The sequence below is a fragment of the Sphingobium nicotianae genome (genome assembly GCF_018603885.1).
GTDB classification, from domain to species: domain Bacteria; phylum Pseudomonadota; class Alphaproteobacteria; order Sphingomonadales; family Sphingomonadaceae; genus Sphingobium; species Sphingobium nicotianae.
On sequence record NZ_JAHGAW010000007.1, the window covers coordinates 182,799 to 292,362 of the forward strand.

Sequence of the window (109,564 nt, forward strand, 5' to 3'; positions counted from 1 at the left end):
CGGCATTATAGGCCGCGACCACCTTGGGCAGCAGGCCGCCGGTCGCGCTCATCTGGCTGAGTTTCTTGAGATAGAGCTGGCCGAGCGCGAGATTGACCGAGGGGTCGTAAAGCTGGTCGCCCGAGAAGCCCATGCCCGCCGCGCTGGCGAGCTCGCCGCCGGTGCCGGGCCGCACCTGCATGATGCCGCGCGCGTCGGCGCCGCTGCGCGCCTTCGTCTGAAAGCGCGATTCCTGGAGGGCGTGGGCGAAGACGAGCGCCTTGTCGACTTGCCAGCCATTGGCCGGCGTCCATTGCGGGCTGGGATAGCGCGCATAAGCGGCGGACTTGCGGCCGCTCGGCGAATGCTGGGCGAGCCAGAGCTGGGTGGTGGGCAGCGACAGGTCGCTCGCGACATGGACGAGCGCGGGGTAGAGCGCATCGCTGCTCAATTCGGCCTCGTGGCGTAGCACTTCGTCGGCATCGGCCGTGCGGCCGAGCCCGGCGAGGATGACGGCATTGCGCACGTTGAAGCGCGAGGAGAGGGCGGTCCAGTCCTGCTGCGACACATGCTCGCGGGTCAGCGACGGGCTGGGGCCGAGGCCAAGCGTCTCGCGGGCGAGCAGGCCGTAGAGGGTCTCCTCGTCGCGTGCCGCGCTCCTGAGCAGCGCGCTGACGCGCTCGGGATGCTTGTCCGCCATGACGGCGCGCGCGGCCCAGAAATAGCCGCCGCTGCGCATGTCGGCATCGGAGGCGTTCGTCGCGGCCTGATAGAAGGCATTGGTGGCGCCGTTCCAATCCTTCTGGCGCCAGGCGGAGAGGCCGACCACCCAGTGTGCGGGCGCCAGGAAGGTGCCGCTGCCGTCCTGTGCGGCTTGAGAGGCGAGCCGGCGGGCATTGGCGGTGTCGCCGCAGATGAAATAGGACCAGGCGATGCGCTGGCGCAGTTCGGTGCGGCCCTCGATCGTCAGATTGGTTTCGGCGCCGGCAACGAGCGCCTCCGCCTCGGCGGGCTTGTCGTCCTTGATCTGTTGGAGCAGCCGGCCGCGCAGGGCATCGGCAGCGCCATCGCCGGAGATTGAGCGCAGGATCTTGCGCTGCGGCGAACTGCCGGTCCACATCAGTTCGCGTGTTGCGGGCAATTCGGGGAGGCTCTGCGCACCGCGCTTGCGGGCGAGCGCCGCGAGACGGTCGGCCTGAGGCAGATAGGGTGCCTTGGCGATTAGATCGAGCAGGTCGAACATCTCGACCCTGGGCGAGCCCTTGGCGAGGTAGAATTCAGCCAGAAGGTAGGGGCGCATGCTGTCCTTGGTCGCATCCAGCGCGAGGATGGCCGTCTTTGCGTCGTCCCATTTCCCACCGGACATTTGGCCGATGATCGCGCCATAGCGCGCCCGTTCCTCGGCGCTGACCATGGCAATGGCGGAGGACGGCCTAGCGCCCATGTCGGCAAGCGCCGGCGCAGCGCAGCCGAGCGCGAGCGCGGCCAGCATCCATCTGGTGGTCCGTTGGATCGTCAATTCCATACTCCCGGCAGCAGGCGCAGCGCCCGCCAGCTCTTCGCCTTGGCTGCTGGCCGGCTCATCAGAAGCTCGGCCGACGCTAGGGCAAGCGCATCGATCGTGCCCTCGCCATGGTTAATTTTCTGCAAGCCTTCAGCGCTCGGCCGCCATTGCGGCCCGATCAGCGCACGGCTCGTCCGATCGCCCAGCACGATCGTCGCCTGCGGGCGCGCGAGGCCGAGATAATGGATCATCCGTGCGCCGAGCCGACCGAGCGTGGTTTCATCGAGCAATCCGCCGGGCGGACGACGCATGGTAAGCGACGCGAAGCCGGCATCGTCCGCCCTGATGCCGATGCTGCCGAGCATCGCCTCAATGAAGCGCCGCTGGCTCGGATCGAGCAGGCTGGCACTGTCACTGGCTGTCATGGCGGGCATTTCAACGAGGACCAGCAGCTTGGCCCCCGCCTGTGCGGGCGGCAGGATCGTCGCGCCGTCCCAGTTCGTTTCGGGCTGAGTATCGTCTTTGGTGAGCCAATCCAGGAAGGCTGGCAGGGCGGCTGGCATCTCCGTCGGCGCGATGCGCGTCGCAACGGCTTCCGCCACACGCGGCTGAACGGGCAGGGCAGGGCGCTCCGCAACCGGCGCCGGCGCAGCATCGCGCTGCCAGAACGGCGCAGCAGGCGCCTGACGCCAGCCATGCGGCTCATGCTCGATTGCGGTATGCAGGCCCGCCTCGCGCCACCAGTGCGCATAGGATTGGACCGCCTCCTCCAGCGACCTTATATATTGCTCACCCATTGAGTTCCCTCTCAACAGAGGTTGACGGAGCGGTCAATCCTGCCGCATCGCGGGCAACCGCAAAGCGTTGCCTGTTTGCGGTGACTGGACCCAGAGTGACGGGAGAGCCAAGTGTCCGAACGGGAGTCCATGCCCTATGATGTCGTGATCGTCGGCGGCGGCCCGGCCGGCCTGAGCGCGGCGATCCGGCTGAAGCAGCGCGCCGCTACGGAAGGGCGCGAGATCAGCGTCTGCCTGCTGGAAAAGGGCTCGGAGATCGGCGCGCATATCCTCTCCGGCGCGGTGATCGATCCGATCGCGCTGGACGAGCTGCTGCCCGACTGGCGCGAAACCGGCTGCCCGCTGGCGCAGGTGCCGGTCACCGAGAATCACCACTGGTTCCTGGGCAAAGAGGCCAAGGTCGCGATCCCGCACTTCTTCACGCCGCCCTTCATGCACAACAAGGGCTGCTACACCGGCTCGCTCGGTTCACTCTGCCGCTGGCTCGCCGAGCAGGCGGAAGCGCTGGGCGTCGAGATTTTTCCCGGCTTCCCTGCCGCCGAAATCCTCTACAATGAGGATGGCTCGGTGAAGGGCGTCGCGACCGGCGACATGGGGCTGGCGCGCGACGGCAGCGCCAAGCCGGACTATCAGCCGGGCCTCGAGCTGCACGCCCGCTACACCCTCTTCGCCGAGGGCGCACGCGGCCATCTCACCAAGCAATTGAAGGCGCGCTATCATCTCGATGACGAGAGCGATCCACAGACCTATGGCCTTGGCGTCAAGGAATTGTGGGACATCGATCCGGGCAAGCATGTCCCCGGCCGCGTCATCCACACCCAGGGCTGGCCGCTGACCGACGCTTATGGCGGCGGCTTCCTCTATCATCAGGCTGGAGGGCAGGTGGCTTTGGGCTTCGTCGTCGGCCTCGGCTACCGCAATCCCTATCTGTCGCCTTACGAGGAGTTCCAGCGCTGGAAGCATCATCCGGCGATCCGCGAGGTGCTCGAAGGCGGCAAGCGCATCTCCTATGGCGCGCGCGTCATCAACGAGGGCGGCTGGCAATCCATCCCGAAGCTGGTCATGCCGGGCGCAGCGCTGATCGGCTGTTCCGCCGGCTTCGTGAACGTGCCCCGCATCAAGGGCACGCACACCGCGATGAAATCGGCGATGCTGGCGGCGGATGCGGCCCTCGATGCCGTCGCGGCGGATCGCACCTCCGACACGCTCGATGCCTATCCCGCCGCGCTCGACGCGAGCTGGATCGCAACAGAGCTCAAGATGGTGCGCAATGCCGGCCCCGCGCTCGGCAAATATGGCAACTGGCTGGGCACGCTGGTCGCCGGCATCGACATGTGGATGCGCTATCTCGGCATCGGCCTGCCCTTCACGATCCGCAACAAGGCCGACCACACCAAGCTGTGGCGCAAGGATCAGGTGCGCAAGATCGACTATCCCAAGGCCGATGGCGTGATCAGCTTCGACCGGCTTTCCTCTGTGTTCCTCTCGGGCACCAATCATGAGGAGGACCAGCCCGTCCACTTAAAGCTCGCCGATCCGGACGTGCCGATCCGCTACAATCTGCCCGTGTTCGACGAGCCGGCGCGTCTCTATTGTCCGGCCGGCGTCTATGAGGTGCTGGAGGACAGCGAGGGTCATCCGCGCTTCCAGATCAACGCGCAGAACTGCGTCCACTGCAAGACCTGCGACATCAAGGACCCGACCCAGAACATCAACTGGGTCGCACCCGAGGGTGGCGGCGGACCGACCTATCCGAACATGTGAGCGAACGACCACAGGGAGACGATGCCATGATCGCCGTCATCGGGACGATGAAGTTTCCAGCCGAGAAGATGGCCGCCCTGCTGCCGCACGTGCAGGAACTGGTCCGCCAGACCAACGCGCATGACGGCTGCATCGCTTATGATGTCGGCGAGGATATTTTGGAGCCCGGCCTGCTGCGCTTCTCGGAGCTGTGGCCCGATCAGGAGAGCCTGACCCGCCACATCGCCGCGCCGCACATCGCGCCGTGGCGGCAGGCCTGTCAGGATCACGGCATCCTGAACCGCAGCTTCGCCGTCTATGACGTGACGGGCGAGCGCTCGCTCTAGCTCAGACCCGGCGCTCGCGCTCGCGGGAGGCTGGTGCGCGCTGACGCAGCCCGCCGCCGATCACACCGAGGCCCACAATCATCAACAGCCAGGTGCCGGTTTCCGGAACGGCCAGTTGCGCCGCCATGCTGCGCGCCATGAGCGCGTGGATCGCCGTCGTGGGGTGGATGCCGTCGAAATAGAGATATCCTGTGCAGCCGCCGAGCACCGCCGCCGCGCCGCCGCTCTGGCAGCTGTCAGTCAGGTTCAGGCCCGGCATGCCGAACGCTGCCGGGTCGTCGTGCAGCGCCCGGTCGAGCGCGAACAGATCGAAGAAATCGATGTCAGCCCCGCTGAGCTGCGCGGTCGTCTGGGCGATCGCGGCGAACTGCGCGTTGAGTGCCTGCGACCGCGCCGTTGCGAGATCGGCGACCGTGGCATTGCCGAGCGCGAGGACCGACGGGATCGCCCCCACGTCCGCAAGGCCCGTGACGAGGATGTTCTTCGCGCCCGCGCCGGTCAGCGCGGCCAGACCGTTGCTGAAAGCGGTCAGAGTCGCCGTGAAGTCGGCGATGCCGAGATTGCCGAGCTGCGCGCGCACATCGTTGCCGCCGAATGTGACGATCACCAGCGCGTCACCGGGGATGGGCTGTGCCGTCCCCTGGAACAGGCCGAGCTGCCCGATGAAGCCCGGGATGATGGGGCTCGTCTCGGCGGCAGTCGCGCCGCCCACCGCAAAATTGGTGTTCATCGTCTGATTGGCGAGGAAGGGCGACGCGGCAGCTCCCACATAGCCAAGGCTGAGATAGTCCGCGAAATTATAGCCGTTCGAGAAACGGCCATTGAAGTAGCCGGCGCTCGCAGGCGCCGGATCGGGCAGGCCGAGCGCAAGGCTGCCGATCTGGGCATTGCCCGAATCGACCAGGCTGTCGCCGAACACGAAGATCTTGGAATAATCCACGGCGGAAGCCGGCGCGGTCGTTCCAAGGCACAGGATTGCGGACAGGAAAAGGGTCAGGCGCTTCATCGAACTACTCCCACATCGAACGATCGCTGGCCGCAATTTACCATCTTGTCCCGCAATGGAACAGCCGGTTGTGAGGGATGACGGGCAGCCATTCAGAATGGAGCAAGGCGCCGACCGCTACGGCCCGCGCGCGACGGAGCGTCCCACGGCTCCGATGCACAGGAGATACCCGGCATGTCCAAGAGACTTCTCGCCGCCGCCGCGCTGGCGACCATTTTGTCTGGCGGCAGCGCCTTCGCTCAGCCCGAGCGCGGCCCGCAAGGCCCGCAGACGCGCGATCAATATATCGCCGCCGCCAAGGCGCGCTTCGCGGTGATGGATGCCAGTGGCGACGGCATTGTCACCAGGGACGAGGTGAGCGCGCAGATCGCCAAGCGGATGGGCGACACACCGCGTCCGGAGATGGTCGACCGCATGTTCTCGCGGCTCGATACGGACGGCGACGGTAAGGCGACGACAGCCGAGGTCGAGGCGGCCGCTGGCGCGCGCTTCGATGCGCTGGACACCGACAAGAACGGCACGCTGACACCGGAAGAGCAGGCCGCCGGCTTCCGCGGCATGATGCGTCGCCAATAACCAAAAGGTAGCCCCTTCCCTTGAGGTTCAACAGAGGCGCGTGACTCTGTTGAAGGGTTGGGGTGGGGTTCGACGATCCGATCGAGCGCGATGCGAGCGATGCTGCGCTTCATCGCCAGCCCAAACCCTTCCCCGAGAGGAAGGCCAATGGAAATCGCCACGCCTGCGCAGACATTGCCCCTCTGCGCCGCTATGAGGCGGCGATGCCCACTGAAACCGCTTACGCCAAACTCAACCTCGCTCTCCACGTCCGCGCCCGGCGCGCGGACGGCTATCATGACCTGGAGAGCCTCTTCGCCTTCTGCACTGACGGCGACTCCCTCAGCGCGGAGCCTCGCGACGACGGTGAACTGACGCTGACGATCGAGGGCGATTTCGCTGACGATCTCGATCCCGGCGACGACAATCTCGTCCTGCGCGCCGCCCGCGCCCTGCAGGCGGCAAGCGGCACGATGCTCGGCGCCGATCTCGTCCTCGACAAAAGCCTGCCCATCGCCTCAGGCATCGGCGGCGGCTCGGCCGACGCAGCGGCGACCTTGCGTCTGCTGGTGCGCCTGTGGGGTCTCCGCCCGATGGACATCGACTTCCCGCGCGTCGCCGCGTCGCTCGGCGCGGACGTCCCCGCCTGTCTCGGCTCGCAGACCATGTTCGGGACGGGGATCGGCGAGCGACTGGAGCCGGTCGATCTCGATCTCGCCGGGATGCCGGTTCTGCTCGTCAATCCGCTCGTCCCATGTCCCACCGGCCCGGTCTTCAGGGGCTGGGACGGCATCGATCGCGGATCGCTCGACCCACAGGAGTGGCGGCGCGGACGCAATGATCTTGCCGCGCCCGCCATCGCGCTGGTGCCGGAGATTGACGAGGTTCTGGCGGTTCTCAAGGCGCAATTGCCCAGCCTTGCGCGCATGTCCGGCTCCGGCGCGACCTGCTTCGCCCTGTTCGGCAGCGAGGCCGAGCGCGATGCCGCAGCAGACCGGATCGAGGCCGATCATCCCGACTGGTGGACGCTGGCGACCTCGCTGCGCTAGGGTCCGCCCATGACGACCCCCTACCACATCCTCGGCGATCCCCTCGCGCCGATTCTCATCATCGCCGATCATGCCTCCAACCATGTGCCCGACGACATCGATCTCGGCCTGCCGCCCGAGCTGATGCACGAGCATGTCGCGCTCGACATCGGCGTGGCCGAGGTCGCGGCGCTGTTGGTCGAGCGCGGCGGCATCTGCGCGATCCTGGGCGGCGTCTCGCGCCTCGTCATCGACTATAATCGCGAGCCCGACGCGGCCGGCCTCGTCCCCGTTCACAGCGACGGCCATCATATCGAGGGCAACACCGTCGCCGATGTCGCCGACCGGCTCGCGCGCTTCTACGATCCCTACCACGCCAAAGTCGCCGAGCTGGCCGCCCAGTCGCACAGGCCCTTCATCCTCTCGCTGCACAGCTTCACGCCGAGCCTGCGGAGCAAGCCCGAGGAAGCGCGCCCTTGGGAGATCGGCATCCTCTACAATCAGGACGATCGCGGCGCGCGCATGGCCATTCCCCTGCTGGAGGCGGCGGGCCTGATCGTCGGCGAGCAGGAGCCTTATTCCGGCAAGCTACTCAACGCGTCTATGAACCGTCATGCCGAGGCGCATGGCCGGCCCTATCTCGGTGTCGAGATGCGGCAGGACATATCGGGTGATCCGGCCGGCCAGCGCCGCTACGCCGACATATTGCGTCCCGTGCTGGAGGCATGCCGCAACGGACTTGCGTGAACGCCGCCTTTGTTGGAAAGGGCATCGCGCGGCCGTGCCGCACGGAAAGGCCTTGAGATGACCCATACGTTCGACAAGTCGAAGCTCCCCAGCCGCCATGTCTCGGTCGGCGTGGAGAGCGCGCCGCATCGCTCTTATTATTACGCGATGGGTCTGACCGAGGAGGAGATCGCTCGGCCTTTCGTGGGGATTGCCAGCGCCGGCAACGACAGCGCGCCCTGCAACACCACGCTCGACACGCAGGCCAACTGGTGCCGCCAGGGCGTCAACGAGGCGGGCGGCATGCCCCGCCGCTTCAACACCATCACCGTGACGGACGGCATCGCCATGGGCCACCAGGGCATGAAAAGCTCGCTGGTCAGCCGCGAGGTGATCGCCGACTCCGTCGAGCTTTCCGTGCGCGGCCATTGCTATGACGCGCTCGTCACCTTCGCTGGCTGCGACAAGTCGCTGCCCGGCATGATGATGGCGATGCTGCGCCTCAACGTCCCCTCCATCTTCGTCTATGGCGGATCGATCCTGCCCGGCCGCTACAAGGACCGGGAAGACCTCACGATCATCGACGTGTTCGAGGCGGTCGGCCGCTTCTCGGCCGGCGCCTGCCCGCTGTCGGAGGTGACGGCGATCGAGAAGGCGGCCTGCCCGGGCCATGGCGCCTGCGGCGGGCAATATACCGCCAACACCATGGCGTGCGTCGGCGAGGCGATCGGGCTCTCGCTGCCCAACAGCAACATGGCTCCGGCGCCCTACAAGTCGCGCGAGGAGATCGCCGTGGCGGCCGGGCGGCAGATCATGGAACTGCTCAAGCTCAACCTGCGTCCCCGAGACATCTGCACACGCGATGCCTTCGAGAATGCCGCGCGCATCGTCGCGGCGACCGGCGGCTCGACCAACGGCGCGCTGCACCTGCCCGCCATGGCGAACGAGTGCGGCATCGACTTCGACCTGTTCGACGTCGCCGAGATCTTCAAGACCACGCCCTATATGGCCGACCTGAAGCCGGGCGGGAAATATGTCGCCAAGGACATGCACGCGGCGGGCGGCATCTACATGCTGATGAAGTCGCTTGCGCAGACGGGCCTGCTCCATCTCGACTGCATGACCGTGACCGGCAAGACACTGGGCGAGAATATCGACGAGATCACCTGGAACCCCGACCAGAAGGTCATCTACGACGCGAAGACGCCGATCACGCCGACCGGCGGCGTCGTCGGCCTCAAGGGCTCGCTGGCGCCGGAAGGCGCGATCGTGAAGGTGGCGGGCATGAAGCGACTGCAGTTCACCGGCATCGCCAAGGTGTTCGAGCGCGAGGAGGATGCCTTCGCGGCGGTGGAAGCGCAGCAGATCGTCGACGGCGACGTCGTCGTCATCCGTTATGAGGGACCCAAGGGCGGCCCCGGCATGCGCGAGATGCTGGCGACCACGGCGGCGCTCTATGGCCAGGGCCTCGGCGAGAAGGTGGCGCTCATCACCGACGGACGCTTCTCCGGCGGCACACGCGGCTTCTGTGTCGGCCATGTCGGGCCCGAGGCGGCGGATGGCGGGCCGATCGCGCTCATCGAGAATGGCGACCAGATCGCCATCGATGCCGAGGCCGGAACGATCGATCTTCTGGTCGACGAGGCGGTTCTGGCCGAGCGGAAGGCGAAGTGGACGCCACGCAAGAACGACTATCAGTCCGGCGCGCTCTGGCGCTTCGCGCAGAATGTAGGCCCGGCTTGGCAAGGTGCGGTGACGCACCCGGGCGCCAGGGCCGAGACGCATGTTTTCGCGGATATTTAACATCCTTGCTCCGGCGAGCGGGCTGCTGCTCGCCGGTTGCCAGCAGCAGTCGCTCTCGCCGGGCGACGCCGCCAATGCGATGGATGCCGCCGCCGCGACGCGCTCGCCCGTCCAGCAGGTGAAAGACTGGGTCGAGGGCGGCAGCGATCCTCGTGCGCGCATCTATTGCGGTCGCGGTTCAGATGGCCCGGTCGCGCAGGATTGCCGCATGGAGATCGTCGCTGATGGCAAGGGCCGTACGCTGATCCTCTCGCGCCCGGATGGCGGCTTCCGGCGCGTGCGCATTGGCGCGGACGGCAAGCTCGCCACCGCCGACGGCGCGGTCGAGGCGCGAGTCGCCGCCACGGACAAGGCGATTGGCGTCGTCGTCGGCGAGGAGCGTTATTCCGTGCCCAAGGCGGCGCTGAGAGCCGCAGCGCCCCGATGACCGGCGCGCCGATCCTTTCGGTCGCGCAGATGCGTACCGCGGAGCAGGCCCTGTTCGATAGTGGCATCGCGCCCTATGCCCTGAGGCAACGGGCAGGCGAAGGCGCGGCGGAGGTCATCTGGCGCGTGGGCCACAAGCGCGATACGCTGGTTCTATGCGGGCCCGGCAACAACGGCGGCGACGGCTTCGTGATCGCCCGCGCCCTGCGCGAGCTCGGCGTGCCGGTCCGCGTGGCGGCGCTGGGCGAGAGCCGCACGGAAAGCAGCCTCCAGGCGCGGACTGACTGGGGCGGGCCGATCGAGGATTTCGCTGGCGCGGAGCCCGCCACGCAGATCGTCGACGCCGTGTTCGGCATCGGCCTGATGCGTGGCCTTGCGCCCGAGGTGGCGAGGCCGCTCGCCCGTCTCGTCGAGGCCGCGCAGCATAGCTATGCGATCGACGTGCCAAGCGGGGTCGAGAGCGATGCGGCGGTGGCGCTGACGAAGCTGCCGGTGTTCACTCATTGCCTTTCCCTGGGAGCGTGGAAGCCGGCGCATGTCCTGATGCCGGCGCGCAGCATGGCGGCGCAGCACTGGCTCGTCGACATCGGCGTGATCGCGCCCGACGACGCAGCACATGTACTTGCAAGGCCGCAGTTGCAGGCGCCTGCCGCCGACGCGCACAAATATCGCCGGGGGCTGGTCGCGGTCGTCGCCGGGGAAATGCCCGGCGCCGCGAGCTTGTCCGCGGAGTCGTCCGCCCGCTCAGGCGCCGGCTATGTGCGCCTGCTGTCTGATCGGGAGACCGGCACCGGCAGCCACGCGATTGTGCGCAGCAAACCGCTCGATTTCAGCCGTGCCAGGGCGGCCCTCGTCGGGCCCGGGCTCGGACGGAACGACGCAGCATGGGACCGGCTGTCCGCCACCTTGTCCTCGGGCATCCCCGTCGTTGCCGATGCCGACGCGCTCTGGCTGTTTGCCGAGAAGGGCTTCGGCGATCTTCCGCGTCCCGTCATCGCCACGCCGCATGACGGCGAGTTCGACCATCTCTTCGGCGACGACGCCGGCAACAAGATCGACTGCACGCGTTCGGCCGCCGCGCGTACAGGCATCGTCGTTGTTCACAAAGGGCCGGACACGGTCATCGCCGCACCGGACGGCCGCTGCGCCGTTGCACCGTCAGCCTCGTCCTGGCTCTCCACGGCCGGCACCGGCGATGTCCTTGCGGGCCTGTGCGCCGGCCGCCTGGCTGTGTCCGGCGATCCCTTCGCCGCAGCATGCGAGGCGGTATGGCTGCACGGCGAGACGGCGCGCCGCGCCGGCGCCGCCTTCGTCGCCGACGATTTCGTTGCGCACATCCCCGCAGCATTGGCGAGCGCCCTGTGAGCGATACCGATCTCATCGTCCGTATCGCGGCGCGCGGCGATGGCGTGACGGCGGACGGTCGCCACGTCCCGCTGAGCGCGCCGGGCGATCGCCTGCTTTCCGGCGGCGGCCTCGCCAAAGGTCCGCATCATGTCGATCCACCCTGCCGCCATTTCCCCGAATGCGGCGGTTGTCAGCTGCAGCAATTGTCCGACGAGGCCTTCGCCGACTATGTCCGCGATCGCGTTGCCGGCGCGCTGACGGGGCAGGGGCTTACCGCGCAGGAAATCACGCCGCCTCACATCTCGCCGCCGCGCACTCGCCGTCGCGCCAGTCTGCGTGCGCTGAAGCTCGGCAAGCGCAACGTCCAGTTCGGCTTCTCGTCGCAGGGCAGTCATCGCATGATCGATCTGCAGCAGTGCGAAATATTGGAGCCGCGCCTGTTCGCGCTGGTCGCGCCGCTTCGCGCCCTGTTCGCCCGGATGCTGCCCGACCGCCAGCCGGGCGAGGCGGATTTGACGCTGGTCGAGGAAGGCGTCGATGTCGTACTCACCGGGCTTGCAGCAAAATCGCTCGCCGAGACTGAAATGCTGCTCGATTTTGCGCAGCAAAATCGGCTCGCGCGCCTGATGCTGATCGAGGACGATGCGCCGCTGACGCTCTGGGAGCCAGATCCGGCAACAGTCCGTTTCGGCGATATTCCCGTTGCTTTCCCTCCGCGTGCCTTCCTCCAGGCGACGAGGGACGGCGAGGCGGCTCTGGTCGAGGAAGTGCGGCACGCTCTCGGCGACGCGAAGATGGTCGCCGATCTGTTCGCCGGCCTCGGCACCTTCGCGCTCAGCCTTGCCAATGACGTGCCGGGCCGGAAGGTCTATGCGGCCGAAGCGGCGCGCGATCTGGTGCTCGCGCTCCAGTCAGGCGGCAATCGGCTTCCCGGCCGCATCTTCCCCGAGCATCGCGATCTCTTCCGCCGGCCGCTGACACCAAAAGAACTGGACCGTTTCGATGCCGTCATCCTCGATCCGCCCCGTGCAGGCGCGCGCGATCAGGTCGAGCAGCTCGCCGCGTCGCAGACGCCGCTGATCGTCTATGTATCCTGCAATCCCGCCAGCTTCGCCCGCGACGCCGCAACGCTCGTCCAGGGCGGCTATGCAATCGAGCGGGTCAAGCCGGTCGGGCAGTTCCGTTGGTCGACCCATGTCGAGCTGGTGGCGACGTTCAGACGTGTGACGTGAACGCCGGACGTTGCCTTGGATAACTCCTGCGAAGGCAGGAGCCTGGGGCCCTTAGCCGCCCTGGGCTCCTGCCTTCGCAGGAGCACTGTTTCTGGGTGTTTGGAACGGACACCGCCCAAAGAACCGCTTTGCCCGACCGGCTAACAGCGGACGGGCCATTGCATGTTGCGATGCCGGAAACTCAGACGCGAAGCGCCGCGATAAACCCGATGATCACCATCGCCAGCAGGACGAACGAGCCGGCGAAGAACAGCCCGGCCCGGATGGGGATCGTATTGACCTTGGCCTGCCAGACGCTGTGGACCACGCGGAGCGCGACATAGGCCCAGGCGAGGCCGACCGTGACCGGCGTGGTCTGGCCGAGCAGGACGAGCGCGAAGACCGTTGCATAGAAGAGCGTCGGCTGTTCCATGAGATGGGCATAGTTATGGCCCACCCAATTGATCTCGCGCGGCAGCATCCGGTCGAGATCCTGCCCCCGGCCGCCGCGTGCCTTGTCGGAGGAGACGTTGAGCTTCATCAAAGCGGGCAGCCGCACAAAGAACATCCAGGCCAGCATGATCAGCGACCAGAGCACGAGCGCCAGCGCAGGCGCGATCAGATTCCCCGACATAAGAAAGCCTCCCCGATTGGTCCGTCGGGGAGGCTAGCTCATGTTTAGATAAGTAGCAAATTGAAACTGATTACCGTCGGCTGAGCTGGATCACGTTCGACTTCTGCGGGAGTGGCGCCTCATCGCGATAGAGGCTGGCCATGGGCTCGTCGGCGACTTCGCAGACGCGCTCCGCGCCGAAGCCATTGAACTCGGTGCGCATGGCCGAGCCATAGGCGCCGAGCATGCCGATCTCGATATAATCGCCGACCTTCACGCCGCTGGGAAGCAGGAACGGCCCCGCCATATGGTCCATGTCGTCGCAGGTCGGCCCATAGAAGCTGAACGCCTCCAGACCCTGCTCGTCATTGGCCTCCGGGCGCAGCAATTGCACCGGGAAGCGCCAGCCAAGATGCGCGGCGTCGAACAGCGCGCCATAGGCGCCGTCGTTGATATAAAGCTCGTTGCCGCGGCGCCGCTCGACGCGCACCACCAGCGAGCTATATTCGGCGCTGAGTGCGCGGCCCGGCTCGCACCAGAGCTCGGCCGAGTAGCTGATCGGCAGGCTCTCGAACGCGCGGTGGATCGCGTGGAAATAGGCTTCCAGCGGCGGCGGCTCCATGCCCGGATAGGTGGAGGGGAAGCCGCCACCCACATCGACGATGTCGACCGTGACCGATGCATCGACGATCGCGGCGCGCACGCGCTCGATCGCCTGGGTATAGGCCTGCGGCGTCATCGCCTGGCTGCCGACATGGAAGCAGATGCCGAGCGCATCGGCGACCTGACGCGTGGCCTGGAGCAGTTCCTTGGCCTCGATCAGCTCGACGCCGAACTTGGCGGCGAGGCTGAGCTTGCTGTGCTCGGAGGAGACGCGCAGGCGCACGCACAGCTCGAGGTCCTCGGCGCCCTTGGTGGCGCGGACGATCTTCTCCAGCTCTTCCATCGTGTCGAGCGAGAAGGTGCGCACGCCGTGCGTGAAATAGGCCTCGGCGATGGCTTCCTCGGCTTTCACCGGGTGCATGAAGCAGAGCTTGGCGCGCGGCAGGGTCCGGGCGACGAGGCGAACCTCGACGATCGACGCCACATCATAGTGCGTGATCCCCGCCGACCAGAGCGTCTTGAGGAGCTCGGGCGAGGGATTGGCCTTCACCGCATAGAGCGAGCGGCCCGGAAACTTCTGCGAGAAGTATCGGGCGGCGCGGGCCGCAGCCTGCGGGCGAATGAGCGTTACCGGTGCTGCCGGTTTGAGGGAAAGAGCTACCCCCAGCGCGCTATGATGCTTGTACAACTCAAGGGACCTCCAGTGTAGTTCAGCGAAATGAGCTGCCTTGCGGTGGAAGTCCCATGGGGCAGCAGGGGTGCGCATATATGCAGGAGGCCGGGGGGTGTAAAGGCTGCGGAATAAGAAATATCGTCACAAAACTGTCACAAAGTGTGGATTGTTTCCGAAATGAGCCACTTATTGGGCCGCAATTTTTTGGGGAACGAGGGAGCGGCCGGTTTCCTGAAAAGGAGTCGCCGGCCGCGACTCGGGCGCAAGGGTTCCCGAGTGATTCGCGAGCATTTGCCGTTCGTTAACCATCTTGTCCTAGCGCGGGACAGAATGCTCCAAAGCGAGGCCCGCCATGTCGCTCTTCTCGATTCTCAGTTCGCCCGATACCTCGACAAGCTCACTCAGCTCGTCCAGCAATCTGCAGATCCAGCAGGCGCTTCAGGCGCTCGCGGCGAAGCAGGCGGCGCAGACCGGCACGACCGGTAGCGACGGCGCTCAGTCGGCGGTCTCGATCACCATCGAGGCCAAGCGCGCCGCCAATGCCAAGGCCGACGCCGGCGTGGACGCGGCAATGCTCGCCAAGTCCCTGCGCGCCGATCTCGACGCGCAGTACAAAGCAGCCGGCAAGAAGGACACGGCCGATCTGACCACGCTCAGCGGCCGCGCGCTCGCGACGATGGCGCTCAACCAGAGCGGCACGTTCAGCAAGACCGAAGCCGCCGCCGCGAAGCTGGAGCTGCGCACCCGCGACCGCCAGTCGGCGATCGCCATGCTGTCCTCGGGCACGCTGACCGCAGCGAGCCTCCAGACCTACACGACCAACCTGATGGCGACCCGCGCGACGATGAGCGCTGAAGAGCAGCAGCTGCGTCAGGCCGACCCCAGCCTGCGCTGATCCGCCCTAACTCAGCCGGTTCTTGAAGTCCGCATAGTCGAAGCGGCGCACTTCGCGCAGCGCATCCGTCTCGCTGTCCCACAGCCAGATGGCGGGCAGCGGCACGCCGTTGAAGGTGTTGGTCTTGACCATCGAATAATGCGCCTGGTCGAGGAAGGCGATGCGCTGGCCCGGCTCTGCGGGGACGGGCAGAGCGAAGTCGCCGATGATGTCGCCCGCCAGGCAGGATGGCCCGCCGAGCCGCACCAGCGGCGCATCCAGGTCGCTGATCGTCTCCCCGAGCATCGCGGGCCGGTAGGGCGCCTCGATCACGTCGGGCATGTGACAGGTCGCCGAGATGTCGGTGATCGCCACCGGCATGCCATTGTCGATGACGTCGAGAATCTCGCCGACGAGAATGCCCGCATCGAGCGCCACGGCCTCGCCTGGCTCCAGATAGAGCTCCAGCCCGGTTTCGCTGCGCACATGCTGCAGGAAGGCGATCAGATCCTCGCGCTGATAGTCGGCACGGGTGATGTGATGCCCGCCGCCGAAATTCAGCCATTTGAGCTGACCGAAATAGCGCTTGAGGCTCGGTTCGACCGCCGCCCAGGTGCGCCCGAGCGGCACGAAGTCCTGCTCGCACAGCGAATGGAAATGGATGCCGTCGACGCCGTCGAGATGTTCCGGGCGCAGCTGGTCGATCGGGAAGCCGAGCCGGCTGTGCGGCTGGCAGGGATCGTACTTCGCGACCTCGCCCTCGGCATGCAGCGGGTTGATGCGCAGACCGACATCGAAGCCGTGCCCCTCCGTCCGTGCCGCGTCGAGGATCGGCCGGAAGCGCGCATGCTGCCCCGGCGAATTGAAGATGATATGATCGGAGAGCGCGCAGATTTCCGGCAGGTCATCCGCCTTGTAGCCGGCGCAATAGGTCGCGACTTCACCGCCATATTCCTCGCGCCCCAGCCGCGCCTCGTAGAGGCCGGAGGCGCAGACGCCGTCGAGATAGGCCGCCACCGTGCCGCCCAGCGACCACATCGAGAAAGCCTTGAGCGCCGCCAGCAGCTTGATGCCGCTCCGGTCGCGCACATCCTTCAGGATGGCGAGGTTGCGCCGCACCGCTGCGGCATCGACCACGAAGGCGGGCGAGGGCACGCGGTTCAGGTCGAAGCGCGCGAAGGCGCCCGGGTCGCCGGCTCTGGTTTCCATATGTCCGTCCCTCAATGTCCGCGTCTCTCAGTCGATGCACATCGACGATTTGACCTTGCCCTTGTCGATCTCGGCGAAGCAGCCGAATAGTCGGTCGTCCGCCTGGCACATGCCGGCCGCGCTTGCACCGGCCTCGGGCAGCGGCCCGTCCGTCTTGGCGATGCAGCGCCCCTTGCAATCGCTCTTCGACGAGCAGGATTTGCCGGCGTCGACGAAAGGATGCACGCACATCAGATTGCCGCGCCGCCCCCGCTGGGCGAGGAAACCGCCCGTGCGCGCGCAGGAGACGGTCTCCGGCGTGGGCGTGCCGGCAGTGAGCTGCATGCTCTGCGAGCAGCTTGTCAGCAGCAGGAGCAGAGAGACGAGACCGATGATGCGCAATGCAAACTCCCTCGCCCCGTTCAGGGGGAGAGGGCCGGGGAGAGGGGGGTGACCTCTCGACCGAGCGCATCGCATCAACGGCGTGCGCCCCCTCTCCCAACCCTCTCCCCCTAAAGGAGGAGAGGGCTCATGTCGTTCAGAAATCCAGCGGCGCCGGCAGTTCGTGCAGCTGCCAGGGCAGGCCATGCTTGTTCAGCATGTCCATGAAGGGATCGGGGTCGAGCTGCTCGATGTTGAACACGCCTTCGCCGCTCCACGCTCCGGTCAGGATCATCGCCGCGCCGATCATCGCCGGCACGCCGGTGGTGTAGCTCACCGCCTGATTGCCCGTCTCGGCATAGGCGTCCTCATGATCGCAGACATTGTAGAGATACAGCGTCTTCTCCCTGCCGTCCTTGCCCAGGCCGGTGGCGATGTCGCCGATGTTGGTCTTGCCCTTGGTCGAGGCGCCGAGCGAGGCCGGCTCGGGCAGCACGGCTTTCAGGAACTGCAGCGGGATGATCTCCACGCCATTGTAGAGCACCGGGTCGATCCGCGTCATGCCGACATTCTGCAGCACTTCGAGATGCTTGAGATAGGCGTCGCCGAAGGTCATCCAGAAGCGGATGCGCTTGATCTCGGGCAGGTGCCTGTTCAGGCTCTCCAGCTCCTCATGATACATGAGGTACATATTCTTCGGCCCGACCTGGTCGAAGTCGAACGTCTGCTTAGTCGAGAGCGGCGGCGTGACCACTTCCTTGTTGTTCTCATAGTGGCGCGCGGGCGCCGTCACTTCGCGGATGTTGATCTCCGGATTGAAGTTGGTGGCGAAATGCTGGCCATGGTCGCCGCCGTTGCAGTCGAGAATGTCGAGCGTGTCGATCCGCTCGAAATGATGCTTCTTGAGCCAGGTCGCGAACACGCTGGTCACGCCGGGATCGAAGCCCGATCCGAGCAGCGCCATCAGCCCGGCGTCCTTGAACCGGTCCTGATAGGCCCATTGCCACGAATATTCGAAATGCGCCTCGTCGCGCGGCTCGTAATTGGCCGTGTCCATGTAGTGCACGCCGGCCGCGAGGCAGGCGTCCATGATGGCGAGATCCTGATAGGGCAGGGCCAGATTGACAACGAGCTTCGGGCCGACCTGCCTGATCAGCGCCGTCGTCGCAGCGACATCGTCCGCGTCGATCGCGAAGGTCTTGATCGTCACGCCGGTGCGTTCCCTGACCGACTGCGCGATCGCCTCGCACTTGGAGACCGTCCGACTCGCCAGCGTGATGTCGCTGAAGATGTCCGGGTTCATCGCCATCTTGTGAACGGCCACCGAACCGACGCCACCTGCGCCGATGACCAGCACCTTGCTCATCTGTAAGTCTCCCGAATATTCGTGATCGCCCAAGCGAATCGAAGCGCCTGCATATAGGGGGGCCATGTGACAGAACAAGAATTGCTGGATCCAAGCCGGGCGCCGAGCCGGGAAGGCGTGCTGCGCGCGGCGGAGAAGATCGCCGCCCTGCTGCCGCCGACGCCGCTGCTGCCGCTGGAGGTCGACGGGCGGACCATCTGGTGCAAGGCCGAGATGCTCCAGCCGATCGGCGCCTTCAAGATTCGCGGCGCCTGGCATCGCCTCACCGATCTCGACGAGGCGCAGCGCGCCCGGGGCGTGGTCGGTGTGTCGAGCGGCAATCATGCGCAGGGCGTCGCCTGGTCGGCCAGGCGGCTCGGCATCGCGGCGACGATCGTCATGCCAACCAACGCCCCCAGGGCGAAGCTCGAGTCGACCCGCGCGCTCGGCGCCGAAATCGTCCTCTATGATCGCGCGACGCAGGATCGCGACGGCATTGCGGCGGAACTGGTCGCGCAGACCGGCGGCACCCTCGTCCATGCCTATGGCGATCCCTGGGTGATCGAAGGGCAGGGCACCGCCGCACTGGAAGCCGCCCGCCAGCTTGAGCAGAGGATCGGGCGTGGCCCGGACCGCATCGTCGTGTGCTGCGGCGGCGGCGGCCTGACCGCCGGCGTCGCGCTCGCCTGCCCGGATGCAGAGATTTTCATCGCCGAGCCGGAAGGCTGGGACGATGTGCTGAACTCGCTTGCCGCCGGCGAGATCGTCGGCGTGAAGGATCTGACCCATCCCACCGACTGTGACGCGCTCCAGACCCCGCGCACTTTTCCGATCAATTTCGAGATCCTCAAGCGGCGCGTCAGCGGCGGCGCGGCCGTCACCCCGGCTGAGGTCGGCGCGGCGATACGCCTCGCCTTCGAGAAGCTGCACCTCGTCGTCGAGCCCGGCGGCGCGGCGGCGCTGGCGGCGATCGTTTCCGGCAAGGTCGCGGCGACCGATGCGACCATCGTCACCCTCTCTGGCGGCAATGTCGATCGCGAGACCTTCCTGCGGCTGATCGGCTGAGCGCGGTGCGCGCACTGCTGCCGGCCCTGCTGCTGATCGCCGCCGTGCCGCTGCCGGCGCAGGCGGGCATGACCCGCGATCGCATCTTCCAGCCGCCCGAGATCGCACTATCGCTGGACGGCCTGCCGGACGGCGCGGCCTTCCTCAATGTCACCACCGGCGACGGCCTGCTGCTGCGCGGCATCGCCGTGCCGCCCAGGCCCGGCCAGCCGACTTTGCTGATCTTTCACGGCAACGGCTCCAGCGCGAGCGACGCGCTACGCTGGCTGAGCCGGCTCGCCACCAGGTCCGGCTATGGCCTCGTCGCTGCCGAATATCGCGGCTACAGCCAGAATCCCGGCAAGCCGAGCGAAGTCGGGCTGACCATGGATGCCCGCGCTTTCTATCAGGCGGCGCGCGGGCTGGCCGGGAACGGCAAGCTGCTCGTGATCGGCCACAGCCTCGGCGCCGGTGTCGCGATCGATCTCGCCAAGCTGGAGAAGCTCGATGCGCTGATGACGGTCGGCGCCTTCGTCAGCATCCCGGCGCTGGCGCCGAAGATCGCGCGTGCCTTCATCACCGACAAGTTCGACAATCTCGCCGCCGTGCCGAGCCTCGACGAGCCCTGGTTCCTCGTCCACGGCCTCAAGGACGACGTCATTCCGCCCGCCAACGGCAATACCCTTCACGCCGCCGCGACCAGGGCCCACCTGCGCGGCGCCTCATTTGTCCTGGCCGATCAGGGCCACGCGCCCGATCCGCTGGTGATGGGCCGGGTGATCGAGAGCGCATTCAAGTTGCTGGATGGACCGATGCCGACGGCTGTCATGTCCGAGCCGCCTATCACGCTCGTGCCGTTCGGCGCGACGGCGACCGTGCCGGCTTCGCCCTGATCGTCAGCTTGGAATTCGCTGTCCTACAGTCCTGTCTTCATGACAGGACGGACCTGGCTCATTCTCAGTTTGAAGATCGATTGTCCGGGCTCCGCCCGTCTGTCGTTTTCGCGTCTTTCCGGAGAGGAAAGAAATTCATTCTCCCCGTGACCTTCGTGAACTTCGCCGGAAAATTACGCGACTGATCGCTTTTCCCGATCAGCCGCTACAGCCCGAGATCCTCCAGTCCCGGATGATCGTCCGGTCGCCGTCCTAGTGGCCAATGGAATTTCCGGTCCGCCTCGGCGATCGGCAGATCGTTGATCGAGGCGATGCGCCGCCGCATCAGCCCTTCCGCATCAAACTCCCAATTCTCGTTTCCATAGGAGCGAAACCACTGGCCGCTGTCGTCATGCCATTCATAGGCGAAGCGCACGGCGATGCGGTTGCCGTCCTGCGCCCAGACCTGCTTGATCAGCCGATAGTCGAGCTCGCGCGCCCATTTGCGGGTGAGGAAGGCGACGATCTCGGCGCGGCCCTCGATGAACTCGGCCCGGTTCCGCCACTGGCAGTCCTGCGTGTAAGCGAGCGAGACGCGCTCGGGATCGCGGCTGTTCCAGGCGTCCTCGGCGCCGCGCGCCTTCTGCGCTGCGGTCTCGGCGGTGAAGGGCGGGAATGGCGGGCGCGACATGGCTTTCTCCTTGCAGGGGCTCCTCATCGCGCCGGGCGTCGCTCAGATCAAGGCTTGCTTGCCGCCGCGTTGTTGGTGCCCTCGACCAGGAACAGGCGGCTGTCCGCGCTCTTCTGCCGCAGCGGGGCGATGTCGGTATAGTCCTTGGAATATTCGAACCGCTTCGCCTGCTCCAGGCTGGCGAACTCGATGATCATCACGCGCTGTGCCGGCGGCGCGCCCTCGACCGCGACGGTCTGCCCGCCGCGCGTCAGGAAGGTGCCGCCATATTTGCGGATGATGGGGAAGGCGGCGTCGCCATAGGCGCGATAGGCGGCGAGGTCCTTCACGTTCACCTCCGCCACCACATAGCCCTTGGGCGGCGGCGGCGTCGCGGCGGACCAGGCGGTGGCGCCCAGCGAGCCGATGACAAGGCCGGCGGCGAGCGTGGCGAGTGTCTTCCTGTCGATCATGATCGTCTCTCCTGCGGCGTCACTATGATTGACCGCCACTATGCGGAAGGATCGGACAGCCGACCATGCGAAAACGGCGGCGATTCTGTACCTCGCTTCGATGCGGCGGCTGGCGCAGCGTCATCAATCTGCAATCGCACCGTCACATCGCCGACATGCCCGGGGACTAGCGCCGACAAAACCGGACAGCCGGAGGGCCAAGCATATGGGTCACGTCATTGATAACGCCGTCGTCAATCATGAGGCGCTGAGCAAGGAAGGGCTGCTCGAGCGCGCCTTCGCCTTCGCCTTCCGCGGCCTCGTCTATGCGCAGATCTGGGAAGACCCGGTCGTCGACATGGAAGCGCTGGCGATCACGCCGGATTGCCACATCGCCACGATCGCCTCGGGCGGCTGCAACGTGCTCTCCTACCTCACCGCCAACCCGGCGCGGATCACGGCAGTCGATCTCAACACCGCCCATATCGCGCTCAACCGGCTGAAGCAGGTCGCCGCACAGAAGCTGCCCGACTACGCCCATTTCCGCCGCTTCTTTGCCGAGGCGGACAGCGGCGCCAATATCGGTGCCTACAAGACGCATCTGCGCCCGCATCTCGACGAGACGGCGCGCCGCTACTGGGAAGGGCGCGATCTGGTCGGCCGCCGCCGCATCGGCATGTTCAAGAGCGGCGCCTACAAGCGCGGCCTGCTCGGCGGCTTCATCGGCGCGGCGCATCTGGTCGCCAAGCTCTACCGCATCGACCCGCGCGTCCTGCTCGAAGCCAAGGACATGGACGATCAGCGCCGCATCTTCGAGGAGCGGCTGGCGCCGATCTTCGATCGCAAGTTCGTCCGCTGGATGACCGATCAGCCGGCCTCCCTGTTCGGCCTCGGCATCCCGCCTGCGCAATATGACGCACTGGCCGGCGACGAGAAGATGGCCGCCGTGCTGCGCAAGCGGCTGGAGCGGCTGGCCTGCGACTATGACCTCAAGAAGAACTACTTCGCCTGGCAGGCCTTCGGGCGCGGCTATGGCCGCCACGAGGATGCGCCGCTGCCGCCCTATCTCGAAGCGGCCAATTATGAGGCGGTGAAGGCGCGGGCCGACCGCGTCGACGTCCGCCACGCCAACATGACCGACTGGCTCGGCACCCAGGGTGAAGCCAGCGTTGATCGCTACATCCTGCTCGATGCGCAGGACTGGATGAACGACGCCCAGCTCACCGCGCTGTGGAGCGAGATCACCCGCACCGCCAAGCCGGGCGCGCGCGTGCTCTTCCGCACCGCCGCCGAGCCGAGCCTGCTGCCCGGCCGCCTGCCGGACGCGCTGCTGGACCGCTGGCACTATCATGCCGAGGAGTCGCTCGGCTTCACCCGCGATGACCGCTCGTCCATCTATGGCGGTGTCCACCTCTATTCGTTCAAAGGCTGATGGCCAGCCGGGCGGACAGTCGCGTGGATGGGGGGAGCGCGGATCATGCCCGCGCCATGGACGCGCAATATGCGCTCCAGCGGCACATCTATGATCTCACCCGCAAATATTATCTGCTGGGGCGCGACCGGCTGATCCGCGAGCTGGCCGTCCCGCCGGGCGGATCGGTGCTGGAGGTGGGCGTCGGCACCGGCCGCAATCTGGCGCTGGTGGCGAAGCTCTATCCCGATGCGCGCCTGTTCGGCTTCGACATCTCGTCGGAGATGCTGAAATCGGCGCAGGTCAACATGGCGCGTGTCAAGGCGGAGGAGCGCACCCTGCTCGGCCGGGCCGACGCGACCGGCTTCGATCCGCAGGCACTGTTCGGCGAGCCCGGCTTCGACCGGGTCTTCATCAGCTACAGCCTGTCGATGATCCCCGAGTGGCAGGCCGCGCTGGCGCAGGCGCTGTCGGTGGTCGAGCCGGGCGGGTCGCTGCACATCGTCGATTTCGGCCAGCAGGAAGGATTGCCGGGCTGGTTCCGCTCGGGCCTGCGCGGCTGGCTGACCAAGTTTCATGTGACGCCCCGCGCCGACCTGTTCGAGGTGGTCGAGCGGATCGCGGCGGAGCAGGGCGCGGTGGCGCGGAGGCGGTCGCTCTATCGGGGCTATGCGTGGGAAGCCGTGATTAAACGCTGACCTGAAGGGCGCTTTTGCCTAAGGTCCATACATGGACTTCCAGGATCTCCTCTTCCGTTACTTCGGGCAATCCGACGTCGACACGCTCAATCCGGCCACGCTCGACGCAGGGCTGGAGCGGGTGCGCGTCGACTTCGGCCTCGAGACCGACCCCGGCCGCCGCTTCGGCCTGTGGACGCTGATGTACATGCTGGGTGACGCGCCGGATCTCGACGTGGCCTTCAAGGATGCGGACGAGCGGGATGCCGCGCGCAACTTCATGGACCTGGTCGACAAGATGGGCGAGGCCTGACCGGATTCAGGCAAACTGCCGGATCACGGCCAGAAATGCGTCGCCATAGGCCTCCAGCTTGCGCTCGCCCACGCCGCTGACCAGCGCCATGTCTCGCTGCGACATCGGGCGAATCCGCGCCATCTCGCGCAGCGTGCTGTCGTGGAAGATGACATAGGGCGGCACGCCGGCTTCCCTCGCGAGATCGCGGCGGCATTCCCGAAGCGCGTCGAAGATCGGATCGTCGACCGGATTGGCGCTATTGTCGCGCTTCGAGCGCCGCGCTTTCGCTGGCGGCAGGACGAGCTCGACCCGCTCCTCGCCCTTGAGATAGGGGCGAGCGGCCGGGCCGAGCGCGAGACCGCCATGCTCTGTCGTGGTCAGCGCGTCATGCACCTGCAGCGCCCGGGCAACCGGTTTGAGCAGCGCCACCTCCTCGCCCTCGACGATGCCGAAGACGGACAGCCGATCATGGCCGCGCTGGATGATCTTGTCGTTGCTCTTGCCGGTCAGCACCGCCTCGATATGGCCGAGGCCGAAGCTCTGCCCGGTGCGATGGACGGCGGATAGCAGTTTCTGCGCGGTCAGCGTCGCGTCGATGCTCGCCGGCGGTGCCAGGCAATTGTCGCAATTGCCGCAGAAAGGCGGCGGATCCTCTCCAAAATGGCGCAGCAGCACGGCGCGGCGACAGCCGGCGGTCTCGACCAGCGCGCCGAGCGCCATGATCCGCGTGCGCTCGCCCGCCTGCCGGGCCGGTTCGACCTCGCCGATCCGCTGGCGCGCGCGCGCGAAGTCCTCGGCGCCCCAGAGCAGGATTGCGGTCGCCGGATCGCCGTCGCGTCCGGCGCGGCCGCTCTCCTGATAATAGCTCTCGATCGACTTGGGCAGGCCGGCATGGACGACGAAGCGCACATCCGGCTTGTCGATGCCCATGCCGAAGGCGACGGTGGCCGCCATCACCATCTCCTCGCTGGCGAGGAAAGCGGCCTGATTGCGGGCGCGGACCTCGGGCGCGAGGCCGGCATGATAGGCGCGCGTTGATCGCCCGCTCTGGCCGAGCGCCTCGGCCAATTGCTCGGTCGCCGCGCGGGTCGGCGCATAGACGATGCCGGGGCCGGGATTGGCTGCCAATATCTCGCGCAATTGCCCTTTCAGCCCGTCGCGCGGCTGCATGACATAGCGGATGTTCGGCCGGTCGAAGCCGGAGATGACGAGCCCCTCGGCCGGGATGCCGAGCTGCGTCAGGATGTCGGCGCGCGTGTGCGCGTCGGCCGTCGCCGTGAGCGCGAGGCGCGGCACGTCCGGGAAGGCATCGAGCAGCGGACGCAGCAGCCGATAATCCGGGCGGAAATCATGACCCCATTCGGAGACGCAATGCGCCTCGTCGATTGCGAACAGGGCGATGCGGGCACGATCGAGCAGGGCGCGGAAGCCGTCACCCGATGCCCGCTCCGGCGCGACATAGAGCAGGTCGAGGTCGCCCGCGACCAGCCGGTCCTGCGTCTCGCGCCAGTCGGCATCGACAGAGGTCAGGCTCGCCGCGCGGATGCCGAGCGCATTGGCGGAACGCAGCTGGTCATGCATCAGTGCGATCAGCGGCGAGACGACGACGCAGCAACCGGGCAGCGCGACGGCAGGCAATTGATAGCAGAGCGATTTGCCGGCCCCGGTCGGCATGATCGCGAGCGTCGGCTGGCCCGCGAGCACGCGCTCGACCACCTGCGCCTGCACGCCGCGAAAGGCCTCGAAGCCGAAGACGCTTCGGAGCAGAGCAGCAGGATCGGTCAGCATGAGGCCGCTATAGGCAGAGGATCGGGGTGGGGGAAGGGGGAGGACCCTGTTATCGACTGCCGGGACCGACCGCGCTTATCTGTCGATCTTGAGGTGGGTTTTTCCGTCCTCGTCGACAACTTCCCGGTTGTCCTCGCAGACATATTCCTGCAGCCTGTAGCCTTTCATCCGCCGGAACGAGTAGCTGTAGGTCCAGGGTTTCTCGAGATAGTCATCTTCGATCGTGATCTGGTCCTGCAGAATGTCGGGCGCGAGCAGGCGGATGCGCTCGGTGATCTTCATGGCTTCGGAATGGGGCGTCCAGCGGAACGTGACGTTGGCTTTGATGCCGGTGGTTTCGACGACGAGCGTGTCGCCCTCCCAATGCCCGACCGAGCGGCCATAGAAGCTGGGATCGACCTCATCCCAGCGGGGCAGCGTCTCGTTCATGTAGATGCGGCGCGTCTGGTTGAACGCTTCCTGGGTGATGTTGATCTGCTTTGCGCGCTGAAACACCTCCATCGGGAACATGCCCATCATCATGGAGGGCATGCCGTCGGGAATGCAGTGAACATAATTGTCGCCGGCAGGCTGGCCTTCCTCCAGCCGTTCCTTGAGGATCTTCTGGCCGCGCTCCCACTCGGCCCGATATTGCGGCTTGAGCTGCGGATCGGGGATCGGCGACGGCGCGTAGCGCGGGTCGGCCTTTTCGCCCATCGGCGGATAGCGTTCCCAGCTGCCGCTGAAGTCGGGCTCGGCGATGGCGGCCGTCGCCGGCGCGAGCAGGCAGGCGCCGAGCAGCAGGGCTTTTGCGATCATCTTCAGGCTCCCCGGCCCATTAGGACGTGATCTTGTAGCGGTCGGCATGGGGCACGCCGGGCAAGATCTTCTTGCCGTTCGGCAGGGTGAGCACCAGCAGCAGGCCACCGGGCTGCCCATCCCTGAGCGGCGACAGGACAGCCGTCACGACGTCGCCCGGCTTCACCGTGCGGGAGGTCCAGCCGCCGCGGCTCATCATGTTGGGGCTCGTCAGTTCGAGCGTGTAATGCTTGCTCGCCCCCTTGCCCTCGTCGGCGTCGATCTCGAGATAGGCATGAGGATTGGTCCATTGGAACGCCGTGACATTGCCGTGGATCGTGATCGATCGCGTATTGTCGAACATGGCGAAGCTGTGATGCGCGGCGGCCGGTATCGCCAGCGCCGCAACCGCGCATGGCAAGGCGAACAAGCGTATCTCACGCGCGAACCTCATCGGCTTCCTCTCCCCTGGATGCCCCGTCGTGGCGGGCACCTTGTTGATTCCGCAACAGTAGCGCGGCGGCCCCGATCTCGGCAAGGGCATTCGCTGACGAAGTCTGTTGACGCGGCCGTACCAGGCCTTAGCTCCGTTGACACTGAGGGGGAGGACAAGCCGGATGATGCGCGGAGCCATATATCGACAGCTCTGGTTCCAGGTGCTGATCGCAACCATTGCCGGCATCGCGCTCGGCCATTGGGCGCCGGGCCTCGGGGTGCCGCTCAAGCCGCTCGGCGATGCCTTCATCGCGCTCATTCGCATGATGATCGCGCCGGTGATCTTCTGCACGGTCGTTCATGGCATCGCGAGCGCCAACGACATGAAGTCGGTCGGGCGACTGGCGATCCGCTCGCTCATCTATTTCGAGATCATCACCATCCTCGCGCTCATCATCGGTCTGATCGCGGTCAATCTGTGGCAGCCGGGCGTCGGCATGAATGTCGACCTGTCGTCGCTCGATGCCAAGTCGGTTGAGACCTATGTCGCCACAGCGCACGAGCAAAGCATCACCGGCTATCTGCTCGCCATCATTCCAACCACCTTCCTCTCCGCGTTCACCGAGGGACAAGTGCTGCAGGTGCTGCTCATTTCCTGCCTGTTCGGCATGGCCGTGGCGACGATGGGCGAGAAGGGCCGGCCGATCGTCGACATGGTCGACAAACTCTCGGCCGCCTTCTTCCGGATCATCCATTTTCTCATGTATCTCTCGCCGGTCGGCGCCTTCGGCGCGATCGCCTTCACGGTCGGCAAGTTCGGCTCCGGTTCGCTCGTCTCGCTCGGCGAACTGATCATCATGTTCCTGCTGCTCTGCCTTGTCTTCACGATCGTCGTGCTGGGCGGTGTCGCCCGGCTCGTAAATGTCAGCCTTTGGCGCCTGCTGATTTACATGCGTGACGAGATCGTCATCGTCGCGGCAACGACCTCGACCGAGACAGTGCTGCCGCGCATCATCGAGAAGATGCGGGCGGCTGGATGCGACGAGAAGGTGGTCGGTTTCGTCGTGCCTGCCGGCTATTCCTTCAACCTGGATGGCACCTGCCTCTATTTGACGGTGGTCGCGGTCTTTCTCGCGCAGGCCACCAATACGCCGCTCGATCTATGGCATCAGCTGGTGCTGCTGGCGGTGCTGCTGCTGACCTCTAAGGGCGCGGCGGGAGTCGCTGGCGCGGCCTTCGTGGTGCTGGCCGCCACGCTCGGGACGACCGGCACGATCCCGGTCGCCAGCATTGCGATGATCCTGGGCATCCACCGCATTCTGGCGGAAGGGCTGACCTTCGTGAACCTGATCGGCAATTGCCTCGCCGCCGTGGTGCTGGCGACCTGGGAAGGCGCCATCGACCGGGAGAAGCTGGCGACGACGATCGGCAATGCCAAGGCGCGGCAACTCGCGGGCGATTGAGTCACCCGATCGACTTCGCCAGCCCCTGCGACAGCTTCAGCGCGCCGTTGAGTCGCGCCTTGGGGTCTGGCCAGGCGCGCTGGATCACCAGCTTCGAATCCGGGCGTAGTTTGGCGATCGGGCCGAGCTTCTGGACATAGGAGAGCAGGCCCGGCAGGTTCGGGCACTGGTCGTTGTGGAAGCTCACCAGCGCGCCCCGCGGGCCGATGTCGATCTTGGCGATGCCGGCCTTGCGACAGTTCATCTTCACTTCGATCAGCGTCAGCAGATTCTGCGTCGCGTCGGGCATCGGGCCGAACCGGTCGATCATCTCGGCGGCGAAGCTCTCGATGCCGCCCTTCTCCTCCAGCTCGTTGATGCGGCGATAGAGTCCCATGCGCAGGTCGAGATCCGGCACATAATCGTCGGGGATGAGGATCGGCGCCTCGACATTGATCTGCGGCGACCATTTGTCGGTGACCGGCGCGAGATGCGCGCCGCCGGCCTTGGCCTCCAGGATCGCCTCTTCCAGCATCGACTGGTACAGCTCGAAGCCGACTTCCTTGATGTGGCCGCTCTGCTCGTCGCCAACGAGATTGCCGGCGCCGCGAATGTCGAGATCGTGGCTGGCGAGCTGGAAGCCGGCGCCGAGCGTGTCGAGATCGGAGAGCACCTTGAGGCGCTTGTCGGCCGTCTCGGTGGTGACGCGGTCGGCCTGCGTGGTCAGATAGGCATAGGCGCGGGTCTTGGAGCGCCCGACGCGGCCGCGCAGCTGGTAGAGCTGGGCAAGGCCGAAGCGGTCGGCGCGGTGGATGATGATCGTGTTGGCGCTGGGGATGTCGAGGCCGGATTCGACGATCGTGGTCGAGAGCAGCACGTCATATTTGCGCTCGTAGAAGTTCGACATGCGCTCTTCGACTTCGCTGGGCGACATCTGGCCATGCGCGGAGATCGAGCGTACTTCCGGCACTTTCTCGCGCAGGAAATCCTCCATATCCGGCATGTCGGAGATGCGCGGCACGACGAAATAGGTCTGGCCGCCGCGATAATGCTCGCGCAGCAGCGCCTCGCGCAGCACGACATCGTCCCATGGCATGACATAGGTGCGCACGGCGAGGCGATCGACCGGCGGCGTCTGGATGACCGACAGCTCGCGCAGGCCGCTCATCGCCATCTGCAGCGTGCGCGGGATCGGCGTCGCGGTGAGGGTTAGGACGTGGACGTCGGCCTTGAGCTGCTTCAGCCGCTCCTTGTGGACCACGCCGAAGCGCTGTTCCTCATCGACAATGACCAGGCCGAGACGCTTGAATTCCAGCCCCTTGGCAAGCAGCGCATGGGTGCCGATGACGATGTCGACCGTGCCGTCGGCAAGACCCTCCTTGGTCGCCTTGGCCTCGTTGGCGCCGACGAGGCGGGAGAGGCGCCCGACCTTGAGGGGGAAGCCACGGAACCGCTCCTCGAAATTGAGATGATGCTGGCGTGCCAGCAGTGTGGTCGGGCAGATCAGAGCAACCTGAGCGCCGGCCATCGCTGCGACGAAGGCGGCGCGCAGCGCGACCTCGGTCTTGCCGAATCCGACATCGCCGCAGACCAGGCGGTCCATCGGTTTGCCGGCAGCGAGATCGTCCAGCACGTCGGCGATGGCGCGGTCCTGATCCTCGGTCTCCTGATAGGGAAAGCGATCGACGAAGGCGGGATAGCCGGCACTTTCCGGCTCATAGGCCGGGGCGGTGCGGAGCGCGCGCAGGGCGGCGGTCGCCAGCAGTTCGCCGGCAATCTCGCGAATGCGCTCCTTCATCCGCGATTTGCGGCGCTGCCAGGCCTCGCCGCCGAGCTTGTCGAGCGCGACGGCATCCTCCCCCGAGCCATAGCGCGAGAGCACGTCGATATTCTCTACCGGCACGAACAGCTTGTCGCCGCCGGCATAGGTCAGCGCGACGCAGTCGTGCGGCTCCTTGCCGACCGGAATGGAGGTCAGCCCTTCGTAGCGGCCGATGCCATGATCGACATGGACGACGAGATCGCCCGGAGTGAGCGTCGCCAGCTCGGCGAGGAAGGCGTCGGCGCTCTTGCGCCGCTTCTGGCGGCGCACGAGGCGATCGCCGAGCATGTCCTGCTCGGTGAGCACTTCCATGTCGCCCGTCGCGAAGCCATGATCGAGCGGCAGAACGGCGAGCGCGACGGCGCCCTTGGCGGCCTCGCCTTGCGCCTGCTGCCAGTTCTCGACCAGCATCATGCGTTTGACGCCATGATCGGTCAGCAGCCCGCTCAGCCGCTCGCGAGCGCCGGCGGAATAGCTGGCGATGATCCGCTTCCGGCCTTTGCGCTGCGCCTGCTCGAGATGCTTGGCGACAGCCTCATAGACATTGGCGTTCTGTGCGCGCTCCGGCGCAAAATCGCGCGCGCTATCCACGCCGAAATCGAGGACGACAGCGCTCTCCGGTTCGTGGAAGGTCGATGTGATGTGGATGGGCAGCGCGGCGACCTCGGCCGTCCAGTCCTCCGCCGTGATATAGAGCTGATCGGGCGGGAGGGGCCGGTAGCTGCCCGGCGAGGCGCCGGCAGCCTGGACGCGATTGGCATGATAGTCCCGGATCGCCTCGAACCGCGCTTCCGCCGCGCCCGCCACGCCGCCGTCGCGCAGCCACAGCGTGCCGGCGGGCAGATGCTCGGCAAGGGGCACGAGGCGCTCCTCGAACAAGGGCAGCCAATGCTCCATGCCGGCGAGGCGGCGCCCGTCGCTCACTGCCTGATAGAGCGGGTCTCCGGTCGCGGTGGCGCCGAACATCTCGCGATAACGGCCGCGGAAGCGCTTGATGCTCTCCTCGTCGAGCAGTGCCTCCGAGGCAGGCAGCAGCATGAAATGATCGACCGCGCCGGTCGTGCGCTGGTCGTTGACATCGAAGCGGCGCAGCGTCTCGATCTCGTCGCCGAAGAAATCGAGCCGCAGCGGGCCTGGCTCGCCCGACGGGAACAGATCGACGATGCCGCCGCGCACCGCATATTCGCCGGCGTCGTGGACGGTGTCGGTGCGCACATAGCCGTTGGACTGGAGCAAGGCGACAAGCCGGTCGATGGCGATGCGCTCGCCCGGCGCGAGGCGCGCGACCATCTGGCGGATGCGGAATGGCGTCAGCGTCTTCTGGGCGAGCGCATTGATCGTGGTGAGGACGAGTTGCGGCCCCTTGGGCTCGCGCTGGAGGGCATGGAGCCCGGCGAGCCGTTCGGACGCGGCACGCAGCGAGGGCGAGGCGCGGTCATAGGGCAGGCAGTCCCATGCGGGGATGCGCACCACCTCAAGCTCGGGCGCGAAATAGCCGACGGTGGTCTCGATCGCCTCCATCATCTGCGCGTCCGGCGCGATGAAGCAGACGCGGGCGCCCTTGCCGCCAACCGACGCGGCGCGCGCGAGATCGGCGAGCAGCACGGGCGTGAAACCGGCGGGCACGCCCGAGAGGGTGAGGGGCGTCCTGGCCTGGAGGATGCGGGGGAGATCGGTCATGTTTCTTCTAATTCCAGAACGCCGTTCGCCCTGAGTAGGGGCTGAGCTTGTCGAAGACCCGTATCGAAGGGTCGCGCACTGGTCCTTCGATACGCCATTTCGACAAGCTCAACGGCTACTCAGGACGAACGGGAGGGTGCTTGTTGAACGTCTCACTTCTCGATGGGCACATAATCCAGCGCCCGCATGGCCTGCATCAGCACTCCCTCATAGCGCGCGGGGCAAGGCGCGGTTCCGATCGCCCAGGACATGATGTCGACATCCTGCTCATCCAGCAGCGTCTCGAACAGGTCGGCCTCGGCCTCGCTCCAGCTTCGCCCATGCTTGTCGAAGAAGCCGCCGATCAGCAGATCGGCCTCCTTGGTGCCGCGATGCCAGGCGCGAAAGCGGATGCGGCGCAGGCGGCTTTCCTCGATCATGTCCGATCCTTCCCGCGCCGATACGCGCAACAGCAGTTGGCCGGCGGACGCATTTTAAGCTCCCGTCGGCTGAATTCCGGAGCCGTTTCGCCTCTTCCGGTGCTCCCGCGGAAGCAGGAGCCCCGGGCGGCGAGGTTCGTCGGTTGGGCCCTGGGTTCCTGCTTTCGCAAGAACACGAAAAAGGCGATTTCCGTCAAACCAGACAGGCTCTAGACCCCACATAGTCATGCGCCCCGATATTCTCAATCCGCTCTTCACCGAAAGCACCGCGCTCAAGGGCGTGGGCGCCGCGCTCGCCAGGCCGCTCGAGCGCCTCGGGCTCCTGCGCGCGGTCGATCTGGCCTTTCACCTGCCGGTGGCCTGGATCGAGCGGCAGAAGGTGCGGCGTCTTGCCGAGGCGGAGACGGGGCGCATGGTCGGACTCGTATTGATGGCCACCGATTATCGGGCCTCCGGTTCGCCTCGCGCGCCGTTCCGCATTCATGCGCAGGATGAGGCGGGCGACCCGATCAGCATCGTCTATTTCGGCAAGAATAGCGGCTGGCCGAGAAAGCTCTTCCCGCTCGGCGAGATGCGCTTCGTCTCCGGGCGACTGGACCGGTTCGGCGACGATCTGCAGATCGTCCATCCCGATCATGTCGTGGAGCTTGGCGAAGCCGCGGCAATCCCCGAACGCGAGCCGGTCTATGGCCTCTCCGAGGGCATCACCAATGGCCGGATGCGTGAGCTCGTCGCGCAGGGCGTCGCGCGGGCGCCGGAGCTGGCCGAATGGATCGAGCCTGGCCTGCTGGCACGAAAGGACTGGCCCGGCTGGCACATGGCGCTGGGCATGGTGCATCAAGACCCCGGCGCCCGACTGGCCCGCGAGCGATTGGCCTATGACGAGGTGTTCGCCGGTCAGCTCGCTCTGATGGTGATGCGCGCGTCGTCGCGACGCCGGCGTGGCATCCCGATCACCGGCGACGGCCATCTGCGCGATGTGCTCAAGCTGCCGTTCGCGCCGACCGGGGCGCAGCGCCGTGTCTTCGGCGAGATCGAGGGCGACATGGCACAGAGCATCCCGATGCTGCGTCTGCTCCAGGGCGATGTCGGCTCCGGCAAGACGCTGGTCGCGCTGATGGCATTGCTCAACGCGGTCGAGGCGGGCGGGCAGGGGGCCTTCCTCGCGCCGACCGAGATTCTCGCGCGGCAGCATTTCGCGAGCCTGCAAGCCATGCTCGCGGGCCTGCCGGTCAACGTCGCATTGCTCACCGGGCGCGACAAGGGCAAGGCGCGCCAATCGACCCTGATGGGACTGGCGGACGGCAGCATGCACATTCTCGTCGGCACGCACGCAATCTTCCAGGAGGCGGTCAGCTACCGCAATCTCGTCCTGGCCGTCATCGACGAGCAGCATCGCTTCGGCGTCTCGCAGCGGCTCCTGTTGACCGCCAAGGCCGAGCGTACGCCGCATCTGCTGGTGATGACCGCCACACCGATTCCGCGCACGCTGACCCTCGCGCAATATGGCGACATGGACGTCTCGCGCCTCGATGAGATGCCGCCCGGCCGCCAGCCGGTCGACACGCGCGTGATCTCGGATGCGCGCATGGAAGAGGTGATCGAGGGATTGGGCCGGCATATCGACGCCGGTCGCCAGGCCTATTGGGTCTGCCCGTTGGTCGAGCAAGGGGAGGCGGAGGATGAAGCCGCCGCCGAGGCCCGCGCCGCGATCCTGCGCAACCGTTTCGGTGCCGATCGGGTCGGCGTCGTCCACGGCCGCATGCCGGGTGCCGAGAAGGATGCCGTCATGGAGGCGTTCGCCTCCGGGCGGCTCAGGCTGCTGGTCGCGACCACGGTGATCGAGGTCGGCGTCGACGTGCCCAATGCGACGCTGATGATCGTCGAAGCTGCCGAGCGCTTCGGCCTCGCCCAGTTGCACCAATTGCGCGGGCGCGTCGGGCGCGGCGACCAGCGCAGCTTCTGCATGCTGTTGCACGGGCAAAACCTGTCCGAGACGGCGCGCGCGCGCCTCGCCCTCATGCGCGAGACCAATGATGGCTTCCGCATCGCCGAGGAGGATCTGCGTTTGCGTGGCGCAGGCGAATTGCTAGGCACCCGCCAGTCCGGCGAGCAGCGCTTCCGCCTCGCCAGCCCCGAGCAGATCCAGGAGCTGATCAGCGCGGCGCATGACGATGCGCGCCTGCTCATGGATCGCGATGGCGGGCTGGATTCACCGCGCGGACAGGCGGCGCGGCTCTGTCTCTATCTGTTCGAGCGGGATGCCGCGATCAGCCTGCTGTCGAGCGGCTGAGACGGATCAGCGCTCGCTTGGCCCGTCCTGGCCACTGCGCATCGCGGCAAGCAGACGCAGGAACGTGCGGGCATCGATCGGCATCAGGAACTTGCAGCCGAAACAGCCCTTCAGTCCCCACATTACCTGCGCCTTGACCGGACCGATCAGCGGCAGCTCGATATGGAGATGCTCGCCGCGCGCGAAACTGTTGCCGTGGAAGCGCGCATGCAGGCCGAAGGGTGAGATGTCGACGAGCCGGACAGGTTGCGGCTCGCGGCCCCGCCGCACGACGCTGGTCGGCAGGTCGACAGGCTCGCGAACGGATTGCCGCCGCTGCTCCTGCCCTTGCTCGAATTTCTTTGCCGGTTCAGCCATATGCCCGACGATATAGACATCCAGGTTGATAAATCCTTGCCGGACGAGGCATTTATCGCGGACCGACCCCCAAGAGGCTGTCGACGAAGATCAGGTGGGCGCTGGGCTGCTGAATGAGGCTTTCATCTGCGGCAGCAGGGCGAGGTAACTCTCCACCGAAATCCCGGTCTCGAACTCGAGGCCCATGCGCGCGCCGAGCGACCAGATGACCGTGCCGCGCCGGCTGGCCATGCCCGGCAGGTCGACCTCCAGCATCGTGCCGATCGGCATGATGCGGTCGCAGCGCACCATGCAGCCATAGGGCGAGATATTGACGATCAGGGCGGTTGTCGGCGCTAGTCGCCTTCCGCGGATTCGCGATGGATAATCGACGGATTCACGCGGCGCACGGCGGAATTCCGCCGTGGAATAAGCTAGCGACATCGGTTTGCCCCCCTCAATCGGCGGCTGCAGTCTCGCTGGTGGGGATGAGCCAAAGCTCAATAGACGTGGTCAACGGCTGATTAGCCCGGTGTGGCCAGCGGCCTCTCATAAATGCCGACGGCTCGGCGCCAACGTCCAACGCGCTGGAGGGGGCAGGCTCATCGCGTCAGCAGAGCGTGGCGCTTCTTGCCAAGGCTCAGCTTGATGGAGCCTTCGCTCATGACAACCTCATGCTTGTCGTCGCGGACAGGCTCGTCGTTGATCCGCACCGCGCCTTCCGCGATCTTGCGCCGTGCTTCGCCGTTCGACGCCGCCAGACCGGCCTGGACCAGCGCCGCGACGAGGCCGATGCTGCCACCCGCCACTGCGATCGTCGGCAGATCGGCACCGGCTGCGCCTTCCTCGAAGGTCACGCGCGCCGTCTCGGCCGCCGCGTCCGCAGCGGCGCGGCCGCGGCAGAGCGCCGTCGCCTCGTTGGCGAGCACTTTCTTGGCCTCGTTGATCTCGGCGCCGCCAAGCACCTCCAGCCGGGCGATCTCGTCGAGCGGGACATCCGTGAACAGCTTGAGGAAGCGCCCGACATCGCGATCGTCGGTGTTCCGCCAGAACTGCCAGTAATCGAAGCTCGAAAGCTGGTCCTCGTTCAGCCAGACGGCGCCCGAGACCGATTTGCCCATCTTCGAGCCGTCCGACTTGGTGATGAGCGGCGTCGTCACGCCATAGACCTCAGTGCCGTCGATGCGGCGGCTGAGCTCGATGCCGTTGACGATATTGCCCCACTGGTCCGATCCGCCCATCTGCAGGCGGCAGCCCACGCGGCGCGACAGCTCCAGGAAGTCATAGGCCTGCAGGATCATGTAGTTGAATTCGAGGAAGGTGAGCGGCTGCTCGCGCTCCAGCCGCAGCTTGACCGAATCGAAGGTCAGCATGCGGTTGATCGTGAAATGCGGGCCGACATCGCGCAGCAGCTCGATATAGCCGAGCTTGCTCAGCCAATCGTCATTATTGACCATGATCGCATCGCTCGCGCCCCCCTCTTGTCCCTCTGGGCCGAAAGTCAGGAAGCGCTCGAAGGCGGTGCGGATCGAGGCGATGTTGGCATTGATGCCTTCGCTGGTGAGCAGTTTGCGCACCTCGTCCTTGCCGGAGGGATCACCGACCTTGGTCGTCCCGCCGCCCATCACCACGATCGGCTTGTGGCCGGCCTGCTGCAGGCGGCGCAGCAGCATGATCGAGACGAGATTGCCGACATGGAGCGACGGCGCCGTCGCATCGAAGCCGATATAGCCGGGCACGACCTGCTTCGTCGCCAGCGCATCGAGCGCGCTTGCGTCGGTAATCTGGTGTATATAGCCCCGCTCTTCGAGCAGGTTCAGCAGGTCGGACTTGTAGCTTGCCATGGTGGCCTCTCGCGGAAACGGGCGCCGCTTAGCATGGGATACCGGCGATGAGTAGAGTTTTGGCCACCACCGTTCTCCAGTGCCATCTCGCCACGCCCTGCGTTTCGCTCGCGGCCGTCGGTGCGCAGATCAGCCAGAGCGAGGACATGAGCTGGGAAGTCGCGTTCGCGGCGGTCGGCAAGCCGCGCGAGATCGTGATCCCCCCGGCGGCGCCGCGCGTCCATACCGACGATCTCTGGAAGACGACCTGCTTCGAGCTGTTCATCGGCCGGGGCGGGGACAGCTATGCCGAGCTCAACCTGTCCCCCTCGGGCGCCTTCGCGGTCTATAATTTCGATCATTACCGTACCGGCATGCGCAGGATCGATCTGCCGGCGCCGGACCTGGCGCTCGACATCGGCCGCGAGCGGATCACGCTGACCGCCCGCTTTCCCGAGGACAGCCTGCCATGGGACTATGACGGCCGGATCGGCATCAGCGCGGTGATCGAGGAGAAGAGCGGCGCCAAGAGCTACTGGGCGCTCGCGCACCCCCCCGGCAAGCCCGATTTCCATCATCATGATTGCTTCGCGCTCGCGCTTCCGCCACTTGGGAGCGCATGAGCTTCAAGACCGGTCTCGATCGCCTCCTCGCCGATCCGCAGCTGCGCGCGCCGCTCGAGGGCAAGCGCGTGGCCTATCTCGCGCATCCAGCCTCGGTCACCGCCGACCTGACCCACGGTCTCGATGCGCTGGTCGCGAGCGGCCTCCGTGTCTCGGCCGTGTTCGGCCCGCAGCATGGCGTGCGCGGCGACCTGCAGGACAATATGATGGAGTCGCCCGATTTCATCGATCCGACCTACGGCATGCCGGTGTTCAGCCTTTATGGAGAGGTGCGCCGCCCGACCGGGCAGATGATGAGCACGTCGGACATCTTACTGGTCGACCTGCAGGATCTGGGCTGCCGCATCTACACCTTCGTCACCACCCTGCTCTATGTGCTGGAAGCCGCCGCGGCCGCCGGCAAGACCGTCTGGGTGCTGGACCGGCCCAATCCGGCAGGCCGCCCGATCGAGGGGCTGACCCTGCGTCCGGGCTGCGAAAGCTTCGTCGGCGCCGGGCCGATTCCGATGCGCCACGGCCTCACCATGGGTGAGCTGGGCCATTGGTTCATCGATCATTTCAAGCTCGACGTCGATTATCGCGTCATCGTCATGGACGGCTATGAGCCGGAAACCGGGCCGGGCTTCGGCTGGCCGGAAGGGCGTATCTGGGTCAACCCCAGTCCCAACGCCGCCAATCTCAACATGGCGCGCTGCTATGCCGGCACGGTGATGGTCGAAGGCGCGACACTGTCGGAGGGACGCGGCACCACCCGGCCGCTGGAACTGTTCGGCGCGCCGGACATCGATGCGCGCGCGGTGATTGCGGAGATGCGCAGCCTCGCGCCGCACTGGCTGGAAGGCTGCCTGCTGCGCGACTGCTGGTTCGAGCCGACTTTCCACAAGCATGTGAAGACGCTGTGCAACGGCATCCATATCCATGCCGAGGGCCCGGCCTACGACCATGAGGCGTTCAGGCCGTGGCGACTTCAGGCGCTCGCCTTCAAGGCGATCCGGCGGCTCTATCCGGACTATCCGATCTGGCGCGGCAAGGAGTTCAAATATGAATATACCGACGACGTCCTCGCCATCGATGTGATCAACGGATCGCCCCTGCTGCGCGAGTGGGTCGACGACGCCGCGGCGCTGCCGGGCGATCTCGATGCGCTGACGCTGCCCGATGAAGCGGCCTGGGCCGACGAACGCGCCGTGCATCTGATCTATTGAGATGATGTAAGCCGAAGGGAAGGGCGGCCTGCGATGACCCTCTCCTCTATTGGCCGGACGTGTCGGTTTTGCCCTCCGGCTCATGCAGCAGCGACACCAGCACGAAGCTGATGATCATCAACAGATACCAGGCGCCGAGTTTGGTGATCGAGACCATCTGCCAGCCGTCGCGCTGGTTCGGATAGCGCCAGGCCTGCGCGAAGGTGCCGATATTTTCGGCGAACCAGATGAACAGGGACACGAGCAGAAAACCGAGCAATACCGGCATCCAGCGCTCAGTGCGGAACGGTGTGAAATAAAAGCGCGAACGCCAGAACAAGGCGCCCGTGGCGAGAAACAAAGCGATGCGGATGTCGGGCAGCCAATGGTGGGCAAAGAAATTCACGTAGATGGCGGCAGCCAGCACCATGGTCATCCAGCGTGGCGGATAGTGGTCGAAGCGGATACGAAAAATCCGCCAGATACGCGCTATGTAACTGCCGACAGCGGCATACATGAAGCCCGAGAAAAGCGGCACGGCGGCGATGTGCAGGACGCCCGCTTCGGGATATTGCCATGAGCCGACGCCGGTCTTGAACAGCTCCATGATCGTGCCGACCACGTGGAAGACCGCGATCACTTTCGCCTCGCGCCAGGACTCCAGGCGAAAGAACAGCATGCCGGCTTGAATGGCGAGCGCGCCGAGGGTCAGGAAGTCGTAACGGGCGAGGGGTGCGGTCCTGGGATAGAAGAGATGGGTACCCAGCAGCAGTGCGAGCATGAGCGCGCCGAACAGGCAGGCCCAGCCTTGCTTGAAGCCGAACAGGAGGAATTCATAGGCCCAGGCGGCGGGCCCGCTAGTGGGCTGCGCGGCTTCCAGTCGGGCTCGGATGCGGGCGAACCGTGTCGCGCCGCGGGTCTGATTCAGCTCGTTCGCGGCACCGTCTCCCGCCAGAATGCGGCCGCAGAGCTAGCGCGCTGGCGAGAGAGCGGCAAGACGTCCTGCGATGCGCCTTAGGCTTGTGTCGCCCGTACCGCCGAGCGCGCCTTGAGCAGATCCCACATGCCGCGATGCTGGCCGAGAAGCTGGGTCGCGCCGAATTGGACGGCGCGGGTCAGGCGCTCCGGGTCGGGCATGTCGGCGAGCAGCGAGAGCGTCTCGGCGCGCGTCGGCAGCGTGGAGACCGGCGGCTCGATGCCGAGGCGGATGGCGCCGGCATCCAGCACCGCGCGGATCGCCTGCCACTCCAGCACGAGCGTCACGGCCGTGCCAAACGCCGTGCCGCGCCGGTCGGACTGCGCGAGCATTTCGATGGCGTGGCGCTGCTGAGCGATGATGGTCGTGGTCTCGTGATGACCGGTCGTGCTCGGTAATGGACCGACAGCGACGCTGAGCTTGCCTAGGAACTGGCGCTCGACGGCGAAGGCATCGATCGACTTGAGCAGCCAGCCCCGCGCCGAGACTTCGACCGTGCGCGCCGCGGCATGATCGATGAGGCCTGGCACCTGGCCGTGCAGAAGGCTGACGAGATGGACGAAATCCGCGAAATCGACGAGGTCGCGCACGAAGGAATGGCGGTCGCCATTGATGGCCGGAGCGCAATAACTATGCGCGGCCGATCCATCCTGGTCGACAAGGGCCGCGACGAGTGCGGCAAGGCTATGATCGGTCGACGGGCGCAGCAGCTTGTCCATTACAAACCTCTTCGCATCACCCGTTGCCGGATGATGTCGTCCCCACACCGGGAGTACGGCGCAGGAGGTTAAGAAGCTCTTGACGCAGAGCGCGACGACCCTGGTTATTTTGTAATGGAAACTGATCGAAATTGGTACAGTTTCAGAGGGTTTCGCTCAATTTCCGAAAATGATCTCGACCGGTCGCTTCAGGTGCACGACTGATCGCATGTGGGGCAGATCGCCTGAAAACGGCAGCGCCAACAATGTGACTATCGCCTTGCCTCGGTCCCGCGCCGCGTCCTATCGCGAGCGTGATCGGTCTTTCCAGAAAAAGGGGACGCAATGGCTGGCTCAGGTGCCGCGAAAAGGCGTCGCATCGTCGTGCTCCACGAGATCGCGGACCCGGACTGGCGTTGGATCACACACCACATGCCGGAGATCGACTGGCTGCTCGTCCGAGCGCCATGGGCGGCCGGCGGTGTCCGTAACCGGCTGGCGCGGCTGGCGACGGCATTTCGCGCGGCCTGGGCAGGACGGCGGGCTGATCTGCTCGTTTCACTCGGCCCCGGTCTCGGCTCGGCGCTGGAACTGGCGCGGCGAGGGCTGCGCGTCCGCACACCGCATGTTTCCTACTATCTCAATTTCGATCGGCTTCCGCAGGGACGGACCCGCGGCCGCCAAGCGCTGAGCTATCGCACGATCGATCGTCTCGTCGTCTCGTCGAGCGTCGAGCGCGATCTCTACGCCGCTCATTTCGGGCTGGACGCGGCGCGGATCGATGTCGTGCTGTGGGGCGTCAATGCGCCCGAGGCATCCGATATGATCCCCGAAGGCGCGCCCTATGTCTGCGCCGTCGGCGGCAATGCGCGCGATTATGGCCTGTTGATGCAAATCGCCGCGTCACGCCCGCACATGCGCTTCATTGTCGTGGTTCGCCCGGCCAATCTTGAAGGTTTGACAGTCCCGGCCAACGTCGAAGTGCGCGCGAACATCCCTTTCCCCGATGCGATGGCGGTCGTGAAAGGCGCCCGGCTCATGGCCCTGCCGCTGATCGCGACGGACACGCCCTGCGGCCATGTCACTATCGTCGCGGCGGATTATCTCGCAACGCCGATCGTCGTGACGGCGTCGACGGGCGTCGGCGACTATGTGACCGACGGGGAAACGGGCTTGCTGGTCGCGGTGGGCTCGGTCGAGGCAATGGGGGCAGCCATCGACCAACTATGGGCCGATGAGGCGGAGCGGCAGCGGCTCGGCAGTGCGGGACGGGCCTTTGCGGAAGCGGAGTGTACCGAACTCAACTATGTGAAGCATCTGCGGGGCTTTTTGGCCGTCGAGGGTTAAGACCCTTCCACTGCGTGATTGACGAGGCTCGCCGGAGCGTGAAGTCCCGTCGCCGCAGGCAAGAAAAACCCCGCCGGAGCGGGGCTTTTCCTTTCACTGATCCAGAAAGCTGCGCATCTTGCGCGAGCGGCTGGGATGCTTGAGCTTGCGGAGCGCTTTCGCCTCGATCTGGCGGATGCGCTCGCGAGTCACGCTGAACTGCTGGCCGACTTCCTCCAGCGTGTGATCGGTGTTCATGCCGATGCCGAAGCGCATGCGCAGCACGCGCTCCTCGCGTGGCGTGAGCGAGGCGAGAACGCGTGTGACCGTCTCCTTGAGATTGGCCTGGATCGCGGCGTCCACCGGGATGATCGCATTCTTGTCCTCGATGAAGTCGCCCAGATGACTGTCTTCCTCGTCGCCGATCGGCGTTTCGAGGGAGATCGGCTCCTTGGCGATCTTCATCACCTTGCGCACCTTCTCGAGCGGCATGGAGAGGCGCTCGGCCATTTCCTCGGGCGTGGGCTCGCGGCCCTGCTCGTGCAGGAACTGGCGGCTGGTGCGGACCAGCTTGTTGATCGTCTCGATCATATGGACCGGGATGCGGATCGTGCGGGCCTGGTCCGCGATCGAGCGCGTGATCGCCTGACGAATCCACCAGGTCGCGTAGGTCGAGAACTTGTAGCCGCGGCGATATTCGAACTTGTCGACCGCCTTCATGAGGCCGATATTGCCTTCCTGGATGAGGTCCAGGAACTGCAGGCCTCGGTTCGTATACTTCTTGGCGATGGAGATCACGAGGCGGAGATTGGCCTCGACCATCTCCTTCTTCGCGATGCGCGCCTCGCGCTCGCCCTTCTGCACCATGTTCACGATGCGGCGGAACTCGGGCAGCGAGGTGCCGGTCGCCTGTGCGATCTCGGCGACTTCGGCGCGGATGCGCTCGACCGGCTCGGCCTCCGCGCCGGCAAAAGCCAACCATTTCTTGTCGATCTTGGCGACGCGCTCCAGCCAGCCATCGTCCAGCTCGTAGCCGACATAATTGTCGAGGAAGTCCTTGCGCGGCACCTTGTGGCGCTCGGCGAGGCGCAGCATCTGGCCGCCCAGCGTCGTCAGGCGCCGGTTGAAGGCATAGAGCTGGTCGACGAGATATTCGATCTTCTGCTGGTGGAACTGGACGCTCTCCACCTCAGCGGTAAGCTCTTCGCGCAGCTTCTGATAATTGCCCTCGTCCTTGGCCGGGAACTCCAGGCCATTGCCGAGCGCGATCAGGCGCGCCTGCTGCAACTTGCCGAACTTGCCGTAGAGGGACGTGATGTTGGCGAACTTCTCGAGCGCCTGAGGCTTGAGCAACTCCTCCATCGCGGCGAGGGAGAGTGTGTTGTCCTCCTCGTCATCCTCTTCCTGGCGCGGAGTGCGGCGCTCGACCATCGAGTCCTCGTCGTCCTCGTCGGCGGCCGGCTCATCCTTGACCTCGTCTTCGTCCTTGAACGAGGGGCCGGCGGTCTTCTCGCTGATCTCGCCGTCGTCATCCTCGGCATCTTCCGAGAGGCTTTCGGGTGCGGGATCCTTGGAGAGCATCGCGTCGAGGTCGAGGATCTCGCGCAATTGCATTTCGCCATTGTTGAGGGCGTTCGACCATTCGATGATCGCGTTGAACGTGGTCGGGCTCTCGCACAGGCCCAGGATCATCGTGTCGCGGCCTGCCTCGATGCGCTTGGCGATGGCGATCTCGCCTTCGCGGGACAGCAGCTCGACGGCACCCATCTCGCGCAGATACATGCGGACGGGATCGTCGGTGCGATCGACCGTCTCCTTCTTCTTCTCGCCAACGTTCCCGTCGTCTTCTTCGGCGCCGGTGTCGATCGCCTCGACATCGGATTCGTCCTTCTCGTCCGGATCGTCGCTCGCTTCGTCGTTCTCGACGATGTTAACGCCCATGTCGTTGAGCGCCGCCATGACGTCCTCGATCTGGTCGGTGGACATCTGGTCCTGCGGAAGCGCGTTGTTCAGCTCGTCGACCGTGATGTAGCCGCGCTTCTTGGCGCGGGCGATCAGCTTCTTGACCGACGCCTCGTTGAGGTCGAGCAGGGGAGCGTCGCCGCCCTCGTCGCCGCCAGTATCGCCTGCGTTATTGTTGATCTTGCTCGCCATGCGTCGCCTTACTCCGGGACCGGCGTGTCAGTGACGCCGGCCAAAATGTTCAATCGTCCAGGGGCTGGGCCAGTTCCGCGACACGCGCCGCCAGATCCGCCTTGAGCTTGCGCAAGGACTGCTGCCGGGCATAGCCGGCCTCGTCCAGATTATCCGCCATAGCCCTCGTGACCGCCGCCAACTCCGCATCGATACGAGGCATCGCCACGATCACCGCGATCGCCTCGGCCAGGTCGCGCTGCGCGCGCCTCTTGTCGGCCTCGGGGACGGTGAAAGTGAAGTTCAACGCATCGGCTCGGAGTAACCCCTTCGCCATATTATACAGATCACGCTCGCCCAATATGGTAAGGAGGCGGTCCGTTTCAACCGTTTCTTCGCGATCGGACGCTTCAAGCATCGCATCGAGCAGGATCGCGAGTCGCTCGTCGCTCGGCGAGAGGCTTGCCAGGGCCTCGCGGTGGACGACGATCTCGCCCGGAAAATGCAGCAGCCCGCTCATCACGGCGCGCAGCAAAAGCGCGTCTCCGCCACTTTCCCGGATCGCATGCGCGTCGGCCGTTGCGGGCGGGGGAGGGGGCGTCCAGCGACCATTCTTCATTGTGCCGCCACGTCGCGCTTGCATCGATGCGCCGCGCTCCTGCGGCGCGCGCTGCGCGAAGAACAAGCCGTCGTAGCGCTCGCGGAAAAGCCGCCCATAGAGCGCGCGAATATCATTGTCGGCGATCGTCGCAGTCAGAGCGGCCAACCGCTGCTTGAAGCCGGCGCGCGTCTCCGGTGTGGCGAGCGGCAGCGCTTCATGCTCGCTGCGCCAGATCAGCTCGACCAGCGGAATGGCACTGTCCAGCACCGCCTCCAGCGCCTTGACGCCCGCCGCGCGGATGAGATCGTCCGGATCCTGCCCCGGCGGCAGGGTGGCGAAGGCGAGGCTATGGCCCGGCTTCAGCAGCGGCAGCGCGCGATGCGCGGCGCGCAGAGCCGCCCGCTGGCCCGCACTGTCGCCGTCGAAACACAGGATCGGCGTCTCGACCATCGACCAGAGCCGTTCGATCTGATGCTCGGTGAGCGCGGTGCCCAGCGGCGCGACCGCTTCGGGAATACCCGCCTGCGCGATCGCGATCACATCCATATAGCCCTCGACGACGATCACCCGGCCCGACTTGCGCGCGGCCGGCCCGGCCTTGTCGAGATTGTAGAGCGTGCGTCCCTTGTCGAAGAGCGGCGTTTCGGGCGAGTTGAGATATTTGGGCTCGCCGGCGCCAAGGATGCGCCCGCCGAACGCGATCACGCGCCCGCGCTGATCGCGGATCGGGATCATCAGGCGACCGCGGAAGCGATCATAGCTCTCGCGGTTCTTCCGGCCGGCCTCCTCCTCGGGCTGGATCAGCATCCCGCTCTCGACCAGCATTGGCTCGGGAAAGGCCTTGAGCGCCTCCTTGAGCTTGCCCCGGCTGTCCGGCGCGAAACCGAGGCCAAAAGCGCGCTTTGTCTGGTCGCTGATCCCCCGCTTGAGCAGATAGGCGCGGGCCTCGGCGCCCTCCAGTCCGTCGAGCTGCGCCGCGAACCAGTCCTGCGCCGCCGCCGTCACGTCATGGAGCGACTGCGCCCGCTCGGCCCGCTGCGCCGCGCGCGGATCGGGAGCGGGCACTTCCATGCCGGCCGCCGCCGCCAGTTCCTTCACGGCATCGAGGAAGGGCAGGCCGCGCTGATCGGTCATCCAGCGGATCGCATCGCCGTGCGCCGAGCAGCCGAAGCAATGATAGAAGCCCTTCTCGTCATTGACGTAGAAGCTTGGCGTCTTCTCGTTATGGAAGGGGCAGCATCCCTTATACTCGCGGCCGGCCTTGGTGAGTTTCATGGTCTTGCCGACGAGCGTCGAAAGGACCGTGCGGGCGCGCAATTCGTCCAGCCATTGGGGCGTGAGGCTCATGGACGGACGCCCGCCACAATCTCGCCGTTCGTGTCGAGCGAAGTCGAGACACGTTCGGCTGGCGGTTTTGCAAAGTGTGCCAAGGCGATCCAATCGCCAGCCGCCAACGCCTCCTTCTTGGCGCGCGACCATTTCTTGACGATCAATTCGGCGCCGAGTGCTTCTTCCCGCGTACGGAAGGACTCGGACCAGATGAGGTGAACAGGCCGTCGCCGCGATGTGAAGTCGCAAAAGCCGCCATTTTGATGTTCGGTAATCCGCCGTTCCAGATCGTCGGTGTGGCCGGTATAATAGCGACCATCAGAACAGCGAAGGATGTAAGTCCAGAAGGCCATTGCTCATACCTACCCGTTCGGTTCGAGCGAAGTCGAGAACCGTTCGCGCAATCCGTGTCTCGACTTCGCTCGACACGAACGGAGAGGCGGTCGAACCTCCCACGGAAGAGAGCGGACTTTACGTCACCCCAGTGCCGCCTTCACTAGGCCGCTCGCCTTGCTCATGTCGAGCACGGTGCCATGCTTCTCCTTGAGCGCGGCCATCACCTTGCCCATGTCCTTGAGTGAGGTGGCGCCGAGCTCGGACTTGATCGCCTCGATCGCCGCGCTGGTCTCGGCCTCGCTCAGCTGCTGGGGTAGGAAGCTCTCGATCACGTCGATCTCGACCTGCTCCTGCGCGGCGAGCTCCGGGCGGCCGCCGCTCTCATACATGGCGATCGATTCGCGGCGCTGCTTGACCATTTTTTGCAGCACCTCGACGACCGTCGTCTCATCGTCCGGCAACTGGGTCGCCGTGCGCAGCTCGATGTCGCGATCCTTGACCTTCGCGAGGATCAGGCGAACGGCGGCCAACCGGCTTTTATCGCCTGATTTCATGGACTCGATCTGGGCAGCCTTGAGCTTGTCGCGAATCATCCCGCGTCCTTCGTTGCAGTCTGTAGGAAAGGTCCACACATAGTGCGTTCCGGAGGATTTTAATAGATTGACCGTGCAGGTGCGAAATCCTAGTGACCCGGCCGTTTAGCCAGTGCACCGGCGCCGGCCAAAAATGCGAACAGCGAAGGAACAGATAGCCATGGCGAATGCCAAATACCCGACCGTGCCCAAAGGAGCGACGGGGGTATTGGTTCTCGCGGACGGCACCGTCATCTTCGGCCACGGCTTCGGAGCGGTGGGCGATGCGGTGGGCGAACTCTGCTTTCACACGGCGATGACCGGCTATCAGGAAATCATGACCGACCCGAGCTTCGCCGGGCAGATCATCACCTTCACCTTCCCCCACATCGGCAATGTCGGCACCAATCTCGACGATGTCGAGGCGGACAAGCCCTGGGCCCTGGGCTGCGTCGTGCGTGAGGACGTCACCGCGCCGTCCAGCTTCCGCAATGTCGAGCCGTTCGACCAGTGGCTGAAGGAAAAGGGCCGGATCGGCATCTCCGGTGTCGACACGCGCGCGCTGACCCGCCGCATCCGCATGGCTGGCGCGCCCAATGCGGTGATCGCCCACGATCCGGCCGGCAAGTTCGATCTCAAGGCACTGCACGAGAAGGCCAAGGCCTGGCCCGGCCTGGAAGGCATGGACCTCGCCATCGAAGTCACCGGCAAGGCGCGGGAGTGGGTCGATGGCGGCTGGACGCTCGGCAAGGGCTATCATCTCTCCGCCGCCAGGGCTGACGCCCCCCATGTCGTCGCGATCGACTATGGCGCGAAGGACAATATTTTCCGCAATCTCGTGAAAGCGGGCGCTCGCGTCACTGTCCTCCCCGCGACCGCGACCTATGAAGAGATCATGGCGCTCAAGCCCGCCGGCATATTCCTCTCAAATGGCCCCGGCGATCCCGCCGCGACCGCCGATTATGCGGTGCCGACGATCCGCAAGCTGCTCGACGCCAACATGCCGATCTTCGGCATCTGCCTCGGTCACCAGCTCCTCGGCCTCGCCGCCGGCGGCAAGACCGTCAAGATGCACCAGGGGCATCGCGGCGCCAATCATCCGGTCAAGCGGCTGGAGGACGGCGTCGTCGAGATCACCAGCATGAACCACGGCTTCGCGCTGGACGCGGCGACCCTGCCGGCCAATGTCATCGAGACTCATGTGAGCCTGTTCGACGGCTCCAATTGCGGCATCGCCTTCACCGACAAGCCGGTCTTCGCCGTCCAATATCACCCCGAGGCCTCGCCCGGCCCGCAGGACAGCTTCTATCTGTTCGAGAAGTTTGTGAAGGGGCTGACATGATCGGTCTCGCCCTGCTCGCCGCGAGCACGACCGCCGATACGCAGCAGATCCAGCGCCAGCTCGATTTCATCGTGTCGATGTGCCGCGTCGACGACGTCGTCCACTTCGTCGCGCATGAGGGCAATGCGGTCACGATGGCGATGGTGAAACCGGGACAATTGCCGTCCTTCAGCAAGAATACGGCGCTTCAATGTGCCTTGGCGAAGGTCAGGGCGCGCTCGGACCTGCGGCTTGTCGCGGGCGGGGAGGGCGACAGCAAATGAGCATCAAACTTCCCCAGGTCGATCCCGCCCGGCTCGAAGCGGAATGGGAGGCGGACAAGGACGTCCTCGCCAATCTCGCCGCCAATGGCGACAAGGCGCATATCCGCCGCCCGGTCGACGTCAGCTTCATGGGCAATGACAAGGATTTCGATCGCGTGCTGGAGATCGCCAGCCAGTTCGGCTTCGTCGAGCTCGACCGCGAGCAGGACGAGGACGGCGCGCTCTATCTCTTCCTCGAAACCGAGCAGGCCGTCGACGAACAGTCGATCCGCGCCCTCACGCTCAAATGCCTCCAGATCGAACTGCTCTGCGGCGTCGAATATGACGGCTGGGGCTGCGAAGCCGAGACGGGGTCGGTGCATTGAGGGGGTGGTGATGAACTATATTTCTCAACAGAGTCTACGCGCTTACGTGATTGCGTATTTATTCGCTGCCGCTCAATCCGATAGGGCGGGTCGCGATGTTGAAGAAATTGAGAAAAGTCTAAAAAAATCCCCGGGAAATAGAAGAATTCAGCTGGCTATAGACTCTTTGATTTCCGACGAAATTGCTGAAGACATTGGGAGTGGTAACTTTTACGAGTATGCGCTCACGGCCGAAGGATATGATACCGCGGAGAAATCATATCTATCCGAGCAATCTGACGGTTTTAAGAGGACGGTTGATCTATTAGTTGAGAGACTTACTAGTTCAGAGGTTGATCGTGAGGGAGTTATTGTTTCAGAATCTTCGGTACCAGCATCCGACCGGTTTGTGGAATTGGGCCATAACACCCCGGGCTACCAAGAAACCGTCGAGGCGGTTGAAAGTGCGTTAGATTCGATTCGGCAGTCCAATTCACTTGATCCGGAAGATCGACCGTGGATTCAGAGCAATTTAACTATTGGTTTAGGGGCCCTTAAGAAAGGTGGCAGGTTGCTCGTGGAGGGACTTAGGGCTTTTACTATCGAACCTTTGAAAGCAGCACTGTCATCCGTTGGCGAAGAGAAGTTGAAGGTTGCTATTAGTCTAGCCATTTCAGCATTAAAAAAATATTTTGGATTTTGATTCCGTGCCCAAAAGAACAGACATCTCCTCCATCCTCATCATCGGCGCCGGCCCGATCATCATCGGCCAGGCGTGCGAGTTCGATTATTCGGGCACGCAGGCCTGCAAGGCGCTGAAGGAGGAGGGTTACCGGATCATCCTGGTCAACTCCAATCCCGCCACGATCATGACCGATCCGGAGATGGCCGACGCGACCTATGTCGAGCCCGTGACGCCCGAGATCGTCGCCAAGATCATCGAGAAGGAGCGGCCGGATGCGATCCTGCCGACCATGGGCGGCCAGACCGCGCTCAACACCGCGCTGGCGCTCTTCAACGACGGCACGCTGGAGAAATTCGGCGTCCAGATGATCGGCGCCGATGCCGTGGCGATCGACAAGGCCGAGGACCGGATCAAGTTCCGCGACGCCATGGACAAGATCGGGCTGGAGAGCGCGCGCTCCCGCATCGCCCACACGCTTGAGGAAGCGCTCGAGGCGCTGGAGTTCACGGGGCTCCCCTCGATCATCCGGCCGAGCTTCACCATGGGCGGCACCGGCGGCGGCATCGCCTATAATCGCGAGGAGTTCATCGAGACGGTCCGCAAGGGTCTCGACGCTTCGCCGACCACCGAGGTGCTGATCGAGGAATCGCTGCTCGGCTGGAAGGAATATGAGATGGAAGTCGTGCGCGACCGCGCCGACAACTGCATCATCATCTGCTCCATCGAGAATGTGGACCCGATGGGCATCCACACCGGCGACTCGATCACCGTGGCGCCGGCGCTGACGCTGACCGACAAGGAATATCAGATCATGCGCAACGCCAGCATCGCGGTGCTGCGCGAAATCGGCGTGGAGACGGGCGGCTCGAACGTCCAGTTCGCGGTCAATCCCAGGGACGGGCGCCTGATCGTCATCGAGATGAACCCGCGCGTGTCGCGCTCCTCGGCCCTCGCGTCAAAGGCAACGGGCTTTCCCATTGCGAAAGTCGCTGCCAAGCTGGCGGTCGGCTACACGCTCGACGAGATCCAGAACGACATTACCGGCGTCACCCCCGCGAGCTTCGAGCCGACGATCGATTATGTCGTGACCAAGATCCCGCGCTTCGCCTTCGAGAAGTTCAAGGGCGCCGAACCGCTGCTGGGCACCGCAATGAAGTCGGTCGGCGAGGTGATGGCGATCGGCCGCAACATCCACGAATCCATGCAGAAGGCGCTGCGCGGCTTGGAAACCGGCTTGTCCGGTTTCAATCAGATCGATCATCTGGTCGGTGCGAGCAAGGATGAGATCATCGCTGCGCTCGGCCAGCCCACGCCTGACCGGCTGCTGATCGCGGCGCAGGCGCTGCGCGAAGGTCTCACCGTTGCGGAGATCCACGACGTCGCCGGGTTCGATCCCTGGTTCCTCGAGCGGATCGCCGAGATCGTTGCCGCGGAGAACGAGGTGCTCGCCAATGGCCTGCCGCAGGATGCCGACGCCATGCGGCGGCTCAAGGCCATGGGCTTTTCCGACAAGCGCCTTGCATGGCTGGCGCTCCAGTCGGCGAATGTCCCTGCCGGTATGGAAGCGGCGATTCGCCGCGGCTCGGGCCTCGTGCGTGAGGCGATCGTCGCGATGACCGGCGGCGTGACCGAGGAAGAGGTGAGGGCGCTGCGCCATCGCCTCGGTGTTCGCCCCGTCTTCAAGCGGATCGACACCTGTGCGGCCGAGTTCGACGCCAGGACTCCCTATATGTATTCGACTTACGAGGCGCCCACCTTCGGCGAGCCAGAGAATGAGGCGATGCCGTCGGATCGCAAGAAGGTGGTCATCCTTGGCGGCGGGCCGAATCGCATCGGTCAGGGCATCGAGTTCGACTATTGCTGCTGTCACGCCTGCTTCGCGCTGGCGGACGCCGGCTATGAAACGATCATGATCAACTGCAACCCGGAGACGGTGAGCACCGACTATGACACGTCCGACCGCCTCTATTTCGAGCCGCTGACCGCCGAAGATGTGCTGGAGATCCTGCATGTCGAACAGAGCAAAGGCGCGTTGCTCGGCGTCATCGTCCAATTCGGCGGCCAGACCCCGCTCAAGCTGGCGCAGGCGCTGGAAGATGCCGGCATCCCGATCCTCGGTACGTCCCCGGATGCGATCGATCTTGCCGAGGATCGCGAGCGCTTCGCCGCCCTCATCGAAAAGCTCGGCCTGCTCCAGCCCGCCAACGGCATCGCGCGCAGCCGCGAGGAGGCGATCGCCGTCGCCACGCGCATTGGCTATCCGGTGCTGATGCGGCCCTCTTATGTGCTCGGCGGCCGCGCGATGGAGATCGTCGACGGCCAGGCCCAACTCGAGGAATATATCGCCACGGCCGTCCAGGTCTCCGGCGACTCGCCCGTCCTGATCGACCAGTACCTGCGCGATGCAGTTGAAGTCGATGTTGATGCCCTGTGCGACGGCATCGATGTGGTCGTGGCCGGCGTGCTCCAGCATATCGAGGAAGCCGGCGTCCATTCCGGCGACAGCGCCTGCTCGCTGCCGCCTTACAGCCTGCCGGCCGGGATCATCGCCGAGATCGAGCGGCAGACCGATGTGCTCGCGCGCGCGCTCAGCGTGCGCGGCCTCATGAACATCCAGTTCGCGGTCAAGGACGGCAAGGTCTATCTGATCGAAGTCAACCCGCGGGCCTCGCGCACGGTGCCCTTCGTCGCCAAGGCCATCGGCACACCGATCGCGAAGATCGCCGCGCGGGTCATGGCCGGGGAGATGATCGCAAACCTGCCCAAGATCGACCGAAACGCGATCAAGCACATCGCCGTTAAGGAAGCGGTCTTCCCCTTCAACCGCTTCCCGGGCGTCGATCCGGTGTTGTCGCCGGAAATGAAATCAACGGGCGAAGTCATGGGAATCGATGGTGATTTCGCTACCGCGTTCGGCAAGGCGCAGATCGGCGCGGGAACGATTCTGCCTATGGGTGGCACCGTGTTCATCTCGGTCAAGGACAGCGACAAGGCGGTCATCCTGCCGGCCGCGCGCAAGATCAGCGAGCTTGGCTTCAGCATCATCGCGACCGGAGGCACGGCGCGCTACTTGCAGGAGCAGGGCCTCCCCGTCGAAATGGTCAAGAAGGTAGCTGAGGGCCGCCCGCACATCGTCGACCGGATCACGGATGGCGCCGTCGATCTCATTTTCAACACGACCGAGGGCTGGCAGTCGCTCAAGGACAGCCAGGCGATCCGTATCAGCGCGCTGCGCTACAAGGTGCCGAGCTTCACGACGGCCGCCGCCAGTCTGGCTGCCGTGGATGCAATCGAGGCTCTTCGTGCGCGTCCCCTTGAAGTGAAGTCGCTCCAATCCTATTATCAGGCGTCGCACGACTGATCTTCAGACAGACCAGAAATCAGCTGCGAGCTGACCGGAACCGCCGGTCGGCGTGGGAGTTCGCGCTTCAGGACATGTCCGGCGCGCTTGAATTTTGTTTTTTGGGGAGTCCAGATGGCGACCGTTGAGAAGATGCCGATGCTGCAAGTTGGCCATGACAAGCTGGCCGAGCAGTTGCGCGCCCTCAAAGCGGAGCGGCCCACGATCGTGGATGCGATCGAGGAAGCGCGTGCACACGGCGATCTGTCCGAAAATGCCGAATATCATGCTGCCAAGGAGCGCCAGGGCCAGGTCGAGGCGTCGATCGCCGACATCGAGGACAAGCTTTCCCGCGCGCAGATCATCGATCCCAAGACGCTCTCGGGCGACAAGATCATCTTCGGCGCGACCGTCTCGCTGATCGACGAGGATGATCACCCTGTGCGCTATCAAATCGTCGGCCAGGCCGAGGCGGACGCCAAGCTGGGCATGATCAGCTATAATTCGCCGCTTGGCCGCGCCCTCATCGGCCGCCAGGTCGGCGAAGAAGTCGAAGTCACGGTGCCGTCGGGCGACAAGTTCTACCTCGTCGACAAGATCGAGTTCGTCTGATCCTCTCAGCGACGCGCGGAGCCTGACGCATGGCCGTGACCCTGCCGCGCGGGCCCGCCACCAATATTCTGGCCGCACTGACTGCGTTGGCCTTTCTGCCCGTGCAATTGCTCGGCGAAACAGGGCGCGCGGCGATCCTGGCCGGCTTCATCCCGCAGCGGGTGACCCAGTTCGCCGCCGAGAATTTCTCGCTGGACGTACCGTGGCTGCCGTTCTGGATCACGCCGCTCAGCGCGACGCTCGTGCATGCCGGCTGGATGCATCTTGTCTTCAATCTGCTGATGCTGATCTTTTGCGGCCGCTATGTCGAGCAGCTGCTCGGGCAGGGACGCCTCGTTCTGATCTACGTCGCCGGCGCCTATGCCGCCGCGTTCGGTCAATGGGCGTGGGCCTCTATCTTCCCCGGCCAAGGGCATGGCATGGTGCCGATGATCGGCGCGAGCGGGGCGATCTCGGCGCTGTTGGGGACCTATGCCCTCATCTACAGCCAGCGCGGCGTGCGCAGTGTCGGGCCAATCCCGGCCTATGTCGTGCGCATCGTCTGGCTGGCGGCCGCCTGGACCGGCCTGCAACTGCTGATTGCGATAGCGGGCGGCTTTGATGCCTTCTTCGGTGGCATCGCGGTCGGCGCCCATATCGGCGGGTTCATCGCGGGATTGCTATTGGCGCGCCCCTTGCTCGCTCAGCGCTTCAAGCCGACGGCCTAGCGAGTCCAGATCCGGCGGGAATCAGTCTGCCTGCGGGTCCCGTGCCTTGCCAGTCGGATCGAGCAGTCGGTGCAGATGGACGATGACGTAGCGCATCTCGGCATCGTCGACCGTACGCTGCGCCGCGCCGCGCCAGGCCTTTTCGGCCGTGGCGTAATCGGGATAGACGCCGACCAGATCGATGGACGAGAGATCGTCGAATTCCAGCGACTGCGGGTTCTTGACCCGCCCGCCCATGACGAGGTGCAACAAGCTCACGAATAGGCTCCTTTTCTGGCGCCACAGCCGCGCGCCGATTTTCCGGAGCGCTAGCAGCCTCTCCGGCTCGTGCCAAGACGGCCGCTGCGCGGATCAACCCTTCTCGTCTGCCTCCGGCGTCGTTTCCGGCGCTGACACTTCGTTGTTCTCCGTTTTCGCGCGACGCGACAGAAGCCGGTTGCCGACCGCCGCGGCGGCCTTGCCCGCGCCGCTATGCAGCGCTGCCTTCTGTGCGTCGCCCAGGGTTGAGATGGCGATCTGCGCCACTTCGCTCGCCGCGGCGGCCCTGATCGCCTGACCCGCCAGCTTGCCCGCGCGTCCGGCGATCAGCAGGCGCGGCATGAAGATGCCGATCACCGCGCCCGCCGCTGCGGCGGCCGCGACGGCAGCGATCGGATGTTCCTGGAACAGACGATTGGTCTCGGCTGCCGCGCGGTAGGTCTTCTCGCGTGTGTCGTCGATCACGGCTTCGCCTTTCTCGACGGTGGCGTTGATGACGCCACCCGCTGTCTTGCGCGCCTTGGCAATGCCCTTGCGGGCCGTGGCCCGTACCACCGCCACGGGATTGCCGTCTTCCTCACTCATCACTCTGTCTCCACAAGCGCCGGTTCAGCCACAGGATTTGGGCAGCGCGCAGACCATACATGCCCGTCACACGCGCGGGCCGCCAGAACAGCATCGCAAACAGGCCAGCCACCGCCGAGACGGCGATGATCGGATGGCGGCGGATCGTCTGACGCGCATCATGCCGGACTTCCTCGATATAATCGCCGGCCGCGAGCAGCGCATCCTCCTTCAGCCGCGCCGGGGACAGACGCCGTCGTGTGCTCTGCACCGAATTGATGAAGCGCAGGCGCGCCACGGTGGCTCGCTGGCGCGCTCGCACCAGCCGTTCATCCCGGTCGACGTCGCTCACAGCCCTTCCTCGTCGAACAGGGCGAGGAAGGCTTTTCTGGCGAACAGCGCGGAGACGACCGCCGCCGCAATACAGACGCCTGCCACGATCAGGCTTGCGACCAGCCAGCCGACATAGGGAGCAAGGGCGATGATCGCCGACCCGGTCAGGATGACGACGCCCAGGACCAGAAAGATCAGGGCCAGCGTCGCAAACATCGCCCATTTGCGCAGGCCATCCGCAATGAGCGCGGCCTTCAGTCTGGCCCAGGCCAGCTCGGCCTCCGCCAGTTCGCGACCCGACGCGAGCAGCCGCGCGATGCTCGCCCGCACGGAGCCGTCGTCCGCCGGGGGTGGTACCGGCTTTTCGGAGAGGTCCGCGTCGGGCTCGCTCATCGATCGGATACTGACCGTTTGTCCTTCGTCGGAGAAGTCAGGCGTCGCTGGAGCTGCCGCGCATCATTCGCATCAGCACGAAGCCGACCACCGCCGCGGCGCCGATCGCCACGGCCGGGCTCTTGCGCACGAAGTTGCGGGCTTCCTCGGCGAGCTGATCGATGTCCTTCTCGTCGAGCGATTTGGCCGCGCCAGCAACGGTCTCGGCCGCCTTGCGCGCATAGTCGCCATATTGCGGACCGAGCTTGGAATCGACCGTCTCGGCGGTGTCGGAGATCAGCTTGGAGAGGCCGGCCAGCGCATCGCCGGTCGTGTTCTTCGCCGTGGTCGCCGCATCGCGCGCGGTGGTTTTGGCCTGCTCGGCGAACTCGCCGGCCTGCGCCTTCCAGTCCTTGCCATTGCCCTTATCATTACCACCGGCGGCCTTCGCTGCCTTGGGCGCAGCGGCCTTGGCCGTGGTCGTCTTCTTGGCGGTTGCCGCCTTGGCCGCGGGTTTACGCTTGGGCGTTGCGGCACTGCTCGTGTCAGCCATGATGTTTCCTTTCTGGCAAAGCGTTGCCCCTCAGGGATCGATATAGCAGGGCTCCGCCTGTTTAACAGACCCTCATGCCGATCGTTCCCGTCACGAGTGCACATAATTGCGCGGGCTGGCGATGCGGTCGCCGGCATTGCCATATGCGGGCGCCCTCGCTAAGCGGCGGCCCAAGTTTTGCGTACAGGGAGGTGCGACAGCCATGACCGAGATCCTCGATATTCACGCTCGCCAGATCCTCGACAGCCGGGGCAATCCGACGGTCGAAGTCGATGTGCTGCTCGAGGATGGAAGCTTCGGCCGCGCCGCTGTGCCGTCCGGCGCGTCGACCGGCGCCTATGAAGCGGTCGAGAAGCGCGACGGTGACAAGAGCGTCTATCTCGGCAAGGGCGTGCTGCAGGCGATCGACGCGGTGAACGGCGAGATCAGCGAAGCGATCCTCGGCCTCGACGCGGAGGATCAGCGCGATATCGACATGGCGATGATCGCGCTCGACGGCACCGAGAACAAGTCGCGCCTCGGCGCCAACGCCATCCTGGGCGTCTCGCTCGCCGTCGCCAAGGCGGCGGCCGACGCGCGCGGCCTGCCGCTCTATCGGTATGTCGGCGGCGTTGCGGCGCATGTCCTGCCGGTGCCGATGATGAACATCATCAATGGCGGCGAGCATGCCGACAATCCGATCGACTTCCAGGAGTTCATGATCATGCCGGTGGGCGCCGAGAATTTCGCGCATGCCGCGCGGATTGGCTCGGAGATTTTCCACACGCTCAAGAAGGATCTGCACGACGCGGGCCTTTCTACCGCGGTCGGCGACGAGGGCGGCTTCGCGCCGAACATCGCTTCGACCCGCGAAGCGCTCGATTTCATCATGAAGAGCATCGAGAAGGCGGGCTACAAGCCCGGCGAGAATGTCGTGCTCGCGCTCGATTGCGCCGCGACCGAATTCTTCAAAGACGGCAAATATGTCATCTCCGGCGAGGGCAAGACGCTCTCTCCGGCCGAGATGGCCGACTATCTCGCCGACCTCGTCGCGCGCTATCCGATCAAGTCGATCGAGGACGGCATGAGCGAGGATGATTTCGAGGGCTGGAAGCTGCTCACCGACAAGATCGGCAACAAGTGCCAGCTCGTCGGCGACGATCTCTTCGTCACCAATCCCAAGCGCCTCGCCATGGGCATCCAGAAGGGCCTCGCCAATTCGATGCTGGTGAAGGTCAACCAGATCGGCTCGCTGACCGAGACGCTGGCGGCCGTCGATATGGCGCATCGCGCCGGCTATACCAATGTCATGTCGCACCGCTCGGGCGAGACCGAGGATGCGACGATCGCCGATCTCGCGGTCGCCACCAACTGCGGCCAGATCAAGACCGGCTCGATGTCGCGCTCCGACCGGCTGGCCAAATATAACCAGCTCATCCGCATCGAGGAGGAGCTGGGCGACCGCGCCGTCTATGCGGGGGCCGGGCTGTTTCGGTAACTTCGCCTGCCGACGTCATCCCAGCGAAAGCTGGGATCTCATGCGCGTGAGACCCCAGCTTTCGTTGGGGTGACGCAGTCGGCACGATAGGGTTCACTTTCCCGTAACTCCGACTCCTTTCGTCGCATAGGGCAATTTTGCCCTTGCATTGAAGGAGTCGCCGTGATTCCAAGAGACAATGGCGCAACTGGCGAAATTGAGGCTGTTGTTCGGTTCGGCGATGATGCCGGCCATTGCGATCGTGTTGCTGCTGATCTTCATCGCTTATGCGATCATCGGGCCGAACGGCATTCTCGCCTGGGGCGACTACAGCCGCCAGCTCAAGCAGCGTCAGGCCGAGCTCAGGATGCTGCACGCGCAGCAGGCCGCGCTCGACAATCGGGTGAAGCTGCTCGATCCGCGCAGGGTGGACCCGGACCTTGCGGATCAGGAAGTCCGCAAGGAACTCGGTGTCGTGCATCCCGATGAAGTGATCGTGCCGCTGAACTAGCCTACTCAAGGTCTCCGTTCGCCGCTTACGGGCCTTAAATCGCACAGCATTTAACCTATCTGGACATTGCACTTCGACGCATGCCGCGCCTATAGCTGCACGAAATTTCCACGCGAGAAGGATCTCAAGCCTTGGCGAAGCCAGCTTCCAGCCGCACCAGAAAGCCCGCGACGGCTCCTGCCACGCTACCCGGAGCCGATCACAATCGCGAGCGTCCGGGCGAACCGGAAAGCTACAAGGCGAGCAAGGAAGAGCTGCTCGAATTCTACCGGCAGATGCTGCTGATCCGCCGCTTCGAGGAGCGCGCCGGCCAGCTTTACGGTCTCGGCTTCATCGGCGGCTTCTGCCATCTCTATATCGGCCAGGAAGCGGTCGCGGTCGGCATCCAGTCGGCGCTGACGCCCGGCAAGGACAGCGTCATCACCGGCTATCGCGATCATGGTCACATGCTTGCCTACGGCATCGATCCCAAGCTCATCATGGCCGAGCTGACGGGCCGCGAGGCGGGCATCTCGCGCGGCAAGGGCGGCTCGATGCACATGTTCAGCGTCGAGCATAAATTCTACGGCGGCCACGGCATCGTGGGCGCACAGGTGTCGCTCGGCACCGGTCTCGCCTTCGGTCACAAGTACAAGGAAGATGGCGGCGTCTGCATCGCCTATTTCGGCGACGGCGCGGCCAATCAGGGCCAGGTCTATGAGAGCTTCAACATGGCCGAGCTGTGGAAGCTGCCGATCATCTACGTGATCGAGAATAACGGCTATGCGATGGGCACCTCGGTGCAGCGCAGCTCGTCCGAAGGCGAGCTGTATCGCCGCGGCGAGAGCTTCCGCATCCCCGGCATCCAGGTCGACGGCATGGACGTGCTCGCCGTCCGCGGCGCGACCGAGACGGCGCTGGAATATGTCCGTGCCGGCAAGGGGCCTATCCTGCTGGAAATGAAGACCTATCGCTATCGCGGCCACTCCATGTCCGATCCCGCCAAATATCGCTCGCGTGACGAAGTGCAGCATGTGCGCGACACGTCCGATCCGATCGACGGCCTCAAGAAAGTGCTGATGGAAGCGGGCGTGAAGGAAGAGGATTTGAAGTCGCTCGACGCCCAGATCCGCAAGACCGTGAGCGAGGCGGCCGATTTCGCCGAAAGCTCGCCGGAGCCCGACGCTTCCGAATTGTATACCGACGTCCTGGTGGAGCAGTATTGATGGGCCTGGAAATCAAGATGCCGGCCCTTTCGCCGACCATGGAAGAGGGCACGCTGGCCAAGTGGCTCGTCAAGGAAGGCGACACGGTCAAGTCGGGCGACATCATGGCCGAGATCGAGACCGACAAGGCGACGATGGAATTCGAGGCTGTCGACGAGGGCACGATCGAGAAGATCCTGATCGCCGAGGGCACTGACAACGTGAAGGTTGGCACGGTGATCGCGATGCTGTCCGGCGAGGGCGAGGAAACGCCTGCCGCCGCACCGCCGGCTGAAGCGCCCAAGGCCGAGGCGCCTGCGGTTGCGCAGAAAGCGGACGAGTCCGAGGCACCTGCCCCGAAGAAGGCCGAAAGCGGCACCAGCAATCTCGCCGGTGCCAAGTCCGCGCCGGCCGCCGATCCCGCCATTCCTGAAGGCACGCAGATGGTCCGCACGACCGTCCGTGAGGCGCTGCGCGATGCGATGGCCGAGGAGATGCGCAAGGATGACCGCGTCTTCCTGATGGGCGAGGAAGTCGCCGAATATCAGGGCGCCTACAAGGTCACTCAGGGTCTGCTCGAGGAATTCGGCGCCAGGCGCGTCATCGACACGCCGATCACCGAGCATGGCTTTGCCGGCATCGGCGCGGGCGCCGCGATGGGCGGCCTCAAGCCGATCGTCGAGTTCATGACCTTCAACTTCGCGATGCAGGCGATCGACCAGATCATCAACTCGGCCGCCAAGACCAATTATATGTCGGGCGGCCAGATGCGTTGCCCGATCGTGTTCCGCGGCCCCAATGGCGCCGCCTCGCGCGTTGGCGCTCAGCATAGCCAGAACTATGCTCCCTGGTACGCCCATGTCCCCGGCCTCGTCGTGATCGCACCTTATGACGCCTCGGACGCCAAGGGCCTGCTCAAAGCCGCGATCCGCAGCGAGGATCCCGTCGTGTTTCTCGAGAACGAGCTGGTCTATGGCCGCAGCTTCGATGTGCCCCAGCTCGACGACCATGTCCTGCCGATCGGCAAGGCGCGCATCGTGCGTCCGGGCAAGGACGTGACCCTGGTCAGCTATTCGATCGGTGTCGGCGTCGCGCTGGAAGCCGCCGAGGCGCTGGCGGGCGAGGGAATCGACGCGGAAGTGATCGACCTGCGCACGCTGCGCCCACTCGACACCGCAACCGTTCTTGAAAGTCTCAAGAAGACCAACCGCCTCGTCGTGGTCGAGGAAGGCTGGCCGGTCTGCTCCATCTCCAGCGAGATTATTGCGGTGTGCATGGAGCAGGGCTTCGACGATCTCGACGCCCCGGTCCTGCGCGTCACCAACGAGGACGTGCCGCTGCCCTATGCGGCGAATCTGGAAAAGGCGGCGCTGGTCGATGCGGCCCGCGTGATCGCCGCCGCGAAGAAAGTGACTTATCGTAGCTGATGGCGCGGGCCGAAAGGTTCGCCGTCAGTCGCAGAGGGCGGCCGTCGCTCCCTCGGTGTTGTGGACGCCGCTGCCGCCGGTTGTGTGCGTGTCGTCGCCGTTGAAATCGCGGTCGTCGCGGACCGTCATGGCCGCAATGTCCTTGATCACCGTCGTCGGCACCAGCCGCGCGGAGATCAAAGGCTGATAGTCATAGGCGACCTCGACGAACATGACGCCGCCCCCGGCCGGCGCGGTCACGGTCTGGCCGGTTGGGCCCATGTTCGGTTTGTTGACGTCGCCCTGCACGCCATAGCTCGATGGATAGGCCTTGCCGCCATAGCAGCGTTGCCAATGAATCCTGTATTTGCCGGCGTTGTTGGGATCCGGCTCGAGGCTGGACAGGATCACCCGGCCCTTGGCCGCGAGATTGAGCGTGCCGCCCTGCAGGTTCGCGCCGATGAACAGGTCGTTGATCTGGGTTTCGGTGATCTGCGGGCTGGTCAGCAGGCTGTTCGTGCCGATGCGCGCGGAGTTGTCCGCGACATGCAGCGCGATCTGGCTGACGCGCATCTTGGTGATGGCGAAGTTGGTGACTTCCGCGCCGGACAGGAACATGCCCAGGATGATCGGCGCGGTGAGCGCGAACTCGACCGCGGCGAGGCCGCTCTCGCAGCATGCCAGACGATCAAGAGGCTTAATCATAGGGAGCCCCGGGGGTTGGAGAGTCTGCGCCGGCATGGCCGCCGCCACAATGCAGCGGGGACGCGGGAGCAGGCCCATAGACGCCCTGATCGCCAAAGGGCTGGTTGGCGAGCACCGTCGTGGCGGTGAGCGTCGTCGTGCCCTTGCCGTTGATCAGCTTGTCGATCGGGAACATGCGCGGATAGCTGACCTTGACGGTATAGACGACATTGTCGCGCGCGCCGGCATGATCGACGCTGTCGCCGCCGTCGCGATCGAACACCCCGTTGCTGTTGGCATCGATGAACGCTTCGCCATTGTTGCACTTGCCGTCCTTGAAGGTGCCGGCCGCGGAGTCGGTGAAGGTCTCGGCCTGGGCGGCGGCGGCCTTGGAGAAGGTCCGGTAGAAGCGCCGGGTGATCGTCACCGCGGCGGTCTTTTGAAGCGTGCCGAGCTGAGCGCGCACGACGGCGTCCAGCGCGTCACGCTGCGTCGTGCCGGTCCCCGCGGCGGTTTCGAGCGTGCCGTCGCGCGCGGCCTTCTGCACTGCGCCCTGCAGCACCCCCTGCATGTAGAGCGTGTGGCCGGTGTCGAGCGCGCCGAGCAGCAGCACGCAGAGCACCGGTGCGATCAGCCCGAATTCGAGGATCGTGGTTCCCTCCTGGCAGCGCGCGAGGCGGCGCAGGTGGCGGCGATGGGCGGGGAGGGGAATCACAGGCGCCATGGCTCAGCTCGTCAGCCGCAGTTCGGCGATTTCGGATGCGATCTGCTTGAAGTTGGCGATCAGGGTCGCGGTGCTCGCTGCCGAGAAATATTTGCCGGGCGAGGCGCAGTTGGAGAGGCGCGTCTCGGTCGCGGAGGAGGTGCCGCCGCCATAGGAGACGACCCAGAGCGTGATGTTCTTGTTCTTGATCGCCGTGCACAGCGCATCGAGACGCGCATCCAATATGTCGTCGGTATTGCCGCCGCTCGGCGCATAGGTCGTCTGTCGGCGGTCCCACCAGGGGATGCCCTGCGAGGAATAATTGTCGACCGCCGTGTTGGTGTCGCCGTCGGTCATGAAGATGATGTGCCGCTGGATGGCACCGCCGGTCGGCGTCGCGGCATTCTCGCTCGCGAAGATGCCGGTCGGCGAGATGAAGCGCGCGCCCCACATCATCCCGATGTCGTGATAAGTGTTGCCCGTCGCCACCAGCGAGTTGACGTAGGTCACGAAGCCGGAGGACGTGTACCAGGTCTGCAGCTTCTTCGCCTGGGCCGGGCAGGTGGTCGTGATGTTGTGATCGAGATCGTCCGTCGTGGTGACGGGATCATAGGAGTTGCTCGCTCCCCAGCCGCTGCCGGTATAGCGTCCCCAGACAGCGTCCGGGAGCACCGGCCCCCATTGCGTCGTCGGGTCGCTGGGATCGGGCATCAGATCGATGTCCATGTCCTTGGCAGTGCTCGGGATCGGGCTCCATTCGTCCGACGGATTATAGTCGGAATTCTGGAAGGTCGGCATGCGCTCCTCGATGCAGCCGCCCCATGTCGCCGTCTGGTTGGCGACGATCGTGAAATTGGTCGGGGTTTTCGATCCGGAAACGTTGTAGGAGGGGCTGGTCGCCCAGCCGGTCGGGATCTGGATCGAACCGTTCCAGCTCGATCCCCCCGCCTTCAGGCCGGAGACATCCAGCGGCGCCTGCTTGTAGGTCCAGCTGACCCACTTCTCATAGTCCGTCCAGGTGATCGGCTTGGTGGAGGTCGCCGTGCCGTTGGTGCGGCTGTAACCCGTGATCGCGGTTCCGATCTCGAGGTAGCAGGCACTCGATTTCCAAGTATAGCGCAAGCCATAGACGGTGCGCGGATCGGTGCCGGAATAGGTCAATGTCTGGTCGGTGTCCGGCCCAGGGGCCGTACTCCGCCAGGTGGGCGTGCTGCTGCTCGACAAGGTTGCGGTGATGGTTCCTCCCACGTCCTCGATCGCGTTGAGCGTGCTGCCGGAGTTGGCGAGATTGTTGAGACCGGTGCAGCCCGAGCTGGTCGTCTTGTCGGTGCGCTTGCGCAAATAGGTGTGGCCATTGATCGTCTGATCCGAGCCCGGGGTCGCAAAACCGGCAAAATCGTTGGAGGCATTATAGGAGGACGGCGTGCTGCTCGGCGTCCAGCCGGACCAGCTGCCCAGCGCGCTTTCCGCTCCCACCGTCCAGGTATGCACGGGCGTCGTATTTGCGACCCGCGTCTGGAAATCCCTGCTGTTCGCGAGAAAGTCGTTCGGCAGCAATTTGCCGAGATTGACGTTCACCGAATAGGGCACGAAGCCGATGCGGATCTGCGCCGTGCCGGTATAGCTGGTCGCGGTCGGGTCGCTGCCGCAGACTTCCGGCGTGTTCACCTTCACCAGCGCCTCGTAGAAGCATTTGACCGCGCTCTTGAGACCGGTGATCTTGGCGCCGGTCTGGGGCGAGGATGCGTAGCAATTGGAGCCCGGCGCGCAGTTCATCGATCCGGTATTGTCGAGCACGAACATGACGTCCGTGTTGGGGATCTCCATCTTGGCCGTGCAGGTCACCGTGAGACTGCGCTGCGTCATGCCGAAGACGCGCATGATCGTCATCGGCACGGCGACCGTCGCGGTGCCGGTGACGGTCCCGGCGCTCTCCGTATAGTTGCTGGACAGCGTGCCGGTGCCATAGGCGTTGGTCTTGAAGTTGGCGGCGAAGAGCTCATCCGCCCGCGATTGCGAATTGCCGGTGCCGGTGGTCGTCCAGCTTCCCGATCCCATCGCCTTTCGGCCCGCCAGCGCGCCGGCATCACAAGCCTGTTGCAGGCGCGTCTTGGTCAGGTAGAGACGACTCATGTCGACACCGCCGCCAATCAGCCCGGCCAGCGGCACCATCGCCGCCGCCGCGATCGCGATGGTGTTGCCGCGAATATCGCGCGCAAGCCGTGTCAGAAAGGATGCGCCTGCCCGGTTGCGCGCCATGAAGGTCCTCGTTGCTCTCACCCGCCGGACTCCTTGCGCAGCGCGCAATGGGTCCGAGCCAAGCCTCCCATTAGCTGCGGTTGGTGGACAAAACCCTAATCGCCGTGGTTGACGAGCAGTGAACGCCTTGGAAAACGGCGCCGTTTCACCGGCAGATCTGGCGCCCTTGCCGCGCCTGCTGCTGGCTTATGCCCCTGCGGAGATGCGCGATTGGCACGGCCTGTGCTGGCTGCTGGACCAGCGTCTGGCGGCCGTCGCCCAGCGTGGCGGCGACGCGACGATTGCCGCGATCCGGCTGGCCTGGTGGGACGCTGTGCTCGTCGAGAATGACCTGTCGAAGGGACGAGGCGAACCCCTCGTGGAGCGGTGGCGCCTGATCGCTCCGGCGGGCATGGAGCAAGTCGCCGGCCAGCTCATCGACGGTTGGCGGGCGCTGGTCGCGCCGGAGGCGATGAGCGAAGAGGATCTGCTGGCCTATGGCGAGGCGCGGGGCGGCGGTCTGTTCGGTCTGCTCGCTGGTGACGCACAGGCCGCGCAGGGGCGTGACGTGAGAAGCGCCGGCTGCCTCTGGGCGCTCTGGGATCTCGCTGCCCATGTCCGCGACGAGAGCCTGGCACGACGCGCGGTGGCCACCGCGCGCGAGGTCGCCGATCGCAGCATTCCCCCGGCCGGTGCCGGGTTCAAGCCTCTTCGCCTCGCCCGCGCCCTGGCTCTGGCCGACGTGCGCACCGGCCGTGTACCGCGGGGCGGATTTTCCCCGCGCCATTATGGGCGCTTGCTGCTGGCGTCCCTGCGCGGCTAGTCTGTCCGGCGTCGCGAACGGGCAGGGGGGATGCCATGGGACGCTTTCTGGCCGGATCGGTTGCCGCGTTGCTGCTCGTCGCGGCCGGCCTCTTCTGGTGGCAGTTTGAGGCCGATCGCACGGCGCGACCGCTCGTCGCGCGGGGCGGCGCGCAGGCCCAGCCGCCGATCCTGCCGGGTGAGGGCGATCCTGCCGCGCGCGGCGCGCCGCCGCCCGGCGTGCCTCAGGCCACCCAGCGCACCCGCGAGCAACGCCGCTTCGACCGCTTCGATCGCAATCGCGACAGTCTCATCACCCGCAACGAGATGATGGCGACCCGCGCCGCCGCCTTCCGCAAGCTGGACAAGGACGGCAACAATCTCCTCTCCTTCGAGGAATGGGCCGTCCGCACCTCGGACCGCTTCGCCGGCGCCGACGCCAACAAGGACGGCAAGCTCACCCCCGCCGAATTCGCCACGACGGCGAAGAAACCGGCGGCCAAGCGACCGCAGAATTGCGCCTGCGAACCGGCGCCAGAGGAGGACTGACTATCGCCGGGATGGCCGGTCATAATTGAAGACGGGCGTCGAATGGCGGGCTTTGGATCCTAGAGCCCATCAGCTTTTGATTGGAGCACTAATTCTGTCCAATCCGCCCTAGTTCGCCTTCTTGTCGATTAGAACGGCCTGTTGCCATCGGCCCGGCGTCTTGTCGGTTCGGTGAATGCAGCCGGACCAACAGCAGGGCCGCCCTTTTCCTTCAAGCAACTCTTCGCAGGTTCGCTCAATGCGGCGGGTGCGCGTTTTCGCCTGTTTGGCATCGTCGACCCAACAAATAAACTCGTTGCGACCGAGCGGCGTCAGGCCCTGCCAAAGTGCAAAGGTTTCCGGATTTGATTGCAGGGCCGCTTGCATATCAGCCGATGCCGTGTGGACGGTCCCGTGAGAAAAGGCGTCAGTCACTGGAAACCTATAACGCTTCTGAGTGGCCCGTCCAAATTCCTTGACGCTTAAGCCGACATCATCCCGCTTACCGGCAACCCCCGCTTCCACTCCGCCAGCGCCGCCCGCGCCCGGTCGGTATAGCCGAGCTTGCGATCCTTCTTGCGCACACTCTCGTCGAGCGGCGGGAACAGGCCGAAATTGACGTTCATCGGCTGATAGCTCTCCGCCTCCGCGCCGCCGGTGATATGGCCGAGCAGGGCGCCCAGCGCGGTCTCCACCGGTGGCGGCGCCATCGCGCGCCCAGCCAGTTCCGCCGCGCTCATCAGCCCCGCCAGCAGGCCGACCGCCGCGCTCTCGACATAGCCCTCGCAGCCGGTGATCTGCCCGGCGAAGCGGATATGCGGCGCCCCGCGCAGCCGCAGTTCGGCGTCGAGCAGTTCGGGGCTCTTGATGAAGGTGTTGCGATGCAGCCCGCCGAGCCGCGCGAACTGCGCATTCTCCAACCCCGGAATGGTGCGGAACAAGGCGACCTGCGCCTCATATTTGAGCTTGGTCTGGAAGCCAACCATGTTCCACAAGGTACCCAGCGCATTGTCCTGCCGCAGCTGCACGACCGCATGCGGCCAGCGCCCGGTGCGTGGATTGTCCAGGCCGACCGGCTTCATCGGCCCGTGGCGCAGGGTGTCGACGCCGCGATCGGCCATCACCTCGATCGGCATGCATCCCTCGAAATAGGGCGTGTCCTTCTCCCATTGCTTGAACTCGGTCTTGGGCCCGTCGCGCAGCCCCGCGACGAAGGCCTCATATTGCTCCCGGTTCATCGGGCAGTTGATATAATCCTTGCCGTCGCCGTCAGGCGATCCCTTGTCCCAGCGGCTCGCCTTCCAGGCGATCTCCATGTCGATCGTCTCGCCATGCACGATCGGCGCGATGGCGTCGAAGAAAGCCAGCTGATCGCGGCCCGTCGCGCTGGCGATCGCCTCGGCCAGCGGCGCGGCGGTAAGCGGGCCGGTCGCAACGATCGTCAGCCCCTCCGTTGGCAGGCGGTCGATCCGCTCGCGCACCAACTCGATCAGCGGATGCGCCTCGATGGCGCGGGTGACACCCTGCGCGAAAAGATCCCGGTCCACGGCCAGGGCCGATCCCGCCGGCACCTTCGCCGTGTCCGCCTGCGCCATGATCAGCGAGCCGAGCGCGCGCATCTCCTGATGCAGCAGCCCCACCGCATTGCTGCTGGCGTCGTCGGACCGGAAGCTGTTCGAGCAGACCATCTCCGCCAGCGCGTCGCCCTGATGCGCTGCCGTGGTGTCGCCGCCGCCGCGCATTTCGGAGAGCCGCACCGGCACCCCGGCCTGAGCGAGCTGCCATGCCGCTTCGCTGCCCGCGAGGCCACCGCCGATGATATGAACTTTGTGGGTCATGGCGCGCGGGTCTAGTCGCTCCCGGTGCGAATGAGAACCAGGATGTGCACCTGGCCGCTCCTTGTCGAATCCGCTGTCCTACAGGCCCCTCGTCATGGCACGGCGGAGGAGTTCTTTCTCAGCATGCATAATCGCTTTTCTCGATCAGAGGATTGGGGATCCTGTAATTGGCGGCTCGCGGAAGCGAAAATAAATGCTTTTCCCCGTGACCTTCGTGACCTTTGCAAGATTGTTACGCATCCCTGATCGACTGGCTCGATCAGGCGCCTCAGTCGAACCCGGCCGGAAACACATGCTTCCCATCCGGTCCCAGCCTCAACTTGCTGTGACCCGCCACCGCATCCCTCGAAATGGTTCCATAGACGTGCGGAAACAGCGCCCCGCCCCGTGACGGCTCCCACTTCACGGTGTCGCCCAGCGTCGGCAGGTCGACCATCACCAGGATTGCGGGGTCCGCGTCGGCGAACCATTTGGCCGCTGTCTCCCGCACCTGCTCGCGGGCGGAGAGGTGGATGTAGCCGTCCGCCACATCGACGGGCGAACCGGTGAAAACCCCCGATTCGCGCCAAGCCGTCCATTCCTCAGGGCGCAAGAGCTTGAAAGCGAACAAATCCGTCATGCCGCGACGCTACGGCATGGTTCAGCCTGCGTCCAGCGCTTGCTTGGCGCGCCGCTTTGGCCCAACTTCGGCTGGCTCGTGCCATGCGGGCCGCGATGATAACGGGGACGACACAAGGCGATGACGGACGCGGCGCCGGATATGGACATGCTCGTGCGGGGGCTCATCCATCTGCTCGATGTTGTGCCGGGCGAGCCGGCCGGCCATTTCGCCGGCGTTCGCAAGCCCGGCGGCGTCGGCCGCGTGTTCGGCGGCCAGGTGATCGGTCAGGCGCTGATGGCGGCGACCAAGACCGTGCCGGACGAGCGTCTCGTCCATTCGCTGCACTGCTATTTCCTGCGCCCCGGCAGCGAGGATCATGGCATCGACTATGAGGTCATCGCCGACATGGAGGGACGCTCCTTCTCCAATCGCCGCGTCGTCGCGCGTCAGCAGGAGAAGGTCATCTACTCAATGACGGCCTCCTTCCACCGCGATGAGCCCGGGCCGGCCCATGCCTTGGCGATGCCTGACGTGCCGCCGCCGGAGGATCTGCTCAACATACGCGATCTCATGCGCCTGCATCCGCTCCCGGCCGGTCCGGCCATGCGCCGCATGGCGAGCCAGCCCGGCCCGCTCGATTTCCGGCCCGTCGGTGCGATCCAGCAGGGCGCGTCGCTCGATAATCTGGAGCCGGACTCGCTGTGCTGGATGCGAATCGGGCGCGGCGCTCTCGGTGTCTCGCAGGCCTTCCAGCGCGCCGCGCTTGCCTATATGAGCGATCTCCTGTTGCTCGCCACCGCCTATCGCCCGCACGGCCTGCAGATCGGCGGGCCGGAGGTGATCAGCGCCAGCATTGATCACAGCCTCTGGTTCCATGGTGATGTCGAGTGCGGCGAGTGGCTGCTCTATGCGATGGACAGCCCGTTCGGCGGCGGGGGACGCGGCTTCTCGCGCGGCAATTTCTTCGCGCAGGATGGACGCCTGATCGCGAGCGTCGCCCAGGAGGGGCTCATGCGCCTCAAGGAAGGGTAATGGTTCATCCAGTGAAATGCGATCGTTGCAACTGGGCAACATGAATGCCAAATATGCAATCGCAAAAGTCGATCGCGTAAACGGCTGAACCGGCACGGCAATTGCTCGCCCGCGCGAGTTTTCCGCCGGAAATCGCTCCGGCGAGCCCTCTCCTTAACGTCATTTTAAGTATGTAACGCGACATGTGGCCGATCGATCACATGTGACCGTGGGGGCCACGTTGTTTCAGCAGGATATTCTCAAGCTCGCCTTCGAGGTGCACCGGATCACCGAGGAGAAGATCAACGTCATCGAGACGTTGACTCGGCGCACCAAGACGCTGTCACTCAATGCGCGCATCGAGGCGTCGCGCGCCGGCCAGCAAGGCGCGGCCTTCGAAGTGGTCGCGCAGGAGATGTCCCAGTTCGCCAATGAGGTCGGCCAGCTCTCGACCGAGCTGCGGGGCGCCATTGCCTCGAACATCTCGCGGATCGAGAATGCCGGCGAGGCGATGATGCTGGATTTCCGCGGCTCTCGCTTCGCCGACCTCTCGCGCAACGTCGTAGAGATCATTGACCGCAATCTTTACGAACGCTCCTGCGACGTGCGCTGGTGGGCGACTGACAGCGCCATCGTCAATGCAGCCACGCGTGGCAGCGAGGACCCCAATCTGTTGCGCCAGGCGAGCGCACGCCTGGCGACGATCCTGCGCTCCTACACCGTCTATCTCGATCTCTGGATCGCCGATCGTAACGGCAAGATCATCTGCAACGGCCGCGGCGACCGCTATCATTCGGTGATTGGCCAGGACGTCTCGAAGGAGGAGTGGTTCCGCAAGGCGATGCGCACCGCGACCGGAGATGACTTCGCCGTTTGCGATATTGCCCGCAACTCGATCCTGCACAATTCGGCCGTCGCGACCTATTCGACCGCTATCCGCACCAATGGTGAGACTTTTGGCGAGCCCATCGGAGCGCTCGGCATCTTCTTCGATTGGGAGCCGCAGGCTCAGGACATCGTCAAGGGCGTCGCACTCACTGACGACGAGAAGCGCACCTGCCGCGTCATGCTCCTGAACGCCGACTTTCAGATCATCGCGTCATCCGACGATCACGGGTTCCTGACCGACAAGTTCCCGCTCAACCTGATCAACAGCGAGCGGGCCTATTATCGCGCCGGTGATAATATGGTCTCCTATGCGCTGACGCCAGGCTATGAGACCTATACCGGCCTGGGCTGGTATGGCTGCATCGAGAGCGCGGTGCCGACCTACTGAGTCACGCGGCGTCGCCCGCCATCGTTCCATGCTTCGCTGTCTCGCGCATACGCCAGTAAACGATCAACGAGAGCGCGCACATGCCGCTGACATAATAGAAGAACCAGGACTCGCGGCCGACTTCGACGAGCCACAGCGCGATATATTCGGCAGTGCCACCGAACAGCGCGTTGGCGATCGCGTAGGGCAGCGCCACGCCCAGTGCGCGGATGTGGGGCGGGAAGAGCTCGGCCTTCACGATGGCGTTGATCGAAGTATAGCCCGAGACGATCAGCAGGCCCGCGAGCACCAGCAGGAAAGCCGCGCCTTCACCGCCCGCCGAGCGGATCGCCGTGAAGAGCGGCACCGTCAGCAAGGTGCCGCCGACGCCGAAGCCGATGAGCAGCGGCCGCCGGCCGATGCGGTCGGACAGCATGCCGAACAACGGCTGCAGGATCATGAACAGGGCCAGTGCGGCGGTCATGATCACCGTTGCTTGCGGGCGGGTAAAGTCGGCCGAATTGACCAGATATTTCTGCATATAGGTCGTATAGGCGTAGAAGGAGAGCGTGCCCCCGGCGGTCAGCGCGATCACCAGGAGCGCCTCGCCCGGGTGCTCGCGGAACAGGGCTAGTCCGCTGGAGCGCTTGCCGCTCGCCTTAGCGGCGGCAAAGTCCGCGGTTTCCTCGATCTTGCGGCGCAGGACGAATACGCCGAAAGCCAGCATTGAGCCAATGATGAAGGGAACCCGCCAGCCCCATTGCTCCATCGCCGCTTCGCTCGCCAGCGCCTGCAGGCTCAATTGCACGGCAAGCGCAGCGAGTTGGCCCCCGATGAGAGTGACATATTGCCAGCTCGAGATCAGTCCGCGCCGGTTTTTGCCGGCCATTTCGGCGAGATATGTTGCGCTCGCGCCATATTCGCCACCCACGCTCAACCCCTGGAGCAGGCGTGCGATCAGCAGCAAGAGCGGCGCGTAGATACCGATCGTCTCTGCCGTCGGCATCAGGCCGATGAGCAGCGAACCGCCTCCCATCAGGCCGACGGAAAGGGCAAGCCCCGCCTTGCGACCCCGACGATCCGCGTAAATGCCCATCAGCCAGGCGCCGATCGGCCGGACGAGGAACCCGACCGCGAAGATCGCGGCGGTGCTGAGCAACTGCGCCGTCTGATCGCCTTCCGGAAAGAAGCGGCCTGCGAAATAGACCGAAAAGGCTGAATAGACATACCAGTCATACCATTCGACGAAGTTGCCGAGCGAGCCGCCGATAATCGAGCGCAGGGCTTTGCGGCGCGTGGGATGTTGTGCTGTGTCCGTCACGATCGGGTCCGTCTGCTTTTCCTGGGGGCGGTTCCCTTCTGGAGACGGAAAACGGGACTTGTCGAGTCGCAAAACTCTTTCTTCGCTATCGATCATGCATTAGCACTGTCGATCCGGGAGAGAGGAGGGAGGCATGGCGCTATCGGGCGATCGCGACGCGGTCCTGATCAACTATGTCGCGCGGGGCAACGACCGTCCGCGTTACTACGCGAACGATCATAGCAAGGACACCGTGGCGATCGAGTCCCATTCCATGTCGGCGCGGGATGGCCGGGAGCAGGCGCTTGACCTCGACACATCGGGCTTTCAACTCGTCAAGCACGAGACCGCCGTCAGCGATTTTACCGACAAGGCCAGCGCGCCGCTGTACGCCAGGGAGATCGAGGCGCTCATTCTGAAACTGACCGGGGCAGATCGTGTGCTGGTCAACGGTGCACCGATCCTGCGCTTCTCCGAGCGCTCCGGCAAGGCCGGATCGAGCGACAACAGCCATCCCGCACGTTTTGCCCATGTCGACGTTAGCGACGAGACCGGAAAGGGTTTTTCGCAGCAGCGTTTGCCCGAGGGGCAGGAGACATTCTCTCGCGCCGCGCATTACAATGTCTGGCGCGTCGTATCGGCGGCGCCGCAGGACGTTCCGCTCGCCCTGTGCGACGCGCGCAGCCTCAGCGGGCGCGAGATGATCCTGGCGGACGCGATCTTCGACAGTCCGGCCGGTGACTGGAGCTTCGAGGGCTATGTCGTCGCGCATGATCCGGCGCACCGCTGGGTCTGGTTTCCGGACATGACGCGCGACGAAGCGATTGTCTTCAAAACGCATGACAGCGCGCCGGGCGTAGCCCATTGCGTACCCCACGTCGCCTTCGACGATCCCGATGTGGGCGACGACGCGCCGCCCCGCGTCAGCGTGGAGATACGCGCCATCGCTTATTGGTGGAAATGACGTTATGGAGCGGCCGACAGCGCTCGAAAATGGTGCCGAAATTCGCCGTTTTCCGATCGTGCGATCATCAGCTTTTAACCTCCGTATGCTATGCGGACGGCCCCTAGCGAAGAGTTGACATGGCGACCGACGCATCTCTTATTAAGCAAAAGACCTTTCCTCAGACGGTGATTGCCTGGCTGTCGGCCAATCCACTCCTCGTCGCCGGAATTCTCTCGGTGATGATCCCCACCATGATCGTCGTCGCCAACGAGAGCTGGTCGACCGAACAGGGCGCGCACGGGCCGATCGTGCTCGCCACCGGCCTGTGGCTGCTGGGCCGCGAATGGGTGAGGGCGCGCCCTTTCTTCAAACCGGCGCCCGGCATCCTGGTCGCGGCTGCGTTCGTGCCGCTGCTCTTCCTTTATTTCGTGTCGCGCGTCAGCCATATCGTCGAGACCGAGAGCTTCCTCATGTACGGTCTGGTGGTCGCGACGCTGTTCAGCTTCATCGGCTGGCGGGCGCTCAAGAGCATGTGGTTTCCGCTCATCTATCTGCTGTTCGTGCTACCGCCGCCCGAGACGCTGGTGGCGATGGTCACCAACCCGCTGAAGATCTATCTGTCGCAGGGGGCAGTCCATCTGCTCTACATCCTCGGCTATCCCGTCGCGGCGGCCGGCGTGACGATCCAGGTCGGCCAGTATCAGCTGCTGGTAGCGGATGCGTGCGCGGGCCTCAATTCGCTGATCTCGCTGTCGGCGATCTCGCTTTTCTATGTCTATCTGCGCCATCATGCCAATGTGCGCTATGCGCTGCTGATGTTCCTCATGGTCGTTCCAGTGGCGGCGTTCGCCAACTTCGTGCGCATCCTGCTGCTCGTGCTCCTGACCTATCATGGCGGCGAGGCGGCGGCGCAGGGGTTCCTGCATGACTTTGCCGGCATGACCATGTTCCTGACCGCGTTGGTCACGATCTTCGCGATCGATCATCTGATCGGCATGATCTGGCCGGCTCTCAAGCGGAAGAAGGCACCGGCGGGCGACACGGCCACAACCGCATAACGGTCCGATCGCAGCCGGTCGCCCTTTCCCGGGTGTCGGCCGGATCGCCCAGCAATCAGCAGTCATACCGGCCGGCCGTTCGCGAACGGACCTCCGAGCGGCGGACGGTCAGACCTTGTCGGTGCCGATCATCAGGCGGTGCGTTTCCGGCCCGGTGTGATGCAGCATATCCTTGATGAAGCTGGTCATCTGCGCCGTAGCGTCATTCATGTCCGGATTGATCACGGACATGCGCAGGAGCAGGCCGTCGGCGAGATACCCCTCCAGATTGGCCTTGGTCATGGACAGGCGCTGCGCGGCCCAACTCTGCGGCATCTCGTCGCCGATGCGCGTCCAGTATACGATATTCTCGTAGCGCGATCCCTGCGACGCCCGCACGGCCCGCGCGGCGACGACCTCGTTCGGCCCGATCGGAATGTCATAGGGCTTGCTGACGTCGATCGAGAAGCCCGACGCATAGTAACAAATTTCCGGCCGATGGAGCTGGACGTTGTTGAGCTGCACGCTGTTATAGGCGGCGAGGAACATGATGGCCGTGCCGCCGCTGTTCACATAGGTGCGCGTCAGGATGTGCTGGTAGAGCTTGTTCGCCAGCTCGCTTTCCGGCGGGAGCACCAGCTCGCTGACCGGCGCGGTGCGCCAGTCACCGAAGCTCTTGGGGAAAAGCGCCTCGAACTTCTTGTCAGACAGGCTGGGGTAGCGTGGCTTGGGCGTCCGCGCGAGAGCAAGACCGCTCACCGCCAGCAAGGCGCCGCCCATCAGCAGATGGCGTCGCGTTAGCCGGGCCGGCGTGACGTTTGCGTCTTCGGCGCCATCGGGCTCCGGGATGATTTTGCCTTCAACCGACACGGCCGCCTCTTTCTTCGATGCGATGCGGAATTACCAGCAAATCGCGGACTGGAAAACTGCCAATGTAGGTAGCGCGGATTCCCTGCCAAGCTGTTAGCGTCCGGCGATGGGACAGGCCGGAGGGGCGGGCGGTCATGGCGCCACCAGAGCCTGATAGACGAGCGGCCGCACGAGATAGGATCCGTCATAACCGGGTGGGCCGGCTCGCTCGAAATTCTGGACCATGCCGACGAAGGCGACCCGATTGGCGGGGTCCGCCCAGAACCAGGTGCCTGCTGCACCCTCCCAGCTGATCGTGCCCTTGCCTTCGATGCGACCGGCGAGCGGCGGATCGTTCACGGTCATGACGCCCATGCCCCAGCCGAGGCCCTTACCGAACTGGGGATAGGGATTGCCTCTGGCGATCACCTCGTCGGGCACGACGTTCGCCTGCATGACCGCGATGGTGGCAGGCACGAGAAGGCGCTCGCCATCCAGCTCGCCGCCATTGGCCAGCATCGCGGCAAAGCGCGCGCAGTCGTCGAGCGTCGAGACCAGGCCGGCGCCGCCGGATTCGAGTGCGGGCGGGGTGCGATAATCCGAGCCGAACAGGCCGCCCGAGAATTTGCTGCCCGCGACCAGGGCACCCGTCTCGTCATGATAATAGAGCGAGGCGAAGCGGTGATATTGATCGGCGGGAATGTGGAAGCCGGTATCGACCATCTTGAGCGGCGCAAAGATGCGGGTGCGCAGAAATTCGCCGAGCCTGAGCCCCGACCATTGCTCGATGAGATAGCCCTGTATGTCGACCGCGATGCTGTACTGCCAGGCAGTGCCCGGCTGATAGTGCAAGGGGAGGTTGGCGAGGCGATCGATCATGGTCGCGAGGTCCGGTGCGCCGAGCGGGTCGGCGGCGGCATAGAGCTTGTCGACCGGACCAGGGCCGAACCCGTAGCCGAACCCCGCCATATGGGCCATGAGTTGGCGCATCGTCGGTGGGCTGTGCAACGGCTCGAGGATGATCTCGCCGTTCAGATCGATATCGGCCGCGACCTTGAGGTCGGTGAAGGCCGGGATATGCTTCGCGATCGGATCGTCGAGCGCCCACTTGCCTTCCTCGAACAGCATCATCATCGCGACGGCGGTGATCACCTTGGTCATCGAGAAGATGCGGAAGATGGTGTCGCGTTGCATCGGCTGGCCGGGCGCGGCATCACCGAGGGTCTTGCAGTCGACCACCTTGCCATTGCGGGCGAGCAGATAGGCCATGCCGCCAACCTCCTGCCGATCCACGGCCGCGGCGAGGGCGGCATCGAGCCTGGCGAGGCGGACGGCGGAGAAGCCCTGCGATTCGGGTGTCGCGGCAGGGAGGAGCGTGGCTCGCGGGGCCATTTCGGACGGTTCCAGGACCGTCAGATCATCATTCCGCCTGATATCGCTCATATGCCTCTCCGATAGGGCCCATGCTGACCTATTTGCGTACTGAATGGGTAAAAGTTGACTTTGTCAAGTGACGGGCAAGTTCATGAAAAACAGCGTTCTTTTGCAAGAGCGCGTGGCGGAACTTCATCAACATCGCACATATGATCGATATGACGAGCGAAAGTTTCAGGTTATCAACGACTTGCATGAGATGATCTTAGCGTATCGGTGGTGATGTAGGACAGGGACTGGCTCGCGGGCGCAGGCACCGAAGGCTTTCGCTTCAGGACTTGGCGGCGATCTCGCGCAGGGCCTGCTCGAACACCGCAGCGGGCTGGCCGCCCGAGATGAGATAGGTGTCGTTGATGACGATCGCGGGGACGGAACGGATGCCGCGCGACTGCCAGAGCCGCTCGGCGTTGCGCACCTCATCGGCATAGCGGCCGGAAGCAAGGACGTCTGTCGCCTCGGCGCGATCGAGCCCTGCCTGTTCCGCGACGTCGGCGAGGACGGCGGGGTCGCCAATGTCGCGATTGTCAGTGAAATTGGCCGCGAACAGGGCTTTCTTCAGGGCGCGCTGGTGCCCGGTGAGGCCGGCCCAGTGCAGCAGGCGGTGCGCATCGAACGTGTTGTAGAGGCGGCTGTCGCCGGTCATCGCCATGTCGAAGCCGACCTCGCGTGCGCGGGCTATCAGGCCCTGCCGGCTCGCGGCGGATTGCTCGGCGCTGCTGCCATATTTCTCGCCGAGATGCTCGACGACATTCTGGCCCCCGGCCGGCATGTCCGGATTGAGCTCGAACGGCTGGAAGCGCAGATCGGCATCGATGGCGTCCTGCGCGCTGACCAGCGCCTGCTCGAGCCCGCCCAGGCCGATGGCGCACCACGGGCAGGCGATGTCCGAGACGAAATCGATCTTCATGGGCTTGGGCATGGGCATCTCGCAACGGGAGGGTGGGCGATCGGGCGACATCCTATCGCCGGGATGAGGTTGCGCCAATGGTTCGGGACGATGGAAGGAATGGCGGTTCCGTTCCGCCTCATGCCGTCGTGCCAAGCTCGTGAAGTCGCATCAAGTCAGGGGCTTGCGGGATGGCTCGGGCCGGCCCGCGCCGACACTGTTGCGGGCGCGACACAGGGCGGGCGGTTCCGGAAAAAGTAGATTGAAACCTAATCTGTTTTTGGTAGATACCTACCTACCTAAGAACAAACCACCGGGAGAGAGCGAATGACCCGTTTTACGGCCGCGTTGCGTACGCGGACTTGTTTGGTCGCCGTTGCGATCGGCCTTGCGGGCGTCGCGCCCGCCCACGCCCAGCAGAATGCGCAAAGTGCCCAGGACGTTCCAGCGGCCGATGAGGCCGGCGCGAACGATGAGCAGATCGTCGTCACCGGTTCGCGCATCGTCTCCGGCTTCGATCGCCCGACGCCCGTCTCGGTGCTGAGTGCTGCCCGCATCGAAGAGCGCGGGGCCACCAATCTGGGCGATGCCCTCAACGAGCTTCCCGCCTTCCGCGCGACCAACACGCCCGCCTCCACCGGCCTCGGCGCGGCGGGCGGCTATGTCGGTGGTCGCATCCTCGACCTGCGCGGCCTCGGCTCGGTCCGCACCCTGACGCTGGTCGACGGCAAGCGCTTCGTTCCCTCGACGACGCAGGCGACGGTCGACACCAACATGATTCCCTCGGTGCTGCTGTCGCGCGCCGAAGTGGTCACCGGCGGCGCCTCGGCAGTCTATGGCTCGGACGCCGTCTCGGGCGTCGTCAACCTGCTGATCGACAAGAAGTTCACCGGCTACAAGCTGAACGGACAGGTCGGCTTCTCGCAATATGGCGATAATTTCACGACGCAGTTCGGCGCGGCCGGTGGCTGGCAGATCGGCGACAATTTCCATGTCATCATCGGCGGCGAATATGAGCGGGCCGAGGGCGTGGAATCCTGCCCGCAGCGCGACTGGTGCGCCCACGGACTCATCAACATCAGCCGCAACCCCGGCGTGACGAGCATCCCGGCCAACAACATCCTGGCCGGCGTCTACCCCTGGACCGCGCCCTATAACGGCGTCACCACGCCGCCGAGCAGCGCCTATGCCGGCAAGCTCGTGCCGACCTGGCGCCCGATCGACGGCATCGGCTTCCGCGCCGACGGTACGCCGTTCAAGACGACGCAGGGCGTGCTCGCCAACAATCTCTATTCGCAGGGCGGCACCAATGACGGGCCGGGCGAGAATATCTACTTCGACTTCCCGATCGTCTCGCCGACCAAGCGCTACAACGCGATGGGCTATGCCACCTGGCAAGCCACGCCGGCGCTGACGCTGGAGCTGGGCCTCACCTACGGTCATAACGAGGGCTATCACCGCGCCGTCGCCTATCGCAACACGGCGATCACCATCCGCAGCGACAACCCCTTCATCCCGACCTCGTCGGATCCGTCGCTCGACCTGCGCACGCTGATGGCGCAGGCCGGCCTCACCAGCTTCACGCTGGGCAAGGGCTTCAAGGATGTCGGCCCGGGCGATCTCGTCGTGAAGGACAATGTGTATCGCGCCGTCCTCTCCGCGGCCTACGAGATCAACAGCAACTGGAAGGCGGACATCTATTATCAGTATGGCCGCAACGAGTTCCGCAGCGACATCACCGGCGGCACGATCACCTCGCGCATGCTGAATGCGCTGGACGCGACGACCAATGGCGCCGGGCAGCCGGTCTGCCGCATCAATGTCGACGCCAATCCCAACAACAACGACGCGGCCTGCGTCCCGCTCAATCCGTTCGGCTCGGGCCAGGGCGCGACCTTCGCGGCCGCCAAGGCCTATGTGAAGGCCAATGCCTTCCAGACCAACAACACGACCGAGCATGTCGTGGCGGCGAACATCACCGGCTCGCTGATCGAGCTGCCGGCGGGCAAGCTCGGCATCGCGGTCGGCGGCGAATATCGCAGCGACTCGGTGAACGGCGATGCCGATGCCCTGTCCAAGTCGCTTGCCTTCTTCACCGGCAACGGCTCGGTCATCTCCGGCAAGATCGAGGTGGCGGAAGTCTATGGTGAGGCGGAGGTACCGATCCTGCGTGACGTTACCGCATTCAACGAGCTGAGCCTCAACGGCGCGATCCGCCGCACGCACTACAAGCGCTCCAGCGCGCTGTTCCCGAGCAGCACGGTGGACGTGACGACCTGGAAGGTCGGCGGCGTCTGGGCGCCGATCGACGCGATCCGCTTCCGCGCCACGCGCTCGCGCGACATTCGCGCGCCCAACGTTTCCGAGCTGTTCGGCCCGCTCACCAGCTCGTCGGGCATTCTGAACGACCCGGTGAACGGCGGCCAGCAGACGGTGGTGCCGATCACGCTCGGCTCCAACCCCAATCTGCGCCCGGAGAAGGCCGACACCTGGACCGTCGGCGTGGTGGTGCAGCCGACCGGCGGCGTCGCCGGCCGGTTCCGCGGCTCGGTCGATTATTATGACATGAAGATCAAGGACGCGATCAGCACGCTGGGGCAGCAGAATATCGTGACGCGCTGCTTCCAGGGCGATGCGCTGAGCTGCGCCCAGATCACGCGTGATGCCAACAACATCATCACCAACGTGAAGGACGTGTTCCAGAACGTGAACCAGCTCAAGGCGCGCGGCATCGACTTCGAAGTCGGGTACCGCCAGCCGATCGGCACCGAGAGCGCGCTGAACCTGAGCCTGCTGGCCAGCCACATGATCGACCTCATCACCGTCGATGCGGTCGGGCCGGTGGAGCGGGCTGGACAGACGGGCCTGCGTGGCGGCACGCCTCCGGGCATCCCCGACTGGACCCTCGACGCGACGGCCAATCTGGAGCTGGGCAAGCTCTTCGCCTTCTCGACGCACGTCCGCTGGATCAATAAGGGCTTCTACAACGCAGCCTTCGTTGGCTCCGAGCAGCCGGGCTACACCGTCACCCGCACGGACAGCTCCAGCACCAACGCGATGCCGGGCCGCACCTATGTCGACATGCTGGCGACCGTGAAGGTGCCGGTGGGCGGCAAGGACAAGGCGAGCGTCTATTTCGGCGTGGATAATGTGTTCAATGTCGATCCGCCGGCTTTCCCCGGCGCGAACGGCAGCGGCAACAACGTCCTCTTCAATCCGGTGGGCCGGATGTTCAAGGCCGGCATCCGCACGACCTTCTGATCCGTCCCGACAAAGTTCCTCTCGCCTCGGTCGCACTCCTCCTCCCCCGCGACCGAGGCACCCAGGAGCGCTTAACATGTTAAATGATGCCAAACGCTTCATGATCGGTTAGGCGTGGCATAGGGATCGCTGAGGAGAGCAGAATATCGATGAACCAGGCCCGATCGCGTACGCGCCACAAGCGTGGCCCGCAAGCCGCGCTCCCCTGTGAGGAGGGGCAGCGGGAGGTGCGTCCGGTCTCGCCGAGGGATGGGCGCGCGACACCCTATGGCGGCTATCCCACGGACCTGGCCGAGCGCCACCTCAGCAACTTCTATCAGGAAGAGCAGAAGCCGCCGGCGAAGGACGTCACTCATTTCCGCACCACCCGCGCGCTCGTCGTGGCAGCCCGGCGCTGGCGCAAGCTCGCCAACGACCGGATCAAGAGCATCGGCCAGAACATGGCGCGCTGGGAGACGCTCTATCTGCTCGCGTCCTCGGAAGAGGAACTGAGCCAGAGCGAACTGGCCTGGGTGGTCGGCGTCAAGGGGCCGAGCATGGTCGCGATGCTTAACGGTCTGGCGCAGGATGGCCTGATCGAACGGCACCAGAGCAATGTCGACCGGCGCGTGACCTATAACCGCATCACCGAAAAGGGGCGGGAAGCGGCGCGCGATGTCATGGCGATCACCAATCAATTGCGCGACGACGTGCTCGGCGGCATCGACCCGGAGAAGCTGGCGATTACGCTCGAGGTGCTCGAAGGCATTCATGCGCGGCTTGATGAGCTGCGGTGAGGGCTGAGGGCACAGCCAAGCGTTCCATCACAAGCCGCCCGTCATTCCCGCGAAAGCGGGAATCCAGCTCTGACGTTCCGCTTCGATCGGGAGGCCGCAACTGGATTCCCGGGCGGGAATGACAAGGAGTGTTAGCGGGAGGAGACTGCGAAAGCCTCATCTCCCGCTTCGCTGGTCCTTCCCTCTCCCGCAGGCGGAAGAGGGCCGGTAGGCCGCTTATTGCGCCGGCACCACCGGCAGCCATACCGCGCTGGCCGCGTCGCCGCCGCGCTCCAGCGTGACCGTCGCCGCCTTGTAGTCCTCCTTCTTCGCGAGGAAGATGTTGGGCACGAAAGTCTGCGGATTGCGGTCGTAGAGCGGGAACAGGCTCGACTGGACCTGGACCATGATGCGGTGGCCGGGCTGGAACACATGGTTCACCGCCGGCAGGCGGAAGCGATAGCGCTGGACCTTGTTCGCGGGAATCGCGGTCGGATGCTCGAAGCTGTCGCGATAGCGGCCGCGGAAGATGTCGAGGCTGATGGCAAGCTGATAGCCGCCCATCTTGGGATCGTCGGCGACCTCGTCCGGATAGACATCGATCAGCTTGACCACGAAATCGCCGTCGGTGCCGGTGGACTTCGCGAAGATGTCGGCCATCGGCACGCCGGAGACACGGACCGGGGCGGTCAGCACATCGGTCTGGTAGGTCATGACATCGGCGCGGCCATCGGCGTGGCGCTGGTCGCTCACCAGCCAGTCACCCCAGCGGCCGTCGTTGAAGTTTACCGGGCGGGGCAGGTGCGGCACCGGCTTGGCGGGATCGGACACATAGGAGTCGCCGCCGACTGCGCCCTTGTCGAACGACAGCGCGCCCTTGGCCGAGAGATAGATGGGCTTGAGTGGCGCCGCGCAGCCAGTCTCGCAGGCGAGCGGCCAGCTGGCGAAGCGGTCCCAGTGGTTCTCGCCTGTGTTGTAGATGGCGGCGCTCGGCAGATTGGCGGGCGGGCCGTCCTTCAGATATTGGTTGAAGAGCGGCATCACCATCTCCTCGCGGAATTGCGCGGCGGTGTCGCCGTTCCACTCGAGCGGGCCGAGCGAGCGGCCTTCGCGATTGATCTGGCTGTGGCGCCAGGGGCCCATGACGAGGAAATTGTTGCCGGTCTTGCCCCTGGCCTTGAGCGTTTCCCACGAATGGATCGCGCCATACATATCCTCCTGATCCCACAGGCCCTGTTCCCAGAGCGTCGGCACGTTGGAGGGATTGGCGGCGAGCAGCTTGTCGAGCGCCTGACCCCGCCAGAAGCTGTCATAGGCGGTGTGATCGAGCATCTTCTGCCAGGCAGGGAGCTTGTCGAAGCCCGAGGTTTTTGCCCATTCGTTGGCGCCGCCGATCCGGCGGAACTCCTCGTAATTGTCGTAGATGCCGGTCTCCGGGCCCTTGCCTTCGCCCTTGAAGCCGGTCTGCGAGCCGATCCAGCGGATGTTGGTAAGGCGGAAGGCGCCATAATGGAACCAGTCGTCGCCCATCCAGCCGTCGATCATCGGGCTTTCCGGCACCGCAACCTTGAGGGCGGGGTGGGGATTGAGCAGCGCCATGACCACGGTGAAGCCCTCGTAGGAGGAGCCGATCATGCCGACCTTGCCGTTGCTCTCCGGCAGGTTGGCCTTGTTCACCAGCCACTCGATCGTGTCCCAGGCATCGGTGACATGGTCGACATCGGTCGGGTTCAGCGGACCCTTGACCGGGCGCGTGATGATATAGTCGCCCTGCGAGCCATATTTGCCGCGAATGTCCTGATAGACGCGGATGTAGCCGGCCTTGACGAAGGGCTCGTCGGCCGTCGGCAGGACGGAGAGGATGTGCGGGCTCTCCTGTCGCGTGGCGCGTTTCTTGGCGTTGTAGGGCGTGCGGGTGAGGACGATCGGCGCGTTGGTGAGGCCCTTGGGGAAGACGATGACGGTATAGAGCTTGGTGCCGTCGCGCATCGGGATCAGCACTTCGCGTTTCACATAGTCGTTCTGCTCGGTCGGATATTTGAACTTGGCCGGGATGTCTCCGCCCGGAGTGGCCTTCGCCGCGGCGCTGATCTCGTCGGCGGGGGAAGAGCCGGGCTGAGCATGGAGCGGGGCCAGAGTGAGGGTGGCAAGGGCTAAAGACGCGATGAGCGCGGCGCGCGGTGTCATAGGCAAGTCTCCAGGAATGTTGGGAGCGGTTCCGCGAAAGCGGTGGCTCTTCATGGACTTGTCATAGACCGGCTTTTGCGCGTTCGCCAAGGGCAGGGCCGTACCTGAAAGGCGTATCCCGCGCTCCCGCGTCCGCAGGATATGCACGGAAGAAGGCGGCTCGCCTTGCCATTCCGCGCGGCGTTCGCTAAGGGGCGCGGGTCTGCAGGCGGCTTGGAGCTGCCGAGGACACCCTGACATCCTGGATCGAGCTGTCCAAGGATAGACGCTGGCCGGCGAGGTTTCGCCCGCCGGCGCGATTGTCGTTGTGGGTCTGGCTCAAGGTTTTTCGCGGGTTTCCGCAAAGAGGTGCGTGAATGTTCGACAGTCTGAGCGATCGGCTTGGCGGCGTCTTCGACAAGCTCCGGGGGCGCGGGGCGCTCACCGAGGCCGACGTGCGCGCGGCGATGCGCGAGGTGCGAATCGCGCTGCTCGAGGCGGACGTGGCGCTGCCGGTGGTGCGCGAGTTCGTCGACAAGGCGACCGAGAAGGCTGTCGGCAGCGACGTGCTGCGCTCGATCACGCCGGGACAGATGGTCGTCAAGATCGTCTCGGACACGCTGACCGAGACGCTGGGCGCCGACACCAGCGAGCTCATCATCGACGTGACGCCGCCTGCGGTCATCATGATGGTCGGCCTGCAGGGCTCGGGCAAGACGACGACGACGGCCAAGCTCGCCAAGCGGCTCAAGGAACGCGAGCGCAAGAAGGTGCTGATGGCGTCGCTCGACGTCAATCGCCCGGCGGCGCAGGAGCAGCTTGCGGTGCTCGGCACGCAGGTCGACGTCGCGACGTTGCCGATCGTGGCGGGGCAGAGCCCGGTTGAGATCGCCCGGCGTGCGATGCAGGCGGCCAAGCTGCAGGGCTTTGACGTGCTGATGCTCGATACGGCTGGTCGTCTCCATGTCGACCAGGCGCTGATGGACGAGATGAAGGCGGTGGCCGATGTCGCCAATCCCGCCGAAATCCTGCTGGTCGTCGACAGCCTGACCGGACAGGACGCGGTCAATGTGGCCAGCAGCTTCACGCAGCAGGTGCCGCTGACTGGCGTGGTGCTGACCCGCATGGACGGCGATGCGCGCGGCGGCGCGGCGCTCTCGATGCGCGCTGTCACTGGCCAGCCGATCAAGTTCGCCGGCACGGGCGAGAAGCTCGACGCGATCGAGCCCTTCCATCCGGCGCGCGTCGCGCAGCGCATCCTGGGCATGGGCGATGTCGTCAGCCTGGTCGAGCGCGCCGCCGAGAGCATCCAGCAGGAGGATGCCGACAAGCTCGCCAAGCGCATGGCGCAGGGCAAGTTCGACTTGAACGACCTGCGCGCCCAGCTCGCGCAGATGCAGCGCATGGGCGGCCTCGGCATGCTGGCGGGCATGATCCCCGGCCTTAAGAAGGCGCAGGGGCAGATGGCCGCGGCGGGCGTCAACGACAAGACGCTGGTCCATCTTGATGCGCTGATCGGTTCGATGACGCCCAAGGAACGCGAGCGCCCGGAAATCCTCAACGCCAAGCGCAAGATCCGCGTCGCCAAGGGTGCGGGCCTGCAGGTGCAGGACGTCAACCGTCTTCTCAAGATGCACAAGGACATGGAGACGGCCATGAAGAAGCTCAAGAAGATGGGCGGCCTCAAGGGGCTGGCGAAGATGTTCACGGGCGGCGGCGGTGGTCTGGGCGGCATGCTCGGCGGCGGCGGTGCGCCTGATTTGGGAGCGCTCGGCGGCGGGGCCGGTGGTGGCCTGCCCGGCCTTCCCGGTGGCGGTCAGCTCCCGCCCGGTTTCCAGAATTTCGGCAAGAAGTGATTTCACATATTTTAGATAACAGACTGAATTTGCAAGAAAGGTAAGGTAGTTTAGCAATGGCAACAAGCATTCGCCTGTCGCGCGGTGGCTCCAAGAAGCGCCCCTATTACAAGATCGTCGTGACCGACAGCCGCGCGCCCCGCGACGGCAAGTTCATCGAGCGCATCGGCAGCTTCAACCCGCTGCTCGCCAAGGATGACGCCGCGCGCGTCGTGCTCGATGTCGAGCGCGCCAAGCATTGGGTGAGCGTCGGCGCGCAGCCGACCGACCGTGTCGCCCGCTTCCTGGATGCCGCCGGCGTCAAGGAGCGCGCTGCTCGCAACAACCCGAACAAGGGCGAGCCGGGCAAGAAGGCCAAGGATCGCGCCGAGGACAAGGCCGCCAAGATCGCAGAGGCCGCCGAGGCAGCCGAAGCCGCCAAGGCCGCTGCCGCCGAAGCCGCTCAGGCTGCTGAAGCCGCCGAGACCGTCGAGGTCGTGAGCGAGGCGATCGAGGAAGCGACCCCCGAGGAAGCGCCCGCCAACGAGGCGACGCCGAACAGTGACGCCGGTGACACGCCGGACGACGCCGAGGGTGAGTCCGCCCAGGCGCCGGCCGAAGGCTGACCTTGACGTCTGATCGCCCCGTTACGCTGGCCGCCATCATCGGTGCGCATGGCGTGACGGGCGAGCTGCGGCTGAAGCTGTTCGGCGAGGGGCCGGACAGCCTCAAACGCTACAAGAGCTTCGACGCGGGCGGACAGACGCTGACGCTCAAGACGGTGCGCGACGGACCGAACGGCGCGGTCGCGCGCTTCGCCGAGGTGGCCGACCGCAATGCCGCCGAGGCCCTGCGCGGCACCCCGCTCACCGTGCCCCGCTCGGCGCTGCCGCCGCTCGAAGAGGGCGAATATTATCACGTCGACCTGATCGGGCTGCCCTGCGTGATGGACGCAGGCTCGGGTATCGGCGTCATTGTCGCGGTCGAGAATTTCGGCGCGGGCGACATCATCGAGATCGAGAAGCCGGACGGCAAGCGCTTCATGGTGCCGGTCCACGCCGCGCGGATCGAGGCGGAGCGGGCGGTGATCGCGGCGGCGTTTGTCGAATAGGCGATCATGAGCTTCACTGCCCAGATCCTCACCCTCTATCCCGAGATGTTTCCCGGGCCGCTTGGCGTTTCGCTTGCCGGGCGGGCGCTGGCGGAGGGGACTTGGGCCTGCGAGCCAGTACAAATCCGCGATTTCGCGACGGACAAGCACAAGAGCGTGGACGATACGCCGGCCGGGGGCGGGGCGGGGATGGTGCTGCGCGCGGACGTGCTGGCGCGGGCGGTGGACCATGCGCTCGAGTTGCATCCGGCCTTGCCGGTGCTCGCCATGACGCCGCGTGGCGCGCCGATGACGCAGGCGCGGGTGCGCAGCCTTGCCGCCGGGCCGGGCGTGACGATCCTGTGCGGGCGGTTCGAGGGGTTTGACGAGCGACTGTTCGAGGGTCGGCCGATCGAGCAGGTCTCGATGGGCGATATCGTGCTCTCGGGCGGAGAAATCGGCGCTTTCATGCTGCTTGACGCTTGCATTCGGCTGCTTCCCGGCGTAATGGGCGCGGCTTCAAGCGGGGTGGAGGAGTCGTTCGAGAACGATCTCCTCGAATATCCGCAATATACCCGACCTCCTGAGTGGGAAGGGCGTATGATCCCCGAAGTGTTGCGATCGGGGGATCATGCGAAGATCGCGGCCTGGCGGAAACGCCGGGCGGAAGACGATACACGGCTACGCAGGCCAGACCTCTGGGAGCGCTACAGGAGCGCTCGGGACTGACCTGCCTCTGGCGCGCGACGACAGACGAAGGAAGACAGGACAAATGAACCTGCTGCAGACCATCGAGGCGGAATCGATTGCCGCCATCAGCAAGGATATTCCGGATTTCCGTCCGGGCGACACGCTGCGCGTGGGCGTGAAGGTCGTCGAAGGCGAGCGCACCCGCGTCCAGAATTTCGAAGGCGTGTGCATCGCGCGCTCGAACAAGGGCATGGGCTCGAACTTCACCGTGCGCAAGATCAGCTTCGGTGAGGGCGTCGAGCGCGTCTTCCCGCTCTATTCGCCGAACGTCGAGAGCATCACGGTCGTCCGCAAGGGCGTCGTGCGTCGCGCCAAGCTCTATTATCTGCGCGGCCGCACCGGCAAGCGCGCGCGCATCGCCGAGCGTCGCGACACGCGCGATCAGGACGCCTGATCGAACGTTTCAGTTCAGGTTATAAACGGTTTCAAAAGGGGTGGTGCGAGGGATCGCACCGCCCCTTTCCGCTTGCGCAGTTGATCGGTCCGCCTACAAGAATGGCCAAACAATTGGGTGAGGAGGCGCGATCATGCGCAAGATCGGGGCAATTTTCGGCGCAGCATTGCTGCTCGCTTCCTGCGGCAAGGCGCCGCCAGCCGGCAACAGTGCCGCCGCCAACGAGACAGGCGAAACCAGCAACCTCAGCTTCGCCAAGAATGTCGGCGCCGATGCGCTGCCCAAGGATGTCAACAGGCTGCCGCTCAAGGAGCTGATGGGCCATGTCATGCAATATGGCGGCGACGGCATCTGGAAGCGGCAGGGCTATGTCAGTGACGAGAAGGGCGAGCGCTCGCTCTTCCCCAAGAATGACGAGCAATGGGAAGAAGCGGAAAGCGCCAGCCTGACGCTCGCCGAGCTCACCAACATCCTGCTGTTGCCCGGCCGCAAGGTCGACAATCCCAAATGGGACGAGGCGGTGGCCGGCGTGCGCGCCGTCGCGCTCAAGGCGGCGGCGGCGGCGGAGAAGCATGATGAGGACGCCTTCTTCACCGCCGGGGGCGAGCTCGACACGGCCTGCGAGAATTGCCACCTTCAATTCGCGCCGTGGAGCGCGAAGCCGGGCGCCAAGGCTGTCTCAGATCAGGGCAAGACGGCCAGTTAACGCGACTGGATTTTCGCGAGGCTTCATGATCTTGGGCGAAGGCGCATTCCGCGCCGACCCGGGAGCCCAATGACCCTTCGCCAATGGCCAGTTCTCGTCGCGATCGCGATCGGCCTGCTGCTGTTTGCGGCGGAGACGGTGAGTCTGTCGGGCAGCGTCGGCAGCGATTTCTGGGTCTTCCATCTCGCCGTCAAGCGGGTGCTGGCCGACCCCGCGACGCTCTATCATGATTATCATGGCATAGTCGGATCGGCGGAGCGGCTGCTCGGCTTCCTCTATCCGCCGCCGAGCATCGCGATGCTTCTGCCGCTCGGCCTCGGCACACCGGAACAGGGCTATGCCGTGCTGCGCTGGGGCGCCTTGTTTGCCGTGATCGGCGCGCTGTGGATCTGGATGCGAATGCTGGCGCGCGAGGGCGTCGCGACCCCGCCCATGCTCACGCGGATCGCACTGGTGCTGCTCGCCCTCGTCACCGGCCCGGTTTTCACCTGTCGGCACGGGCAGGTCGATACGCTCGTCCTCTTCATCATCGTGGGCGGCATGACGCTGGCCTGGCAGACGAACGGACGCCTGCGCGCGCTTGGCGGCGCGGTGCTGGCGTTCGGCGCCTGGGTGAAGATCTATCCGGTACTGATCCTGGTCGGCCTGCTGTTCGATGGGAAGCGGCGCGTGGCGGTGTTCGCCGGCTTCGCGGCCGGCGGCGTCCTCGTGGCGCTGCTCGCCGCTATGGTCTTCCCGCTCCAGGTATGGATCGACTTCTTCCGCGACATGCTGCCGGTCATGGCCCAGCGCACGATCATCAATGTCGACAATCAGTCGCTCTCCGCCGACATCGTACGGCTGTGGGTGCCGCATGCGCAGGTGATGAGCAGCTTCGACGCGGTGGTGGTGCCGGCGCCGGTGCGGCTGGGTGTCGCGCTGCTGGGGCTGGCGATCATCGCGGCCATGCAGTGGCGCGTGGTGCGGACCGGCGCGCCGAGCCTCATCGTCGCGGCCAGCGTCATGGCCGTGATCAGCCTGATCGCCCCGCTCGGCTGGGGGCATAGCTATGCCTATGTGCTGCCGCTCATGGTGATGGTGGCAGCGCAGGCGATCGCGGGGCGGCGCTGGCTGTGGCTGGGGATCGCCGCGCTGGCGTGGATTGCGATCACGGTGCCCGCTCATCGCCAGCTCGGCTTCGCGGACTGGAGCTCGCCGCTCTGGCACCTCGTCTATAGCCGCTATGCGCTGGCAACACTGGGACTGTTGGTGGCGGCATGGGCGCTGGCGGGGCGGGAGCGCGGCCCCCTCTCCAAGGTCCGCTAGCCGACTTCGCCGGCAAGCTTCCCTATCCTCTCCCCCTTCAGGGGCGAGGAGAAAATCGCCGGTTACGTATTTCACGCATCGACCGCGCTTGTCCCCTTTCGCTCCGGACGCAGAACGGGCAGACAGGGCCCAATGTCCAATGCCACCCGCATCCTGCTCGCCCTGGCCGCCGGCCTTGTCCTCGGCATCATCGGCGCGAGCGTGGCGCCGAAAGCGTCGCTCGACATCGCGACAGTCGCCAACCCGATCGGCAACCTCTGGCTCAACGGCCTGCGCATGACCATCGTGCCACTGGTCGTGGCACTGCTGATCACCGGCATCGCGCAGACGGCCGAGGCGGCGCGGGCGGGGCGGATCGCGGCCCTGTCGCTGAGCTGGATCACGGTCATCATGATCCTCTCCGCCGTGGTCGGTGCCGTGCTGACGCCGCTGCTGCTCAAGATCTGGCCGATGCATGCCGCGTCCGCCGATGCGCTCAAGGCCGCACTCGGCGCGACCGGACCAGCGGCGCCGGTGCCGCCTTTCTCAGAGTTTCTGAGCGCAATCGTGCCGACCAATCCGGTCAATGCGGCCGCGAGCGATGCCATCCTGCCGCTGCTCATTTTCACCGGCGTCTTCGCCTTCGCACTGACCAGGTTGCCGCGCGGACCGCGCGAGCTGCTGAGCGGCGTCTTCTCGGCCATTGCGGATGCGCTGATCATCGTCATCGAATGGGTGCTGAAGCTCGCGCCGATCGGCGTGTTCGCGCTTGCCTTCGTGGTCGGCGCCCGTTCGGGCACGGCGGCGTTCGGCGCGCTGCTGCATTATATCATCATCGTCTCGGGCGTCGGCCTGTTCGTCAGCCTGTGCGCCTATCCCGTGGCGGTGATCGGCGGCCGGCTCAAGCTGCGAGACTATGCGCGGCAGGTCGCGCCGGTGCAGGCGCTCGCGATCAGCACGCAATCCTCGCTCGCCTGCCTGCCGATCATGCTCAAGAAGTCCGAGGATCTGGGCGTGCAGGAATCGACTGCGGGCCTGGTACTGCCCATGGCGGTGGCGCTGATGCGCGCGACCGGCCCGGCGATGAACCTGGCGGTGGCGCTTTATGTAGCCAACTGGTTCGGCATCCAGCTCGGCCCGGCGCAATATGCCGTCGCGATCCTCGCCGCGACGCTCACCTCGATGGGATCGGTCAGCCTGCCGGGACAAGTGAGCTTCATCACGGCCATCGCCCCGATCTGTCTGGCCGTCGGCGTGCCAGTCGAGCCGCTGGCGCTTCTGATTGCGGTGGAGACCCTCCCGGACATCATGCGCACGCTCGGCAATGTGATGATGGACGTCGCCGTGACGGCGGCGGTCGGCGCGCGCGATGGCGGGGAGCAACCGGACGCGGCATGACAGCGCCGCTCTGCCGATTTGACCGCATTCGTCGAAAGGCATAGCCTCCGCCGATAATCAGCGATCGACGGGGGACGGATGATGGCGGCTGAGGGAGTGAGGCTGGCGCCGGTTCGCGGGCGCGCGCGCATCGAGGTGCTCGATATTCTCCGGGGGATCGCGATCCTCGGCATCCTCTACATGAACATTCCCTATATGGGGAACAATGGCACGCTGGAGGAATGGGACATAAGGCTGATCGGCTGGAGCGCGGCCGATCGCACTGTCTGGGCGTTCATCTCGACCTTCTGGAACGGCACGCAGCGCGGCCTGCTCGAATTTCTGTTCGGCGCCGGCGCGATGGTGCTGACGGCCAGGGCGATGACGCCGGACGGGCCCGTTGCAGTGGCCGACCTCTTCTACCGGCGCAATCTCTGGCTGATCCTGTTCGGCCTGATCGACATCTTCCTCGTCACCTGGATTGGTGACATATTGCTGGTCTATGGGCTCGCCGCCCTGATCATCTTCCCGTTCCGCAAGCTCGGGCCGCGCCTGCTCATCTTCCTCGGGCTGCTGTTCGCCGGTTTCGTCGCGGTCGGCGGCGTCATGCAATATCAGGGGCGCGTCGAGCTGATCCAGAAGGTCCCTGCGATCCAGGCCAAGGAAGCGACCAAGCAGAAGCTCAGTAAGGAAGAGGCCGACACGCTGAAGGAATGGCGCAAGCTCAACGACCATTTCAAGAAGCCCGATGCCGAGACCCAGAAGGAAATCGACAAGGAGGCCAAGGCCCATCATGGCGGGGTCTGGGACTATGTGTCCTGGGCCTGGTACATGTGGAACTTCGTCTTCATCGGCAAGCACGCAACCTTCTTCGGCGTGTGCGAGGCTGTGTGCGGCATGCTCCTGGGCATGGCTTGGTGGAAGCTCGGCATCATCCAGGGGCAGCGATCGGCGCGCTTCTATGGCGTGCTGGCGCTCATTGCCTATGCAGTGGGGATGGGGCTGCGCGGGCTCGGCGTCTATGAGGTCTTCCAGTTCATGCCGCAGCCCAAGACGATCTGGGCGACCAATGAGTTTGCGCGGCTCGCCGTCTCGCTCGGCCATGTCGCGCTGATCAATCTGCTGGTCCAGACGAAGGCCGGCAAGGCAGTGCTGGCGCCGCTCAAGGCGGCGGGGCAGACCGCCTTCTCCATCTATGTCCTCACCAGCGTCGTGACCCTGTGGTTCGTCTTCGCGCCATGGGGGCTCGGCCTGTGGGGCCGATATGGCTGGGCGCAACTCGCCCTGATCGCGACGATCATCGACATCGGCTTCCTGGTGCTGGCCAATGTGTGGATGCGCAGCTTCGTGAGCGGGCCGGTGGAATGGGTCTGGCGGTCGCTGGCTTATTGGCAGCGCCAGCCCTTCCGCCGCCACAAGGGGGAGCCCAGCGCACCAGCCGAGCCCGGAACGGAGATCAACGCGCCGCTGCCGGCATGAGGGCGGGCGCAATGCCGCAGAATTAGAAAACCCCCGCTCCAAGGGAGCGAGGGTTTTCTGGAAGGTCCCCTGAGGTCATGACCCCCGGCACAATGGGGACTGTAAAATGCCGGGGGTCAAAAGATCGGCGTCAGTGGGCCAGCACGTTCGCCGACCCTATTCAGATAGACGTCATTTAACGGAGCAGGCTCAATACGCCCTGCTGGCTCTGGTTCGCCTGAGCGAGCATCGCCGTCGAAGCCTGGTTCAGGATCTGGTTCTTGGCGAGGTTGGTCGATTCCACGGAGAAATCGGCATCCTCGATCCGCGAACGGGCGTCCGACAGGTTCGTGATGGTGGTATTCAGATTGTTGACCGTCGCTTCGAGACGGCTCTGCTGGCCACCGATGGTGGCACGGGCGGAAGCGATCTTGTCGAGCCCGGCGTTGATCTTGGAAAGAGCGGCGGTCGCGCCGGAGCCATCGGCATCGGCGAAGGTGGCCAGCGAATTCAGGCCGAGGTTGGTCAGGTTCATCGAGGCGAGCTGGAGGTCGACCGTCTCGCCAGAATTGTTGCCAACCTGGATTTTGACGATGACCGGCGCTGTCACCGAGCCCGAGCCGTTCAGCAGCGTGATGCCGTTGAAGCTGGTGCGGCTGGCGATGTTCGTGATTTGCGAGGTCAGCTCGGTGACTTCCGCCTGGATCGACGTACGGTCAGAGGCGCTGACGGTGCCCGAGGAAGCCTGGACGGCCAGCTCACGCATGCGCTGCAGGATGTTCGAGACTTCGCCCATCGCGCCTTCCGCAACCTGCGTGACGGACATGCCGTCGTTGCAGTTGCGAGCGGCGGCGGAGAGGCCACGAATTTCGGAGGTCATCTTGGTCGAGATGGCGAGGCCGGCGGCGTCGTCCTTCGCGGAGTTGATGCGCTTGCCGGTGGAAAGACGCTCCATGGCCTCGGAAAGGCCGAGAGACGCTTTGGCGGAAGCATTCTGCGCACGAATCGCAGATACGTTTGATGCAATGACAGTCATAATTTCAGTCCCCATTTCTAAAGAGGGCGGTAACCTTGGCCGTTAGCGCCTTCGAAATGCTAGAACGGACCCTGCACGGGAACTTTTAAGCGTCGTGGTCACTTTTTTTCACAAAAGTGCAAAAATGACGGTTTCAAGCGGTTTATGGCGGTCGAAATAGCGCGTATTTCGCCGTTTCAATTGCCCGAACCTGGCCCTGAGGCCTGCTCCAGCTCGATCAGTGGCAGCCAGATCTGCGTTTCGCGGGCGCGCCGATCGCCATACGCCATCAGGCACCGCATGAACTGGGGGGCGAACTGGGCGTCCTTGTTGGCCGCCTTGAGCGCCAGGCAGGTCGGGCTGGCGGCATCGGCCGGGTCGAGCCGCTGCTCACGCCAGCCATCGGCGCTCGCGAAGCCGATCTGGCCGGTCGGCACCCGGAGGCGCAACGACGCGACCGAGTTCACCTCCAGCTGATTGACCAGGATCGCCTCGGCCCTCAGCGCGGCGTCGACGGCGTTGAGCTTGCGATTGGCCTTGTCGTCCGCATCCATATCCGTGGGGCCGTTGCGCAGGACGAGCAGGGGGAGACCGCGCCTGCCATGGTCCATCTGCTCCTGAATCGCGCGCTGGACGAAGGTGGCGAACACGGACTGGCGCACACCGCCGTCGAAATAGGTCTGGCCCGCGACCTGCACCTGCTGGAAGAAGACCGGCATGGCGACCGAGGCGAGCGCGGCGCCGGCGATGCAGGCGCGCCGGGTGCGCGCATCCAGATCGGGCGCGGCGGCGATGCCGTTGATGTCGGCGAACTGGAAGCGGCCGCTGCGGGCCTCCACGAAGCCGGCGAGCATGATGACATTGCTGGCCGCGAGCCGGTCCAGCATGGGGCAGGGGGCGCCGCTCGCCAATGCCGCATTCGGGCAGAGCGCTTCCTCGACCCGCTTGCGCAAGGGCGCGAGACCGGACATGGCACCGGTGATGACCACCATCAGCTTGCTCTGGCGACTGACGACCTCGCTTTCCTTCGCGGGCAGATAGGCACGGCGCAGGGCGTCGCGTACATCGAGATCCTCCAGCCCGGCGCCGACGAAGAGCATTTGCAGCGCGCCAGTGCTGACGCCCGTGATGGCGACGGGATTGGGCAGGTCACTGGCGTCGTCCGCCGCGAGGCTCGTCAGCAGGCCGGCTCCGAAAGCGCCCCATTGCCCGCCGCCCGAGAGCAGCAACACGGAGGGATTGTCGAGCATGACGAAGGACGAGGAGCGCGCGCTGCGCGTCGGGCGCTTGCTCTGCTCGACGACGGCGGACGAGACGGCAGCCTCGACCTTCGATCTGTCGAAGGGGCGTGCCTGAAAGACGGGAGCCGGCGCAGCAGCGCCGACCGGCGCGGAGGCCTCCTCCGCCGAGGCCGGGCGTGCCGCGATCTGCGGTGGTGGCCAATTGTTGCGGATCTGCGCTTCGAGCGGTGAATAAGGCAGGTCGCTCACAAAACGCGGAAACTGCGGGCAATCGACGGTGAGTGGTCCGCGGGTGGCACAGGCACCAAGTGGCAGCGCCAGCAAAAGAAGCGCCGGCAGGCGCAGAGTGGATCGCATCATTTCCCCCAGAAGAATTTTTCGATGCGACCTTTGTGCGGGCAATAGCATCGCCCCTGCCGCGCTGCCAATGAAGGATCGCGCTAAACGGCGAATTGACCGTATCGGGCGCCGGGCCGTGCGTGGACGCTGAGAGGAGGACCAAGGTTCGGCGCATGATACGTCCAGCTTGTTCTTCGAGGAGATTGGGGGACCATGTCGTGGCGTGGCTCGATCCAAGGTCGATGGGACGCAGCGCCAGGCGCGGCCTGTGGTCAGGCTTTGCCTCGCGCGTCGAATTGGTCTATCCGCCGCCGCTCAGCCCTTGACCATCTCGGAGAACCCCCGTGGGATATCGTGTCGTCGTCGCAGGCGCCACCGGCAATGTCGGTCGCGAAATGCTCAACATCCTGGCCGAGCGGGAATTCCCGATCGACGAATTGGCCGTCGTCGCGTCCTCGCGCTCAACTGGCGACGAAATCGAGTATGGCGAGACCGGCAAGATGCTCAAGGTCAGGAATATCGAGCATTTCGATCCGACGGGATGGGACATGGCCCTGTTCGCGATCGGTTCCGAGGCGACCAAGGTCTATGCGCCCAAGTTCGCGGCCGCCGGCTGCACGGTGATCGACAACAGCTCGCTCTATCGCATGGACCCGGACGTGCCGCTGATCGTGCCCGAGGTGAACCCGTACGCGATCGACGGTTACAAGAAGAGGAACATTATCGCCAATCCGAACTGCTCGACCGCGCAGATGGTCGTGGCGCTCAAGCCCCTGCACGATTTCGCGACGATCAAGCGCGTCGTGGTGGCGACCTATCAGTCGGTCTCCGGCGCGGGCAAGGCGGGCATGGACGAGCTGTTCGAGCAGAGCCGCAACATCTTCGTCGGCGACCCGGCGGTGCCCGCGAAGTTCACCAAGCAGATCGCCTTCAATGTGATCCCGCATATTGACAGCTTCCTGGATGACGGCTCGACCAAGGAAGAGTGGAAGATGGTCGTCGAGACCAAGAAAATCCTCGATCCCAAGATCAAGGTGACGGCGACCTGCGTGCGCGTGCCGGTGTTCGTCGGGCATAGCGAGGCGATCAACATCGAGTTCGTCGAGGAGATCAGCGCCAAGAAGGCCCAGTCCATCCTGCGCGAGGCGCCCGGCATCATGCTCGTCGACAAGCATGAGGACGGCGGATACGTCACGCCAGTCGAGTGCGTGGGCGATTATGCCACTTTCGTCAGCCGCGTGCGCGAGGACTCGACAGTCGACAACGGCCTCTCGCTCTGGTGCGTCAGCGACAATCTGCGTAAGGGCGCCGCGCTCAACGCAGTGCAGATCGCCGAACTGCTTGGGCGGCGTCACCTCAAGAAGGGGTGATGTGAAAACGGGAGGCGTACGCATCACCGTTCCGGCAAGCCAGTGGGCGTTGATCGGCAGCCTGTTGTTCGCTGCCGCGCTGGCCAACGTGGCGCAGCCTTATCCGCAACTGGCGCCGCTCCAGCATGCGCCGACCGTGCTGCTGTGCCTTGCCGCGCCATGGCTGTTGCGCCGCTGGCCGTTGCCGACCGGCACCGTGGTACTCATCTGGATCTTCCTCCTGCTGCACACGCTGGGTGGGCGCTACATCTATTCCTATGTGCCCTATGACGAATGGGCTCATGGCCTCACCGGGCATACGGTGTCCGGCCTGTTCGGCTGGCAGCGCAATGGCTATGACCGGCTTGTCCATCTGAGCTTCGGCTTGCTGGGAACGCCGGTTTTCGCGACGATCGCGCGGCGTCATGGCGGGATCTGGCCTCGCGCCGCCTGGCTGATGGGGTTTGCGCTGGTCGGGCTGGTCAGCGCGCTCTACGAGATTTTCGAATGGCTGCTGACTTTGGTCGCGGCCGGCGACACCGCCGATTATTATAACGGCCAGCAAGGCGACATCTGGGATCCGCAGAAAGATATGGCGATCGCGCAGCTGGGCAGCCTGATCGCATGGCTCTGGGCGGCGGTCCGCGGCCGGGTGCACTAGACGTCGGTATAGCGTTCGGCCGATGCCAGGCGACCACCGTGCCCCCCCCCGCTGTGAGGGCGGCCGAGCGTCGGCGGGATGCAACCGACGATGAGCGCGTGGAGACCCTCAAGCGGACGGTGCGATATGGCTTCGGGCGGCGGTCGGTCCATCCGCGATGCACAAGGCGGAACTGCGGTGCAAAAAGCTTGCACCGGCACTTACTCCGCCATCACCGGCGCCGGGCCGCCTCCGGCGCGCGCTTTTGGCTTGCGCAACAGGAAGGCTGCCGGGATGCCGAGCGCGCAGGCGATGGTCATGATATAGAAGTCGTCAAGATAGGCGATCATCGCCGCCTGCTGGTTGACCATGCCGTCGGCGATCTGCATCGCCGCGCTGCCATATTGGCCGAAGCGCGCGAGCAGGCCGGGATCCAACGGCAGGTTGTTCGGCGAGATATGCGCGGCGAGATCGGCATGGCTCACCTGCGTGTTGCGGGCGAGCAGCGCCACGACGATGGCGATGCCGATCGACGAGCCGATATTGCGCGTGAGGTTGAGCACCGCCGCGCCCTCGGTGCGCGAGGTCGGCGGGAGCGTGCCGAAGGCGAGGACCTGCAACGGCACGAAGACCAAGCCGATGCCGAGGCCCTGGATCAACCCTGAAAGGACGAAGGGTTGCCAGCTCTGCTCCAGCGTCCAGCCCATCATCATCCAGAGCGACCAGGAGGACAAAGCGAAGCCGCTCGCCACCATGAGACGCGGATCGACCTTGCCCACCAGCTTGCCCGAGACGAACATGGTGATCAGCACGCCGACGCCGCGCGAGGCGAGAATCTCGCCCGTGTCCACCACCGGATAGCCGAACAGCCCCTCCAGCAAGGAGGGCAGCAGCGCCATTGCCGCGAACATGACCATGCCGATGACGAACATGAAGACCGAGGCGCTGATGAAGTTGCGGTCGGCGAACAGCTCGGGCGAGAAGAGCGGCTTTTTCGCGGTCGCAGTGTGGACCGCGAAGATCCACAGGCCGGTCACGCCGAGCGCCGCCTCGACCAGGATTTCCTTCGACGAGAACCAGTCGGCATTCTGACCGCGGTCGAGCATCAATTGCAGCCCGCACAGGCCCAATGCCAGCATCGCGAAGCCGAACAGGTCCATGCTCCGGCGCTTGATCTCCTTCTCGGGCAGCAGCGTGATCAGGCCGGCGAGGCAGACGATGCCGACCGGTACGTTGATGAGGAAACACCAGCGCCAGTCGAACCATTCGGTAAGATAGCCGCCGACGATCGGCCCCATGATCGGCCCGATCATGACGCCCATGCCATAGACGGACATGGCCTTGCCCTGCTCGGACGGCTTGTTGATGTCGAGCATCAGGGTCTGGGCCAGCGGGCCGAGGAATGCGCCGCCGATGCCCTGCAGCGTACGGAACAGCACCATCTGGGTGATGTTCTGGGCAAGCGCACACATGATCGAGGCGATGGTGAAGGTGGCGACCGAGAAGATGAACAGCTTCTTGGCGCCGACCCGGTCGGCGAGCCAGCCGGTCAGCGGGATCGAGACGGCGGAGGCGAGGATATAGCTGGTCAGCACCCAGCTGATCGTTTCGGGCGAGGCGCCGAGCGAGGCCGACATGTGGGGCAGGGCGACGTTGGTGATGGTGGTGTCCAGCACCTGCATCACCATCGCGGCCATGATCGCCGTCGTCGCCAGCCCCTTGTGGCTGACCTTCAGATGCGCTTGATCCATGGATGCTGCCATGGCTTAGCGGCCCTGGCCATGATCCTGAATGTCGACCACGACATGCGCGCTGAGGCCAGCGATCATGGCGCGATCCGGCTTCCCGTCGATGGCGATGCGCACCGGCACGCGCTGCGTCACCTTGACCCAGTTGCCGTTGGCGTTCTGTGCGGGAAGGACCGAGAATTCCGAGCCGGTGCCGGCGCCGATGCCTTCGACATGCCCCTTGATCGGATCGCCCGGATAGGCGTCGAGCTTGATCGTCGCCACCTGTCCGGGGCGCATGCGATCGAGATCGGTTTCCTTGAAATTGGCGGTGATCCAGGTGCGATCGCTGGCGACGATGCTGACCATCGGCAGCCCCTCGATCGCCATCTGGCCGATCTGGAGCCGATCGGCCTGGCTGATGCGACCCGAGACGGGCGCGCGGACGGTCGTGCGCCTGAGGTTCAGGGCGGCCTGATCGCGCTGGGCGAAGGCGGCGGCGACTTGCGGATTGACGCCGGGCACTTGCTGTCCGGTCGCGGCGGCGGCGCGCGCCTTGGCGGCGTCGGCTTCGGCCGTGTTGATCTTGGTGCGGGCATTGTCGACGGCCTGCTGGCTCTGCTGGAGGCGTTCGCGCGTGGTGAAGCCATCCTTCATCAGCGCCTGCTGACGCTTGAGGTCCTCCTGCGCATAATAGAGATTCTCGCGCGCGCCCTGGATATCGACGGAGCTCGCCGTCACATCTGTGCGCAGCTTGCCGACCTCGACCTGGGCATTGGCGATCGCGGCGTTGGCCTGTTCCAGTGCGACCTCATAGGGCGCCCTGTCCACGACGAAGAGAATGTCGCCGGCTTTCACCATCTGGTTCTCGCGCACCTTCACCTCGACGATGCGGCCGCCGACATCGCTGCTCACCGAGACGATATCCTGCTTCACATAGGCATTGTCCGTGGAGACGGACCGGCCGCCGGTGGCCCAGAAATAAGCGGCGACCGCCACGATCAGCAGCGGCAGCGAGATCATGAGGAGGATGCGTCTGACGTTGCGCGGGGGCTTTTCGTCGGCGGGCTGCTCGGCAGCGATCGAAGCCGCAGGCGCAGTAGCGGGCGGCTTGAGAGCAGGATCGGCTTCAGCCATGGCGCACGGCTCCTTGAGTCTGGCGATCGTCATGGGGCGTAACGTTGTGGAGGTTGTCGCGTATCTGCCCGAGGAGCGCCATCGCGGCGTTGCGTGCATCCGCATCGACACCCTGCAGGGATTCGTTGAGCACACTCTGGCCGATGGCCTGCAGCTCCTGCGCGATCGGCTCAGCCGTCTCGGTCAGGAAGAGCTGCCAGGCACGGCGGTCCTGCGGATCGCGGCGGCGCTCGACGAGACTGGCCTGCTCGAGGCGGTCGACCATGCGGCAGGTGGTAATCGGCTCGACATCGAGTCGATCGGCGAGGGCGCCCTGATTGATGCCGGGAAAGCGCATGATCGCGACGAGCGCGCGCATCTGCGGGCCGGTGATGCCGAAGCTGCGGGTGCGCTCGTCGAACCGGCGACGATAGAGGCGCGCGACATCGCTGATGACGAAGGCAATGTGATTGTTGTCCATGATCTGGAAATAATAAGGGTGCTTATTAAAAGCAAGGTTAAAGTGTCGAGGGAAGGAGATCGAGCCATGCTTTAACCCCTCCCTTCAAGGGAGGGGCAAGGGGTGGGTGACGCGCGCTAGCGCGTTCGGCGAAACGTGGCGACGGGCATGATCGCTTCGCGACACCCACCCCCGTCCCCTCCCTTGAAAGGGAGGGGCGAAGGTTACGCACCCTTGCCTCCAGCCGAAAATCCCGCCAACACACGCGCCATGAGCACAGTCACCGTCGATTATATTCCCGGCCATGATGGCGTCCGCATCGCGGTGCACCGCCTCGGGGCGGGGCGGCCGGTGGTGATGCTGCATGGCCTCAGCTCCAGTGCGCAGGTGAACTGGATACCCTATGGCACCGCGCAGGCGGTTGCCGATGCCGGCTTCGAGGCGATCATGATCGACCAGCGCGTCCATGGCCTGAGCGAGGTGCCACAGGCGGCGGACGCCTATCCGCCCGATGTCATGGCACTCGACATGGAGATCGTGATCCCGGCGCTCGGCCTGGGCGCCTTCGATCTGGTCGGCTATTCGATGGGATCGCGGCTGGCGGTCAAGCTGATCGGGCGCGGTCTCGCGCCGGAGAAGCTGATCCTCGGCGGCATGGGGCTGGAAGGGCTGACCAACTGGAAGGCGCGGCGCGACCATTTCCTCGCCCTGCTCGACCGCTTCGACACAGCCAAGGCGGGCGACGCGGATTTCGTCTCGATCAGCTTCATGCGCAGCCGCAAGGTTGATCCGGTGGCGCTGAGCCGCCTGCTGCTCTCGATGACCGACATCGCGCCCGAGGTGCTTGATCGGATCACCATGCCCACGCTGGTGCTGTGCGGGGCGGACGACAGCGACAATGGCTCGGCCGATGCGCTGGTCCAGGCGCTACCTAACGCACGGCGCGGCACCATCCCCGGCAATCATATGAGCGCGGTGACCATGCCGAGCTTCGGCGCCGCGATCGTGGATTATCTCCTCGCTTGACGCGCGCGGCCACGCGGGGCAGCGTGGCGGCAATCGATAAATTCAGGGACGACACATCATGAAAATTCTTGTTTCGCGCCTCGCCGTCGCGGCGGCGCTGAGCCTCTGCATTTCCGCATCTCCGGCGCTCGCCGAAGCGGCGCCCGCACCCGCAGCCGCGCCGACCGCCGCGCAGGCCGATGCCTTCATCGCCGCAGCCGAAAAGGAAAGCTATGATTATGTGACCGAGGCCAGCCGCATCCAGTGGGTGAACAATACCTTCATCACCGAGGACACCGACGCGCTGGCTGCCCAAAGCGGCGCAAAGGGGACCGAGATGGCGGTGCGGTTTGCGCTTGAGGCGGCGAAGTACAAGGACGTACCGGGCCTGTCCTTCGACACCAAGCGCAAGCTCGACATGCTGCGCAATGGCATCGTCCTGCCCGCGCCCACGAAGCCGGGTGCGGCGACCGAGCTCAACGAGATCGCGACGCGGCTTCAGTCCAGCTATGGCAAGGGCAAGGGCACGCTCGACGGCAAGGTGCTGAACGGCAGCGACATCGAGGCGGAGATGGGCGAGCTGACCCACACGCCGGCGGAATATCAGGAGATGTGGACCAGCTGGCACGACAATGTCGGCAAGCCGATGAAGGCCGATTATGTGCGCCTCGCCGAGATCGCCAATGCCGGCGCGCGGGAGCTGGGCTTTGCCGACACGGGCGCGATGTGGCGATCGGGCTATGACATGGCGCCGGACGACTTCGCCAAGCTCACCGAGACGCTCTGGCAGCAGGTGAAGCCGCTCTACGACAGCCTGCATTGCTATGTGCGCGGTAAGCTCAACGAGAAATATGGTGATGCCGTCCAGGCCAAGACCGGCCCGATCCGCGCCGATCTGCTCGGCAATATGTGGGCGCAGGAATGGGGCAATATCTATCCCCTCGTGGCGCCCAAAGGCGCCGGCGACCTGGGCTATGACGTCGGCGACCTGCTGAAGGCCCAGGGCTTTGTCTCGACCAGCCCGAGCGAGATGGACCCGGCCAAGCGCGGCTTCTGGGAAAAGAAGATGTTCAAATATGGCGAGGGCTTCTTCTCGTCGATCGGCTTCGCGCCGTTGCCCGACACCTTCTGGACGCGTACCCAGTTCATCGCACCGCGCGATCGCGAGGTGATCTGTCACGCCTCGGCTTGGGACGTCGACCAGAAGGATGATCTGCGCATCAAGATGTGCACCAAGGTGAACAGCGACGACTTCACCACCATCCACCACGAGCTCGGTCATAACTATTACCAGCGCGCCTACAACAAGCTCTCGCCGCTCTATCTCAACGGCGCGAACGACGGCTTCCACGAGGCGATCGGCGACAGCATCGCGCTCTCGATCACGCCGCAATATCTGGTCGACATCAAGCTGCTCGACCCGGCCAAGGTGCCGAGCGCGGACAAGGATATCGGCCTGCTGCTGCGCCAGGCGATGGACAAGGTCGCCTTCCTGCCCTTCGGCCTGCTGATCGATCGCTGGCGCTGGGGCGTGTTCGACGGTTCGATCAAGCCTGCCGATTACAACAAGGCCTGGACCGACATGCGCCTCAAATATCAGGGCATCGTGCCGCCGGTCGCACGGCCGGACGATGCCTTCGATCCTGGCGCCAAGTTCCACATTCCGGGCAACACGCCCTACACGCGTTATTTCCTCGCGCGCATCCTGCAGTTCCAGTTCTATGAGGCAGCCTGCAAGATCGCCGGCTGGAAGGGACCGCTGCACCGCTGCTCTTATTATGGCAACAAGGCGGTCGGCGAGAAGCTGAACGCGATGCTGGCGATGGGTGCCTCGAAGCCGTGGCCCGATGCGCTGCAGGTTTATACCGGCAGCCGTGAGATCAGCGGCAAGGCGATGCTGACCTATTTCGCGCCGCTCAAGAAATGGCTCGACCAGCAGAACAAGGGCAAGAGTTGCGGCTGGTGATGTAGCGACATCGCCTAAACTAACGCCGTCACCCCAGCGAAAGCTGGGGGTCTCTGGCGGTAGGGGCATCCCGCATCCGGACGAGATCCCAGCTTTCGCTGGGATGACGTCGGGTTCGGATGACAGTTATTCCGGCAGCTCGATCCTCAGACGGCGCGTCCCGATGGGCGCGCCGTTTACTTTGTCGATGACGATCGGCTCGACGACATGGCCGTCCTGCTCGTCGATCAGGCGGGAGAGAGCGCCTTCACCATTATGCCTCGCCCCCCAGGCGGCGATGGCCGCAAGCACGGGGATGAAGTCGCGCCCGGCATCGGTCAGCAGATAGTCGTCGCGCGGCGGGCGCTGGCTGTAGCGGCGCTTCTCGAGCAGGCCCGCCTCGGTCAGTGCGGAGAGCCGGCGCGCGAGGATATTGGGCGCGATGCCGAGGCTCGTGCGGATCAGGTCGTAGCGCGTCAGGCCACGCTCGATGTCGCGCAGCACGAGCATGCTCCAGCGGTCGCCGATCCGCTCCAGCCCGCGCGCAATCGGGCAGGGGGTGGCGCAAAGTTTTTCTTGTGTCGTGTCCATTGCACGGAGATAGGATATTAACTATCAAAATGCAAGTGACTCCGAACGCCGGAGTCTCGGCAAGGAGTTCCCCTCATGACGACATCTTCTCTCGGTACCGCCCTCGTCACCGGCGCATCGACCGGGATCGGCGCGGTCTATGCCGATCGCCTGGCCCATCGCGGCTATGACCTCATCCTCGTCGCCCGCAATGGTGAGCGGCTCGACGCGCTGGCTCAGCGTCTGCGCGCCGAGACCGGCCGCACGGTCGACGTGGTGGTTGCCGACCTGACCAAGAGCGAGGATGTTGCGCGCGTCGAGCAGCGCCTCGCCGACGATGCGAGCATCACGCTACTGATCAACAATGCCGGCATGTCGCTCCCCGGCGGCACGCTGGAGAACAGCTCGGCGGAGATTGAGACGATTGTCGCGCTCAACATCACGGCGGTGGCCCGGCTCGCGATCGCGGCGGGCAAGGCCTTCACCGCGCGAGGCGCCGGCAAGATCGTCAACATCGCCTCGATCCTGGGCATCGCCTATGAAATATCCGAAGGCGTCTATAGCGGCTCGAAAGGCTTCGTCATCAATCTGAGCCGCTCACTCGCCGGGCCGGCACGGGAGCGGGGCGTCCAGGTCCAGGCCGTGCTGCCCGGTGCGACGCGCACCGAGATATGGGAGCGGTCTGGCAAGAATGTCGACGACCTGCCGGCAGACTGGGTTATGGACGTCAGCGATCTGGTCGATGCGGCGCTGGTCGGGCTGGATCGCGGCGAGGAAGTGACCATTCCACCGCTTGCCGACGAGCAGCTGTGGCTGGACTATGACAAGGCCCGCGCCGCGATGGTGCCGAACCTATCCCGCCGGGAGGTCGCGCCGCGCTATCGCGTGACCGAAGCAGCCTGATGCGGACAGCAGAAGACCGCCGGGCGCTCGACGCCCGGCGGTCCTCCTGTTTCGTAATGCTTATGCTCAGACGAACCGAACGGCGATGCCGCCCTTGCGTCCGCGCAGGGCAGCGCCCACAAATGCCAGGCCGCCGATCATCATCGCCCAGCTCGCCGGTTCGGGAACGCCCGGCAGGGTCTGCGGGACATAGCGCGGCAGATCGTTGTCGGTGAAGCCGAACACGTAGAAGTGGTTCGGGCCGGAGGTGGCGGGCAGGAAGTCATTATCGTCTGTAATGTACAGCGTGTGCATCATCACGCCGTTCACCTCGACGTCCTGGCCGAAGGAAAGGCCCTCGATCTTGGATGGGATCTGGCTCTTGGGAATGCCATAGGCGACCAGCGCGTCGACCAGATTGATGAACGGAGACGCGTCCTTGGCGACTGCCAGCGCGGCGGCGGCGGCTCCGGTCTCGTTGGTCAGGGGCGTGGCGCCGGCGAGGTCAATCTTGAAGACCTGCTTCCATTTGGCGTTCGAACCATCGCCGAGGCCCTTGCCGTCGCGCTCATCGACCAGGAACTCGTGGTCGTTGATGGCCACGATGTCGCTGACGCCCGAGCCGTTGGTCAGCATATAGGCATATTCCTTCGTCTCACCCGAGGCGATGTCGATGGTCACGATCCGCACCATCTTGTTGGTGGCCGGATTGGCGGCGTCCTGGAGCGTTGCGGCCTGCATGATGCCGACGAGGGTCTTGCCATTGGGCGTGATGGCCAGGCCTTCCATGCCCTTGTTGGTCGTGCGGCCGCTGGTGTTGCCGCCGATTTCATCATCGACCTTGGGCGCGAGATTGGCGATGGCGAGATTGTCCGGAAGTGCGAACGTCTTGACGAGCTTGCCGGTCTCGCGATCAAACTGGCGGACGAAGGGACCATATTCATCGGAGACGAATACGGTCTTGCCGTCGGCGGAGACGCGGATGGACTCCGGGTCGAAGCGCGCAAAGGCTGGGTTGGTCGACAAGCCCGAGCCAAAATTGTCCGAGCGCCCGGTGAAGTAATATTTGCCGGGCGTGTTGACCCAATCGCCCGCAGGCAGGCCATACGCGGTGCCATCGCCATAGGTGAGGGGCTGATCGCTCCACAGCAGCGTGGTGCTGTTCAGGGTGGGAGTCAGTTGATAGGGCAGGGTGGAGCCGGGCGCCGATGGCGTGAGTGCCATGGTCATGGTGTGGAAACGGGCAATGTACGACACCGTGTCGTCGACGAGGCTGTTATAGGGCGTCGCGTTCGGGCCGCGGTCGGGCACGGACAGGAAGGTGTTGCCGCCCGCATAGGCGAAGCCCGAGCCGACGCCGCCAAGAAAATTCGCCGCAAGGCCGTTTTCCAGCGTGTAGTTGAGACCCGACGCGTCGGTCGCGCCCGAGAGCGTGCCAGTGGCAAGGAGCATGGCTGCGGATGACGCAGGCATTGGCGTGGCGATCGCGACGCAAAGCGCGATTTTGCTGAACATGTTCATATGGATCATCCCCCACTATTTGAGCGGCCGGGCGCAAGCCCGGCGCAGGGGGCGTAGTTAACCATGATGACCGTAGAGTTTCCGTTTTGTTAACCTTTTGTGGCGTCGAAGCGTTTTCCGTGGCGCCGCCTCAGCGAAACGGCGGCTCGTTGAAGGCGCGCAGCTTGCGGCTATGGAGCCGGTCTCCCTGGACACGCAGCCGCTCGCAGGTTTCGATGCCGATGGCGAGGTGGCCCGCGATCGCCTCTTCATAGAAGCGATTGGCCTGACCCGGCAGCTTGAGCTCGCCATGGATCGGCTTGTCCGAGACGCAGAGCAAAGTCCCGTAAGGCACACGGAAACGATATCCCTGCGCGGCGATGGTCGCGCTTTCCATGTCCACGCCGACGGCGCGCGAGAGGGAGAAGCGCAGCGCCGAGTGCGAGTAGCGCAGTTCCCAGTTGCGATCGTCGGTGGTGACGATCGTGCCGGTGCGCAGTCGCCGCTTCATGTCGCCGCTGCCGCCCAATATATGCTCGCACGCCTCAGCCATGGCGACCTGCACCTCAGCGATGGCAGGCACCGGGATTTCCGGCGGTAACATCTCGTCAAGCACATGATCGTCGCGCAGATAGGCATGGGCGAGCACATAGTCGCCGATGCGCTGGCTGGGGCGCAGGCCGCCGCAATGGCCGATCATCAGCCAGGCCTCGGGCCGCACGACGGCGAGATGGTCGCAGATCGTCTTGGCGTTGGACGGGCCGACGCCGATATTGACGAGCGTGATGCCGCTGCGGTCCGGCGCGATCATGTGATAGGCGGGCATCTGGTGCCGGCGCCAGGCGCTGTCGGCAATGGCGCTGGCCGGATTGGCGGTGTCTGGCGTGATATGCACGCCGCCCGCGCCTGATAGTGCGGTGAAGCGCGTGCCGGGCCGCGTCAGTTCCTCGCAGCCCCACCGGACAAACTCGTCGACATAGCGGTGATAGTTGGTGAACAGCACATAGCGTTGCACGTCTTCGGGTGGCGTGCCGGTATAATGTTTGAGGCGGGCCAGCGAGAAATCGGTGCGCAGGCCATCGAACAGGGCCAGGGGTCGCTCGCCAGTCGGGCCGGGCAGAAACAGGCCGTCGGCAATCTCGTCGCCGATCTCGGCCAGTTCCGTCGTCGGGAAGTGCCGCGCCAGCTCGCTCGGCGGCACCGTTGCGAGCGTTCCGGGCGGGAGCGTTTCGAGCACGTAGGGGAAGGGGATGGCCTGGTCGCTGCGGCCAACGATGACCTCGATATCATAATCGTTGATCAGGAGGTCGAGCTGCTCGGTAAGATAGCCGGCGAACATCTCGGGGCGTGTGATCGTGGTCTGGTAGCGGCCCGGCTTGGAGAGCCGCGCGAAGGAGCGACGGGTGGGGGCGTCTTCCACGGCGCGGCGATAGTCGAGGGTGAGAGAAGGATAGCAGAAGGCCCGGTCGGCCGTGGCCTGAGCCGAGGGGATGGTCCCATTTTGCGAATAGGCCATCAGCGCCTCGCGCAGATTGCCGGTTGCCGCGTTATATTCCGCGATCAGTTGCTTTACGATGGTTGCGCTGTTTGCTTGTGTCATGAGCTTACTTAGCCCCGACATGTTGCGTTATAAAGAGGGGCGCGAAATGGATTCGCGCCCCTCTTTCTTGTGAGCATTCACTCCCCTAGAGAGGAGAGGGAGCCATCTGTCTCAGATCTGGTCGACCATATATTCGGCGGCCGACACGCGGAATTCGCCGGGCGCCTCGACATTGAGCTGCTCGACGGTGCCGTCGTTGACGACCATCGAGAAGCGCTGGCCGCGGGTGCCGAGGCCGAACTTGCTGCCGTCCATGGTGAGGCCGATCGCCTGCGCGAAGGCGCCGTTGCCGTCGGCGAGCATCGTCACCTTGCCATCCGCGCCGGCGGACTTGCCCCAGGCGCCCATGACGAAAGGATCGTTGACCGCGGTGCAGACAACCTCGTCGATGCCCTTGGCCTTGAGATCCGCTTCCTTCTCGATATAGCCCGGCAGGTGCTTGGCCGAGCAGGTCGGCGTAAAGGCGCCGGGGACGGAGAAGAGCGCGATCTTCTTGCCCGCGAAATAGTCCGTGCTGGAGACCTGCTCGGGGCCGTTCTCGGTCATGATGGCGAAGGTCGTTTCGGGCAGCTTGTCGCCGACGCTGATAGTCATGGCAGTCTCCTGGGTCAGAAAAGGGTCAGGCTGGCATTCTCGTTGGACCATCCGGCACAGCCGGAGCCAGCTCCGTGGGGGAAGTCGGGGCTCGGTGCCGTCCTGTCAAGTGTCGCGAACGGGTTGTGGCATTGATGCTGGACGGCTGGCCGGGCGGAGCGCATCTTGGCCCGACTCAAGGACGCGATGATGACGACAAGCATTTTTCATCCGTCGCTGGCCGGGCAGATGCTGCTGGCGATGCCGGACATGCCCGATCCGCGCTTCGAGCGGTCAGTCATCCTGCTGTGCGTGCATGACGAGGGCGGCGCGCTGGGCATCGCGCTCGACGAGCCAATGGCGGGCATCGGCCTGCACACCTTGCTCGATTCGTTCGATATCGAGGCGGGCGAGATCGGCGACACGACGGTACTGGCCGGCGGCCCGATGGAGCCGCGGCGGGGCTTCGTCCTCCACAGCCGCGACTGGAGCGCGAAAGACAGCCATATCGTGGCGAAGGACATCGCGCTGACGGGCTCGCTCGAAATTCTCAACGCGATCGCGAAAGGCGAGGGGCCGCGGAACTATCTTGTGGCGTTGGGATATGCCGGTTGGGGATCGGGCCAGCTCGAGCGGGAGCTTGCCGCGCCTGGCTGGTATGTGAGTCAGGCCGATCCGCGGCAATTGTTCGATGTGGAGCCAAACGAGCGCTGGGCGACGGCGTTCGAGATGGAAGGGATCGATCCCGCCATGCTGGCCAGCAGCAGCGGGCATGCCTGAACGGCTCGCCGCAAATTCTCCCATAGCCCTTCGTTAACCAGCTTTCTCAACACAGCCACAAGCGCCTCCGGCGAGACTGATGCTGGGTGTATGAGGAGGACTATATGAAAATTCGAGGCGTCCTGGCGGCTGCGGCTGTCACTATGTCCCTTGCCGGCATGAGCTCTCAGGCGATCGCTGCGACCTGCTGGGCGCAGAACGCGGTTGAAGCGGCGCAAGTTCGCGGTTTCGAGACCATGCTGATGGTCGCGACCCTGCGTTGCCAGATCAAGGGTGTCGACCTGTCGGGTGACTATAATGCCTTCGTGCGCAGCAAACGCGCTGTGCTGACCGGCGTCAATGACGAGCTGCGCGCCAAGTTTGTGGGGCAGGGCCTCAAGGGCAATGCTGCGCTCGATGCCTATGACCGTTTCGTCACGTCGATCGCAAACAGCTACGGCTCAGGCATCGGGGCGCCGAGTTGCGGGGAGTTCAAGACGATCCTGGACGGCGCCAATGCGGCGCCGGCCAGCCGCTCAGCCTTACTGGCGCTGGCGCTCGAAGTCGGGTCCGATCCGGTTCGCCAGTCTGATCGCTGCGCCGGCGCCAGGATTGCCCTGGCCAATTGACGGTGTCGCATGGGCGTCTGGCTGTCCTGCAGCCGGACGCTTTCGCGATGAAATGCGACTTGTCCTATTGCCCGCTATCGGGCCTCGGATTATGCTTCGCTATTCGAGCGTTAGGGGCGTTCGAATAGGGTTTGGGGGGATAGTCTCGTGGGACGTGGGAAGATTGCGCGCGCCGTCTGGGTCGGCGTGCTTTGCGCGATGACGGCGGCGGCGCCCGCACATGCACAGCGCTGTTGGAACCAGACTTTGGTCGAGGCGGCGCAGGTCAAGGAATATGATGTCATGCTGATGGTGGCGACCTTGCGCTGTCAGGCCAAGGGTGTCGATTTCTCGTCCACTTACAATAGCTTCGTCTTGACCCATAAGCCGATATTAAAGGCCGTCGGCGATGAGATGATCCGCGAGCTCAACACCAGTCTCGGCGGTAAGGCTGCGCTCAAGGCCTATGACAGCATGTCAGTCACGATGGCCAACAAATATGGGCGGGGAATCGATGGTCTGGAGTGCAGCGACTTCCAGATCATGCTGACGGAAGCCCAGGCATCCAGGTCGACGCGCGCCGACCTGCTTGCCCTTGCGCAGCGGGCCGGAGCCGATCCCGTGCTTCCGGCGCCGCGCTGCGCGCCGCCGATGCAAACCGCTGCCGCGACGAACTGACCGTGGGCCGGACCCTGAGGGCTGGCCGGCGCCGCATCTGACATAAAGATAGCTTTATATTTGCCGTCGAGCCTTGCCCTTGTTAAGGGCGCTCCGGTGTCGGCTTGCCGATGATACATGAGGAGATTTGACGTGGCGACCCTTGCCCAGGACTACATTGTGCAGGACATTTCTTTGGCGGCGTTTGGTCGCAAGGAGATTGAGATAGCGGAGACGGAGATGCCTGGATTGATGGCGCTCCGTGCTGAGTTTGGGGCATCGAAGCCGTTGAAGGGTG

The 109,564-nt window shown here is 65.0% G+C and carries 106 protein-coding genes (1 of these 106 running past the window's edge); 57 read left to right on the plus strand and 49 right to left on the minus strand.

Annotated features, from left to right (window positions below; all coding sequences use genetic code 11):
• Positions 1–1,498, minus strand: the 5' portion of a protein-coding gene (locus KK488_RS12040; protein ID WP_214623830.1) for a lytic transglycosylase domain-containing protein. The gene continues 266 nt to the left of window position 1, outside the view; only the first 1,498 of its 1,764 coding nucleotides appear in the window; the start codon lies at positions 1,496–1,498; the stop codon falls past the left edge of the window.
• A complete protein-coding gene (locus KK488_RS12045; RefSeq protein ID WP_214623833.1) occupies positions 1,495–2,280 on the minus strand; it encodes a hypothetical protein in 786 nt (261 codons plus the stop codon). The genes KK488_RS12040 and KK488_RS12045 overlap by 4 nt, the downstream gene beginning before the upstream one ends.
• A gap of 111 nt (positions 2,281–2,391) precedes the next feature.
• Here KK488_RS12045 and KK488_RS12050 point away from each other — a divergent pair, with 111 nt between their 5' ends.
• Together KK488_RS12050 and KK488_RS12055 are read left to right on the plus strand one after the other, a co-directional pair.
• Positions 2,392–4,044: an electron transfer flavoprotein-ubiquinone oxidoreductase gene (locus KK488_RS12050; protein ID WP_214623836.1), complete on the plus strand. Its 1,653-nt coding sequence runs from the start codon at positions 2,392–2,394 to the stop codon at positions 4,042–4,044.
• 26 nt (positions 4,045–4,070) lie between these two features.
• On the plus strand, positions 4,071–4,370 hold the full coding sequence (locus tag KK488_RS12055) for a putative quinol monooxygenase (RefSeq protein ID WP_214623839.1): 300 nt from the start codon (positions 4,071–4,073) through the stop codon (positions 4,368–4,370).
• Position 4,371: 1 nt separating this feature from the next.
• Here KK488_RS12055 and KK488_RS12060 read toward each other — a convergent pair whose 3' ends face one another.
• Positions 4,372–5,376, minus strand: a complete 1,005-nt coding sequence (locus KK488_RS12060) for an SGNH/GDSL hydrolase family protein (RefSeq protein WP_214623840.1) — start codon at positions 5,374–5,376, stop codon at positions 4,372–4,374.
• A gap of 174 nt (positions 5,377–5,550) precedes the next feature.
• Between KK488_RS12060 and KK488_RS12065 the strand changes: the two genes are divergently transcribed.
• From KK488_RS12065 to KK488_RS12095, 7 genes are all read left to right on the plus strand, one after another.
• Positions 5,551–5,952 carry an EF-hand domain-containing protein gene (locus KK488_RS12065; RefSeq protein ID WP_214624032.1) on the plus strand — a complete coding sequence of 134 codons (402 nt, stop codon included), beginning with the start codon at positions 5,551–5,553 and terminating at the stop codon, positions 5,950–5,952.
• 203 nt (positions 5,953–6,155) lie between these two features.
• A complete protein-coding gene (locus KK488_RS12070; protein ID WP_214623842.1) occupies positions 6,156–6,980 on the plus strand; it encodes a 4-(cytidine 5'-diphospho)-2-C-methyl-D-erythritol kinase in 825 nt (274 codons plus the stop codon).
• A 9-nt stretch (positions 6,981–6,989) separates the two neighbouring features.
• Positions 6,990–7,706: an N-formylglutamate amidohydrolase gene (locus tag KK488_RS12075; RefSeq protein ID WP_214623844.1), complete on the plus strand. Its 717-nt coding sequence runs from the start codon at positions 6,990–6,992 to the stop codon at positions 7,704–7,706.
• A 57-nt stretch (positions 7,707–7,763) separates the two neighbouring features.
• Positions 7,764–9,488 (plus strand): dihydroxy-acid dehydratase, encoded by a 1,725-nt coding sequence (gene ilvD / locus KK488_RS12080; protein ID WP_214623847.1) that lies wholly within the window; start codon positions 7,764–7,766, stop codon positions 9,486–9,488.
• On the plus strand, positions 9,469–9,915 hold the full coding sequence (locus tag KK488_RS12085) for a hypothetical protein (RefSeq protein WP_214623849.1): 447 nt from the start codon (positions 9,469–9,471) through the stop codon (positions 9,913–9,915). The genes ilvD and KK488_RS12085 overlap by 20 nt, the downstream gene beginning before the upstream one ends.
• A complete protein-coding gene (locus KK488_RS12090) occupies positions 9,912–11,279 on the plus strand; it encodes an NAD(P)H-hydrate dehydratase (protein WP_214623851.1) in 1,368 nt (455 codons plus the stop codon). The genes KK488_RS12085 and KK488_RS12090 overlap by 4 nt, the downstream gene beginning before the upstream one ends.
• Entirely contained in the window at positions 11,276–12,493 is a 1,218-nt protein-coding gene (locus KK488_RS12095) for a class I SAM-dependent RNA methyltransferase (protein ID WP_349356885.1), read from the plus strand. Before KK488_RS12090 ends, KK488_RS12095 begins: the two co-directional genes overlap by 4 nt.
• 181 nt (positions 12,494–12,674) lie before the next feature.
• Here the strand turns inward: KK488_RS12095 and KK488_RS12100 are convergent, their stop codons facing one another.
• Both KK488_RS12100 and KK488_RS12105 read right to left on the minus strand, forming a co-directional pair.
• Positions 12,675–13,106, minus strand: coding sequence for an MAPEG family protein (locus KK488_RS12100; RefSeq protein ID WP_214623854.1), 432 nt, complete (start codon positions 13,104–13,106; stop codon positions 12,675–12,677).
• Positions 13,107–13,176: 70 nt separating this feature from the next.
• Positions 13,177–14,376 (minus strand): type III PLP-dependent enzyme, encoded by a 1,200-nt coding sequence (locus KK488_RS12105; RefSeq protein ID WP_214623856.1) that lies wholly within the window; start codon positions 14,374–14,376, stop codon positions 13,177–13,179.
• Positions 14,377–14,713: 337 nt separating this feature from the next.
• Between KK488_RS12105 and KK488_RS12110 the strand changes: the two genes are divergently transcribed.
• On the plus strand, positions 14,714–15,256 hold the full coding sequence (locus KK488_RS12110) for a hypothetical protein (protein WP_214623858.1): 543 nt from the start codon (positions 14,714–14,716) through the stop codon (positions 15,254–15,256).
• A 6-nt stretch (positions 15,257–15,262) separates the two neighbouring features.
• Here KK488_RS12110 and KK488_RS12115 read toward each other — a convergent pair whose 3' ends face one another.
• The 3 genes from KK488_RS12115 to KK488_RS12125 form a co-directional block, all read right to left on the minus strand.
• Entirely contained in the window at positions 15,263–16,444 is a 1,182-nt protein-coding gene (locus tag KK488_RS12115; RefSeq protein WP_214623860.1) for a carboxynorspermidine decarboxylase, read from the minus strand.
• A 27-nt stretch (positions 16,445–16,471) separates the two neighbouring features.
• On the minus strand, positions 16,472–16,825 hold the full coding sequence (locus KK488_RS12120; RefSeq protein WP_214623862.1) for a hypothetical protein: 354 nt from the start codon (positions 16,823–16,825) through the stop codon (positions 16,472–16,474).
• A gap of 136 nt (positions 16,826–16,961) precedes the next feature.
• Positions 16,962–18,170 (minus strand): saccharopine dehydrogenase family protein, encoded by a 1,209-nt coding sequence (locus KK488_RS12125; RefSeq protein ID WP_214623864.1) that lies wholly within the window; start codon positions 18,168–18,170, stop codon positions 16,962–16,964.
• Between the two features lie 66 nt (positions 18,171–18,236).
• Between KK488_RS12125 and KK488_RS12130 the strand changes: the two genes are divergently transcribed.
• Together KK488_RS12130 and KK488_RS12135 are read left to right on the plus strand one after the other, a co-directional pair.
• Positions 18,237–19,214, plus strand: a complete 978-nt coding sequence (locus KK488_RS12130; protein WP_349356886.1) for a threonine ammonia-lyase — start codon at positions 18,237–18,239, stop codon at positions 19,212–19,214.
• A gap of 5 nt (positions 19,215–19,219) precedes the next feature.
• The gene (locus KK488_RS12135) at positions 19,220–20,086 is read left to right on the plus strand and encodes an alpha/beta hydrolase (RefSeq protein ID WP_214623866.1); all 867 of its coding nucleotides are present in this window, start codon (positions 19,220–19,222) and stop codon (positions 20,084–20,086) included.
• Between the two features lie 205 nt (positions 20,087–20,291).
• On the opposite strand, the gene KK488_RS12140 is transcribed toward KK488_RS12135, so the two are convergent.
• A complete protein-coding gene (locus KK488_RS12140; protein ID WP_214623867.1) occupies positions 20,292–20,756 on the minus strand; it encodes a nuclear transport factor 2 family protein in 465 nt (154 codons plus the stop codon).
• A 47-nt stretch (positions 20,757–20,803) separates the two neighbouring features.
• Positions 20,804–21,208 (minus strand): DUF1330 domain-containing protein, encoded by a 405-nt coding sequence (locus tag KK488_RS12145; RefSeq protein WP_214623869.1) that lies wholly within the window; start codon positions 21,206–21,208, stop codon positions 20,804–20,806.
• A gap of 205 nt (positions 21,209–21,413) precedes the next feature.
• On the opposite strand from KK488_RS12145, the gene KK488_RS12150 reads away from it, so the two are divergent.
• From KK488_RS12150 to KK488_RS12160, 3 genes are read left to right on the plus strand one after another with little or no spacing between them, the layout of a single operon-like run.
• On the plus strand, positions 21,414–22,619 hold the full coding sequence (locus KK488_RS12150; RefSeq protein ID WP_214623871.1) for a BtaA family protein: 1,206 nt from the start codon (positions 21,414–21,416) through the stop codon (positions 22,617–22,619).
• Positions 22,619–23,296, plus strand: a complete 678-nt coding sequence (locus tag KK488_RS12155; protein WP_214623873.1) for a class I SAM-dependent methyltransferase — start codon at positions 22,619–22,621, stop codon at positions 23,294–23,296. Before KK488_RS12150 ends, KK488_RS12155 begins: the two co-directional genes overlap by 1 nt.
• Positions 23,297–23,327: 31 nt before the next feature.
• Complete coding sequence (locus tag KK488_RS12160; RefSeq protein ID WP_214623875.1) at positions 23,328–23,588, plus strand: hypothetical protein; 261 nt, start codon at positions 23,328–23,330, stop codon at positions 23,586–23,588.
• Positions 23,589–23,594: 6 nt separating this feature from the next.
• Here KK488_RS12160 and recQ read toward each other — a convergent pair whose 3' ends face one another.
• The 3 genes from recQ to KK488_RS12175 all read right to left on the minus strand — a co-directional run bounded on the left by recQ (position 23,595) and on the right by KK488_RS12175 (position 26,589).
• The gene (gene recQ / locus KK488_RS12165; RefSeq protein ID WP_214623876.1) at positions 23,595–25,358 is read right to left on the minus strand and encodes a DNA helicase RecQ; all 1,764 of its coding nucleotides are present in this window, start codon (positions 25,356–25,358) and stop codon (positions 23,595–23,597) included.
• A 75-nt stretch (positions 25,359–25,433) separates the two neighbouring features.
• Complete coding sequence (locus KK488_RS12170) at positions 25,434–26,156, minus strand: hypothetical protein (RefSeq protein ID WP_214623878.1); 723 nt, start codon at positions 26,154–26,156, stop codon at positions 25,434–25,436.
• A 19-nt stretch (positions 26,157–26,175) separates the two neighbouring features.
• Positions 26,176–26,589, minus strand: coding sequence for a DUF6152 family protein (locus KK488_RS12175; RefSeq protein WP_214623880.1), 414 nt, complete (start codon positions 26,587–26,589; stop codon positions 26,176–26,178).
• Positions 26,590–26,755: 166 nt separating this feature from the next.
• Between KK488_RS12175 and dctA the strand changes: the two genes are divergently transcribed.
• Positions 26,756–28,033: a C4-dicarboxylate transporter DctA gene (gene dctA / locus KK488_RS12180; RefSeq protein WP_214623882.1), complete on the plus strand. Its 1,278-nt coding sequence runs from the start codon at positions 26,756–26,758 to the stop codon at positions 28,031–28,033.
• 1 nt (position 28,034) lies between these two features.
• On the opposite strand, the gene mfd is transcribed toward dctA, so the two are convergent.
• Complete coding sequence (gene mfd, locus KK488_RS12185) at positions 28,035–31,514, minus strand: transcription-repair coupling factor (RefSeq protein ID WP_214623884.1); 3,480 nt, start codon at positions 31,512–31,514, stop codon at positions 28,035–28,037.
• A 152-nt stretch (positions 31,515–31,666) separates the two neighbouring features.
• Positions 31,667–31,933, minus strand: a complete 267-nt coding sequence (locus KK488_RS12190) for an FAD assembly factor SdhE (protein WP_214623886.1) — start codon at positions 31,931–31,933, stop codon at positions 31,667–31,669.
• Positions 31,934–32,159: 226 nt separating this feature from the next.
• Between KK488_RS12190 and recG the strand changes: the two genes are divergently transcribed.
• A complete protein-coding gene (gene recG / locus KK488_RS12195) occupies positions 32,160–34,226 on the plus strand; it encodes an ATP-dependent DNA helicase RecG (protein ID WP_214623888.1) in 2,067 nt (688 codons plus the stop codon).
• Positions 34,227–34,232: 6 nt separating this feature from the next.
• Here the strand turns inward: recG and KK488_RS12200 are convergent, their stop codons facing one another.
• From KK488_RS12200 to tyrS, 3 genes are all read right to left on the minus strand, one after another.
• Positions 34,233–34,583 (minus strand): PilZ domain-containing protein, encoded by a 351-nt coding sequence (locus tag KK488_RS12200; protein WP_214623890.1) that lies wholly within the window; start codon positions 34,581–34,583, stop codon positions 34,233–34,235.
• A 90-nt stretch (positions 34,584–34,673) separates the two neighbouring features.
• On the minus strand, positions 34,674–35,006 hold the full coding sequence (locus KK488_RS12205; RefSeq protein WP_214623893.1) for a PilZ domain-containing protein: 333 nt from the start codon (positions 35,004–35,006) through the stop codon (positions 34,674–34,676).
• Between the two features lie 158 nt (positions 35,007–35,164).
• On the minus strand, positions 35,165–36,406 hold the full coding sequence (gene tyrS / locus KK488_RS12210; RefSeq protein WP_214623895.1) for a tyrosine--tRNA ligase: 1,242 nt from the start codon (positions 36,404–36,406) through the stop codon (positions 35,165–35,167).
• 47 nt (positions 36,407–36,453) lie between these two features.
• Between tyrS and KK488_RS12215 the strand changes: the two genes are divergently transcribed.
• Together KK488_RS12215 and KK488_RS12220 are read left to right on the plus strand one after the other, a co-directional pair.
• A complete protein-coding gene (locus KK488_RS12215; protein WP_214623898.1) occupies positions 36,454–37,008 on the plus strand; it encodes a DOMON-like domain-containing protein in 555 nt (184 codons plus the stop codon).
• The gene (locus KK488_RS12220) at positions 37,005–38,213 is read left to right on the plus strand and encodes an exo-beta-N-acetylmuramidase NamZ family protein (RefSeq protein ID WP_214623900.1); all 1,209 of its coding nucleotides are present in this window, start codon (positions 37,005–37,007) and stop codon (positions 38,211–38,213) included. Before KK488_RS12215 ends, KK488_RS12220 begins: the two co-directional genes overlap by 4 nt.
• Positions 38,214–38,259: 46 nt before the next feature.
• Here the strand turns inward: KK488_RS12220 and KK488_RS12225 are convergent, their stop codons facing one another.
• Together KK488_RS12225 and KK488_RS12230 are read right to left on the minus strand one after the other, a co-directional pair.
• A complete protein-coding gene (locus KK488_RS12225) occupies positions 38,260–39,120 on the minus strand; it encodes a DUF817 domain-containing protein (protein WP_214624034.1) in 861 nt (286 codons plus the stop codon).
• Between the two features lie 86 nt (positions 39,121–39,206).
• A complete protein-coding gene (locus KK488_RS12230; protein WP_214623902.1) occupies positions 39,207–39,887 on the minus strand; it encodes a DUF6975 family protein in 681 nt (226 codons plus the stop codon).
• Between the two features lie 324 nt (positions 39,888–40,211).
• Between KK488_RS12230 and KK488_RS12235 the strand changes: the two genes are divergently transcribed.
• Positions 40,212–41,213, plus strand: a complete 1,002-nt coding sequence (locus KK488_RS12235; protein ID WP_214623904.1) for a glycosyltransferase family 4 protein — start codon at positions 40,212–40,214, stop codon at positions 41,211–41,213.
• 93 nt (positions 41,214–41,306) lie between these two features.
• Here KK488_RS12235 and rpoD read toward each other — a convergent pair whose 3' ends face one another.
• The 4 genes from rpoD to KK488_RS12255 form a co-directional block, all read right to left on the minus strand.
• Positions 41,307–43,346 (minus strand): RNA polymerase sigma factor RpoD, encoded by a 2,040-nt coding sequence (gene rpoD, locus KK488_RS12240; RefSeq protein ID WP_214623906.1) that lies wholly within the window; start codon positions 43,344–43,346, stop codon positions 41,307–41,309.
• Positions 43,347–43,395: 49 nt separating this feature from the next.
• Entirely contained in the window at positions 43,396–45,273 is a 1,878-nt protein-coding gene (gene dnaG, locus KK488_RS12245; protein WP_214623908.1) for a DNA primase, read from the minus strand.
• Positions 45,270–45,608 carry a GIY-YIG nuclease family protein gene (locus KK488_RS12250; protein ID WP_214623910.1) on the minus strand — a complete coding sequence of 113 codons (339 nt, stop codon included), beginning with the start codon at positions 45,606–45,608 and terminating at the stop codon, positions 45,270–45,272. Before KK488_RS12250 ends, dnaG begins: the two co-directional genes overlap by 4 nt.
• A gap of 123 nt (positions 45,609–45,731) precedes the next feature.
• Complete coding sequence (locus KK488_RS12255; RefSeq protein WP_214623912.1) at positions 45,732–46,184, minus strand: GatB/YqeY domain-containing protein; 453 nt, start codon at positions 46,182–46,184, stop codon at positions 45,732–45,734.
• A gap of 160 nt (positions 46,185–46,344) precedes the next feature.
• Here KK488_RS12255 and carA point away from each other — a divergent pair, with 160 nt between their 5' ends.
• From carA to KK488_RS12290, 7 genes are all read left to right on the plus strand, one after another.
• Positions 46,345–47,505 (plus strand): glutamine-hydrolyzing carbamoyl-phosphate synthase small subunit, encoded by a 1,161-nt coding sequence (gene carA / locus KK488_RS12260; RefSeq protein WP_214623915.1) that lies wholly within the window; start codon positions 46,345–46,347, stop codon positions 47,503–47,505.
• Positions 47,502–47,768 carry a hypothetical protein gene (locus KK488_RS12265; RefSeq protein ID WP_214623917.1) on the plus strand — a complete coding sequence of 89 codons (267 nt, stop codon included), beginning with the start codon at positions 47,502–47,504 and terminating at the stop codon, positions 47,766–47,768. Before carA ends, KK488_RS12265 begins: the two co-directional genes overlap by 4 nt.
• Positions 47,765–48,133, plus strand: coding sequence for a ribonuclease E inhibitor RraB (locus tag KK488_RS12270; RefSeq protein ID WP_214623919.1), 369 nt, complete (start codon positions 47,765–47,767; stop codon positions 48,131–48,133). The genes KK488_RS12265 and KK488_RS12270 overlap by 4 nt, the downstream gene beginning before the upstream one ends.
• Before the next feature lie 10 nt (positions 48,134–48,143).
• The gene (locus tag KK488_RS12275) at positions 48,144–48,815 is read left to right on the plus strand and encodes a hypothetical protein (RefSeq protein ID WP_214623921.1); all 672 of its coding nucleotides are present in this window, start codon (positions 48,144–48,146) and stop codon (positions 48,813–48,815) included.
• A 4-nt stretch (positions 48,816–48,819) separates the two neighbouring features.
• A complete protein-coding gene (gene carB, locus KK488_RS12280; protein WP_214623923.1) occupies positions 48,820–52,158 on the plus strand; it encodes a carbamoyl-phosphate synthase large subunit in 3,339 nt (1,112 codons plus the stop codon).
• A gap of 114 nt (positions 52,159–52,272) precedes the next feature.
• A complete protein-coding gene (gene greA / locus KK488_RS12285) occupies positions 52,273–52,749 on the plus strand; it encodes a transcription elongation factor GreA (RefSeq protein ID WP_214623925.1) in 477 nt (158 codons plus the stop codon).
• 29 nt (positions 52,750–52,778) lie between these two features.
• Positions 52,779–53,456 (plus strand): rhomboid family intramembrane serine protease, encoded by a 678-nt coding sequence (locus KK488_RS12290; protein ID WP_214623927.1) that lies wholly within the window; start codon positions 52,779–52,781, stop codon positions 53,454–53,456.
• Positions 53,457–53,477: 21 nt separating this feature from the next.
• On the opposite strand, the gene KK488_RS12295 is transcribed toward KK488_RS12290, so the two are convergent.
• The 5 genes from KK488_RS12295 to KK488_RS12315 all read right to left on the minus strand — a co-directional run bounded on the left by KK488_RS12295 (position 53,478) and on the right by KK488_RS12315 (position 55,536).
• Positions 53,478–53,714 (minus strand): DUF4170 domain-containing protein, encoded by a 237-nt coding sequence (locus KK488_RS12295; RefSeq protein WP_214623929.1) that lies wholly within the window; start codon positions 53,712–53,714, stop codon positions 53,478–53,480.
• A 93-nt stretch (positions 53,715–53,807) separates the two neighbouring features.
• The gene (locus KK488_RS12300) at positions 53,808–54,299 is read right to left on the minus strand and encodes a hypothetical protein (RefSeq protein WP_214623931.1); all 492 of its coding nucleotides are present in this window, start codon (positions 54,297–54,299) and stop codon (positions 53,808–53,810) included.
• Positions 54,292–54,630: a hypothetical protein gene (locus KK488_RS12305; RefSeq protein WP_214623933.1), complete on the minus strand. Its 339-nt coding sequence runs from the start codon at positions 54,628–54,630 to the stop codon at positions 54,292–54,294. Before KK488_RS12305 ends, KK488_RS12300 begins: the two co-directional genes overlap by 8 nt.
• A complete protein-coding gene (locus KK488_RS12310) occupies positions 54,627–55,004 on the minus strand; it encodes a phage holin family protein (RefSeq protein WP_214623935.1) in 378 nt (125 codons plus the stop codon). The genes KK488_RS12305 and KK488_RS12310 overlap by 4 nt, the downstream gene beginning before the upstream one ends.
• Positions 55,005–55,041: 37 nt before the next feature.
• Complete coding sequence (locus KK488_RS12315) at positions 55,042–55,536, minus strand: hypothetical protein (RefSeq protein ID WP_214623937.1); 495 nt, start codon at positions 55,534–55,536, stop codon at positions 55,042–55,044.
• A gap of 202 nt (positions 55,537–55,738) precedes the next feature.
• On the opposite strand from KK488_RS12315, the gene eno reads away from it, so the two are divergent.
• The 4 genes from eno (at position 55,739) to KK488_RS12335 (ending at position 60,114) form a co-directional block, all read left to right on the plus strand.
• The gene (gene eno, locus KK488_RS12320; protein ID WP_214623938.1) at positions 55,739–57,013 is read left to right on the plus strand and encodes a phosphopyruvate hydratase; all 1,275 of its coding nucleotides are present in this window, start codon (positions 55,739–55,741) and stop codon (positions 57,011–57,013) included.
• A 178-nt stretch (positions 57,014–57,191) separates the two neighbouring features.
• The gene (locus KK488_RS12325; RefSeq protein WP_214623939.1) at positions 57,192–57,503 is read left to right on the plus strand and encodes an FtsB family cell division protein; all 312 of its coding nucleotides are present in this window, start codon (positions 57,192–57,194) and stop codon (positions 57,501–57,503) included.
• Between the two features lie 131 nt (positions 57,504–57,634).
• Positions 57,635–58,708 (plus strand): pyruvate dehydrogenase (acetyl-transferring) E1 component subunit alpha, encoded by a 1,074-nt coding sequence (pdhA, locus tag KK488_RS12330; protein ID WP_214623941.1) that lies wholly within the window; start codon positions 57,635–57,637, stop codon positions 58,706–58,708.
• Positions 58,708–60,114 (plus strand): pyruvate dehydrogenase complex E1 component subunit beta, encoded by a 1,407-nt coding sequence (locus tag KK488_RS12335; RefSeq protein WP_214623943.1) that lies wholly within the window; start codon positions 58,708–58,710, stop codon positions 60,112–60,114. Before pdhA ends, KK488_RS12335 begins: the two co-directional genes overlap by 1 nt.
• A gap of 24 nt (positions 60,115–60,138) precedes the next feature.
• On the opposite strand, the gene KK488_RS12340 is transcribed toward KK488_RS12335, so the two are convergent.
• From KK488_RS12340 to KK488_RS12350, 3 genes are read right to left on the minus strand one after another with little or no spacing between them, the layout of a single operon-like run.
• The gene (locus tag KK488_RS12340) at positions 60,139–60,798 is read right to left on the minus strand and encodes a TadE/TadG family type IV pilus assembly protein (protein WP_214623945.1); all 660 of its coding nucleotides are present in this window, start codon (positions 60,796–60,798) and stop codon (positions 60,139–60,141) included.
• Positions 60,791–61,501, minus strand: a complete 711-nt coding sequence (locus tag KK488_RS12345) for a TadE/TadG family type IV pilus assembly protein (RefSeq protein WP_214623947.1) — start codon at positions 61,499–61,501, stop codon at positions 60,791–60,793. Before KK488_RS12345 ends, KK488_RS12340 begins: the two co-directional genes overlap by 8 nt.
• Before the next feature lie 3 nt (positions 61,502–61,504).
• Entirely contained in the window at positions 61,505–63,760 is a 2,256-nt protein-coding gene (locus tag KK488_RS12350) for a pilus assembly protein TadG-related protein (RefSeq protein WP_214623949.1), read from the minus strand.
• Between the two features lie 97 nt (positions 63,761–63,857).
• Here KK488_RS12350 and KK488_RS12355 point away from each other — a divergent pair, with 97 nt between their 5' ends.
• Both KK488_RS12355 and KK488_RS12360 read left to right on the plus strand, forming a co-directional pair.
• Positions 63,858–64,541 (plus strand): hypothetical protein, encoded by a 684-nt coding sequence (locus tag KK488_RS12355; RefSeq protein WP_214623951.1) that lies wholly within the window; start codon positions 63,858–63,860, stop codon positions 64,539–64,541.
• A 35-nt stretch (positions 64,542–64,576) separates the two neighbouring features.
• On the plus strand, positions 64,577–65,068 hold the full coding sequence (locus KK488_RS12360; protein WP_214623952.1) for an EF-hand domain-containing protein: 492 nt from the start codon (positions 64,577–64,579) through the stop codon (positions 65,066–65,068).
• A 108-nt stretch (positions 65,069–65,176) separates the two neighbouring features.
• On the opposite strand, the gene KK488_RS12365 is transcribed toward KK488_RS12360, so the two are convergent.
• The 3 genes from KK488_RS12365 to KK488_RS12375 all read right to left on the minus strand — a co-directional run bounded on the left by KK488_RS12365 (position 65,177) and on the right by KK488_RS12375 (position 67,504).
• On the minus strand, positions 65,177–65,482 hold the full coding sequence (locus KK488_RS12365) for a YdeI/OmpD-associated family protein (RefSeq protein WP_214623954.1): 306 nt from the start codon (positions 65,480–65,482) through the stop codon (positions 65,177–65,179).
• Between the two features lie 47 nt (positions 65,483–65,529).
• Positions 65,530–66,885 carry a methylenetetrahydrofolate--tRNA-(uracil(54)-C(5))-methyltransferase (FADH(2)-oxidizing) TrmFO gene (gene trmFO / locus KK488_RS12370; protein ID WP_214623956.1) on the minus strand — a complete coding sequence of 452 codons (1,356 nt, stop codon included), beginning with the start codon at positions 66,883–66,885 and terminating at the stop codon, positions 65,530–65,532.
• A 268-nt stretch (positions 66,886–67,153) separates the two neighbouring features.
• Positions 67,154–67,504 (minus strand): DUF952 domain-containing protein, encoded by a 351-nt coding sequence (locus KK488_RS12375; RefSeq protein ID WP_214623958.1) that lies wholly within the window; start codon positions 67,502–67,504, stop codon positions 67,154–67,156.
• A gap of 120 nt (positions 67,505–67,624) precedes the next feature.
• Here KK488_RS12375 and KK488_RS12380 point away from each other — a divergent pair, with 120 nt between their 5' ends.
• Positions 67,625–68,518 (plus strand): acyl-CoA thioesterase, encoded by an 894-nt coding sequence (locus tag KK488_RS12380; RefSeq protein ID WP_214623960.1) that lies wholly within the window; start codon positions 67,625–67,627, stop codon positions 68,516–68,518.
• Between the two features lie 202 nt (positions 68,519–68,720).
• Complete coding sequence (locus tag KK488_RS12385; protein WP_349356887.1) at positions 68,721–69,773, plus strand: methyl-accepting chemotaxis protein; 1,053 nt, start codon at positions 68,721–68,723, stop codon at positions 69,771–69,773.
• Position 69,774: 1 nt separating this feature from the next.
• On the opposite strand, the gene KK488_RS12390 is transcribed toward KK488_RS12385, so the two are convergent.
• Complete coding sequence (locus tag KK488_RS12390; RefSeq protein WP_349356888.1) at positions 69,775–71,073, minus strand: MFS transporter; 1,299 nt, start codon at positions 71,071–71,073, stop codon at positions 69,775–69,777.
• A 133-nt stretch (positions 71,074–71,206) separates the two neighbouring features.
• Here KK488_RS12390 and KK488_RS12395 point away from each other — a divergent pair, with 133 nt between their 5' ends.
• Together KK488_RS12395 and xrtV are read left to right on the plus strand one after the other, a co-directional pair.
• The gene (locus KK488_RS12395; protein WP_214623964.1) at positions 71,207–72,016 is read left to right on the plus strand and encodes a CmcJ/NvfI family oxidoreductase; all 810 of its coding nucleotides are present in this window, start codon (positions 71,207–71,209) and stop codon (positions 72,014–72,016) included.
• Between the two features lie 119 nt (positions 72,017–72,135).
• Entirely contained in the window at positions 72,136–73,056 is a 921-nt protein-coding gene (xrtV, locus tag KK488_RS12400) for an exosortase V (RefSeq protein ID WP_214623966.1), read from the plus strand.
• Between the two features lie 108 nt (positions 73,057–73,164).
• Here xrtV and epsI read toward each other — a convergent pair whose 3' ends face one another.
• The 3 genes from epsI to KK488_RS12415 form a co-directional block, all read right to left on the minus strand.
• Positions 73,165–73,905 (minus strand): exosortase-associated protein EpsI, V-type, encoded by a 741-nt coding sequence (epsI, locus tag KK488_RS12405; protein ID WP_214623967.1) that lies wholly within the window; start codon positions 73,903–73,905, stop codon positions 73,165–73,167.
• A 132-nt stretch (positions 73,906–74,037) separates the two neighbouring features.
• Positions 74,038–75,327, minus strand: coding sequence for a serine hydrolase domain-containing protein (locus KK488_RS12410; protein WP_214623969.1), 1,290 nt, complete (start codon positions 75,325–75,327; stop codon positions 74,038–74,040).
• Positions 75,328–75,589: 262 nt separating this feature from the next.
• A complete protein-coding gene (locus KK488_RS12415) occupies positions 75,590–76,237 on the minus strand; it encodes a DsbA family oxidoreductase (RefSeq protein WP_214623971.1) in 648 nt (215 codons plus the stop codon).
• Between the two features lie 294 nt (positions 76,238–76,531).
• Between KK488_RS12415 and KK488_RS12420 the strand changes: the two genes are divergently transcribed.
• A complete protein-coding gene (locus tag KK488_RS12420; RefSeq protein ID WP_214623973.1) occupies positions 76,532–79,465 on the plus strand; it encodes a TonB-dependent receptor domain-containing protein in 2,934 nt (977 codons plus the stop codon).
• Between the two features lie 149 nt (positions 79,466–79,614).
• Positions 79,615–80,241 (plus strand): MarR family winged helix-turn-helix transcriptional regulator, encoded by a 627-nt coding sequence (locus KK488_RS12425; protein ID WP_214623975.1) that lies wholly within the window; start codon positions 79,615–79,617, stop codon positions 80,239–80,241.
• A gap of 216 nt (positions 80,242–80,457) precedes the next feature.
• On the opposite strand, the gene KK488_RS12430 is transcribed toward KK488_RS12425, so the two are convergent.
• The gene (locus KK488_RS12430; protein WP_214623977.1) at positions 80,458–82,407 is read right to left on the minus strand and encodes a CocE/NonD family hydrolase; all 1,950 of its coding nucleotides are present in this window, start codon (positions 82,405–82,407) and stop codon (positions 80,458–80,460) included.
• Between the two features lie 356 nt (positions 82,408–82,763).
• Here KK488_RS12430 and ffh point away from each other — a divergent pair, with 356 nt between their 5' ends.
• The 9 genes from ffh to KK488_RS12475 all read left to right on the plus strand — a co-directional run bounded on the left by ffh (position 82,764) and on the right by KK488_RS12475 (position 91,301).
• Positions 82,764–84,242, plus strand: a complete 1,479-nt coding sequence (gene ffh / locus KK488_RS12435; RefSeq protein ID WP_214623979.1) for a signal recognition particle protein — start codon at positions 82,764–82,766, stop codon at positions 84,240–84,242.
• 56 nt (positions 84,243–84,298) lie between these two features.
• On the plus strand, positions 84,299–84,847 hold the full coding sequence (gene rpsP, locus KK488_RS12440; protein WP_214623981.1) for a 30S ribosomal protein S16: 549 nt from the start codon (positions 84,299–84,301) through the stop codon (positions 84,845–84,847).
• A gap of 2 nt (positions 84,848–84,849) precedes the next feature.
• On the plus strand, positions 84,850–85,332 hold the full coding sequence (rimM, locus tag KK488_RS12445) for a ribosome maturation factor RimM (protein ID WP_214623982.1): 483 nt from the start codon (positions 84,850–84,852) through the stop codon (positions 85,330–85,332).
• 6 nt (positions 85,333–85,338) lie between these two features.
• Positions 85,339–86,040: a tRNA (guanosine(37)-N1)-methyltransferase TrmD gene (gene trmD / locus KK488_RS12450; protein ID WP_214623984.1), complete on the plus strand. Its 702-nt coding sequence runs from the start codon at positions 85,339–85,341 to the stop codon at positions 86,038–86,040.
• A gap of 43 nt (positions 86,041–86,083) precedes the next feature.
• Positions 86,084–86,455 (plus strand): 50S ribosomal protein L19, encoded by a 372-nt coding sequence (gene rplS, locus KK488_RS12455; protein ID WP_214623985.1) that lies wholly within the window; start codon positions 86,084–86,086, stop codon positions 86,453–86,455.
• Positions 86,456–86,588: 133 nt separating this feature from the next.
• Positions 86,589–87,161, plus strand: a complete 573-nt coding sequence (locus KK488_RS12460; protein WP_214623987.1) for a hypothetical protein — start codon at positions 86,589–86,591, stop codon at positions 87,159–87,161.
• A gap of 69 nt (positions 87,162–87,230) precedes the next feature.
• Positions 87,231–88,466 (plus strand): glycosyltransferase family 87 protein, encoded by a 1,236-nt coding sequence (locus KK488_RS12465; protein ID WP_214623989.1) that lies wholly within the window; start codon positions 87,231–87,233, stop codon positions 88,464–88,466.
• A 132-nt stretch (positions 88,467–88,598) separates the two neighbouring features.
• Positions 88,599–89,843 (plus strand): dicarboxylate/amino acid:cation symporter, encoded by a 1,245-nt coding sequence (locus KK488_RS12470; RefSeq protein WP_214623991.1) that lies wholly within the window; start codon positions 88,599–88,601, stop codon positions 89,841–89,843.
• Positions 89,844–89,924: 81 nt separating this feature from the next.
• Positions 89,925–91,301 carry a DUF418 domain-containing protein gene (locus tag KK488_RS12475; RefSeq protein ID WP_214623993.1) on the plus strand — a complete coding sequence of 459 codons (1,377 nt, stop codon included), beginning with the start codon at positions 89,925–89,927 and terminating at the stop codon, positions 91,299–91,301.
• 175 nt (positions 91,302–91,476) lie between these two features.
• Here the strand turns inward: KK488_RS12475 and KK488_RS12480 are convergent, their stop codons facing one another.
• Positions 91,477–92,316, minus strand: a complete 840-nt coding sequence (locus KK488_RS12480) for a flagellin N-terminal helical domain-containing protein (protein ID WP_214623995.1) — start codon at positions 92,314–92,316, stop codon at positions 91,477–91,479.
• A 176-nt stretch (positions 92,317–92,492) separates the two neighbouring features.
• On the minus strand, positions 92,493–93,896 hold the full coding sequence (locus KK488_RS12485; RefSeq protein WP_214623997.1) for a patatin-like phospholipase family protein: 1,404 nt from the start codon (positions 93,894–93,896) through the stop codon (positions 92,493–92,495).
• Between the two features lie 323 nt (positions 93,897–94,219).
• Between KK488_RS12485 and KK488_RS12490 the strand changes: the two genes are divergently transcribed.
• Together KK488_RS12490 and KK488_RS12495 are read left to right on the plus strand one after the other, a co-directional pair.
• Positions 94,220–95,245, plus strand: a complete 1,026-nt coding sequence (locus KK488_RS12490) for an aspartate-semialdehyde dehydrogenase (protein WP_214623999.1) — start codon at positions 94,220–94,222, stop codon at positions 95,243–95,245.
• Position 95,246: 1 nt separating this feature from the next.
• Positions 95,247–95,885 (plus strand): DUF2238 domain-containing protein, encoded by a 639-nt coding sequence (locus KK488_RS12495; protein WP_214624001.1) that lies wholly within the window; start codon positions 95,247–95,249, stop codon positions 95,883–95,885.
• A 200-nt stretch (positions 95,886–96,085) separates the two neighbouring features.
• Here the strand turns inward: KK488_RS12495 and KK488_RS12500 are convergent, their stop codons facing one another.
• Genes KK488_RS12500 through KK488_RS12510 form a run of 3 tightly spaced genes read right to left on the minus strand, consistent with a single transcriptional unit; the run spans position 96,086 to position 99,188 of the window.
• Positions 96,086–97,627: a DHA2 family efflux MFS transporter permease subunit gene (locus tag KK488_RS12500; RefSeq protein WP_214624003.1), complete on the minus strand. Its 1,542-nt coding sequence runs from the start codon at positions 97,625–97,627 to the stop codon at positions 96,086–96,088.
• Between the two features lie 3 nt (positions 97,628–97,630).
• Positions 97,631–98,728 carry an HlyD family secretion protein gene (locus KK488_RS12505; protein ID WP_214624004.1) on the minus strand — a complete coding sequence of 366 codons (1,098 nt, stop codon included), beginning with the start codon at positions 98,726–98,728 and terminating at the stop codon, positions 97,631–97,633.
• Entirely contained in the window at positions 98,721–99,188 is a 468-nt protein-coding gene (locus KK488_RS12510; protein ID WP_214624005.1) for a MarR family winged helix-turn-helix transcriptional regulator, read from the minus strand. The genes KK488_RS12505 and KK488_RS12510 overlap by 8 nt, the downstream gene beginning before the upstream one ends.
• A 249-nt stretch (positions 99,189–99,437) precedes the next feature.
• Between KK488_RS12510 and KK488_RS12515 the strand changes: the two genes are divergently transcribed.
• Positions 99,438–100,193, plus strand: coding sequence for an alpha/beta fold hydrolase (locus tag KK488_RS12515; RefSeq protein ID WP_214624006.1), 756 nt, complete (start codon positions 99,438–99,440; stop codon positions 100,191–100,193).
• A gap of 58 nt (positions 100,194–100,251) precedes the next feature.
• Positions 100,252–102,138, plus strand: coding sequence for a M2 family metallopeptidase (locus KK488_RS12520; RefSeq protein WP_214624007.1), 1,887 nt, complete (start codon positions 100,252–100,254; stop codon positions 102,136–102,138).
• 126 nt (positions 102,139–102,264) lie between these two features.
• Here the strand turns inward: KK488_RS12520 and KK488_RS12525 are convergent, their stop codons facing one another.
• Positions 102,265–102,708, minus strand: coding sequence for a winged helix-turn-helix transcriptional regulator (locus KK488_RS12525; protein ID WP_214624008.1), 444 nt, complete (start codon positions 102,706–102,708; stop codon positions 102,265–102,267).
• A 75-nt stretch (positions 102,709–102,783) separates the two neighbouring features.
• Between KK488_RS12525 and KK488_RS12530 the strand changes: the two genes are divergently transcribed.
• Entirely contained in the window at positions 102,784–103,590 is an 807-nt protein-coding gene (locus KK488_RS12530) for an SDR family NAD(P)-dependent oxidoreductase (protein WP_214624009.1), read from the plus strand.
• A gap of 66 nt (positions 103,591–103,656) precedes the next feature.
• Here the strand turns inward: KK488_RS12530 and KK488_RS12535 are convergent, their stop codons facing one another.
• The 3 genes from KK488_RS12535 to KK488_RS12545 all read right to left on the minus strand — a co-directional run bounded on the left by KK488_RS12535 (position 103,657) and on the right by KK488_RS12545 (position 107,263).
• Entirely contained in the window at positions 103,657–105,090 is a 1,434-nt protein-coding gene (locus KK488_RS12535; RefSeq protein WP_214624010.1) for an esterase-like activity of phytase family protein, read from the minus strand.
• A gap of 130 nt (positions 105,091–105,220) precedes the next feature.
• On the minus strand, positions 105,221–106,669 hold the full coding sequence (locus tag KK488_RS12540; protein WP_214624011.1) for an AMP nucleosidase: 1,449 nt from the start codon (positions 106,667–106,669) through the stop codon (positions 105,221–105,223).
• 111 nt (positions 106,670–106,780) lie between these two features.
• Entirely contained in the window at positions 106,781–107,263 is a 483-nt protein-coding gene (locus KK488_RS12545; protein ID WP_214624012.1) for a peroxiredoxin, read from the minus strand.
• A gap of 189 nt (positions 107,264–107,452) precedes the next feature.
• Between KK488_RS12545 and KK488_RS12550 the strand changes: the two genes are divergently transcribed.
• From KK488_RS12550 to KK488_RS12565, 4 genes are all read left to right on the plus strand, one after another.
• Complete coding sequence (locus tag KK488_RS12550) at positions 107,453–108,022, plus strand: YqgE/AlgH family protein (RefSeq protein ID WP_214624013.1); 570 nt, start codon at positions 107,453–107,455, stop codon at positions 108,020–108,022.
• A 158-nt stretch (positions 108,023–108,180) separates the two neighbouring features.
• On the plus strand, positions 108,181–108,630 hold the full coding sequence (locus KK488_RS12555) for a hypothetical protein (RefSeq protein ID WP_214624014.1): 450 nt from the start codon (positions 108,181–108,183) through the stop codon (positions 108,628–108,630).
• 147 nt (positions 108,631–108,777) lie between these two features.
• Positions 108,778–109,287, plus strand: a complete 510-nt coding sequence (locus tag KK488_RS12560; RefSeq protein ID WP_214624015.1) for a hypothetical protein — start codon at positions 108,778–108,780, stop codon at positions 109,285–109,287.
• 132 nt (positions 109,288–109,419) lie between these two features.
• Positions 109,420–109,564, plus strand: a 145-nt coding sequence (locus KK488_RS12565; protein ID WP_214624036.1) for an adenosylhomocysteinase, incomplete at its 3' end; no start/stop codon positions are given.

Excerpts from the sequence above, each read along its gene's own strand:
- KK488_RS12045 (WP_214623833.1), bottom strand. The coding sequence starts at position 2,280 with ATGGGTGAGCAATATATAAGGTCGCTGGAGGAGGCGGTCCAATCCTAT.
- KK488_RS12055 (WP_214623839.1), top strand. The coding sequence starts at position 4,071 with ATGATCGCCGTCATCGGGACGATGAAGTTTCCAGCCGAGAAGATGGCC.
- KK488_RS12060 (WP_214623840.1), bottom strand. The coding sequence starts at position 5,376 with ATGAAGCGCCTGACCCTTTTCCTGTCCGCAATCCTGTGCCTTGGAACG.
- KK488_RS12065 (WP_214624032.1), top strand. The coding sequence starts at position 5,551 with ATGTCCAAGAGACTTCTCGCCGCCGCCGCGCTGGCGACCATTTTGTCT.
- KK488_RS12070 (WP_214623842.1), top strand. The coding sequence starts at position 6,156 with ATGCCCACTGAAACCGCTTACGCCAAACTCAACCTCGCTCTCCACGTC.
- KK488_RS12075 (WP_214623844.1), top strand. The coding sequence starts at position 6,990 with ATGACGACCCCCTACCACATCCTCGGCGATCCCCTCGCGCCGATTCTC.
- ilvD (WP_214623847.1), top strand. The coding sequence starts at position 7,764 with ATGACCCATACGTTCGACAAGTCGAAGCTCCCCAGCCGCCATGTCTCG.
- KK488_RS12085 (WP_214623849.1), top strand. The coding sequence starts at position 9,469 with ATGTTTTCGCGGATATTTAACATCCTTGCTCCGGCGAGCGGGCTGCTG.
- KK488_RS12090 (WP_214623851.1), top strand. The coding sequence starts at position 9,912 with ATGACCGGCGCGCCGATCCTTTCGGTCGCGCAGATGCGTACCGCGGAG.
- KK488_RS12100 (WP_214623854.1), bottom strand. The coding sequence starts at position 13,106 with ATGTCGGGGAATCTGATCGCGCCTGCGCTGGCGCTCGTGCTCTGGTCG.
- KK488_RS12110 (WP_214623858.1), top strand. The coding sequence starts at position 14,714 with ATGTCGCTCTTCTCGATTCTCAGTTCGCCCGATACCTCGACAAGCTCA.
- KK488_RS12115 (WP_214623860.1), bottom strand. The coding sequence starts at position 16,444 with ATGGAAACCAGAGCCGGCGACCCGGGCGCCTTCGCGCGCTTCGACCTG.
- KK488_RS12125 (WP_214623864.1), bottom strand. The coding sequence starts at position 18,170 with ATGAGCAAGGTGCTGGTCATCGGCGCAGGTGGCGTCGGTTCGGTGGCC.
- KK488_RS12140 (WP_214623867.1), bottom strand. The coding sequence starts at position 20,756 with ATGTCGCGCCCGCCATTCCCGCCCTTCACCGCCGAGACCGCAGCGCAG.
- KK488_RS12145 (WP_214623869.1), bottom strand. The coding sequence starts at position 21,208 with ATGATCGACAGGAAGACACTCGCCACGCTCGCCGCCGGCCTTGTCATC.
- KK488_RS12150 (WP_214623871.1), top strand. The coding sequence starts at position 21,414 with ATGGGTCACGTCATTGATAACGCCGTCGTCAATCATGAGGCGCTGAGC.
- KK488_RS12155 (WP_214623873.1), top strand. The coding sequence starts at position 22,619 with ATGGCCAGCCGGGCGGACAGTCGCGTGGATGGGGGGAGCGCGGATCAT.
- KK488_RS12160 (WP_214623875.1), top strand. The coding sequence starts at position 23,328 with ATGGACTTCCAGGATCTCCTCTTCCGTTACTTCGGGCAATCCGACGTC.
- recQ (WP_214623876.1), bottom strand. The coding sequence starts at position 25,358 with ATGCTGACCGATCCTGCTGCTCTGCTCCGAAGCGTCTTCGGCTTCGAG.
- KK488_RS12170 (WP_214623878.1), bottom strand. The coding sequence starts at position 26,156 with ATGATCGCAAAAGCCCTGCTGCTCGGCGCCTGCCTGCTCGCGCCGGCG.
- KK488_RS12175 (WP_214623880.1), bottom strand. The coding sequence starts at position 26,589 with ATGAGGTTCGCGCGTGAGATACGCTTGTTCGCCTTGCCATGCGCGGTT.
- dctA (WP_214623882.1), top strand. The coding sequence starts at position 26,756 with ATGCGCGGAGCCATATATCGACAGCTCTGGTTCCAGGTGCTGATCGCA.
- mfd (WP_214623884.1), bottom strand. The coding sequence starts at position 31,514 with ATGACCGATCTCCCCCGCATCCTCCAGGCCAGGACGCCCCTCACCCTC.
- KK488_RS12190 (WP_214623886.1), bottom strand. The coding sequence starts at position 31,933 with ATGATCGAGGAAAGCCGCCTGCGCCGCATCCGCTTTCGCGCCTGGCAT.
- recG (WP_214623888.1), top strand. The coding sequence starts at position 32,160 with ATGCGCCCCGATATTCTCAATCCGCTCTTCACCGAAAGCACCGCGCTC.
- KK488_RS12200 (WP_214623890.1), bottom strand. The coding sequence starts at position 34,583 with ATGGCTGAACCGGCAAAGAAATTCGAGCAAGGGCAGGAGCAGCGGCGG.
- KK488_RS12205 (WP_214623893.1), bottom strand. The coding sequence starts at position 35,006 with ATGTCGCTAGCTTATTCCACGGCGGAATTCCGCCGTGCGCCGCGTGAA.
- tyrS (WP_214623895.1), bottom strand. The coding sequence starts at position 36,406 with ATGGCAAGCTACAAGTCCGACCTGCTGAACCTGCTCGAAGAGCGGGGC.
- KK488_RS12215 (WP_214623898.1), top strand. The coding sequence starts at position 36,454 with ATGAGTAGAGTTTTGGCCACCACCGTTCTCCAGTGCCATCTCGCCACG.
- KK488_RS12220 (WP_214623900.1), top strand. The coding sequence starts at position 37,005 with ATGAGCTTCAAGACCGGTCTCGATCGCCTCCTCGCCGATCCGCAGCTG.
- KK488_RS12230 (WP_214623902.1), bottom strand. The coding sequence starts at position 39,887 with ATGGACAAGCTGCTGCGCCCGTCGACCGATCATAGCCTTGCCGCACTC.
- KK488_RS12235 (WP_214623904.1), top strand. The coding sequence starts at position 40,212 with ATGGCTGGCTCAGGTGCCGCGAAAAGGCGTCGCATCGTCGTGCTCCAC.
- rpoD (WP_214623906.1), bottom strand. The coding sequence starts at position 43,346 with ATGGCGAGCAAGATCAACAATAACGCAGGCGATACTGGCGGCGACGAG.
- dnaG (WP_214623908.1), bottom strand. The coding sequence starts at position 45,273 with ATGAGCCTCACGCCCCAATGGCTGGACGAATTGCGCGCCCGCACGGTC.
- KK488_RS12250 (WP_214623910.1), bottom strand. The coding sequence starts at position 45,608 with ATGGCCTTCTGGACTTACATCCTTCGCTGTTCTGATGGTCGCTATTAT.
- KK488_RS12255 (WP_214623912.1), bottom strand. The coding sequence starts at position 46,184 with ATGATTCGCGACAAGCTCAAGGCTGCCCAGATCGAGTCCATGAAATCA.
- carA (WP_214623915.1), top strand. The coding sequence starts at position 46,345 with ATGGCGAATGCCAAATACCCGACCGTGCCCAAAGGAGCGACGGGGGTA.
- KK488_RS12265 (WP_214623917.1), top strand. The coding sequence starts at position 47,502 with ATGATCGGTCTCGCCCTGCTCGCCGCGAGCACGACCGCCGATACGCAG.
- KK488_RS12270 (WP_214623919.1), top strand. The coding sequence starts at position 47,765 with ATGAGCATCAAACTTCCCCAGGTCGATCCCGCCCGGCTCGAAGCGGAA.
- KK488_RS12275 (WP_214623921.1), top strand. The coding sequence starts at position 48,144 with ATGAACTATATTTCTCAACAGAGTCTACGCGCTTACGTGATTGCGTAT.
- greA (WP_214623925.1), top strand. The coding sequence starts at position 52,273 with ATGGCGACCGTTGAGAAGATGCCGATGCTGCAAGTTGGCCATGACAAG.
- KK488_RS12290 (WP_214623927.1), top strand. The coding sequence starts at position 52,779 with ATGGCCGTGACCCTGCCGCGCGGGCCCGCCACCAATATTCTGGCCGCA.
- KK488_RS12300 (WP_214623931.1), bottom strand. The coding sequence starts at position 54,299 with ATGAGTGAGGAAGACGGCAATCCCGTGGCGGTGGTACGGGCCACGGCC.
- KK488_RS12310 (WP_214623935.1), bottom strand. The coding sequence starts at position 55,004 with ATGAGCGAGCCCGACGCGGACCTCTCCGAAAAGCCGGTACCACCCCCG.
- KK488_RS12315 (WP_214623937.1), bottom strand. The coding sequence starts at position 55,536 with ATGGCTGACACGAGCAGTGCCGCAACGCCCAAGCGTAAACCCGCGGCC.
- eno (WP_214623938.1), top strand. The coding sequence starts at position 55,739 with ATGACCGAGATCCTCGATATTCACGCTCGCCAGATCCTCGACAGCCGG.
- KK488_RS12325 (WP_214623939.1), top strand. The coding sequence starts at position 57,192 with ATGGCGCAACTGGCGAAATTGAGGCTGTTGTTCGGTTCGGCGATGATG.
- KK488_RS12335 (WP_214623943.1), top strand. The coding sequence starts at position 58,708 with ATGGGCCTGGAAATCAAGATGCCGGCCCTTTCGCCGACCATGGAAGAG.
- KK488_RS12340 (WP_214623945.1), bottom strand. The coding sequence starts at position 60,798 with ATGATTAAGCCTCTTGATCGTCTGGCATGCTGCGAGAGCGGCCTCGCC.
- KK488_RS12345 (WP_214623947.1), bottom strand. The coding sequence starts at position 61,501 with ATGGCGCCTGTGATTCCCCTCCCCGCCCATCGCCGCCACCTGCGCCGC.
- KK488_RS12360 (WP_214623952.1), top strand. The coding sequence starts at position 64,577 with ATGGGACGCTTTCTGGCCGGATCGGTTGCCGCGTTGCTGCTCGTCGCG.
- trmFO (WP_214623956.1), bottom strand. The coding sequence starts at position 66,885 with ATGACCCACAAAGTTCATATCATCGGCGGTGGCCTCGCGGGCAGCGAA.
- KK488_RS12375 (WP_214623958.1), bottom strand. The coding sequence starts at position 67,504 with ATGACGGATTTGTTCGCTTTCAAGCTCTTGCGCCCTGAGGAATGGACG.
- KK488_RS12380 (WP_214623960.1), top strand. The coding sequence starts at position 67,625 with ATGACGGACGCGGCGCCGGATATGGACATGCTCGTGCGGGGGCTCATC.
- KK488_RS12395 (WP_214623964.1), top strand. The coding sequence starts at position 71,207 with ATGGCGCTATCGGGCGATCGCGACGCGGTCCTGATCAACTATGTCGCG.
- xrtV (WP_214623966.1), top strand. The coding sequence starts at position 72,136 with ATGGCGACCGACGCATCTCTTATTAAGCAAAAGACCTTTCCTCAGACG.
- KK488_RS12410 (WP_214623969.1), bottom strand. The coding sequence starts at position 75,327 with ATGAGCGATATCAGGCGGAATGATGATCTGACGGTCCTGGAACCGTCC.
- KK488_RS12415 (WP_214623971.1), bottom strand. The coding sequence starts at position 76,237 with ATGCCCAAGCCCATGAAGATCGATTTCGTCTCGGACATCGCCTGCCCG.
- KK488_RS12420 (WP_214623973.1), top strand. The coding sequence starts at position 76,532 with ATGACCCGTTTTACGGCCGCGTTGCGTACGCGGACTTGTTTGGTCGCC.
- KK488_RS12425 (WP_214623975.1), top strand. The coding sequence starts at position 79,615 with ATGAACCAGGCCCGATCGCGTACGCGCCACAAGCGTGGCCCGCAAGCC.
- KK488_RS12430 (WP_214623977.1), bottom strand. The coding sequence starts at position 82,407 with ATGACACCGCGCGCCGCGCTCATCGCGTCTTTAGCCCTTGCCACCCTC.
- ffh (WP_214623979.1), top strand. The coding sequence starts at position 82,764 with ATGTTCGACAGTCTGAGCGATCGGCTTGGCGGCGTCTTCGACAAGCTC.
- rpsP (WP_214623981.1), top strand. The coding sequence starts at position 84,299 with ATGGCAACAAGCATTCGCCTGTCGCGCGGTGGCTCCAAGAAGCGCCCC.
- trmD (WP_214623984.1), top strand. The coding sequence starts at position 85,339 with ATGAGCTTCACTGCCCAGATCCTCACCCTCTATCCCGAGATGTTTCCC.
- rplS (WP_214623985.1), top strand. The coding sequence starts at position 86,084 with ATGAACCTGCTGCAGACCATCGAGGCGGAATCGATTGCCGCCATCAGC.
- KK488_RS12460 (WP_214623987.1), top strand. The coding sequence starts at position 86,589 with ATGCGCAAGATCGGGGCAATTTTCGGCGCAGCATTGCTGCTCGCTTCC.
- KK488_RS12465 (WP_214623989.1), top strand. The coding sequence starts at position 87,231 with ATGACCCTTCGCCAATGGCCAGTTCTCGTCGCGATCGCGATCGGCCTG.
- KK488_RS12470 (WP_214623991.1), top strand. The coding sequence starts at position 88,599 with ATGTCCAATGCCACCCGCATCCTGCTCGCCCTGGCCGCCGGCCTTGTC.
- KK488_RS12475 (WP_214623993.1), top strand. The coding sequence starts at position 89,925 with ATGGCGGCTGAGGGAGTGAGGCTGGCGCCGGTTCGCGGGCGCGCGCGC.
- KK488_RS12480 (WP_214623995.1), bottom strand. The coding sequence starts at position 92,316 with ATGACTGTCATTGCATCAAACGTATCTGCGATTCGTGCGCAGAATGCT.
- KK488_RS12485 (WP_214623997.1), bottom strand. The coding sequence starts at position 93,896 with ATGATGCGATCCACTCTGCGCCTGCCGGCGCTTCTTTTGCTGGCGCTG.
- KK488_RS12500 (WP_214624003.1), bottom strand. The coding sequence starts at position 97,627 with ATGGCAGCATCCATGGATCAAGCGCATCTGAAGGTCAGCCACAAGGGG.
- KK488_RS12505 (WP_214624004.1), bottom strand. The coding sequence starts at position 98,728 with ATGGCTGAAGCCGATCCTGCTCTCAAGCCGCCCGCTACTGCGCCTGCG.
- KK488_RS12510 (WP_214624005.1), bottom strand. The coding sequence starts at position 99,188 with ATGGACAACAATCACATTGCCTTCGTCATCAGCGATGTCGCGCGCCTC.
- KK488_RS12515 (WP_214624006.1), top strand. The coding sequence starts at position 99,438 with ATGAGCACAGTCACCGTCGATTATATTCCCGGCCATGATGGCGTCCGC.
- KK488_RS12520 (WP_214624007.1), top strand. The coding sequence starts at position 100,252 with ATGAAAATTCTTGTTTCGCGCCTCGCCGTCGCGGCGGCGCTGAGCCTC.
- KK488_RS12525 (WP_214624008.1), bottom strand. The coding sequence starts at position 102,708 with ATGGACACGACACAAGAAAAACTTTGCGCCACCCCCTGCCCGATTGCG.
- KK488_RS12530 (WP_214624009.1), top strand. The coding sequence starts at position 102,784 with ATGACGACATCTTCTCTCGGTACCGCCCTCGTCACCGGCGCATCGACC.
- KK488_RS12535 (WP_214624010.1), bottom strand. The coding sequence starts at position 105,090 with ATGAACATGTTCAGCAAAATCGCGCTTTGCGTCGCGATCGCCACGCCA.
- KK488_RS12540 (WP_214624011.1), bottom strand. The coding sequence starts at position 106,669 with ATGACACAAGCAAACAGCGCAACCATCGTAAAGCAACTGATCGCGGAA.
- KK488_RS12545 (WP_214624012.1), bottom strand. The coding sequence starts at position 107,263 with ATGACTATCAGCGTCGGCGACAAGCTGCCCGAAACGACCTTCGCCATC.
- KK488_RS12550 (WP_214624013.1), top strand. The coding sequence starts at position 107,453 with ATGACGACAAGCATTTTTCATCCGTCGCTGGCCGGGCAGATGCTGCTG.
- KK488_RS12555 (WP_214624014.1), top strand. The coding sequence starts at position 108,181 with ATGAGCTCTCAGGCGATCGCTGCGACCTGCTGGGCGCAGAACGCGGTT.